Source organism: Paenibacillus sp. RC84 (assembly GCF_041260495.1).
Taxonomy (GTDB): domain Bacteria; phylum Bacillota; class Bacilli; order Paenibacillales; family NBRC-103111; genus Paenibacillus_F.
In genome coordinates this window covers 57,497-172,839 of sequence record NZ_JBGBYL010000005.1, presented here as the reverse complement: position 1 = coordinate 172,839, position 115,343 = coordinate 57,497, and the positions used below count along the sequence as shown (strand labels likewise).

Here is a 115,343-nt window from a genome sequence, read left to right as displayed (position 1 = left end):
CAGCACGCAGTGAAGAAATCCGGAAATTTGCTCGGTATTGAGGCCGAGCCCGAGGTACAGTTGAATCGTCCGCACCTGTTCTACGGCGAATGAAGCATATTCCCGGTATCCGTTGTCCCCGCGGACCGGCGAAAGCAGTCCCTGCTCCTCATAATAGCGGAGGGAACGGATACTGACTCCGGTACGGGCGGAAAGCTCTCCGATTTTCATTTTCGGCAAACTCCTTTCTGCCTTTATTCGTTCCTGAGGCTATTATAAACCCTCACATGGATGTCAGTGTCAACAGTAAAAAAAGCCCGGAATTTATTCCGGGCCGTACCATTTAGCGACAAAGCGTGACGGATCGTTACCCTCGCCGTTACTTGTAAAGGCAAGACTTTTGAAGGGCTCAGCCACAACGTCCGCTTCCGTCCGTTTTCTCTTCTATTTCAGCGATTTTGTGTCTCATCGAAGGGACTTGACGGAGCAGCTCCAGAGTCCGGTCCTTCTGATCAGCCGCCAGTGAATAATAGATCCACTGTCCCTTTCTCGTCTCGCTCACCAGTCCCGCATCCTTCATCTTCCGCAGATGCTGGGAAATGCTCGGCTGGGACATTCCCGTCACGTCCACCAGATCGCAGACGCAGAGCTCCCGTTCCCGCAGAAGGGCAAGAATCGTCAGCCGGGTTTTGTCTCCCATGAGCTTAAACGTATCGGCAAAGCTTTGCAGTTGTTCCACCCTGTAAGCTCCTTTACGAATGTGTATATGCTTACATAATTATATAATGAATCCACTTGAGGAGCAACAGCGGTCCTGCCCCCCTTGAAGCAGAGCAACAGCCCAGCCCGGCAAAAAAAAGCAGCCTGCCGGAGCAGACTGCTTGGGGTTGCTTATTTGTATTTGCGCCAATCCATCTCGCTGTTGGCCAGCAAATGTTCAAAATTGTTGTCCAGCCGTTTCTGCTCGGCCTTGCGGGCCTCCGCCGCTTTCCGCTGCTCTTCCTCGCGGCGCTTCGCTTCGTCCGCCTTCATCTGATCGGATTGAGCCTTCAACTTCTCGATAACCTGCGGGTTAAGCAGGTCTTTAAGCGTTGCGGGCTTATCCGTATCGGCGGCACGCGGCGCAGGGGCGGGTCTGTTCTTTTTCCCCATCACTCATCACCTCGGTTCCCACATTATAGCAGGTTCGCAGGCTGTATTCCAGCCTTTCCGGGCCTGCTTACGGGCACAATGAAGCCCGGCGTCAAGCATCGGCCGCACACCGGAACCCCATGAATTTCCCCTCCGTCGTCGAAGTCTAGCCTTCCGCTTTTAACCACTATATCACATGCCGGAGGGTTATCTTCCCGCAACAACGATTTCCGCCTGCCTATTTTCCTTTCTTCCCGGTAAATGTAAGTAAAGAGAGCCGATTCCGGTCATACTAAGCGGACCAAGCCCGCAAGGGAGGACGTGTCGGCCTAATGCCTGATTTTACCATCCGCAGCTATGAGGATTTCAAAGCGTACTGTTCCCAGGGTACTAATCAGATCCAAAGCAAAATCGTCGGGATACCCGGAGAGTCTTACGAGCTGTTTTATCTCGACCAGCTGATTAACAAAGATATTCTGCACCGCGACATTCTCCATCCGCTGCTGGAGCTCGGCGGGGGTCTCGGACCGGATGAGCTTCTTTCGTACCTGCCCGTGGGCGGGGGCAAAAAAATCGACGAATGGGGCGAAATCCCTACCCTGCTGCTCGCAGGCTGGATTTACGTTCATCCGTCGTTTTATGAAAGCGGGGTTATCCTTCAGGCCGATCAGATTCCCGGAAGGAATCTGACTGCTGCCGAGAACGAAAGCCAGATTTTCGGGCCTCAGGTCAGTTTCGCGGAATCGCTCGATCAGAACATGGCTCTGATCCGCAGCATCCTGAACGATCCGCTGCTCAAAACCGAATCGTTTATTACCGGAGATCAGACAAAAACCAAAACGATCATGTGCTACATGGAGGGACTCAACAATAACGCGTATGTCGCAATGGTCCGCAAACGCCTGTCCAATCTCAAGACGGACGGCATTCTGGACTGCGGTATGCTCTCCAAGCTGCTCGAAGACAATCCCGACAGTATTTTTCCCATGTATTTCCTGACGGAAAGGCCCGACCGGACCGTCGGTTCGCTGCTCGAAGGCAAAGTGATCGTACTCGTCGGAGGCAGCTCCCGTGTCATGATCGCTCCTTCCACGTTCATCGACTTTTTCAAAGCCGAAGAAGACCGTTACGTACACTGGCAGATGTCCGCTTTCGTGTTCATATTGAGGATGCTGGCCGTCTTCTTCTCCATGCTGCTGACTCCCCTTTATGTGGCTGCGCTCACCTTTCATTACGAAATGATCCCGTCAGCCCTGCTCGACCCTCTTTCAAGCTCCAGGGCGAAGGTTCCTTTCCCGCCTTTATTCGAGGCCCTGCTGCTTGAATTCATCATTGAGCTTCTGCGTGAAGCGGGCGCGAGACTGCCGACCAAAGTCGGTCAGACGATGGGCATCGTAGGCGGTATCGTCATCGGGCAAGCCGCCGTTCAGGCCGGGTTCACCAGCAACCTGCTCATCATGATTGTCGCGCTCGGCGCGCTGGCCTCCTTCACTTCCCCGGGATTTATGATGGGAACGGCCATCCGGATTCTCCGCTTCCCCATGATCATGATCGCCGGATTCTGGGGCGGGGTCGGCATTGTCATCGGCGTATCTTTTCTGCTTATCCATCTCTTGAGGCTCACTTCGCTCGGCACGCCGTACCTGAAGCCGTTTTATCCGTTTGACAGCTCCGAATTTACCGAATTGTTTATCAGACGGCCTTACGGCAAATTCATGGACAACCTTGTCAAAACCTTCTCTTTCCAAGCCCGGAAAAAGAAAGGAAACGACTCCGAACCCCCGGACAACGGGCAAAAAATAGATTTGTTCGAACAATTCCAAGAAGAAAACTAGGTGACTGACATGAACGGCTATCCGGAATCTCCCCGTATTTCAGTGCGCACCTATCTGCTTTTCTTTATCATTACAACCGCGCAGGTAGGTGTGGGAGGGGCCAGCTTTCAACGCAAAATTTATAAAATGGTGGGCCAGGATTCATGGGTTACCGTCCTGCTCGCCGGGCTGTTCTGCCATCTCGTCGTCGTCGCCATGTTTTCCTTTCTCAAAAAGTACCCGGGCCAAGATCTCTACGGCATTCAGAAAGAAGCTTTCGGAAAATGGCTGGGCGGTGCACTATCCTTCCTCTATATGGCTTACCTGATCCTTATCGCTTTGACGATTATCCGGAATTATGCGGAAATTGTGCAGACGTGGATTTTTCCGGACATGCCTCCCTGGTTCCTGGCCCTTATGGTTCTTGCCCTCACGTTGTACGGTGTGCTCGGAGGCATCAGAGTGATTGCCGGAATCGGATTTATAAGTGTTCTGATCATAACCCTCGAGATGCTGCTGTTCTACTATCCCCTTCAATACGCGGATTGGGGATATCTGCTCCCCGTCATGAATCATTCTCCGCGGGATTTTCTGAAAGGAACGCAAGAGATCTCCTTCTCGGTTGTCGGTTTTGAACTGCTGATGTTTGTTTTACCTTTTATACGGGATACAAACAAAGCGCCGAGATACGCACATTTCGCCATTGTGTTTACTACAGTTACTTATCTAGTTTACATGTTTACGGCGCTTGTCTATTTCAGCGGAGGACAGCTTATCCACACCATTTGGCCGACTTTGACTTTGCTCAAAATCGTGGAATTCCCCTTTATCGAGCGCGTCGAATATATTACGGTTTCGCTCTATCTCATCGGAATTTTGCCGAACGTGATGCTGTATGTGTGGGCCGCCTCCCGCGGCATTCCGAAAATGAGCCCGCTGAAGGAAAAAGCTTCCCTTTACCTCGTCGTCGCCATTTTGTTTGTAATTTGCACGTTCTTCAGCAGCAGACTTGAAATTAGGCGGCTGAACGACATATCCGGTCAAGTAAGCATATACATGGCTTTTGCGTATCCGCTCCTGCTGAGCATGCTCTTGTTCTTCAAAAGACGGGGCGTTCAGCCCCCAAACGGAGGTGACTCCCCGTGAAAATTCGGCGGCTTTGCCTGCTGGCCCTTGTGACGGTTCTGGCTGCGACGGGATGTGTGGAGCGGCGGGTCTTCGAAAGAATCGGTCTCGTGGTGGCGCTGGGTTTCGACAAAGGCCAAGGCGGCATCCTCAGCGGCACATCCGTCATGTATACCCTGGATAAAGAATCCGGTCACCGGGCTACGATTCTGGCCAACCAGGCTTATACGACCAAAAAACTGCGGGAGGACCAGAACCGCAAATCATCCAAAAAGCTGATGCTGGGCCAGCTGCGCGTCGTATTGTACGAGGAAGCGATCGCCCGCGACGGGCTGATCGATCTCGTCGATTCCCTGATCCGCGATCCTTCCATCGGCACAAAAATATATTTGGGCATCAGCACCGAGAAAAGCGCCGATCTTCTCCAGTATCCGTACCGGAGCATCAGTAATATCGGAACGTATCTGTACGACACGATCAAGCAGAATGTGCTGGAAGGACAAATTATTTCACCTACGCTTCATGAATTTCTGCGGGATTATTATTCCGCCGGCAAAGATCCCGTTCTTCCCGTTTTTGTCCGCAAGGGGGAAACCATCTCATCCGAAAAGGCGGCCCTGTTCCGATCCGACAAAGTGGTCGGAATGCTGTCCAACATCGACGCGGCTTATCTGAAGCTGATCCGCAACCGGTTCAAGACCGGCACCTTCGAACTTAAGCTCGACAAGAAGAAGCTGGACCCTTATTTGAGCGAAAATAACGCGGACCGGCGGGAGCACATTCATACGGTAGTCCGGATCGTCGATACCAAGCAGGGAATCCGCCTGACGGACCCGGAAAAACCCGCTTACGAGTTGAACATGAAACTGAAATTTGTTCTGGAGGAGATTTCCGCCGGAATCAATTTAACCGAATCCGAAGTGACGCGCACGATCGAGAAGCTCGTTACCGACGAATTCACGAAGAAAATGGAAAGCGTGCTCGCCAAAATGACCGATTTAAGAACAGATCCCGTCGGCTTCGGGGAGATTTACCGCCAGTCGCTTCGCGGAGGCACGCTGACGAAAAGCGATTGGTACGACAAAATGTCCTCCATGTCCGTCGATGTCCATTTGAACATGGAACTGCTTCGCACAGGGGTTGTGGAATAAGGCGGGAGCTTGAACGAAAACGTCCTAAAGAAAGGGCTTCAGGGATAATGATGGTCCTTGCTGTTACCTGAACGAGCTCTGCTGCAATTTCAGGTTCTGCGCTGACATGTGCGAGCCATAGTGTCCGTCACAGCCTTGCTGATCTCATACGCAAGGTGTCGTTTACCCGTAAGGTCCCGTCTTGTCATTTCGCCGTTAAAACAAAGAGAACGCCGACGGCGTTCTCTTTGTTGTTAATGCGATAGTGGTCTCGGGTTCTCTTTTAATGGCCTGCATGAGACATGCCCGACATGTCGGTCTTCCCGGAACCGGAACCCGAGCCTGTTCCGGCTGCACCGCCGGTGCCGGAATTTTTACCGGCATCGCCGCCGGCTGTCCCGGATTGGTCGCCGGCGGCCGGCATACCGGACATGCCGCCGTGCCCCCCGTGTCCTCCGCCTGTCCTGGAGACGATTTCGAGCATCGAGTCGATCTCGCCCTGACCCGCAGCCGAAATCGAACGCTCGTCTCCCGTAAGCCACGCGTGGTTGAACGGGCCTTCCACGGGAGACTTGTCATACTTCGGCTGCACGGACATCAGGTACGCCATGACGGAATCCGGCAGCTTGTCCTTCTCCGTCCAGATGAGGGGCGCATGCTTGCCGAGATGCGAGAACGGGGCGGCAGCCAGGGCCAGATCCGGATTCTCCTTGCTGATCAGCGAGAAGTTATGGCCCGGCGTCGTGATTCCCCAGCCGAATCCCGTTGCCGGGTCCTTGTACTTGGCGAACGCGATGCTGTTCTCGACGGGGTCTTTTCCCGCTATCCGCACGACTTTGCCGTATTCGCCGAGCTGTTTCTCGACGGCTGCGGAAATGACGGAGTCCGGGCCGAGCAGGTAGATGTTCGCCTTGCCGTCCCGCGTTTTTAAAGCGTCAATCGTCTCTTGGGGAACCTTATCCTTGCTCACGTAGAGCAGAGGCTCGGGCATATGGGAGATCCAGTTGACGGCCGGCATCGTGTATTCCTTATTCTCGCTGGAACCTACGATAACGGAAGGCGGGTTCTCCTTCGCTACCTTCGCGTAATAAGCATCAATCGCTTTTGCCCCCGCGGCGGGATTGTCCGCCGGGATCTTGTCCGTTTTGAGGCCCAATTCCTTGGCCTGTTTTTCCACTTTAGGGTCCAAATTCCCGACGAGAATAGCCTGCACGCCCTGGTTGGATTCGACTCCGGCCGGTTTCAGACGTTTCAGTTCCCCCACGGTTACATCCGGAATGCCGTCCTTGTTAACGAAAAGAACCGGCCCGTTATTCGGGTGATGAATCAGATCGGCACTCGCGAGGGCGGTCTGCCACTCCTCGGGATTGACGAGCACGACGCCTCCCGGGCGGTTGTCGTCGCTTGTGGCCATCCACAGCGTACGCGAGGTGAGCACCGCCGCCTCGTAAGGATCGCTCGAATTGATGCGCGTCGTGTTCTTGGACGCGATCCAGGGCGCTTTCGAATCGGCTCCCCCGCTGCCCGCCGCCGTTACAGGCTGAGCCGCCGCTCCGCCGGCTGTATTTTTGGACGGATCGTTCAAGCAGCCCGTAAGAGCCAGCGATGCCGTCAAGGTTATCATCCCGACTCCTATCCATTTTTTCATTTGACGGATGCCTCCTTCACAAAAATTCTCAATTGGTTCTATTGATCAGTGTACCCATCAATTATGAAGAACCTGTGTAGGTGAAGCTCCCTCAACCGTTTATTTTTTAAACCGTTACTCGTCTCCGGAATCCGGCTCCCGCAAAATCTGCGTCTTTATTGCCGCAAGGGGCGGCTGCGCTGCGGAAAGGGTGATCAGGAAAACCGCTCCCCCTTCATTGGCCGCCGAAATCCGGCCTCCGTGCGCCTGCACCAGCTTGCTGACGATGGCAAGTCCGAGCCCGCTGCCTCCGGACCTGCGGTTGCGCGACTTGTCGCCGCGGTAAAAGCGCTCGAAAATATACGGCAGATCGCTTTCCCGTATACCCGGGCCGGTATCTTTGACGGTAATGAGCACCTTGTCTCCCGCACGCCTGCCTTTGAGCGCCACTTCCCCGTCAGGAGGCGTATAGGTCAAGGCGTTGCTGAGCAAATTGACCAGAATTTGCGTGAGACGGTCGGGGTCGGCATCGAGGTACACGCTCCGGGGGGCGTCGACGGTGAAGCGGATCCGTTTTTCCAGGAAAGCGGCGGACATAAATGCCTTGACCTTCTCCATCACGGTGTCCAGCGGCACCTTCGTCCGGGTGAGCCGGAATACCGGCGAGTCCAGTTCGTTGAGCTCTTCCAGCTCGTTAATGAGATCGGCCAGACGGACGATCTCTTCGTAACACGAATGAATGCGCTCCGGTGTCGGCTCCCAGATGCCGTCCTCCAGCGCCCTCATGTGGCTTTTCAAAGTCGCCAGAGGCGTGCGGAGCTCATGGGCGATATCCTCGGTCATCGTAACGCGGATCTTCTCCAGCCTTTGCAGCTGCTCCGCCAGCTCGTTGATCGACCGCCCGAGCTCCGCCAGTTCGTCGTCTCCGCCCACGGCCGTCCGGCTGTCCAGCTGGCCTCCGGTCATTTTCTCGGCCACGGCCTTCATTTCCACGAGGGGAGCCGACACCCGCTTCGCTACGCAGAAGCCCATGCAGGCGGCCAGTACGATCGAACCCAGGAACGTCCAGAGCACCGACTGCATGATGGCCTGTTCCAAATGCGTATTGAGCCGGGGCATATCGTGCATCCCGCCGTCGGCCTGATTCATGTACATCGTGATATGATAATGCGTGCTGATCAGAATGGTCGCCGTCGAGATGATCAGAATTCCCGTAGCCATCGCGACGATCATGACAGCAAGCCGGACATGCAGCTTCTTCTTCACTTGAGCTCACCGGAGAAACGGTATCCCGCTCCGTAAACCGTCTGGATATAGACGGGATTTTTCGGATCCTTTTCGATTTTCTGACGGATGTTCTTCACATGCTGATCGATGGTCCTCACGTCCCCGTCGTAGGCGAAACCCATAATTTTATCGACGAGCTCGTCCCTCGTAAAGCTTCTTCTGGGATATCGCGCAAGCGCTATCAGAAGTTTGTATTCGATAGGCGTCAGACTGACCGGTTCCCCTTGGCAAAAAACAACCTGCCTCAACGAGTCGATCTCCAGATGCCCGTTCCGAAAAGAAACCCGGTCCGCCAGCAGCTGGCTGTCGTCCGAACGCCGCAGAATAGCTCTCACGCGTGCCACAAGCTCTCTCGGATCGAACGGCTTCGTCAAGTAATCGTCGGCTCCGAGCGACAGACCGTGAATCTGATTCGTCTTGGAAACTTTGGCCGTGAGCATGAGAACCGGTACCGCATCGGACCGCCGGATTTCCCTACATACCTGTTCCCCGTCCATATCGGGCAGCATCAGATCCAGAACGAGCAGGTCGACGCCTCCTTGCCGGACCGTTTGCAGCGCTTCTTGGCCGCTGCCCGCTTCGGCGGTACGAAAGCCTTCTTTTTGCAGATAAGACACGATGACTTCCCTGATTTTGTCTTCGTCATCCACGACCAGAATCGTTTTCAGGGCAGATTCCCCCTTTACTTGGCATTGCCGGATTAGGGCCGGATCGGGCCCTATTTTACTTTATCAGCACAATATGTAGAAACGATGTAGATTGTACATGGAAGGCAGGGGGATAGGCCTGCATCAAGCATTCCCCTTACGATTATAAACCCGTGTTCAGGGAGTTGCGAATCCGAATGAAATCAATAAGAGAAAATAATTTTCTTTTTATAGTTATAAAAAAATATATTCTACCAATTATTCTATAACTATGATAGACTATATTTACCAACTTTGGAGGTGTTATTATGATTAAGAAGTTTTCTGCCATTCTTTTGACCGGAGTTTTAGCCCTGTCTCTTGCAACTTCTGCTTATGCCGCAAATGAAAGTTTACAAGTTATTTCTGAGCCGGGGGAAGACAACACGGTCGGATCCATATCCGGTCAAGACAAAGAGGGTAAATTTACTTTTTTCACCACTCAAAGCGGAGGCCAAAATTTCGCTAAAGCGGCCGTTTTATCCAGCTGCGGCGGCGCTCCCATCGACTTGGAAATAAAAGGGGTCGGAAGTATTACAAAAGCAATTAAACTGTCTAGCGGTTGCAGCTATAAAGTGCGTTTGTGGAATGAAACAGGCGGAACAGCCAAAGCATTTTTGAGAAACTGGGAGTAGTTTAGGACTATTTAGTAAAAAGCATGTTTAAATGTCTACATAAGTCATAACGATAGATTTATTATCCCCCATGGGTCTTTATCCCATAGGGGATTTTTGTCATAAATCCCTCAAAAGGCAAAAAAGCCGCGAGGAACGCGGCTCCGCTTCTTGCATTTACTTATTTGACCTGCCGCTGATAAGTTTTGGCCGCTTCGTTCATCGCTTTAAGCTCGCCTCCCTTAACGTAAGAAGGAAAATTCTTGCTGTCCTTGCGCACATAAACGCTGCTGTCGGCTGCCGTCAGAAGCTCACCGGACGCCGGGAAATAATAGAAGCTCGTGTCCGCATTCTGGAAGACGGCCGCTCCGCTCAAATCTTTTTTAGCTTTCAGAAGGTCATTGTCCGCTGCTTTAAACGTGATCCGGCTCGCTTTCCCCTCATAATAAGTGACAACGAAATTTTTATAAATTTCCTCCGGATTGCCGTCCGCTTCGTCCTTACCGGTTGCGAACGGCTTACCGAGCAGCGCGTGAACTTCATCCGTCGTCCGGCCTACCGCCAATCCGTTCAGGATGAACTTGCCGTTCTCCGCTTTAACTTGCAGCGTATCGTGGCGTTTGCCGTATTTGCCGTTCTTCTCGAAGAGACGGTCGATAATAACGGCTGCCTCGGCACGGGTTAAATTCTGGTCCAGCGCCAGGTCGGTATCGGTTCTGCCTTGAAGAATGCCGTTCTTCCGGCTGACGTCCGCGGCCGTTTTATCATCCACCGGCTTTGAGCGCAGCGCCGGGTCGATCACGCGGCTGACGATGCGGGAGAGCTCAAGCCTGGAGATCGGCTTATTCATGTTCTCCTTCTTCGCGCTGCCGTCAATAAAGCCTTTCGTCTGCCGGGCTTCCGTAAAGTACGGCTGCCACCAGCTGCCGCTTCCTGCGCCGCCTGCCGTAAAGGCCGGGTTGTCGGTCATTACGGCCATTTTAATGAACTGTGCCCAGGTAACTTCGCTCTGCGGGGCGAATTCATGATCGGCGATGCCGTCGATGACATTCATCTGGTACGCGTTGATGATGCTGTCCTGAGCCCAGGCCACATGATCGATATCTTTAAACAGCCAGTGAGCCTGCGTGGTCGAGTTCAGGGACAGAAGCAGAACGCCTCCGGCTGTCAGTGCGGTTGTCCATTTTTTTATCTGTTTCATCCTTCATCCCATCCTTTTATCTTCACTTGTCGGTTTTCACATCCGGGAATGCGGCGGCGATACGGGCGTCAAGCCCCTTCCAGAAAGCGTCGATGCCGGGTTTGGGGTCACCGATGATGCTTTCGCCTTTTTTTCCGGGGTTATAAATAACATCCTTATTCGTGTTGATGACCGTCAGATACTCTTTCACGATACCGGCCGTCTTCGTATCCGGGTTGTTTTTGACGAGTTTCTCATAGCTCTGCTTCACGAGCGGAATGAGCTTCATGCCCGGTTCCTCGATCGCTTCATAACGGTAGCCGTGAATATATTCATGCAGATAATCGCTGTAGAGAGCCTTGATTTCTTCCGCTTTCGGCCCCTTCGGGTAAGCGGTCAAAACCTTTTCCGCCGCCAAAGTACGCTCCCCAAGCTCGTCGCGCGAAATTTTCAGGCTGGCGTCGGAACGGAAAGGCGTCTTGTTTTCAAGCGACTGGATGGCCAGATACGCCTTCAGATCGTCCGACACATACGGCGCATACGACTTGTTCAGCGCGTCATAGTCGACTTTCCAGAAATAACTGCCCTCTTTGTCCGAAAGCTGGAGCTTGGCGGCCGCCTGGTTTTTCAGCCACTGCTTCAACGTATCGTCGTTCACGATCTTGTTGAAATCCGCGGGATAGCCGATTTCCCTCATTTTGTCCGCCGTTCCGTGCTGGCCCATCATTTCGGTAAAGCTGGCGTTCAATCCGGGCAGATGTGTGTCGTAAAACTTCTGAAGTTCGATAAACATCTGATCGGCCGTCGCTTTATCCGCTTTGGGCATGTTCTCGTCAAGGAAGGCCGTGACCTCCCTGGCTTCTTTGGCCTGGGAGATTTTCAGCTGGAGCCTGGCGAGGACATTGCCGCTTGCAGCCGCTCTCGGGCTCGGTGAAGCCGTCTGGGCAGAGTCCTGCCGGGCCGGCTCTTTGACTTGAACATTCTGCTCCCGGGCTCCGCAGCCGGCGAGCAGGGATGCGGCCAGCAGGGTGCAGACCGCCGCTTGTTTGACTAGGTTCGCTTTCAATCTCTCTTCACTCTTTCTGTGTCTGACTGCTTATTTTAACTGATAGATGGTCGTGAACATGTTGTCCGTGATGTCGCCGGACAGAACTTCACTGACCATGAAGGAAGTACCCGAAGGACTCCAGTCAATGACGCTCTTTAAATTAGGCTTATACGAGACGGGGATCATCCGGCCCGAGTCCGCGTTCATCACGTAAAGCCCCGTCATCCCCTGATCGGGGCTAAATACGGAGAAGGCGATCCGGCTTCCGTCCGGCGACCACGACAGCTGCTGCAGGAGGCGTCCCCTCGCTGCCGTCTTCTCACTGCCGCCCCGCACGGCATCGGCCAATACGAGCGCGTTTTGATCGGGTCCGGTTCCGCTGACCAGGGCGATCTGCCTCCCGTCCGGAGACAGCGCGAAGTCGGACACTCCGCTTCGGGTCGAGACCCGGGCGCCGCCTCCATCCGTGTCCGTGACGGTCAGCTCCCGTTCGCCGCTCAGGACATACAGCCGGCCGGCTTTTAATGCGGCTTTAACGATACCGGACTCCACGTTCTCGTGTTCTACGGGTGTCATTTCGCCGTCGGCGCCGAATCGGACGAGCCGCCCTTGCGGCTCCGTTAGCACAGCCAGATACGACTTGTTGTCTATCCACGCTCCCGGGAACTCCCGGGTTTGCGGCCCGGTGCGTATAATCCGGCCGGTTTCCAAATTGTACAAATCCGCGGCTCCCTCATACCGGTGATACACCCAGGCATTCTTCCCGTCCGGCGCCATCCGCGCCCCTGTCGCTCCCTTTATCCCCGTATCGCGGATCTTGTCTCCCGCAAGATTCCGGAACTCCAGGGGAGCGCCGACCAGGGAAGCACCCGAAATGCCGATAAGTTCGCCCTGCGGGCTCCAGCCCATCCCATAGAACTGATCCAGGCGCTGAATTCCCGCCAGCACGGTGTGCCCGCCGGTCTCGGCGGCCGGCGGATCCACGACGGTTACCGACGGGGAAGGCGAACGATCGCATCCCGGGGCGGCTGCAAGCAGGAACATCATTCCCGCCCATACGGCCAGCCGCTTACCGATTCTGCCGAGCTTCAGAATGATGTCCTCCTTTCAAGCTCTACCTAGAATATAACCCTCAAAGTTTTCCGCAAGATTTCAACTTGTTTCGAACTTGTAAATGTTTCAGCCAAACTTTTCATCGTCCCCTGCCGGAAAAGTCACGATAAAAGAAACCCCGCCTTCAGCGGGATGTTCAACCCGGATTTGCCCGTGCTGCTTGTTTACAAGCTGCCTGACGAGCGACAGCCCGAGGCCGCTGCCTCCCGACTTTCTGGCCCGGTCCCTATTCACCGTATAAAAAGGCTCAAAAATCCGTTCTCTGCGGTCCTCCGGTATGCCGACTCCGGTATCGGTGAACTCGACCTCGACTCCGCCCTCCTCCGTGATCCGGCTGCGGATCAGAACGGTCCCGTTCTCGACGTTGTACTTAATGGCATTGTCCAGCAGATTAAGAAAAATCTGAATCAGGCTTTCCCTGTCCGCCCACAGTTCCGCGGGAACAAGCGCATGGGAAACGGTCACGCCGAACTTCTCCGCTTTCCCTCTCATCCGGGAGGAAAGATCCTCCAGAAGCGAGTCGATCCGGATTTTCTCCGGCTGCTGTTCGAATTCATACTTATCCAGCGCCGCCAGCTTCAGCACTTTCTCCACCAGTTCGTAGAGCCGCGCCGCTTCCTTGTCGATGACGTCCCGCGCCTCCCGGACCAATCCGGGATCGTCCTCGTACATATGAAGCAGATCCGTGTAAGCCCGGATGGAGGTCAGCGGCGTTTTCAGCTCATGGCTGATGTTGTTGATAAAATGCTGTTGTGTCCGCAAACTGCCCTGTATGGCGCGGCTCATTTCATAAATGCCGTCGCTGAGCGAGCCCAGCTCGTCTTCGCGCCGGAAGGGCGGAGCGTCGATAAAATCCCCGACCCGGATGTCGTCGGCCGCTTCTTTCAGCCGCCGGATCGCCTTCGCCTGACGGTTCATATACAGGAGACCGAGGACAAAACTGAACAGCAAGACGCCGCTGCCCGCTATCAGAAAGGAATTTTGCAAATTCCGGTAAAACGCGTTCTGGGCCGCCAGCGACACCTGAAAATGCAGGACGCCGATCTGTCCGTCGGGACCTCCCGCCGGCGCCAAATAATCCTCGGTATCCCCCAGGACCCGGTAGACGATCTTATTGTTCAGGGCATACGAAATCACGCCGCTCACGTCCGGGGATTCCGCCATCGGAAGCGAATCTCCCGTTCCGGCGCCCGTCATATCGTAGAGCAGGAACCTCATGCCGCTCGCCGCACCGATTTCGACGGCCAGATTTTGTCCCTGCAGCTGCATAAATGTTTGAGGATCGAAGCGCGTCCCCGTCACAACCTGCTGTCCGATCCGATTGTTCGCGATGTCGGCCTGCCGGTTCAGCGTCTTCTCCATCTCTTCTTTCTGATACCTGTGTACGCCGTTCAACACGAGCACGCTGAGCACGCCGACGGCAAAGAGAAGCAGCGCGGCGATAAACAGCGCAAACTTCCATTTTAAGCTTATCCGCATGGTACTTCCCCGACGGCTTTATACCCGACCCCGTAGACGGTCTGGAGCACGTGCTGGTACGGTTCGCCGAGCTTGGTTCTCAGCCTTTGCACGTGGATATCGACGGTCCCCGTTCCACCGGCGTATTCCATTCCCCATACGAGATCCAGCAATTCTTCGCGCGAAAAAGCCCTTTTTAAATTCGAAAGCAGCAGGGCAAGCAGATCGAATTCCTTGGGAGTAAGCGTCAGCGCTGCCCCTCTCAAACTCACAAGCCGCTGCTCGGGATGCAGGCTCAGCTCTCCGATCGTCAGAACGGCGGGTTCTTCGCCGTTTCCGTTTTTATCCAGCCGTCTGCATAAGGCTCTTACGCGGGCAATCAGCTCCCTTAAGTCGAACGGCTTCGTCATATAATCGTCTGCGCCCAATTCGAGTCCGAGAATTTTATCCACAATATCGTTTTTTACCGTAAGAAGCAGAATGCCGAGGTTTTTGCGGTTTTCCAGTTTTCTGCACACTTCAAAACCCGTCAGCCGGGGCATCATGACGTCCATAACCAGTACATGAGGCCGGAACGATTCCGTTTTGCGCAGAGCCTCTTCCCCGTCCGCCGCCGTTTCCACGACAAACCCTTCCCGTTTGAGGCCGTATGCGATTGCACTCGTAATCGTCTGCTCATCATCTGCAACAAGAATTTTATAGTCCATGCCGTTCCTCCGATTTCGCTCCGAACTTTTCTCTATTATACACGAGCAAGCTGACCCGGCACGTCAAGAAGATGCAGCCTTGCGAGACCCATTCCGTAAGCTGCTAAAGATTGCTTTGCCCGTCGCCGGAGCAGATGCCGTGAATTGCCGGAGATCCCTCAGACTAAACATGCTTACCCTTGCGTAAAAAAAGAAAAACCATGACCGCTGGCGGCCAAGGTTCTTAGTGGCAGGACTTCTTGGACAGGAAAGGAAGCGGATTATTCCCCTTGTCCTTCAGACGGATTTATAATTCCGCAGGACCCCGGGTACCCGTCGTTTGCTCTCATTTCGTCCAAATGCTCGCGCATTTCGGGATCGCCGGGAAGATCGGCCGTCAATTTAACCGGCGGCTGCCTGAATTCCACGCGGCCTTTAGGATGCTTGTCACTCATCTCTTTATTCTCCCTTCACTTGTAACAGTTTTCTTTGTAGTTTACCTGGCCCGGAAAAAAACTATTCGGGAAAAGAGTCCCGGCACGGAGTCTTCTTTCCACACCGTTACGGCGCTTCCGGCAAGCGGCGCGGCGTCGCAACATGACGTTGGTCAGTTACATGGGTTTGCCTGGCTCACAACGGCATCCAGCGGCCCGACTGCGTTGCCGCAGCCATCGGCTGAGATTCGACGGGTGAGGCCCAAATAACCCCCGGTTGACATCTCGGTCGTCCCCGCCTATGCTTGAATCATTGAGAATATTTATCAATGGAAAAGGAAGGTGGCAGCCATGCCAACGGATATGAACCTGACCGACGCTATCAGCGGCCGGAGATCCATCGGAAGAGTGAAAGACGAGCCGATTCCGCGGGAAATCATCGAGGAGCTGCTGGAAGCGGCCAACTGGGCGCCGAGCCACCGCTGCACGGAGCCGTGGCGCTTCTTCGTCATGACGGGAGCCGGACGCGGCGTCCTGGCTGAAGCCTACGCCGACGTCGCGGCCGAAGGCTCCGGCGCTTCCGGCGAAGCGCTGGAGGAACTGCGGGCCAAGCAGGGCAGCAAGGCGTACCGCGCCCCGGTCATCATCGGCGTAGCCGTCTCTCCCTCCGAGGATCCGGCCGTGAACCGGATGGAGGAGTTCGCCGCCGCCCACTCCGCGGTGCAGAACATGCTGCTGGCGGCGCACGGGCTGGGGCTTGCCGCCATCTGGCGGTCCGGGGATCCCATGTACCATCCCCGGATGAAAGCGGCTTTCGGCTTGCGGGAACAAGACGAGATGGTTGCCCTCGTGTACGTGGGTTACCCGCAGACTGCGCCGCAGGCCGGCAAAAGAAACCCCGTGCAGGAGAAAACCGTCTGGATCACGGAAGGTTCCGAGTCCGCGGCCGAGTAGCGACCGCCTCCCGCTTCGGGCGGGAAGCTTCGCACCTGTGAACAACGGCCTAACGGCCGGGTTCAAAAGACGACGACGCATCGGGCATTACCCGGGGCAAGCAGGAACATGCGATTTGGGCCGGCAGGCATCGCATTTCCCCGGACGTCCGGCTTTGCCGGCTTTCTCGCCTGTCGGCAGAAGAACGAACCGCCGCATCAATAAATAGCCTCCGTCTCCCCTTTCGGGACAGACGGAGGCTATTTGGCCGTTAGCGGGGCGCCCGGACATCGAGCAGCACGTTGCCTGTGCTCTGCCTGCTTCGGGCCCGCGCGTGAGCGGCTGCCGCTTCCTCAAGCGGAAATCTGCGGCCGATCGCGATGTTCAGCTTGCCTTCGGCCAAGAACCGGAACACCCGCTCGGCAGGCTCCTTGAGCAAATGCGGCCGCTTGCTGCAGTCGTACCCAGGCTGAAGCCGGGAACCGAACGGCAGCTCGCGTGGAGGTCAGCCGTCTTGAACGTTCCGGCTGTATTTTATTGTTGAGCATTATGTCGCGTCGTGATATAGTCGAGACACGACATATATACCTGTGACATAGTCAAACGGGTACAAAGACAAGGGAGGTGGATATTCTGGACACTGAAAAAGTGCTGAAAAAGTATGTACCCATGACAGAAACGGCGTTTTATATTCTCCTATCTTTAGCTGAACCGCGTCACGGATATGGAATTGTTAAACATGTGGAAGCAATCTCCAATTCACGAATTCGATTAGGTTCAGGCACCGTATACGGAACTTTAACGAAAATGCAAAAAGACGGGATTATAACCGTATTTTCCGACGAGGAAAGAAAAACGGTATACGAAGTGACTGAGCTTGGACATAAATTAATCACTGCTGAGATCGATAGGCTTAAAGAGCTGTACCAGAATGCACTGAAATACGGGGAGGGTTTTTATGAGGACAAAAGTATTTAGGCCATTCTGGAGCTACGATGTGCAGAAAACCGAAGAGTGGCTCTCATCTATGACAGAAAAGGGTCATGAATTAGTAAAAATAAATCGAGGAACACGGCATTTTTTCTTTCAGCAAGGCGAGCCGAGAAAAAGAACGTACAGGATCGGGTTCAATAACATTCAAACCAATTCGCTGTCTAGAGCTTTATTAGATGATGGATGGGTGAAGATTTCGCAGAGTGGAAACTGGTATGTAACGGCGAATGAACAGCCTCTGGAACAAATTAAGACCTTCCCAGTACGTGAAGGTATAGTCAAACATAATAAGACCATCCTGTACATTTTCGCGAGTATTTTAATCTATTTAACGGCCATTGCTCTATTTAATCTTATCCTCGGTTCGGTAATATTTTTCCAAGATGTACCCGGTCATTTTGTCGAAAGTCCTCTTTGGATTTTAACCTACTTTTTAATAGGCATTGGAATTGCGCTATGGGTACTTACCCTTTATTCTGTTATTAAAATTAATAAGACAAACAAGAAATTGATCGGAGAAAACATACAAAGAAAGGAACTGCTGGGGAGGCAGCAAGTTGATAGAAGGCTAAGCAAGGATGAAGAGAAGCGGTTAAGACGTTCAGGTCAACTAATTGTTAAGAGAAGATTGGGATGGATGTATGCTCCGGATAAGCTTGAAAAGTGGCTCGAAGCAATGGAAGAACACGGACTTAATCTTTATCGTGTCGGTAAAACAGGAACCGTTTTTTATTTTACAATGGGAAGTCCCCGTAAAGTAAGTTATTGCGCGGATTATCAAACTATTGCAGATGAAGGCTACTTCGACATTCACAGAGATGCCGGCTGGAAGAGTGCTTTTATTTCCACCTCATCTATTCAAAAATGGACCCTATGGAGCCGTGAATATTCAATGGACGAGGAACAGCCACAAATCTACAGTGATAAATCACATCAATTAAAACACGCTAGGCGCATAGCCATCACCTATTCTTGTATGTTTCTTCCATTAATGATTTTATATATTTTTATCATAGGGGCTAATATTCACCTGATGTCCAATCACAATCTGGATAAATTGCAGATTATAAACATGATCTTGTTTGTAGTCTTAATTCTAATTTTGGGTTCATTCTCAATCAGAACTTGGCTGTATTACAGGCGACTAAGTAAGCGTTATAAGTACAATTTCTGACCTTGAAAAATCGAAGAACGTTAGGTGAACATCACTCATCTTCGATTACGAAAACCGGATTCCCTTGTAGTGTTAGAGGAACCCGGTTTTTTATGCAATAAATTGCTTAACGTACGTTTTTCGCGTTTTGTTGGCGGTACCCCAGCAAGAAAATAGACCCGAACCCCGCCGGGCCCGGATCTCTTTGATTCTAACGGTTTGCGCGGTCTTCCCCCGCTCCCTCCAGCCGGTCGCAATAAATATGCATCGCTTCTTTCAGGAAAGCGGAGAGTCCGGCCCCGTGCCGGTCAATGTTGGCCGTGAAGCGTTCATCGGCGACATACAAGTCGCCGAGTCCCCGGAAAATTTCCGGCGTACAGTCGTAGAAATGGCCCGTAATCCACTGCCGGAGTTCGGCTGCCGCTTCCTGAGCCTGCGGGCTTGACGGGCCTTCCGCCATTGCGGCTGCGGCTTTGGCATAAATCCGCTCGGACTGCCCCATGATATCCGCCCACTGTTCCTTTGTATAGGAACCTGCGCGTTTCTCCACGGCGTCCATCGTTTGACTTCCGTACTTTTCGCGCGCTTCGGCGGCATATTTTTTCTTATGCTCTTCCAGCGGGGTGCGGTCGAAGCTTTCGAATAATTGTTCTTTTCTCATCGGAATACCTCCCTCGACAGAAGCAATCGTTCTGTCCACGGTTTCGATGATGTCTTCCAGCCGCTTCTTCTTGCGGAGAAGCAGCTCCTTGTGTCCGATCAGCGCACGTTTACGGTCAAAATCGGGATTCTCCAGCATCGCCTTGATCTCCTGTAGGGCAAAGCCGATTTCTTTGAAAAACAAAATCTGCTGAAGGCGTTCCAGATTCCGGTCCGTATACAGCCGGTAGCCGGCGGCGTTGACCGAGTCGGGTACAAGCAGGCCGATTTCGTCGTAATGATGAAGCGTGCGTACGCTCACGCCCACCAGATCCGCCACTTCCTTCACCTTATACGCCACAACATCACCTCGTTATGAACTTTACACGATCACGTAACGTGAGGGTCAATCCCCGTTTTCGCCTATTTCCATCTTTTCGTCCAGCATCAGGATGTCGCGAATCTCCTGTTCCGTCATCGTGGACACCGATTCTTCCCCCGGACGGATCACTTCCTCGATCAGCGTGCGCTTTCTCTGCTGAAGCTGAAACATTTTCTCCTCGACCGTACCCTGGCTGACCAGGCGGATCACTTGCACCACTTTCTTCTGGCCCATCCGGTAAGCCCGGTCCGCAGCCTGCTGCTCGACAGCCGGGTTCCACCACAAATCATACAAAATAACCGTGTCCGCTCCCGTCAGGTTAAGTCCGGTTCCCCCCGCTTTCAGCGAAATGAGGAAGACTTCTTTCTCCCCTTCGTTAAAACGGCTGCAAAGCTCTACCCGCTCGCTTCCCTTCGTTTTGCCGTCGAGGTAAAAATGCGGCACCCCTTCGTAGCCGAGTTCCCGGGAAATGAGGCCGAGCATTTCGGTGAACTGCGAGAAAATCAGCATGCGCTTGCCCGCGCTGCGGCATTCCTCTACGATCTCCAGCAGCTGCTCGAACTTGGCCGAGCTTCCCTCGTAACCGTCGACGAACAAAGCGGGATGGCAGCAAATCTGGCGAAGCCGGGTCAAGCCGGCGAGGATACGGATGCGGTTCTGCTGGAAGCTTTCTTCGTGGAGATGCTTGAGCGTCTCATGCCGGAGCTTCGCCAGAAAAGCGGTATACAGCTTCTTCTGCTCCGGCAGCAGCTCCGACGCCTGCACGGTTTCGATTTTATCCGGCAGCTCCTTGAGCACATCGGTTTTGAGCCTGCGCAGCAGAAACGGTCTGGCTCGCCGGGCCACCGCCTCCCGAGACAGCTCGTTAAACGCCTGCCGGGCGGGAAACAGCCCGGGAAAGACCGCGTCGAAGATCGACCACAGTTCTTCGAGCTTGTTTTCTACCGGCGTGCCGGTCAGGGCAAAACGGTAGGCCGCCTTTATTTGTTTGACGGACTGGGCGGTCTGGGTCGTATAGTTTTTGAACATCTGCGCCTCGTCGAGAATCAGCGTATGAAACGACTCTTTCGCGTAAAGATCCGTGTCCCGCCTCAGCAGCGGATACGAAGTAAGAATGACATCCGCCTTCGATCCTTTGCGCAGAGCACGGCTGCGCTGCGTTTTCGTCCCGTCGGCGATGACCGCTCGGATTTCCGGTGCGAATTTTTTGAGTTCGTGAAGCCAGTTGTACACCAGTGATGCCGGGGAAACGATCAGCGCGGGCTGTTTCTTTTTCCGGATATCCGGCAGAACGGATACAAGAAAAGCAATGCTCTGAATCGTTTTGCCGAGCCCCATATCGTCCGCCAGAATTCCGCCGAAATGGTAATGAGCCAACGTTTTCATCCATTGGTAACCGAATTTCTGGTAATCCCTCAGAATGGGAGAAAGCCGCTCCGGCACCGGGAAATCCAGGTTGTCCGGATTCCGCATATTTTCCAGCAAACGCCGGAACGACTTACCGAGTTTAACGGAACTGCCTCTTTCCCGCGCGTCCGTCAAATGCAATCCGCGGTTAACCGGCAGACGGAATCCCGTATCCGTCATGTCGCCTTTTCCCGCTCCGGCCTCATTCATCAGTGCGATAATCTCCTGGAACTCGGCGCTTTCCAGAGGAACAAGGGAGCCGTTCGGCAGCCGGTGATACTTTCTTTTGACCTGCATGGACCGGATCAGATTCCGGATTTCGGCTTCCGGCAGACCGAGCAGCTCGAATTTGAACTCGAGCCAGTCGGTGCGCTCGTCCACTTCTACCGTAATCTGAGGCGGAAAGCCGGTATACAGCCTTTCTTTTACGGCGGAGGTCGCATATATATCCAGCAGCCGCTCGAGCAGGGGAACCGTATGATACAGGAAATCATACTCCGCTTCCTCGTCGTCCCAGAAATAGCCGCCTTCCGTCTTCGCGAACGAGTTCTGTTCCATGAGGCGGATGATGGTTTCCTCTTTCTCGGTGTCCCGCATGACAATATAGTCGGTCCCGCGCTGCCGGCCGGCTTCCTCCAGCGGATTAAGGATCACATTGCCGTAGTGGAATTCCAGACCCGCCAGCAGCCGGTCCCTGACCCGGTCCAGATACAGCTTCGCCTTGAGCGGCGTCTGGTAAATCCGGTCCGACACGGAGGGAGCGATCCGGACCTGCCCGAGCTTCATCAGTCCGGGAACCACTTTCTCCATGAACGGCTCCATCTGGCCCGGCGTAATGGTCAGGCGGTTCCGGTGCGCCGTCTCCATCAGGCGCTTCAGCTCCGCCAGCCGCTTGCAGTGGTGAGCCGGAAGCTCCAGCAGTTCGCCTTGGTGCAGGACGATTCCGTACGTTTCCATCACCGTAATGCGGTCCAGGCCCTGCACGTCCATCCGGTAGCCGTCCGTTTCCGACCGGTCAAAATCGAATTGGAGCGGCAGCGGATCGCCCGACACCCGTATGCCGTCGTATACTCCTTCCGCCAGCTCCAGCTTGACGCCCGGGGCATGAGCGAGCAGCGGCTGCAGCGTCGTCCACGAAAACGGCGGAATAAGCAGCATCCGCTCGCCTCCCGTAAATGCCTTCGCGGAGGATGCGGACGAATACCCGGTTTCCCTGTACAAACTCTCGTTCTGGTAAATCTTGATGAGCTGCCGCAGAACGTCATCATGCTCCTGCCGGAAACCGTGAAGATTCGGCTCATACGTGAACACTCTGGAAAATTCGTACGCTTCCCTGCGGTCGAGCCGCTCCAGGAAATCTCTTATTTTTTGTACGATATAGACTCTTTTCGGCCCGATTTTCAGTTCGGCGGCGAACATGACTTTACGATACCCGTAGGCGAAAGGCCGGATCACGATTTCCAGATCCAGCATCTCCCTCTCATCCCGCGTAAAACGGGTACTCCCCGGCCGCCTGCTTCCTCCGAAAAGCCCCAGCATGCTGCTGGTCAATTCGGTGTCATAAGGGGGAGCTTCCCCCTCTTGCCCGGGTTTCGGCAATCCGGAAGGATCGGCTGCACTTTCGCTCCGGCCTTCGGACGAGCGTTCAAGCAGAGCCGCACCTGGGAAATCCTTGTCCGTCCGGCTTGAATCCAGCAGCTTGAGCAGCACCGCCGCCGTATGCTTGCAGGATTGTCTGAAAGAAGGAAGCGACGGGCAGGTGCATTCCGCGTTGATGCCGCCTCCGGACAGCACGCTCACTTTTACGAGATAGCTCTCGCGGTCGTCCACGGTCGCCTCCACACTCTGCAGGACGGGATCATGGTAGGTAAAAACAACTTTCCCGGAGCGGTTCAGCGCCTCTCCTTTATCGTAAGCGGTCCGGCCGCATAACAGCTGGATCGCTTTGCGTGTCAATGCAGAACTCATCCGGTACTCCTTTCCGGCAAAAAAAATCTCTTTTTTTCCGTCCTGGTTCGGACGTCGTGTCCTCTTATGATACCAGAATGGACGGGAAAGAAAAGAAAGAGCCTTCCCGAAGCCGCATAGGTTTCAGGAAAGCTCTTTACAAGTGTTTTGTTCCGGCTCCCGTATGAGCGCGGATTCGACCGACCGCCGCGCAGGGCAGCAGCGAGCGCCTGGAATTCGCGCGCGTTGGAAAGGCCCGCGCCAGCCCGCGGATGGGCGGACAATGCTCTCACGGGAGCCGTACTTTCGTCCGGACCGGGGGCCGCGAGACTTACAACTTAACCCGCTGCAGCCTCAGCGCATTCAGCACGACGGACACCGAGCTGAGCGCCATGGCGGCTCCGGCGATCCACGGGGCAAGCAGGCCCAGTGCGGCGACCGGAATGCCGAGCGTGTTGTATCCGAGCGCCCAGAACAGGTTCTGACGGATGTTGCCCATCGTTCTGCGGCTCATATAGATCGCATCCGGGATCGAGTTGAGATCGCCGCGCATCAGGGTGACGTCCGCCGCCTCCATGGCGACATCCGTGCCGGTGCCGATCGCCATGCCGATATCCGCCTGCGCCAGCGCCGGAGCATCGTTGATGCCGTCGCCGACCATCGCCACCTTCTTGCCCTCGGCTTGAAGCTTCTTCACTTCCTCGGCTTTGCCTTCGGGAAGCACCTCCGCCCTTACCTGGTCGATTCCGACTTGGCGGGCGATCGCCTGAGCGGTGCGCTCGTTGTCGCCGGTAATCATGATGACTTCGATGCCCATTCCCTTCAGACGGGCAACGGCTTCTTTCGACGTTTCCTTGACGGTATCGGCGACCGCAACGAGCCCGGCATAGCTGCGATTGACCGCAACGAGCATGGCCGTTTTGCCTTCCTGCTCCAGCCGCGCCATCGTTTCGCCCGCATGCCCCGCATCTACCTCGTAGCGGCTCATCAGCTTGCGCGTTCCCGCCAGAACTTCCTGTCCGTCCACGACCGCGCGGATTCCGAAGCCGGGAATGGCTTCAAATTCGGACGAAGCCGGAACAGAGACGCCTCGTGCCGCAATCCCGCTGACGATCGCTTCCGCCAGAGGATGCTCCGAATTTTTCTCCGCGGCGCCCAGAAGCTCCAGGAACCGTCTCTCGTCCATCGAAGCGGTCAACACATCCGTAAGCTCGGGTTTGCCTTTCGTGACGGTTCCCGTTTTGTCCAGAATAATCGCGTCGATTCCGTGCGTGGATTCCAAATGCTCTCCGCCTTTGAAAAGAATCCCGAGCTCCGCCGCCCGTCCGGAACCCGCCATAATCGACGTCGGTGTCGCCAATCCCAGCGCGCAAGGGCAGGCAATGACGAGTATGGCGATCGCTTTTTCCAGCGCTCCCGCAAAATCGCCCGGCGTGACCCAGAAATACCAGATCACAAACGCCGCGAGCGCAATACCGACGACAATCGGTACGAAAATGCCGGATATGACGTCCGCCACGCGCTGGATCGGCGCTTTGGAGCCTTGGGCTTCCTCGACCACTTTAATAATTTGGGCCAAAGCGGTATCCTTGCCGACTTTGGTCGCCCGGATTCTCAGACTGCCGTTTTTGTTGAGCGTCGCCCCGATGACCGGATCTCCGGCCTTTTTGCCGACGGGCAGGCTCTCGCCGGTCAGCATCGACTCATCCACCGAAGAGCTGCCTTCCAGCACTTCTCCGTCCACCGGTATTTTCTCGCCGGGTTTGACCAAGACGATATCGCCGGCGATCACTTCTTCGACCGGCACCGCCGCTTCTTGGCCGTCCCGGATGACTAGCGCCGTTTTGGCCTGCAGTCCCATCAGCGATTTGATCGCTTCCGAGGTGCGGCCTTTGGCCAGCGACTCGAATAATTTGCCGAGCAGAACGAGCGTGATCAGGACCGCACTCGTTTCGTAATACATCTCCGGCCCGACGTGAACGCTGCCGCCGTGCCGCGCCCACTCTACGGTCAGATAGAGGCTGTAGAAATAAGCCGCGGAAGTTCCGAGCGACACAAGCACGTCCATGTTGGCGCTTTTGTTGCGCAGGGCCTTGTAAGCGCCCGTATAGAACTGGCGTCCGATATAAAACTGCACCGGGGTGGCCAGCGCAAGCTGGAACCACGGGTTCATAAACAAGTCGGGCAGCCAGAACCACGACATAAAGGAAAAGTGGCTGACCATCGACCAGAGCAGCGGCAGAGACAGAATCGCCGAGAGAATCAGCTTGCGCTTGTGCCGCTTAAGCTCCTCCTGCCGGTGTACCGCAGGGTCTCCCTGTTCCTGCTTGAGAAGAGCCTTGTAGCCCAGCTTCTCCACTTTGTGCTGCATATCGGCAGGCGTCACCTCGCCCGGCTCGTACTCGACATGCGCGGTTTCAAGCGCAAAGTTGACGGTTGCGGATGTGACGCCCGGCATTTTGGCAAGCCCTTTCTCAATCCGGTTGGCGCACGCTGCGCACGTCATTCCCTCCAGCTGAAAATCCACGGAATCCTTCACGGTGCTGTAGCCCAGCTTGCCGATTTTCTCTTCCAATTGTGCCGTATTCACCCGGGAAGGATCGTAGGTGACGGTCGCGCGTTCCAGAGCGAAATTCACATTAGCGGTTTGCACACCGTCGACTTTATTCAGCCCTTTCTCGATCCGGTTGGCACAAGCCGCACAGGTCATTCCCGCTATTTGCAAATTCGCCTGTTTCGTCGCCTCTTCTCCGGCCGCTTTCACGTTTGCTGCCATTCGAAACACCTCTTTCCGCCTCTGAAAATCTTCGTCTTATAAGATGAGAAAAGTCCCTCTTCTTCATTCGGTTAATTATAGTATACCCCCCTACCCTATATTTAGCAAGAGGCCTTCTCCATTTATTTCAAAAAAGTAACAATCCTTCGAAATGTGCTCCTTAAGCCGCGCGAAAGGGTAATAATGAAGAGAAGACGAAAGACGAACCAGACTACGGCATGTTGGAACAGCATGTATCGAAACGGAGTGATCGCTATGAACACGAAGAACCTTCCCGTCAAAAAAACCGCCTTCCTTGCGGTTCTCACGGCAGTATCCCTTACCGCCTGCAGCTCTATCGGCCCTGCGGCGGCGGGGGATCCGACCGGCAGCGGCAGTACAGCGGCATCGGCCGCCGCAAGCCCGGGTCCCGCTTCCGGAACGGCTGCTCCGGCAAGCGCAGCGCCTGTGCCTTCGGTTAAGCCGGATCAGATCCAGACCCGGTTGACCGATTTTCAGTTGATCTCGGATACGGCGGGTTTCGCCTGGGGAGAGACGAACGGCTCCCTGCGCTTATACCGCACCGATGACGGCGGACGAAACTGGACCCTCCTGAGTCCCTGGGACGACACGTTCAAAAGCGGAGCGCCTTTTGCGGGCGGCTCCCTCTACTTCCTGGACGCGCAGCACGGATGGACAGCCGCAGCGGATGACGGCCGAAAAACCGTGACCGCTTTTACGGCGGACGGCGGGCAGAGCTGGACCAAAGGTACGCTGGATAAGCCGACTTATGCCGCCGGTCTCTCCTTTGCCGATCCCCTGCACGGCTGGATGCTCACCTCTTCCGATGCGGCGATGGGCAAATCGGAGAAAACGCTGTACGCTACGGACAACGGCGGCAAGGACTGGAAACCGCTGACGAGCGTTTCCCTGGATAAGCCCGTGCCCGGAGCGCTGCCCCTGTCGGGACATGCATCCGGCATGACTTTCAAGGACGCCGCCAGCGGCTGGATTGCCCTCGCGAGCCATGAAGAAAAACCGGTCCTGTACCGCACACGGGACAGCGGGAAAACGTGGAACGTAGTTCCGATGAAGATTCCGCAGGAGTTGAATGATTCTTCGGTCACACTGGACGGGGCTCCCGTATTTTTCAAGGATGAACCGGACAAAGGCTGGATTCCCGTACGGACGGTGAGCGGCAATACGGAAAGCCGCGACGCTTACGTGACGAAGGACGGCGGGCAAACGTGGTCCTTTAAGCAAACCGGCATGCAAAACGCGCTCACTTTTGCGGACAGCTTGCACGGCTGGGGATTCAAGGATAAGGTTCTCCATGCCACTTCGGATGGCGGCACAACCTGGAACCCGGTTTCATCCGATCCGGTTTTGACGGATACGCTCAAAAATAATCCGAACGTGATCCGGCTCGGATTCGCCGGTCCGCAGACGGGCTGGCTGCTGCTCGGCTCGGAGGACGGCAAGAAATCGAAGCTGCTTAAGACGTCCGATGCAGGCAAGCATTGGATTTTGTTGTAGCTTTCCCCGTGGCCCTCAGCTGCAATCGCATAACCCCAAAAAGCAATCCTTCCTCTCGGACAGGATTGCTTTTTGAGGTTTGAACTCGCCGATCAATCCAGCAGTTCCTGGAGATAGAAGGAACGATTTTCCAGAAAGCGGCGGGTAATCCGGTAATGATCGGTTTCCTCATACGCAGTGAGGCGGACCGGCGATTCGTTGAAATTGTAGATGTCCGCATGAGGATAGCCCAGCAAAATAGGCGAATGAGTGGCGATTATAAGCTGCGACGTCCGGGCCAGTTCATGGATCATGCTCAGAAAAACGAGCTGGCGGGCCGGAGATAACGCGGCTTCCGGCTCATCGAGCAGATAGATGCCTCTTCTTCCGAAGCGGTTCTTGAACAGGGACAGAAAAGATTCGCCGTGCGACTGCTCATGAAGCGACCTGCCGCCGTAACTGTCATAAGCCCTGCGGTCTTCCCGCGCCAGTTCGTCGATATGACTGGCGAAATGATAGAACGACTCCGCCCGCAGAAAAAAACCCTCGTTCATCTTCGGCATCCAGGAGAGGCGCAAATAATCGCCCAGCTTTGCCTCCGACGAATCCAGCTCGTACAGATTGTTCCGGCTGCCTCCCGCCGTATTGAACCCGCATTGGTAAGCGATCGCTTCCATCAGGGTCGATTTGCCGGAGCCGTTCTCGCCGACGAAAAACGTGACGTTTTTATGGAATTTCAGCCGGTCGAGCTTATCGATCGCCGGAATATGAAACGGGTACTCGTGCGGATTCCGAATGTTCTCGTGCAGTTTGATCACTTCGTGCAGGTACATCGTAACGCTCCGTTCCGTTGCGGATGAATCCTAAGCCGGTGCGGTGGTAAAGCAGAAACTCATCCGCTGCTTTTTTAGCCTGCAGACTACTTCTCCTTCCGGCACGCAATCCCCTGCAATCCCACCCGTCAAAAAAACCGAAAAACCGGACTCTGCTGTGCAGAACCGGCTCTTCAGGTATTCCATAGCGCGAAGGAAAGCGATGAGGGCGTCAGCGGCGACGACCTGTCTGAGGACAGCCCGGCGAATTTCTTGCCATGCCGGACGGCTCGCTAGTAAGAAGCGTGTCCGCCTGCCTGCGCTTAATGCTGCGTTCAAATCGCTGCTGTTTCTTCCGCTTACTTCGTCTGTGCTTCTTTCCGCTTCGTCTTGCTCTGGCCTTCTTTCGTATCCGGTCTGGCCGCGAGTTCGTCGTCATAGGTATAGCTGATGTGTGCTTCCACTGGGCTTCCGCCGATCAGATGCTCACGGACAATGCGCCTCCCGATTTCAGGGGTCACCTCTTTGTACCATCCCCCCTCCGGGTACACGGTAATGACGCAGGCATCCTCGCATCTGCCCTGACAGCGCGTCCGGGTCGTATGGATCCGGCCATCCGCTTCCTGCAGCTTGATCTCATCGCGCATCGCCTCGACGACGTCTTCCGCTCCTTTTTTGGTACAGCTGCCCCCGTTGCAAAAGAAAAGATGATGTTTCATGCCGTTCAGATTCCAAGTTGTCATCATGGTCTCCTTTTATAAAATAGGAATTGGAAAATAATTAATTATTCGTAACTATTACGATAAAACGTATCGTACACAGATTTCGCGGATCTGTCAACGGATCCATCAAAAAAACCGCCTTCCCGCAAGGAGAAGACGGCCTTATGATTCGAGATCCGATTCAGTAACGCCGCTCATCCTCAGGCTCGTTAACTAAACGCTCCCGATCCTGATTCTTCTGCACGTTCTGCGGCTGCATGTCCAGCAAACGGTCCAGTTTCTCCTCGATTCTTTGCAGCTTGGTCAGTGTGAACAGTCTGCGGTTGACTCTAGTCCGGATAAACATCGATAAGCTGGTAATAAAAATAGCGATGAATCCGAAGATAACAAGCAAGTAAACGATGCTGGCCCAGGAAACGAACCCGATCGTGTCCATCATTTTTTGTTCAACCTCATTTCATTAAATCGGTCTTGAATCTTTCCGCTTGCGTCTTCCGGCCTTGCGGTCTATCGGCTTTCAGCCGATTTCTCTCGAAAGCACTTCAATCTCGTGTTTGTTGCGCTCCCCGTGCCCGATACGGAGCCGATGCCCGTCCAAATCGCGGATCACGAACTCTCTCATTCCCCAAGACTTGGACTGGATCTCCTCTATGAAATCCACCTTCTGCGTTTTCAAAAATTGATAGACTTGATCCGCGTTTCGGACAAAAAAATAAAGCGTCTGAACTTCGACCTTGTCCGATTTCGTAAAATGAACCTCGATATTCCCATTGTAGACCGATCCGTATGTATCTTCCAGAACCCAAGCCAGGTCAAACTTTAGCACGTCGCGGTAAAATTCAAGCGCCTTCAGTACATTTTTAACGGGCAGTACCGGTGCTTGATGCTGAATATATTTCTTCATTTTCTTCTCCTTATTATAGTGAGCGCAGATGCCTGTCTGTGCGTCTTTCCCGGATGATTCCCACGATCTACACCAATAAATTCAATCCAACTTCATAAGACTCGCTCCCGAAGAAAAATCAACCTCTTCCAGTATATGGTTTATCGTTAGCTGTTACAACTATTTATCTCGCCGCCTTTTTACGGGACGTTCCGCCGCGAAGCCGCCAGACCATCCAGGCGCTTGCCGCATACAAGAGTGCGCTTAAATAAAACAACACGTCGATCGTGAGCCAATCGATAAGATAACCTCCGGCCAGAACCGCGAATCCGGAAGAGACCGACGTCCAGAACTGATAGTTCCCCAGAGCGGGCCCTCTTGCTCCGCGGTCCGTATAATCGGCCAGCAGCAGCCTCTCGCTCATTCTCTGCATGGCGCCGCATATGCCCATCCCCGCCTGAAGCACGAGCACCCACGCGTAAGAACCGACCCAGGGAAAAGCCAGCATGGACGCCATCATCCCCAGCGAGCTAAGGGCCAGAATCTCTCTTCCGAAACGATCCAACCGCGGCCCCAAATAGCGGGATACCGCCGCGGAGCTGACGGTAAAAACCGCGAATGCAAGCCCGTACTTGGAATAACTGTTTCCCAGATTTTTCAGAAAAAGCAGGTAATACGGATAAATCATGCCGGATGCCAGCGTGATAACGCTTTGGAAGCGGATAAGCCACTGGATATTCATCTATTTATCCCCTTTGTAGGTCTCATAAAATTCGTTCATAAACAGATGACCGGGGTCCACCTCGTCTTTTTTACGGAAAAATTGCTCGTACCGCGGATAAACCGTGCGGAACTGTTCAACGCTCGGATAAGCGGCATAAGGCAAATAGTAGGTCCCTCCGCTCCGGATTACCTCGTCGATAATTCGCCGGATACCCGCTTTTAAACGCGTCTGAGCTTCTTCCGAAAGCGAAGTGTTAAACAGGCACACCAGAGCCAGCATATCGTCCTGTGCGTAGGACAACACGGCTTCTTCATCGCGGTTCACATACCGGACTGTAATGTTCAGCAAATTCAGGTCTTCTTCGAGCAGCACGCTGCGCAGACGGTCCACAAAACCGGCAAATTCGTCCACCGGAATAAAATATTCCTGAAGCAGGTCATTCTTCCCCGCCTCCCGGTATTCCATGAAAGCGGACTCCGAACGCATCGCGTTGTTTCTGGAGACAATCTCGTCCTGACGGTAGGAAAAATAATTCTTTTGCAGCGACCAGAACAAATTTTTGCCCCAATCCGAGCTGCGGTTCAAGTGAAACAGCACCTTGCTCGGCAAAACCACGTACTCGCGCGTATGAAGCCGGTTGTATTCGGACAGCTTCAGCGACGGATCGGCCGTGTACAGGGTGGCATACATATCCGTCAGAAAATGGTCCGGAGCTACCGAAATCCGCGCGATGCTCATACGGACGTCCGGGCTGCCTTTTACCCTTTCCTCGAAATAGGTGCCGAACTCATCCACCCGGGTTGCTTCCGTGGTCATCCGGTAAACCTCATCTTCCGCAAGAGTCAGCGTGACATCCAGGATCACGCCGAACAGGCCGTACCCGCCGAGCGCGTAGGGAAACAAATCCGCGTTTGCCGTCCGGCTGACCTCTTTGACGACGCCGTCCGCGGTCAGGAGCCGGAACGACTCGACGCTGCTGATCATAGAGCCGTTGCGGATATCCCGGCCGTGGGCATTGATGGAAACGGAGCCGCCGACGGTAAACAGGTTTTGGGACTGCATCGTTTTGACGGCCAGTCCGTATGGATGGACGAAATCCTGTACGTCTTTCCAGGTCGCCCCGGCCTGGACGCGGATTGTGCGGGCCACGGGATCGAAGGAAAGGACGCGATTGTACGGCGTCATATCCAAGACGATCCCATCCTTGTAATACGTATGGCCGCCCTGGCTGTGCCGCTGCCCCGCTACCGATACGCTCAGCTTCTTCGCCCTCGCTTCCTCCAGCAGCTCGACGAGCTGCTCCTCCTCACGGCCCTCCACGACACGTTCCACTTTAACCGGATGCAGACGGCTGTAGTCCGTAATGAGGTATGGATCCTGGTCCGGCGTACCGGTCCGGATATACGCCAGTAAGCAGAGGACAGCCAGCAGAACAAGAGCCGCCGATCTAACCGCAAAGCCGTTGAAAGCGCGTTTGCCGGAGGGTGCCGGATCGTTTGACGGAGCCTGTGCGTCCGGTAAGCTGCTTTTGAAATCTTCGTTTCGGGTCTTGCTCTTCTCCCGCATAATCCCCTCCAACCCTCACGTCTGTTGTTCCTTAGCCATGTATTCGACAGACTTCCATCTTATTCCTTTTCCTTTTATGTAAGACTATGTAAGATTTTATCTTTTTATATGACAAATAAAAGACAGCTCGCAGGAGCTGTCTCTAAACGCCGGATCTCTTTCCGTCTCCCCCTTGACCCTCACGTTACGTGATCGTTTAGACTGGCGGCAGGAGGTGGCTATCCCTTATGAAACTTGCCATAGAACCGACATTGAACCACTATGCCTGCCTGTATGACCTGCCTGAGGGCAAACGGGAAAATTATTTCCGTTATACGATGATGAAACCTTTCGAATCGATGTGGAACCTCATCGGGGTTCCGCTTAAAGCAGGGCAGCCCGGAGGCTATGACGTCCTGACCGCTTCGGGGATGCTCGGCTATCTCTCTGTCCAAGAGACGGAGACCGGCCTGGCGGCGCTGGAGAAACTCCGGCAGGCGAAAGCGGAGGAGACAGCCTTGTCCGCCCTGCGGCGCTGCATGAGCTTTGCCAAGCAGGCGGAGCTGCGGGTCCGCGCGGACGAGCTCCGGTTCGGCCTGTATCTCGCCGATCCCCTCAAGCTTGAGCTACAAGGAGGAACATGCGGATTCGGAGGCATTCCCGGATACATCCAGGTCATGCTTCATCCGACCGAATGGAATTTACCCCGGCTTCCCGCCGTCATTGCCCACGAATTCCATCATAATCTGCGGTTTTCCTATTTCGGCTGGGATCACGGAAATGTGACGCTGGGCGATTATCTCGTCATCGAAGGTCTTGCCGAGTCGTTTGCCCGCGAGCTGTTCGGCGACGAGCTGCTTGGCCCCTGGGTCACCTCTATGGAGCCGGACGACTTCGAATACTCGCTTCATGTGTTCAAAGACGCCCTGGCCCTCAAAGGGTTTGCCGAAGTCAGCAGCTACATGTTCGGAGACTTGTACGCCAGAGAGCAGGGGTATGCTCCTGCGGGCGTGTCCCCTTTTGCGGGGTATTCGGTCGGCTATGCCGCCGTTCAGGCTTTTCTCGGAGCGAACGATGTGACCATCGGTGAAGCGACTCTGCTGGGTACCGAAGAAATCCTCGGAAGCTGCGGGTTGTTCTGAACTAACTCCACAGGCAGCACACGACCATGGCCGGTCCGGCTACTCCCTGTATTTGCGCAGCACGATGACCGCATTGTGCCCGCCGAATCCGAACGAGTTCGAAAGACCGATTTCGAGCTCCGTTTTTCTCGCCGTGCCGGGAACATAATCCAGATCGCAGTCCGGGTCCCTTTGCTCCAGATTAATCGTCGGAGGAATGATGCCTTCCTGCAAAGTTTTGACGAGCGCGATCGCTTCCGCCCCGCCCGCGGCTCCGAGCATGTGGCCGGTCATCGATTTGTTGGCCGTGACGGGTATGCGGTAAGCGTCTTCTCCGAAGAGATTTTTGATCGCGCTCGTCTCGGACTTGTCCCCTACCCCCGTACTCGTCGCGTGCGCGCTGATGACATCCACCTCGCCAGGAGTAATTCCCGCGCTCGCCAGGGCCGATTTCATGGCCTGCTGCGCCCCTCTCCCCTCGGGATGAGTCGCCACCATGTGGTAGGCGTCCGAGCTTGCGCCGTATCCGGTCACTTCGGCGTAGATGCGGGCATTCCGGCGCCGGGCATGGCTCAGCGACTCCAGAATCAGGATGCCGGCCCCTTCGGCCATCACAAAGCCGTCTCTTCCCGCATCGAACGGGCGGCTCGCTTTCGCGGGCTCCTCGTTGCGCGTGGAGAGCGCCGTGGCGTTGCCGAAGCTAGACAGCGAAATTTCGCTGACGGCCGCTTCCGAGCCTCCGGCGATAATGACATCCGCATCGCCTGTGCGGATCGTGCGGAACGCTTCGCCGATGGCGGAGTTGCCGATGGAGCAGGCCGTAACCGGCGACATCGTCGGCCCGAGCGCCTGATGCCGGATCGAGATCATGGCCGCTGCCATGTTCGAGATCATCATCGGTACAAGCGTGGGGCTGACCCTCTCCGGCCCGCGCTCCAGCAGCACCCGGTTCTGCTCCAGCAGGGTGCCGATTCCGCCGATGCCGGAGCCCACGTACACCCCGACGCGCTCCCGGTCCGCCATGTCCAGATTCAGCTCCGCATCCAGCAGTGCCTGATCGGCGGCCGCCAAAGCGAACTGGCTGAAGCGGTCCATTTTTCTCGCTTCCTTGCGTCCGAATATCGCTTCTCCGTCAAAATCTCGCACAAGTCCGGCAATTTTCGATTTGTAGCGGGTCGTATCGAAGGTATCGATCCGGGAGATCCCCGACTGCCCCTGCACCAGACGTTCCCAAAACGGGGCCACCCCGTTGCCCAGCGGCGAAATGATGCCCATCCCTGTTATCACGACTCGTTTCATCGTATATCCTCCTCTATATAAGCTGTCCATATCCTCATCTTGTCACCGGATGTATCCTATTACAAGTTGTAGTTTATTCTAGTATAATTACTACTACGATAAGGATTCGAGGAGATGAGCGAATGAACAAGGAAGAAAGGCTGGAGGCTCTGTCGGCTTTTCTGAAAAGCCAGCGGGCCAAGCTGCTCCCGCAAAACATGGGGCTCCCCGCCGGAACCAGGCGAAGAACTCCGGGACTTCGCAGAGAAGAAGTGGCCCAGCTCGCGGGGGTCAGCACGACCTGGTATACGTGGCTGGAGCAGGGGCGGGATATTAAAGTGTCGGCCTCCGTGCTGGAAAGTATCGCTTCCGCGCTGCAGCTGACGGTAGATGAACGGAAGTACCTCACTTCACTGGCTCTGGAAGCCAGCTCGGGCATTCGCCTGCTCCAGGAGGAGCTGCCGCAAATCTCCCCCTCCCTGCAAAAAATTTTGCAGGAGCTGAAAAACTGCCCGACCATCATCTCCGACCGCAGGTGTACGATTGTCGGCTGGAACGAGGCGGCCACGCGCGTTTTCCTCGATTTCGAGAAGATTCCGCCCGAACAGCGCAACATGATCTCCCTCCTGTTTGCGCGTAAGGAATTCCGCCGTCTTGCGGTAAACTGGGAAGATTTCGTCAGCGGCTTTCTGGCTATTTTCCGCGCCTATTACGGCCAGTATTTCGAAGACGAGTGGTACAACGGGTTTCTGGCCGAAATGAAGCTCACCTATCCCGAATTCAACCGGCTGTGGGAACAAAGCAAGGTGAGTTCCGCACCGGAAGTTCTGATCGAGTTCCGGCATGCCAAAGCGGGGAAAATGCTGTTCGACCTGACGTCCCTGCAGGTGCACGGGAGCACGGATTTGCGCTGCAGCATTTATACTCCCGCGCAGGAATCGTCGACGGAAATGAAACTGATGCAGCTCATGGACCGGAGCTGACAGACCCTGTGCGCCAAAACGGCTGCGCGAGGCAAAACCGGCTGGCGTAACACCCGCTTGATTGGCCGGCAGCGCCCCCGGCCGATGCGGTTGACCACCTTCATGCCTGCGCCTAACCCATGCGCCAGGGAACTGGGCGCGGTGCGAAGCGGCCGGGTAAGGGCGGGGACTTCGGCAGAATCCGGAACGCCCGTGACGAGATGATTCATTGGATTTCCCGCACATTCCCTCAGGTTCTCACCTCAACCGGTCTCAGGCGCCGAAAAAGCCGGTGTCCGCTTCGTTAAGCGGACACCGGCTTTCTTGTAAGGTCCGGATTGCCGGAATAATCCGGAATCCGTCTTTAGAAGCCCGAATGATACTTATCCGGGCTGGAAGAATCGGACTTCGTGGCGCTTTTGTCCTTTTCTTCCTTCTGCTCCATATTTAAATCTTCCATCGGAATCGGATCGACGTTTTTTTCGCTTTCGTGAAGATCGAACAAGCTTTCATTCTCGGTCGGATACTGCTCCGGATGGTCGCGGTTGCCCTTTTGCTGAGTCTGGCGTTCCAATTCATGGCTCGGTTTTTTCGGTTCCGACATGGGACTCACCTTCCTTCGGTAGATATACCATAAGTACCTCAAACAGAAAAATCTCAAACAAAATCTGCACGAAAACAGCCGTAGAACTCCGAAACTCCCTGCGAAAGAATAGTGGGAGTCAGACCAAAGAACGAAAGGAAAGCAGCTCTTCCAGAATGTTTTGCTTGTCCTTTCCGTTCTTCACGATGAAGACACGGACATGGTCTCCGCAGTTTTCCAGCTGTTCCAGGAGCTGCGGTCTTTTGTGCCTCCGGAAGTTCCACACCCATTTGACGAAATCCCAATCAAGCTGTTCCGGACAGCCTTCGTTAAGATCCGGCCGCGTCCGGTTACGGTACATAATCCGGCGTTTAAACACCCGGTAGACGACCAGCCAGGAAGGCAGATCGAAAAAAATGACGACATCCGCAGCCTTCAGACGCCTATCCAGCGTCCTTCCGTAATTTCCGTCCATAATCCAAGCGGGCTCCCGGATCAGCTTGCCGATGAATTCGTCCCATTCTTCATTCGGGGTCGGCACCCATCCGGGTTTCCAATAGTACGCGTCCAGATGATAAAGAGGCAGCTCCAGTTTCTCGCCGAGTTCCCGGGCGAAAGTGGATTTTCCCGAACCGCCGGGTCCGATCAGTAATAATTTCATTCCGTTCTCCTGTTCTCCCCACTTTAGGCGGTTATTTCCGATTTTTTTAAGACAGTCGGAAAATTTTATCAGTTCCGATCACAGAGTGCAATAAAAAGGTGGAGTTCCGACGAAGTAAATTCCTTTCTGTTTACAAAACTAACGTCATTAGTTGTTATAAAACTAACAAGATTAGTTTTGTGAAAGGAGTGTCTGTATGGCTGCTGTTTTAGCGGTTAACCTCGGAATTCGTTTTATTCTGGAATGTTGTCTTCTCGTCGCGGTCGGCTATTGGGGAATGACGAAAGGAGACGGCTGGATGATGAAGACGCTGCTGGGTGCCGGGGCACCATTGCTGACCGCTGTCGTTTGGGGGCTGTTCATGTCTCCTAAAGCGAGTTATTCCCTTCCTCAGCCGTGGCATCTGCTTATGGAAGCGGCTATCTTCGGTATGGGAACGGCCTCTCTGTTTGCGGCGGGTCATACGCGCCTTGGTGTCCTCTTCCTGACCTCAGCGGTTGTAAACCGCCTTCTGATGGCTGTCTGGTCGCAATAACCAGCGGACTTCCCCTTTATCCGATCCCCCTCCCTGGCTGCTCCCTGTTCCTTCTCATTCCTTCGCATCCAGAATAAAGAAAACGCTTGAAGACAAACTAAGAAGACTTCACGAGTAAAGGCAGAGGATACGCCATGGCATTCTTTCTTCGCGGTTTTCCCAAAATTGCAAACCGTCCTCCCAAACGGCAGCCGCGGGAGCAGCCGTCTCCGGGTACTTCGAATGCCGGTTCCGCAAAAGCAGCCGGCGCCGCAGAAGAACCGGGCGGCGCTTCGCTGGCGGAAAGAACGGGCTGGCTGAAAACGCTGCTTGCCCATTGTTCCGATGTCGTTTATCACACCTTTACGGCAGGGAAAAATACGCCCTGCCTCCTTGTCTACATCGAAGGGGCCGTGGACCGGAATGATCTGCAGCAGAGTGTACTGAAAGTGATTCTGGGCGACCGGTTCGTACAAGGAGAAGAAACTCTCGCAGGGAACCTCTTCGACCGCAAAATGCTTCCTGCCGACCGGCAGAAAACACTCCTGACGATGACCGATGCGCTTCAGGATATTTTGGAAGGCAGCGCTGTGCTTCTGCTCGATCAGGAGTCCCGCATGATGTCGTTCGGGCTGAGCTCCTACATCAAAAGGCAAATCGACGAACCGAACAGTGAAACCGTTATCCGCGGACCTCGGGAGGCGTTTGTCGAGAGCATTCAGGACAACTTGTCCATGCTCCGAAAGCGGCTCCGAACGCACAATTTCAAATGCGTGGAACAAATCATCGGCACGAAGACCCGCACACGGGTCATTACGGTCTATATGGAAGACGTCTGCAGTCCGGCGCTGGTCGATGAAGCAGCCCGGCGGCTGGCCGATATCGAGATCGATTCGGTTATGGGCTCCAGCTATCTGGAGGAATTTATCGAAGACAATCCGTACTCTCCTTTTCCGCAGCTGCAATATACCGAGCGCCCCGATGTCGTCGCCGCCGCCCTTCTCGAAGGCAGAATCGCCGTTATTGTGGAAGGTACGCCCATTGTCATTATGGCGCCCACAACCTTGTTCATGATGATGCAGTCCCCCGAAGATTATTACCAGCGGTTCTGGGCGGGATCGTGGATCCGCTGGATCCGGTACGTGTTCCTGTTCGTTTCTTTGCTGCTGCCGTCCTTTTATATCGCCGTTACGACGTTTCATCCGGAAACGATCCCGGAAAGAATGCTGATTACGATCGCTTCATCCAGAGAGGTCGTCCCTTTCTCGGCGTTTGTCGAGGCGCTGATCATGGAAGTTTTCTTCGAAGCTCTTAGGGAAGCGGCCACGCGTATCCCGAAATCGGTCGGGCAGGCCGTCTCCATCATCGGCGCGCTCATTATCGGGACGGCAGCCGTGCAGGCGGGCATCGCCTCGGCGGCGATGGTCATTATCGTCTCGCTGACGGGCATCGCCTCTTTTATTATCCCGCACTACGATCTCGGGCTCTCGTTCCGGCTGCTGCGCTTCCCCATCATGATCCTGGCGGGCGGATTCGGGCTGGTGGGCATTGCCTGCGCCATGATCCTCATCTATATCCATCTCACGGAGCTGAAGTCGTTCGGCATCCCCTACCTGTCTCCGGTCGTGCCGATGGTTCCGAAGGATATGAAAGACATCTTCGTGAGAGCTCCGTGGTGGACCATGATCACGCGGCCCAAGTTTACGTCCTCCCGCAATCTTCACAGGCAAAAGCCGAACGGCCGCAAGTGGGCAAATCCCGCCGAGGAAGGAGATTGAAGAGCATGCGAATGACGGCAAGATTAGCGGGAATCCTTCTCTCCCTCCTTCTCCTTGCGGGATGCTGGTCCTCGGTTGAGTTGAACGACCGGGCATTCGTGAGGATGGTGATGGTCGACAAAACCGATGACGGATACGAGCTTGTGCTGGGCATGCCCTTGGCGAACCGGTTGATTCCCGGTGAAGTGGGCGGTTCTTCCCAATCGGGGCGTGAGCCGTTTACGTACTTTTCCAAGATCGATTCGAACCTGAGCGACGCCTTCCGTAAAATCCAGAACGATCTCTCGCGGAAAATTACATTCGGACAGACTCGCGTCGTCATTATCGGAAACCGGTACGCCGAGGAAGGTATCGGATCGCTGCTGGATCTGATAGCCCGGGAACCGAGAGTGCACATCAATGCGAACTTGTTCGTGACGCACGGCAGCGTCGATAAAGTGATCCAGCTCCCTCTGACCATGGAACGTTTCCCATCCGACATTTTCTATGCCTACGGCAGACGTAAAATAGCGACGACCATCAATTTCAAAGATATCTTGAAAGCCCATTACATGGGGGGAGATTTTCTGGCAACCCGCCTGGTTTTCGGTAAAATGGGCATTATGAACGAATCCAAAGAGGAATATTGGATGGGTCCCGACGGAGCGGCTGTATTCAAAGGGGACAAGATGGTCGGCTCACTGCCGGGCAAAAACGCCGCAGGAGCTTTGTGGATACAGGGCAAGCCCGAAACACGGGAGATTACGGTGCCTTCCCCGACGGACGGCAAAGTCGTCAGCCTGCTCGTCGAACGGAATTCGACCCGAATCCGGCCCGAGCTGACGGGAGATGCCCTTACTTACAACATTCATGTCAAAACGGATCTGGATATAGTCGCTTCTTACTCCAACATTAATTTAAAGGATCACAAGCAGCTCAAAGAAATGGAGAAAAGTGTGGAAAACAAAATCAAGGAGGATGTCGAGCACTCGATCCAGCTGACCCGGCAGATGGGAACCGACGCGTTTCAGCTGAACCGCTACCTGGAATGGAGATACCCGAAGGAATGGAACCGGATCAGTAAAGATTGGAATGAACTATTCAGCAAAAAAGTCAAGATCCAGTGCACGTCCGACGCCATCATCCGGCGGATCGGAGTAGTCAAGAAAACGTTCACCGGAGATCCGCAAAAAGACAAGGAGGTTTCGAAATGATTACGGTCCTGGTGACGTACGCGATTGTCATGATCATTCAATGGAGATACCTGGTGCGCTGCGGAAAAAAGAAACGGACCTTCTCCGTTTCTTTAAGCGTAACCGGCGTCCTTTGCGCCTGCGTGCTGCTTCTCCATCATTCGAAGAACGGAGAAACGTTGGTCGAATGGCTTGAAATCATATTCGGTTCCTTGCATGTGACGTCTTAAACCCGCTGAAGGAGGCTATCATGGACAAAATAACGCCTTTGCAGACTTATATGCTGTTCACCCAGTACCTTCTCTCTACGCTGGTCAGCTTTCTCGCGGCGCCTCTTATCCAGAATGCGGGATACTCGGTCTGGATTCCCGTTATTGCCGGCAGTCTCCTGGGAGGAGTTCTCACTTACCTGGCTTACAAATTAGGCTGCCGCAGACCCGGACGCTATATGGCGGAATATGGCCGGGAAATTATCGGACGGCCTCTGCATTATTTGTTGGTCCTGTTTATGGCGTTCGTTTATTTGTTCACGGCCGCGCTTGTGCTGAGGCAATTGACCGATTTTATCGTCGAAATTTACCTCCCGGGCACTCCCCTCTGGGCCGTGGCCGGGCTGCTCGGCCTATGCACAACGAGGCTTGTCCACTCGGGTGTATCGAACATTTTCCGCTCGACCCAAGGTGTTTTTTTCGTGACGCTGGCACTGGTCGTGCTTGTGGCCGTTGCTTCCTGCCAGGATATCGTCCCCTATTCGGTCGTTTCCCTGGTCACCAACTTTGACGGACGCGGCATTTTTAGCGCAACGGCTATGATTACGGGACTTTTCGGAGAAATGACGTTTATCGCGCTGTTTTTCCCCAAGTTTAAGGAAACAGGCCCTACGATGAAGGCGCTGGTATGGGCTATAGTCACCGCCGCAGTGCTGACATTGGGGAATCTGATTCCGATGGTGCTCCTTTTCGGGCCTTCCCTGGCAGCCAATTTGACCTACGCCAATCTGGAAATGACGCGGTACATTCAGCTCGGCAATTTTATCCAGAACATGGACCCGATCCTCATCCTCATGTGGTTGTTTACGCTGCTCGTCAAAATCAGCCTCTTCCTGTATATCTCGGTGATCGCCGTCACCCAGACCCTGAAAATGAAAGATACCCGGCCGCTCACCCTGCCATTCGGCGTTACGATCGTTTTCCTCTGCCTCTGGATGGTGAATTCCTCCGAGACCCTGGACCGGTTCGCCGGTACGGCCGAGGTGCCCATGATGCTGCTGGCGGAGCTGATTCCCGTCGTATATTTGCTGGTCGACGCTCTCCGGTCCCGCTTCAAAAAGCGGCAGGCCGTCCGGGAACCTTCCACTTAATTGCCGACAGATGGCCCGGGCCGGAGAGGTCCCTTTGCCGCTTCCGCACAATAAAAAAAGCCGTGCCCTTTTACCGGACCGGCCTGTTCGCCGCCTCTATTCACACTGCGTTATTGCGTCCCGTCTCCGCTGAGAAGATCGTACAGACGCTTCAGAACAAGGGCCTCCGCCCACAAAGGAAGCGGTTCGTCAAGTTTGTCTTTCCACGCCGGATCGGTCAGAAGTCCTTTCTCGTAAAGCCAATCCACGCCTTCCGTTTTCCAAACCGGTATTTCAGGCTGAAATCCCGGATTCAGTCCCATCGCTTTGGCCACCCCGTCTCCTATGGCGTTCGCCAGATTTGTAAGCACACCGGAATTTCCAAGCAGACTGCCGTCGGTAGCGTTATCAATGAACAGATTTTCAAGCAGCACCGCAGACATATCGGTTTCCCGCAATACCGCGAAATCCGCTTCCTTCTTGCCCCGGTCGGCGGCTCCCAGCGTGTTTAAATAATTCACAACCGTATCGTGCACAATTGTGCGCTTCTGTCCCGTCACTCCGCTAGAAGTGCCCGGATAAACATACGATTCGAATCCTTCCCCGCCGCCGGCGTTGATATGGATGGAGACGAAATAAGCCGCTCCCCAGCCGTTTGCCAAGTTTGCGCGATCGGACAGGGCGACGAAAACGTCGGTGCTCCGTGTCAGTTTGACATTGGCCGCATACTCGTTAACGAGCCGGTCCCGGACCTGGAGCGCCAGCGTAAGCGTCAAGTTCTTCTCCAGCAGGCCGCTGCCCGCAGCGCCGGAATCCGTGCCGCCGTGACCGGCGTCGATCACGATAAGCGGTTTAACGGTCGGCACCGGAACCTGAGCCGCCGCCGTCATGCCGTCGTACAGCTTCAGGATGGAGTGCCCGTAGGTTTCCCCCGCTTCCAAGGCGGCCTGCAGACTGGCGTATTTGTTCCGGTCATAGCCGGGAACGGCCCAGCGGCCCGCTAGATCCTCCCAGTTCGGCGCGATGCCGCGCGTGACGAGCGTGAACCGGGGATCGACGACCGCTTCTCCTGCCGGAAGCGAGTTTTTGGACGCATAGGCGAAAAGATGCTGAATCTGCGCCGTTACGCCGTCCTTGATCGTCGGGAAGCTGTTGCCGGGAACTCCCCCCGTCGCTCCGATACCGGCAAAGTTGTTCTGCTCGGGTTTGACGTCTCCCCCGAACCTGAACCAGTTCGTCTCGTGAATGGACTGGGCGACGGCGGCATCGCCGCGGACGCCGTATATGGCTCCCACGGTTAGAAATTGCCTGGCTATTTCCGGGTTGAAGGACGGATTGACCTTGCGAATGAATGCTGTGATGACATCAAGCGAAGCTAGTGAAGTGCCCATGATCGGATGCTGGGATACAGCCATTCTCCTCACCTCTTCAACGTCATGTAGGATAGGACAGAATATGCCGGTTTTGCCCCGGCGGTAAGTGTGTATGTCCCATCTGCTTCCAATATAGCTCAAATGCCCTTGTACACGCGAGATAAATACGCCAAGAAGTCAATAGAACCCGGCAGGCAGACAAAAAAGACCTTCTCCCGGAAGAGAAGGTCTTTAAGGCCGAGCTTAAAGGCTTATTTAAACACTTTCACGCGGTCTTCAAGCGGCTGGAATTGTTTTTCGCCGGCTTCTGCGGCAGGCTTGCCGAAAGGCATTTGAGCTACGAGTTTCCAAGTGGCGGGCACGTTCCATTCGGTGCGCACCGCTTCGTCGACGAGCGGGTTGTAGTGCTGCAGGGTAGCTCCGAAACCTTCGGCTTCCAGACTCGTCCATACGACGAATTGAAGCATGCCGGAAGAATGGTGGGACCAGATCGGGAAGTTGTCGGCATAGGCCGCGAATTGCTCCTGCAGCCCTTCCACGACCGCTTGATCTTCGAAGAACAGCACCGTTCCGTAGCCGTTTTTGAAGAGAGTCATTTTCTGGGCGGTTGCTTCGAACTTCTCGCCGTCACCGACGATGCCGCGCAGAATCTCCGTTGTAAGATCCCAGAACTTGTCGTGCTGTTCGTTCAGCAGAACGACCACTCGCGCGCTTTGGGAGTTAAAAGAAGAAGGCGTATGTTGAACAGCTTCGTTTACCAGTTCTACGATTTTTTCGTCCGAGACGACGGCGTCTTTGCTAATCGCGTAGATCGAGCGTCTGTTTTTTACAGCAGTAGTGAAATCCATGATTTCTTAGCCACCTCTTTTTTGTAAGTTACCTACTTTTATAGTGTAACCTATTTCGAATAAAAAAGCATCTTTTTTTTAGCGGGTGGCAAAAAGGTTTGATTTGGGCACAAAAAAAAGGCCGAATCTCCCGCTTCAGCTGTTTGAAGCAAGGAGTATTCAACCGTTTGTATATCGTCAGTGTATGTCCGCCGCCGATTCGGCCCGCTGTCCACCGCGTGCGGCATGACGCTTGACCATGAAATAATAACAGAGGATGGCGCCAACGTCCGCCGCCGCGATAACGATTCCCATCGGAACGGCCGTGCCGCTCCCCGCGATCCCCACCAGCGGGGCGACAAGCCCGCCGAAAATAAACGACAGCAGGCCGAGCAGAGCCGAAGCGCTGCCTGCGGAATGCCCGTAGTTTTGCATCGCCAGGGAAAATCCCGCCGTGTTCACGATCCCGACGCTCGACACCACAAAGAACAATGGGATCAGAATGGCCGTAAGGCCGGCTCCGGCAAGAATCATCGCAAGGAGCGTGACGCCTCCGAGACCGGCAATGATCAGGCCGCTGATCAGCAGCTTCGTCTCGCTCACCCTTCCGGCCAGGCGTCCGGCAATCTGACCCGCCAGAATAATGCCCAAGCCGTTGATGGCAAAGAACAGGCTGAACATCTGGGGCGAAGCGCCGAATATATTCTGGATCACGAACGGCGATCCCGAAATATAAGCGAACATGGCCGCGGCCACCAGGCCCTGCGACAGCGCGTAGCCCATGAAAATCCGGTCGCGCAGCAGCGTTTTGAACGTGGCGACCGTCTGCTTGACGCCGCCCTTCGTCCGTCTGCCCGGGGGCAACGTTTCGGGAAGGCCCTTCCAGGATGCGAGCAGCATGACCACGCCGATCAGAGCCAGCACGATAAACACGCCCTGCCAGGAGGTGAACTGGAGCAGCTGCCCGCCCGCAATGGGCGCAAGGATCGGCGCCACTCCGTTGATGAGCATGAGGAGCGAGAAGAACCGCGTCAATTCCGGTCCGCTGTACATATCCCGCACAACCGCTCGTGACAGCACGATCCCCGCAGATCCGGCCATCCCCTGTATGAAACGGAGCACGATAAGCCCCCAGATAGAAGGCACGATAGCGCAGAGCAGAGATGCGGCCGTATAAATCGCGAGGCCGATCATAAGCGGCCCCCGGCGGCCTTTGATATCGCTGATGGAGCCTGCAAACACCTGCCCGATGGCGAGGCCGAGCAGACAAGAGGTTAGGCTCAGCTGAGCCAGCGAAGCCGTCGTATGCAGATCGTCCGCCAGCCTGGGAAGCGCCGGCAGATACATATCCAGCGACAGCGGTCCGAAAGCCGACAGAGAACCGAGAATGACGGCAAGCGTAAGTTTCCGCGAACGGCCTGCTCCTTCCGCTGCGGCGAGACTGTTGTTACTCATCCGATTCAACCCTATCTTGTAAATTTTGATTGCTTTGTCCGATTCCTACTATAAACGAAAGCTCCCGTAAAAAGAACAACGTTTACTGTAACTTATAAAGTTACAAGCTGTCAACACCCCTCCGGGAATCCCGCAAAAAAAGCGGAACGTCCGCATGCAGACGTTCCGCTTCTCCTTTTCTTCCCGGGCCGGTAACGGCGCCTCTTACAGATAAGCCGGCCGCACGCAGACCGGCTTCGACACCGCAGCCGACTGCCCGGTATACTGCAGCCTGCCGCTGGAGCGGTCCACACGGAACGTCGTGATGTTGTCCGTGTCGCGGTTTGCCGCGATCAGGAATGCGCCGCCCGGCGTCAAGGCGAAGTTGCGCGGATGCTTGCCTTCCGCGGACACATGTTCCACAAGCGTGAGCTTCCCGCTTGCCTGATCCGCCGCGAAGACGACGATGCTGTCGTGGCCGCGGTTGGAGCCGTACACGTATGCGCCGTCTTCCGACACCAGGATCTCGGCGCAGTAGCTCTCGCCCGTGAACCCTTCGGGCAGCGTCGTTACCGTTTCGATCGGCTCAAGTACCCCCGTCTCTTCGTCGTAGCGAAGAGACGTTATCGTGGAGTCCATCTCGTTGATGACGAACGCCAGCTTGCCGCCGGGATGGAACGCCATATGGCGCGGGCCCGCTTCCGGAGGCACGGTGGTTTCGCCATGCGGCTTCAGCACGTTGTTCTCCGTATCCAGGGCGTAGGATACGATGCGGTCCAGCCCCAGATCCGGCACGAACACGAACCGGTTGTCCCGGCTGAAGAAAGCCGAGTGCGGATGAGGCTGCTCCTGGCGCTCGGGATTCGGCCCGTGGCCTTCATGCTGCTTCACGTCGAGCAGTCTGCCGATCGTGCCGTCCGCTCGCAGCTCGACGAGCCCGACAAGGCCGCCGTGATAGCTCGCCACGACGAGGTAGCGTCCGCTCGCATCCCTTTGGATATGGCAGGTCGGCGCGTCCACGGTGACAGCATGGTTCATTTCGGTCAAGCTCCCCTGCCCGGGATCAACGGTATACGCGTAAGCGGACCCGGTCCGGGCGCCCTCGCTTGTCGTTCCCTCGGAAATGGCGTAAAGCTTGCGTCCCTGGACATCCAGGTTCAGAAACGTGGGGTTTTTAAGACCGGATACCTCATCCAGCTTCGTAAGCGCGCCCGTTTCTTCATTTAATTCCATCACATACACACCCGGGCCTTCCGGTTCCGCATAAGAACCGACAAAGACCAGCAAACGTTCTCCTTGACCGGACATTACACATTCCTCCTCCTTATAAATGCGTGAAACAAACCGTTATGTAAGTGCTGCGTATTCCTCCTCTAAATGTACACGCTTCCTGCCGTAAAAATCAAACTTGTTTCCCAAAATAAAAAAACACCCGTACAGGGAAGCTCAACCCCCGCGGGTGCCCGGACAATTCTCGCCTTCGTTCCTCCCTTGCTAGCGGGACAAAAGCGGCTTGATTTCGGAAATCATCTCCTCCATGGACCTGGAGCATTCCTCAAACATCCGTTTGGCTTCCGGATCGTTCGTGGAAAGGCCGAACATCTCGATGTCCGCCTCGCATTTCTTGAGCAGGGCGAGCAAGACCGCTTTTTTCTGAGGCTGGGGAACCTGCAGCTTGTCGTCGAACAAATCGACGTAAAGCTCCCCGTAGGAGTCCACCTGTCCCAGAAAAACGTTGTCGATGGTCGCGTCCATCGTTTCCAGCTGCGTCTGGAGCCAGCCCCGGTTGAGACCGATTGCGGCCAGAGGCTCGTCGAGCGCCTTGCCGTCCATGATCACGGCCTGCGGCTCTTCCGCCGGGCCGACTTTAATGCCGAGGTGCTTCGGGGTCAGAGGCTGGTTTTCCTTTTTCAGAAGCACGTTGATTTCCCCGCTCGCTTCCATCACCGCAAATTCGACGTCGGCCGCCTGGAACACGTTTTTCCTGCGCAGGCTTTGCAGCAGATCGTCCGTCGTCAGCCGTTCCTTCTTCAGGTTTTCTTCCATAATCTTTCCTTTTTTGATGAGAATCGTTTCCCGGTTATCGATGAAATCCCGGGCCGCTTTGCTTTTCATCTGGAGAAACCCGATTCCGACGGCGGCCAGAATCCACACGAACAGAGCTATAATTCCCAAATACCAATCGGCGGTGCGGCTCAGCGTTATATAGACGGCCAGGACGGCTGCGGCGACCCCCGTTGTCACTTCAAAGAACGACAACCGGCTGTTCTGCCTCTTTCCGAGCAGCTTGGCTGCGGCCAGTACGATCACGATGACCATCAAGGTCCGTAAAACAACCACGATCCAATCCGGCATAATCCGGTCCCTCCTTCTGTCGTATCTCCTTAAGTTTTATCTTTTCCGGTTCCTAAAAAAGTTGTCCTTTTCCGGGGCGTTTTATTCTTCCTCCGGGCCATCTCGGCCGGTCGATTTCCATACCTGCGTGTGAATGAAACCGGGGCTGTCCGGTTAGATTACTTTTTGTCCATCAAAGGATTTCACGGAAAAGGAGGTGTATACGATGACAGTCGGCTCCCAAGTAAAAACTTGTCTGGCTTCCCTGAAAAGCGCCCAAGCGAGTCTGGAGGCGTTTGCCCTGAGCACACAAAACCAGGACGCGAAAACGCTGTTCGAAAATGCCGCCAAAACCACCCAGGATGTCGTCACCCAGGTACAAGGCCGCGTTCAGCAGCTGGAAAACGAAGAACCGCAATATCAAGGCTTCTGACCGTGATCATAAAAGCTTTGCCGGCTCGGGCCGGCAGAGCTTTTTTTGCGTCATTCCCGTTTACGGGAATGCGGGTGGCAGGACTTAGCTGCGGGCTTCCGTGTATTATTGCGCAAGTCTGCAAACAATGAAACCAACTATCGTTGTGCGAAAAGGATGTGTACCCTTTGGCGATCCCTTATGCCGATTGCGATTTTTCACCGATGAAACAGAATTTGAAAGACGATCTGGAAAAGCTGATTCTCCGTCTTCATCGCAGCATTCAAACTTTGGACGAAGAAAATCACTGCATGCTGAGCGAAATTGAAGGCATCAAAGAAAATTTCCTGAATATCGAGTCCCGGGCGTCTACCTTTTACTTGAACTGCTACCTCTCCCCTTTTACCGATAAATATACGGAACTGTCCGTCAGTGTACAAAACTTGTCCAAGCGGCGTCACGGCGCCTTGATCGTCGTTCAGCGCAACGACTCGCTTGACGGGCTGATCCAGCCGGGAGTCGCCATCGGGGCGTCGGTTACGCAGTCCCTGCTGGAATCGCTGTTTTACCCCGGAACGCCGCTTCACGACGGGGCCGTCTTGATCAAGTTCAACGAGATCGTCTCCGCCAAAAACATCCTTCCCCTCTCCCATATCGTCCAGGCGGAGCCTAAACTCGGCACGCGGCACCGGGCGGCCATCGGCATCACGGAGCTGAGCGACGCCATTGTCCTCGTCGTTTCGGAGGAAACGGGGCGCGTCTCTTTTGCTTCCAAGGGATACTTGTACCCGATCGTTCCCCGGTAAGGACCGCTTCCGCACGCAAAAAAAAACTCAGCATCGCATGGATGCTGAGTGGATTCGGATCGGGGCTTGGAAAGCTCGCAAAGCCCGCTTTAGTCCGGACCGGTCCGTTGGCCTGGATTCGTTTTTGCAGCCAGCCTCTGGCCGGCCCGGTTCGAGCTGCGCTCAGCTTCGCGGCGGTAACGGTTCGCCGCCGCTTCGCATCAGCTCTCCGTCTGCCGGGAGCCCGGAAGCAGACTGTCTACCGCCAGATAGCGGCTGCCGCTCAATACGAGCAGCACGGAGAGAGCGAGAAGAGCCAGATCCAGCTCGAAGCCCGCGGATTGGCCGTTGCCGGTAAACCCGGCGGAAAACTTGACGCTGAACATCGCTCCGATCATCAGCACGCCGAACAGCGCGGCAGCGATCCGGGTTCCGAGGCCGAGAATGATTGCGGCACCCCCTACGGTTTCGATAATAGCCGTTACATACGCCAGAAAGCCGGGAAGGCCGATACTCTCAAACCAGCCGGCGATGTTCCCCAGCCCGCTTTGAAATTTGTCCAGCCCGTGGACCAGAAACGTTACCCCTAATACCAGTCTGACGATCAGCAGACCGATTTCTGTTTTTCCGTTCATCATCAACATCCTCCCATTAATGGTTCTAATTGGTTTTCGATTTATTCATATGGACTCCGCCCGGAATCCAGAATCAAAACTGCAGGCACAAGTAACTCAAAGTTCCGAATTCGTAACTGCGATAAATCACCCGGGGCGTCCGTTCTACGCTTCCGCTTCCGAGCGCAAGGAACAACGGGACGAAATGCTCCGCTCTAGGCACGGCCATACGGCTGTGGGGAGCCAGCGTTTCGTAGCGGAACAGGGTGTCCGTATCCCGCTCCAGCGTGTGCCGGATAAGCCAGTCGTCGAATTCGACGGCCCACGGTTCCGGTTCCTCCTGTCCCCAGTTGACCATCCGCAGATTGTGGACCGTTACTCCGCTGCCGATGACCAGGATATCCTCTTCCCCCAGCCCGCGCAGAGCTTCACCGATAGCGGTCTGTTTATCCGGCGGTAGATAGGGATTGACGGAGAGCTGGATCACGGGGATGTCCGCTTCGGGATACATTTTGTAGAGCAGCGTCCACGAACCGTGGTCAAGTCCCCTTCGGGAGTCGGCAGCGACTTCGATCCCCCGTTCCCGGAAAAGCCCTTCCAGCCGCGAAGCCAGCTTCACGGACCCTTTGGCCGGATAGGCAATCCTATAGAGTTCGTCGGGAAAACCGTAAAAATCGTAAATCGTCTCGTACGTCTCGTCGGTCGAAGTCAAAGTCAGAACCTCGCTCTCCCAGTGAGCCGTAAAAATAACAATCGCTTTCGGTTTCCACTGCTGTCCCAGTTTCCGTAAAAAAGCCGTATATTCCGTATCTTGAATAGCCAGCGCAGGTGAACCGTGGGCTAAAAACAACGAAGGAATCATGGTGCGAGCCTCCTTTAAAGTTTATTAAGTTACTTTTCGTAACCTAGTGTATGATTGTAACTTTATAATGTCAAGCAATTTATTTATTTACCGTTACTATATTTTTATTAGCTAAATGAGCGTATACTGGGGGAAGGAGGGATGTCTGATGAAAGAATCTAACTTATGTCCCCGCTTTGAAAAAGGAATGCAGCTCATCAGCAAACGCTGGATCGGCCTCATCGTGTATCAGCTTTTATCGGGACCGCAGCGTTTTTGTACGATAGAATCGAATCTGCCTTTAAGCGGGAAAATCTTGTCCGAAAGATTGAAAGAGCTTGAGCAGGAAGGCGTTATCCGGCGGAATGTGTATCCCGAGACGCCGGTAAGAATCGAGTACTCGCTCACGGAGAAAGGACTTGCCCTGGAGCCGATAATACGCGGAGTGGAACAGTGGTCTTCCGCCTGGCTTCAGCCCGAATGACACATGAGGATTGACAGCGGGAATGCGCGTACCTATACTATTTAAATGTTCACACATGCGCGTAAATGATTATCGTCCGCATCTGTTTGACGGAGGTGAGACCCATGACCATCAGCAGCCGCTTTGCCGTAGCCGTTCACATTTTATCGCTGCTGGAGCTGAATAAAGAAGGACGCAACACGTCCGAGTATATAGCCGGAAGCGTCAATACGAATCCGGTCGTCATTCGCCGGATTACCGGCATGTTGAATAAAGCGGGCTTGACCCGGACGAGCCCCGGAGTCGCCGGAGCCGCTCTGGGCCGGACTCCTGCCGAAATCACTCTGCTCGATATTTACCGGGCGGTTCAGGCGGACATGCAGGACGAGCTGTTCGCGATGCACGAGAATACGAATCCGGACTGCCCGGTCGGCAAGAACATCCAGAGCACGCTCGAAACCCGGTTCAACCGGGCTCAGCTCGCTATGGAGCGGGAGCTTGCCGGCGTTACCCTGGCCGATATCGTAGCGGACCTTGCCCCCTGCAATTAGCCCGCCCACGGAACGTTCGGGCGGGCTGCTCCCCCCTGCGTATTCGCGAAAGCGGATTCAGCAAACAAAAAGACATCCGAACCAGCCAATTAGGCGGGACTTGATGTCTTTTTTGGTGTGTCTTAGAAAAAAATCGGTGTGCGGCCAGTGACAGCATCCCTGCGATCACGGTTCCGAACAGGCTGCGCGTATAAACCGCAACGGCCGGAGCAGACAGGGCACCCGGCAGCTTGTACGCATGATCCGCCGCGGATAACCGGCCGTCTGTCAAGAGAAGCTCCCGGGCCGGCAGCGCAGCCATAACCGCAACCGGCACGTGCCGCAGCCATCGATCTTCGACGCCCTGGAAAAAGCTGTCGCCGTCCGAACGCTTCTCCGTTTCCGATACCGGCCTATTCGTAATCACGTCTCTCGGACCGGGCGTTCTTACAGCACCGGTCGTCCGGCTTCGGCCCGCTCACGCCGCTATTCGCCTGTTCGAATACGCCGACCATTCGCGAGAGGAACGCATTGATGAGATCCAGCTGCTCCGGCGTATAAGCCTCGCAAACTTCCCGGGTCATATTTCCCAGCGGCTTATACAGCGCCCTGATAGCCTTTTGCTTCTCTTTGACCGGAACGATGATGACGCGGCGGCCGTCGTGAGGGTCCTTTTCCCTGCGCACGAATCCCGCTTGCTCCAGCCGGTCGATCAGAGCCGTGACGGTTCCCGTAGTCAATCCGGTCAGCTTGGCAAGTTCACCGGCCGTGATCGGTCCTTTTTCGTTCAGGATGTCCGCCGTTTTCAAATCGGTATGTATGACCCCTAGGGAATGTGCCGCATTTTGCTGAAAAAGAACAATTCGCGTAGACATTTTACGCATATGACCGATCAGCTCCAGCACTTTCTCTTCAGATTCGGGCAAAACGCTTGACAAGTAAAATTCCTCCTCATAAACTAGAAATTATCTTGATAATCAAGATAATGGGGTTGATGGGGTTGTTTATTTATTTTAACGAATAAACCTTTTTTTGCAAAGGAGATGACTTCCAGACGCCGGAGAAGGACCGCTAAACTTGGAATCGCAACTTATTCAGAGGAGGATTTTCCCTTGATTCAGAAAGACAACAATCTTAACCAGGTCGTAGCCGGGCTGCTGCTGGCTATCCTGATGTCGGCCATGGACAACACGATTGTCGCTACCGCCATGGGCACCATCGTTTCCGATTTGGGCGGCTTCGACAAATTCGTCTGGGTCACGTCCGCTTACATGGTGACGACGATGGCCGGAATGCCGATCTTCGGCAAGCTGTCCGATATGTACGGCCGCAAACGCTTTTTTATCTTCGGCCTGATCGTCTTCCTGCTGGGCTCCGCCCTGTGCGGAATTGCCCAGAGCATCGTCCAGCTCAGCATCTACCGGGCGATCCAGGGAATCGGAGGCGGCGCGCTGCTGCCGATCGCGTTCACGATCGTCTTCGATATTTTCCCGCCCGAGAAGCGGGGTAAAATGACCGGTCTGCTGGGTGCGGTGTTCGGCTCGGCGAGTGTGCTCGGTCCCCTGCTCGGAGCTTATATCACGGAATACATAAGCTGGCATTGGGTGTTCTACGTCAACCTGCCGATCGGTCTGGTATCCCTGTACCTTATTATGCGCGCATACAAGGAATCTCCTCAGCATGTCGAACAGCGCATCGACTGGTGGGGGGCGATCACGCTCGTCGTCGCGGTCGTCAGCCTCATGTTCGCCCTGGAGCTCGGCGGCAAGAAATACGCCTGGGATTCGGTTCCCATCGTAAGCCTGTTTGCAAGCTTTGCCGTATTCTTCATCCTGTTCTTCATCATCGAACGGAAAGCGAAAGACCCGATCATCTCGTTCTGGCTGTTCAAACGCCGCCTGTTCGCGACCTCTCAGCTTCTTGCGCTGCTCTACGGGGCCACCTTCATTATTCTGACGGTGTATATCCCCATTTATGTGCAGGCCGTCTTTGGCGGTTCCGCAACGAACGCGGGCCTGATCCTGACGCCGATGATGCTGGGCAGCGTAGCGGGCAGCGCGATGGGGGGAATTTTCCAGACGAAAACGAGCTTCCGGAATCTGATGATTATTTCCGTCTTCTCGTTCCTCGCCGGCATGTACCTGCTCGGGGGACTGACGCCCGAGACGAGCAGAGCTCTCCTGACCGTGTTTATGATCATCGCCGGTTTCGGTGTCGGTTTCTCCTTCTCCCTGCTGCCTACCGCTTCCACCTTCAACCTGGAACCGCGGTACCGCGGCACGGCGACCTCCACGAACTCGTTTCTGAGATCGTTCGGGATGACGATCGGCATTACGATTTTCGGCAGCATTCAAGCGAACGTCTTCACCGACAAAATCAAAACCGCCTTCCAGGGAATGAACGGCGGCGGGATGGCCGGAATCGATATGAGCAATCCGCAGCAGATTTTCCAGGCGGACAAACGAGCCTTGATTCCGCCGGATATTTTAAACAAAATTATTCACGCCCTATCCGAGTCGATCGCCTTTACTTTCATGGTCGCCCTCATTCCCATCGTTCTGGCCGTGATCATTGTGTTCCTCATGGGGAACGCCCGGGTCGTACCCGCCAAAGAAAAGACTGGCCAGCCTTCCTGACCGGGTAATTATGCGAAGATGAACAGCCGGAATGCTGTTCATCTTTTTTTGTTGAAATTTGTCTGTTTCATTCGTTAAAATTCGGGTATATAACCCCAATGGATTAATTTTGAATCTTCAATATTCAGTCTCAAGGAGATGGTGACTAACATGACCAGCCTGCAAATTAATCCTCAGTCCCTGGTGGACCACTTATTTGCCCATACGACAGACGGCCTTGCCTTGTATTCCCGGGACGGCGGGTGGATGAAAGTAAACGATCCCTGGTGCCGCCTTTGCGGCTATTCTTCGGAGGAACTCGCCCGCATTGCTTTGAAAGACCTTGTGCATCCGGACGACTGGAAGGATGAATGGCCGGAAGCGCCCGCACCGGACAGTGACGTACAAAAAGTTCGCTTATTTCATAAATCCAAGCGCGAAATCCCCGTCCTGCTTACAATAAGCCGTCTGACCGGGAATTCGCCCGAAACAACCGAGTGTCACGTCCTGCAGGCGTCCGAGCTCTCGCCTGTCCAAGATGACGTACAGACCTGGAACAGAATTAAGCACCAGTACCGGCTGATGTCCGAGCATTCCCGGGATCTCTTCTACCTTACGGCTCCCGACGGGACGATTTTGGACTGCGCGCCTTCCATCCGGCGGATACTGGGGTATTCTCCGGACGAGCTCATCGGGATCACCGAGGATGTGCTTTACTCCTTTCCCCCCAGTTTACAAACGCAGCAGTCCGTTTCCGCCGTAAATGAAGAATATGCGCGGCAGGTCAAATTGCTTCACAAAGACGGACGCCACATCTGGTTCGACTTGACCGTGAAGACGATAATCGGCGACAACGGCGAGGAACTTTCTCTGAAAATCGGACAAGAAATTTCGGACCGCAAAAAGAACGAACAATTCATAGCGGAAGCCCAGCGCATCGCCCTGATGGGAAGCTGGGAATGGGACATTTCAAGCAACGAGATTCTTTTCTCGGACCAGTTCTTCCTGGTGTCGGGAATTGATCCGGAAAGCACCGCTGTTCACGGCATCCTGAGCCTGGTCAGCGAAGATCTCCACCCTGCTTTTAAAGAAAAGCTGGATAAAGCCTTGGTGGACAAGGAGCTCAGTTTCGAGTACCGGAGCCGGAAGGAAGCCGGTGCAGACAAATATCTGCATATCCGCGGCCTTGTTACGTACTCGGACCAGGGAATTCCCCTTAAAATCAACGGCACGATCCAAGATATTACGGACCGCAAGCTGGTTGAACTCAAGCTTCAGGAAACGGTCGAACGCTATACGTCGCTGAAAAAATACAACCACGACGCCGTCTTTTCGCTTGATCTGGAAGGAAAAATCCTGAACACCAATCTGATGGCCCAGGAAATGACCGGTTATGCGGTTCACGAAATGATCGGCGCCTGCTTCACGGAGCTGCTCGGAACGGAGGAAATTACGGATATCCTCGAGGCTTCCTTAAAAGACAATTCCGCCGAGAAACGCATCGACAAAATTACGGATAAGTACGGCAACACCGTGGAAGTGCTGACAACGATCGCTCCCATCATCATCAGTGAAGCGAACGTCGGGTATTACATTATCGCCAAAGATATCCGGGAACAGAAAAAGCTGATGATCGAGAAGGAAAGCGCGGAAGCCACGAACAAAGCAAAGGGCGAGTTTCTTGCCATGATGAGCCATGAAATCCGCACACCCATGAATGCGGTGATCGGCATGACGGATCTTCTGCTTGAAACGACCTCCCTCAGCTCGGAGCAGAGAGAATACTTGAATATCATCCGCAAAAGCGGCGACACGCTGCTCGTCATCATCAACGATATTCTGGACTTCTCCAAAATCGAGTCGGGTGTAACCGAACTGGTCGAGGAACCGTTCGATATCCGCACCTGCATCCTGGAGTCCGTCGATCTTCTGACGCCCAAAGCGATAGAAAAAAATCTCGAGATGACCTGCGCCTTGAGCCAGAATATGCCGTCTACCCTTCTTGGCGACGCCAAACGCTTAAAGCAGGTGCTCATTAACCTGATCGGGAACGCCGTGAAATTCACGAGTACGGGAAACATCACGGTTTCCGTCAAAAAGCAGGCTCATTCGCAGGGAACCGTCGAGCTATTGTTCCAGGTTAAAGATACGGGAATCGGAATTCCTAAAGAAAAAGCCGACAAGCTGTTCCAGCCTTTCTATCAGCTGGATAATTTCATGACGCGCGAAACGGAGGGAACCGGGCTCGGACTCGCCATCTGCAAGAAGCTGGTCCAGCTCATGGGAGGCGATATCTGGATAGAGCAGCCGGAAGAACCCGGCGCTCATTTCCTTTTCACCGTCGTTCTGAAAGAAGCGGCGGGGGAGGCTGTGCCGCTTCTTAGAGACAAGACGGCGGCGGAGAAAGCTTACGGCCACTCCCTCAAAATCCTCGTAGCGGAAGACAACCGGATCAATCAGCTTGTGCTCGTCAAAATGCTCACCAACCAGGGCCATACCGTGCGCGTGGTGGACAACGGCAGCGAGGTCGTCGAAGCCGCGCTGACCGAACGGTACGATCTCGTGTTTATGGATGTGCATATGCCGGAAATAAACGGCCTGGATGCGGCGCGGATGATTAAGGAAGCGCTCAGGCCCGAAGAATATCCGATCATCGTGGCCGTTACGGCAAACGCACTCAAAGGCGACCGGGAAAAATGCCTTGCGGCCGGCATGGACGACTATATCAGCAAGCCGATATTCAGCCGGACCGTCAACGAAACGATCCAGAAATTTTTCTCCTTCCAGCAGGCGTAACACCGGCATGCCACGATTTACACACAAAAGCTCCGTTACAGGCTGCATGCAGCAGCTTGTACGGAGCTTTTTGGCGTATCTTTTCGCTAAATCAGATCATCCAGTACCGATTCTTCTTTGCGGACCGGGTTCTTCTCGCCGCGCAGCCAGACGAGCCCGAAGTTTTCATAAGGAAAATCTGTGCTCTCCGGGAGCGTTTCGGTTGGGCCGAACGCCTTCTCCACGGAAAACTGCTGGGACTGGTGCGCCAGAAGCGCCTGGGCTTTGACCTTCCAGTAGGGCGCGGTTTCGAGCCTGAGCACGGAAGGCGCATCCGCCTTTACGCCCGCAAAGGGCAGGTTGTAATAGTATTTCTGAACGTGAGGACAACGTCCGCCGAGAACGGCTTCGTTTACCGCATGGTGGACGGCGATGTGATCCGGGTGGCCGCTGATTCCGTCTTCCGGGAATGTGACGACGACGGACGCTTCCGTTTCGTTCAGGAATTCGGCCACCGCATCCGCCAGCGCCCGCCTGTCCATCCCGGCCAGCTTGCCGTCCGGCAGCCCGAGGTGCTCCACGGCCGATACGCCCAGCAGATCGCAGGCGGTCCGCAGCTCGATTTCGCGCGCGGCGGCTAACTGCTCCGGGGTCATGGGACCGAGCGGTCCCGGTCTCCCCGCATCTCCGCGCGTAGCGCAGAGCAGCACGCTGCGTATTCCCCGATCCGCCAGAGAGCGGATCAGACAGGCGCTCGCGAACGATTCGTCGTCCGGATGCGCGTATATAAAAGCAACTACAGGGGCCATGGGTCCCGTCTCCTTCCGGTCTTTAACTCAAAGCCGTTTTCACAGCCGTTTTAGAACAATTTCTTCGGCAATGCCGTCTACGTGGAGATCTTTGCCGTCCAGATACCAGACGTCTTTTTCTTCCATAAAAAAAGTAACGCCGCCGGCCTCGGCCGTCACGGCCGGATAATGCGGAGCATCTTTAATGATCCCGAATGAAAAGGCATCCTCGCCCCCGCCGCTGTAACGTACAAAAATGCGCACATGATCCCCGCCGCCAAACCCCCAGTCTTTCCTGAAAAGATCCGATGCGGCTTCCGTGATCTTGATTTGCATACTCAGGCCCCTCCTTCTGATGACTCTCTGAATCCCGTGTTCAAGATGAGTCCGACTATGTAAATGGTTCCGTTCCGGACCCGGTTTCGATCCGCCTTCCTTCTTATTATAAACCGTACAAGGCCCTGCCACGCAAGTGCCTCTTGTTTTCTCCGGCTTTAGGACGGGTATGTATAGGTAACCCACACATTTAGGAGGGAATGGACATGGAACAGCCCAAAGGTCAAGAAGTGCGCAACGAGAAAAATCCCGATCACAATTCTCCCGAGCAGGAGCATAAGGTGGACCGCAAGCAGGACATCGAGCCTCAGGCGGAGGAATGGAATACACGCAACAAAATCAGCGGCACCCATCAGGACGAGAACAGCCGCAATTTGTAAGAACGGAACCCTGTATGACAGGCAAAATAAAAAAAAAGCGCCGGGACTGAAAAGTCCCCGGCGCTTTTTGCATGGAATAACTCCTTAGACCCAGTTGCCTTTGCGGAAGATCGGCTCGATTGTCCCGTCCGCGAGTTCCCCGTCGATATCGAGATCGGCGGAGCCGACCATAAAGTCGACGTGCGTCAGGCTCACGTTGGCTCCTCTCGCGAGAAGTTCCTCCTGGCTCATCTTGGTCCCGTTCTCCAGAGTGAACGGGTAGGCGCTTCCGACGGCAAAGTGGCAGGAGGCATTCTCGTCGATACCGGTGTTGTAGAAGATCCGGTTCAGATTCGAAATCGGCGAATCGTGCGGCACCAGCGCCACTTCCCCGAGACGTTTCGCCCCCTCGTCGGTATCGAACAGGGATTTGAGATGCTCCTGTCCGACTTCGGCGGAGTAATCCACCACGACCCCATCCTTGAACGTGAGCTTGAACTTATCGACTAGACGGCCGCCCAGATTCAGCGGCATCGTGCTCGATACCGTACCGTTGACTCCGTCGCGCTTCGGCATGGTGAACACTTCTTCGGTCGGCATGTTGGCGACGAAATAATCGCCCTGCTCGTTTTCTCCCCCGCCGCCGAGCCACAGATGGCCTTCGGGCAGCTCCACCGACAGATCCGTTCCCGGCGCTTTATAGTGCAGACGGCGGTACTTCTTGGCGGTCAGCCGCTCATGCGTCTCGGACAATTGCGCAATGTGCTCTTTCCAGGCGGCGACCGGATCGTCTTTATCGACGCGGTTCATTTTAAAGATCGTTTCCCACATAACGGAAACGCGTTCGTCCTCAGGCAGGTCGGCAAACACTTTATCCGCCCACGCTTTAGTCGGCGCTTTAACGAGACACCAGCTGAATTTATGGTTGCGGACATAACCCTGGAAGCGTTGTCTTGCGATCGAGGCCGCTTTGCCCGCACGTGAAATTTTGCCCGTATCGGTGCCTTTGAACAGCTCCGGATCGGGTACCTTGATGTTCAGCAGGGCGCCGTTGCCTTCGGCAAGCTGTTCCATCATTCTCGCCGTCCACTCCGGATAGAAATCAAACGACTCGTCAGGCGCGGATTCGTACCGAATGCGTGTCGTCTGCTCGTCGCTCCAGTTCACCTCGACGAATTTGGCTCCCGCTTCGTAAGCTTTTCTTACGACGTGACGCGTAAACTCCACACTTTCGATCGGCGATTCAATGTACAGAATCTGTCCCGGTTGAATGTTAACGCCTACTTTTACGACCAGTTCGGCATATTTCTCCAGCTGTTTCTGGAATGATGTCATGAATGACAACCCCCTATGTAAATGATTACTGATGCACCCTTTTACTCTACTCCTCTGTCTCCAAAAAAGAAAGTCCGCTCCATTTGCGTAAAGTCTTCTTGAATTTCTCCACTTTCCGCTTCCTTGCGTACAAGTCTCTTATAAGAAGTCCTTATTTTTAAGAAAAAGTGAGAAAACACTAGAAAACCGATCATTAAAGCGCTATCATCGGCTTTTAAAGAAATGAATCGCTTCCCTCTCTTCGTTATAATGTCTTTTAGTGATCATCGGCCCCGACTTTCCTGAGAGTGGAAAGTCACTTATTAACCAGTTGAACCCATAACAGAGGAGGATTTTCAACTTGCTTAGACAACTGAATAGAACGTGGTTTTCCAATCCGCGCAGCGATATATTGTCGGGGATTACGGTAGCGCTGGCGCTTATTCCGGAAGCGATCGCTTTCTCGATTATCGCCGGAGTCGATCCCATGGTCGGGCTTTACGCCTCGTTTACGATGGCGTTCGTCATTTCATTCTTCGGCGGCAGGCCCGGCATGATTTCGGCGGCTACGGGAGCGATGGCGCTCGTCATGGCTCCGCTTGTCAAAGAATACGGCCTGGAGTACTTGTTCGCCGCCACGGTTTTGACCGGAATCCTTCAATATATTCTCGGTCTGCTTAAGCTCGGCAAACTGGTCCGCTTCGTGCCCCAATCGGTTATGACCGGTTTTGTGAACGCCTTGGCGATCCTGATTTTCACGGCACAGCTCACTCATTTTGTCGGTCAAAGCTGGGTCATGTATGCCCTCGTCGGCGTCACGCTTGCCATTATTTATATCCTGCCGAGATTTACGAAGGCGATGCCATCCGCGCTTGCGGCTATCATTCTCGTTTCGATTGTCACCATTTCTTTCGGCATTGGGGTCAATACGGTCGGCGACATGGGCCGGATCACAAGCTCGCTGCCTTTGTTCCACCTGCCGCAAGTTCTGTTTACGTGGGATACCTTGAAAATTATTTTCCCGTATTCCCTGTCTCTTGCTTTCGTCGGCATTCTCGAATCGCTGCTCACAGCTACGATCTTAGATGAAATGACCGACACGCCAAGCGATAAAAACCGCGAAGTCCGCGGTCAGGGCGCGGCCAATATCGTGACCGGCTTCTTTGGCGGAATGGCGGGCTGCGCCATGATCGGACAATCCGTCATCAACATCAAGTCGGGCGGACGGACCCGTTTGTCCACGCTGGTTGCGGGTCTGTTCCTGCTGTTCCTGATCCTTGTTCTCGGTCCCGTCGTCGAGAAAATCCCGATGGCGGCTCTCGTCGGCGTGATGATCATGGTCTCCATCGGTACGTTCGATTGGAAGTCCATTCCCCAGCTGGCGAAAATTCCGCTGTCCGATGCGCTGGTTATGATCGTCACGGTAGCGATTGTCGTCGCCACTCACGACTTGTCCAAGGGCGTGTTCGCGGGCGTTCTGATCAGCGCCGTCGTTTTCGCCTGGAAAATGGCCAAGATCCGTGCGACGGCCAAGGTAAGTGCGGACGGAACCAAGACGTACACGGTATCCGGCCAGATGTTTTTCGGCACGATGACGCATTTCATCGAGCAGTTCGACTACATGAACGATCCGGAGCGGATCACGATCGATTTCTCCCATTCCCACATTTGGGATCATTCGGCCGTCACGGCTATTTCCAAAGTGGTGCTGAAATACGATCTTCTTCATAAAAAGGTGTCTATCACGGGACTCAACGAAGAGAGCCGCCGGCTCGTAGAGCGGGTCGGCCTTGCGGCCCCGGGCGGACACGGATAAAGCAGCGCATTCCGGTTTTTACACCGGGATGCGCTTTTTGTTATACACATGGGAGGCGTAACCCCCGGTTGCTCACATCTGCCGGTTCTCACTTGCGTGCGGAAGAGAAACCCAGGACATAGGTGGGCCTCGCCGGCAGGTTGTCTTTTTATCTCCGATTGCGTTACTATGGTATAAAAACCGTCGCTGCTTACTGTCAGACGCAAGTAGGAATATTTACGCCTGTCTTCATCCGTGACGGAAGGAGGCCACCATCTTATGGAAGAAGTCATCATTGTCGGAGCCGGCCCTTGCGGAATCTCGGCTGCCGTCGAATTGAAGAAAGCGGGCATCCCCGCGCTCGTGATCGAGAAGCACTGTATCGTGAATTCCATTTATTTGTACCCGACCCATCTCCAGTTTTTCAGCACGCCGGACCTGCTGGAAATCGGCGATATCCCGTTTACGACGCCGAGCGACAAACCCAGCCGCCAGGAAGCTCTTTTTTATTACCGGAACGTTGCCCGGCATTACGATTTAAACATCCGGAGCTACGAAGAAGTCACTTCCATCCGTAAGAAGGACGGCCATTTTGTCGTCACTTCCGTAAACCGCGGCGGGCGGCAAATCGTAACCGAAGCGAAACATGTAGTCATTTCAACCGGCTATTTCGATACGCCGAACCTACTCGGAATACCCGGGGAGGAGCTTCCGAAAGTAACCCATTATTACCGGGAGGCCCACCCTTATACGAATATGAAAGTCGTCATTATCGGGGGCAACAATTCGGCTATCGATGCGGCTCTTGATCTGATGCGCGTCGGCGCGGAAGTGACGGTCGTGTACCGGCAGGAGCAGATGTCCCCGTCCATCAAGCCCTGGGTGAGACCGATTTTCGAGAGCATGGTCGCCAAAGGCCACATCCGCATGCTTTACTCTTCCCGTGTCGTCCGGATCGACGATCTGACGGTAACCGTCGACACGAACGGGACGCAAACCGTGCTTCATAACGATTTCGTCCTGGCGCTCACCGGCTTCCGGCCCGACCGGACCTTGATGATCGGATCGGGCGTGGAGCTGCAGGGCGAGCATCTGAAGCCGCTCTATAATCCGGAGACGATGGAATCGGGCGTGCCGGGTCTGTATGTCGCCGGCGTTATCGCCTCGGGCCACAACGCCAACGAGATTTTCATCGAGACCGGCCGCAAACATGGCGTGGCCATCGCGCAGCATATCGCCTCGAAGGGGCAGAACGCTTCATCCAGCTAAATCAACCCGGCTGCCGCTGCCTGGCAGCATGCGCCGCCGCGATAAGGAGGAACCCGCTTGTTCGAACGGAAAGATTACTTATTGACGATGATCACGCAGATGACCGAAGCGATTGCAACCCGCATCCTCAAGCTTCGCAAAGAGAAGAAGCATGCGGAGGCTCTGGCCGAGCTCGGCGAGCTGTACGGCCGGATGCAGCTTCCGCCGTCCAAGCTGCTCGGCTCCGTTCCGGAGGAGGACGCCCTCCGCATGATGATGACGGGAGCCTCGCTGAGCGGCGAAAAGCTTCTGGCGGCCGGCAAGCTGCTCCGCGAGGAAGCGGACATTTACGAAGAAATGTCCGGGGAGCGCGAGGCGTACCAGCGCAGGGTCAATGCGCTGTACTTTTATTTGACGGCGGCAGAGCTGGGCGCGGAATCGGACGACGTGTCCCTTCACGCGGAGATCGCCTACTTGAACCACCGGCTGAAAGCGTACCGCCAGCCCGCCACTGTCCTGTACAAGCTCATGGAGTACTGCACCGCTGCCGGAAGCTATGACGAAGCGGAAAACCTCCTCTACGAGCTGAAAGGCAGAGAGTCCTCGGGAGACGGAGAGCTTCCCGAGCGGGGCCTTGCCTTCTACAGGCGGCTGCTCGCTTGCAGCGACGAGAAGCTGCAAGCGGGCAAGCTTCCCCGCGACGAAGTCGAAGCGGGCCTCCGCGAGTGGCAGGCCGCCTGGCCCCGGCTGTCGGCCGGAGGGACAGGCGCCGCCGAGGGGGCCGAGAGCGCGGGATGACCGCGGGGCGCGCGGGTGGAACCGGGGCGTCCGGGGTGTAAAGCGGCGGACGCGAGAACGCCCGATCGCCCCGCCGACTGACTGACCGCGAACCGGCGAATTAGCCGCTCCGCTCCGCACGGCCTCTGTAAACTGGCCCCTTAGTCAAGGGCACTTGAAAAAAAGAACTAAGCAGCACTTAAGAGATGGTTCCTGCATGGCACAGGAGTCATCTTTTTCACGTTCGATTTGATTGACATGTTTTTTTCTCATCTTGTTCGCCCCCACCGTTATCTCCTATATACAAAAAGGTACCCGTACGCTAAACACTTTTTTGGAAGTGTCCCGTGTACGGGTACCCGTTTACTCCAGGCTGACGAAACGGTCCTTTTTTCTTACCCCAATTTCCTCCGGATGCTTTGCAAATCCGTTAAACTCCGGCTTACTGGAGTCCGCGCACCTCAAATTCGTAAATCCGGGCCGCCGTATCCCCGCCCTGGCTCGCTTTAACGATGTTCAGCTTCACATAACGAGCCTTTACCAGCGCAACTGCGTCGTTCGTCTCGCCCGCCCGGTTTCCTTTTACTTCCAGAACGTCCGTCCACGTAACGCCGTCCGCACTCACCTGCACGGTATAGTCGCTCGTGTTGAAGCCTGCCCATTCGCCGCCGGCTTCGGCATGCTTCAGCACGAATCCGCTGATCGTTTTCTCCGCCCCCAGGTCCACGGTGAGCCAGTGAGGCAGATTGCCCAGTGCGCACCATTTGCTGTTGCCGGTGACTTTGCCGTCCACCGCGTTAGCCGCTCCTTCGGCAGGACCGCAGGCGTTGTCCGCTTTAGCGGTTTTGCCGAGCGCCAGGTTTACGGCCGCGCCCGCGTCTTTGCGGACGGTAATAAGCGCTTGCTTGGTCACGGAATCTTGACCGGCGCTGTTTTTGGCCGTGAGCGTCACGCTGTAAACGCCCTCCTCGGCAAATGTGACAACCGGCTGTTTGTCCGTACTTGTGGAAGGGCTCGCGCCATCTATCGTCCACAGCCATTCTTCGGCGACTTCCGTCGACTGGTCGATCAGCGTCACCTGCTCACCGGGAGCGACAAGCGTTTTGTCCGTTTTAAAACGGGCCGCTGGTTTCGGATAAGCCGGCCACTTGATCGCCGCCGTTGCCGCCTGCCCTGCCCGGTACTGTCCGTTGACCGCAACGACCTTAAGCACGGTCGTGTCCTCTTTATTGCTTCTTTTCATTTCAGGCACATAGTAAACGTTGTTGGGAGTAGCTCCTAGGAATTCCTCCTTACCGCCCGGAAGTACGCAATAAATTTCGTACTGTTTCACGTCTTTGTCCAGGGCCGTCCACTCCAGGCGGGCATCTCCGTAGATGCCGTCGCGGAAGTCGGAACCGGTGACTTTGAGATCGTTGACGGCCGGCAGAGACGACGATTGTTCTTGCTTCGCGCTGCTGATTGAAAGCTTGCCGATGTTGATCGCGTAGGCCGGGATCGTTTCTTTCGAGTCGAACACGAGCGAAATCGACGAAATGCGCCTTCCTTTATATGGCGTCAAATTAAATGTTTCGGTCGTCCAGCCCGGCTGAATTTTATCCTTTACGTCCAGATAAACGACCTCATCCTTCGGGTCGGCAAAAGTCAGGGCCACTTTCATGCCCGGCTTGGACGAAGTTTTATACGTAACCGACAATTTAGTGGCCGGTTCGATAGCCAGGTCCGTCCGGTACAGCTTAAGCGTCGTGGCATTGGCCGGACTCAGCGTCCCTTCCACCTTAAGAGAGCTGCCGCCGTAATAGGCGTCCGACCAGTCGAGGCTCGGTTTAAGCGCGGTTCCCTTACTCTCCGCCATCCAGCGCCAGGTCGGCAAAATATCCTGCAGGCTTCGGTTGTTCCAGCCTTTGTCGCGTACGAGTTTGCCGTCCGCGTAGTACTGCTGACCGCTTCCCGTGTTGAAATGCGTCACGAAAGGCAGCCGGTTGACCGCGGATTGTTCGGCCACATAATGAGCCATGCCTTTCCAGGCTTGGTTCGTATCCGTGCGGGAAGGATCGCCGTTCTGGCCGACCCAGAATTTATTCTCCCTGGCGAAAAAGTCCTTCATGTTCTCCGCGCTGTTAAATGCCCAGTCGGGCCGGTAAATGCCCAGCGAAGTCGCCGTCGGCTTGCCTGTCGGGAACAGCATGTCCCACTGGATGCTGGTGTCGTAGCCTTTGGCCTCGACGTCGATGCCCGCGAACAGCTCGTACGGGCTCCGGCCCAGGCTTTTCGCTTTGGCGGCCGAACCCGCCAGATCTCTCCACCAGAAGTTAAGGAACATACTGTCCGAAACCTTCTGTTGTTTGTCCTGCAGGAACATCCCGTTCTTGTCGTTCAGCGCGTTCTGCCAGCTGATCGCGCCGTCTTTGGTCATGGAATCGTACCACATGATCTGCATGGACGAGGATTTGCGGGCCTCCAGATATTTCAGGAATTCCTTCATTTTCTGGGCATCCGCCGGAGTGCCGCCCTCGGTTTCCTGGTTGATGAACCAGCCGTCGAAGCCGTATGTTTTCGCCACCTCGATCAGCTTGTCGGCTACCGGGAACGAGCCGTCCGGTTTCTGCTGAAGCGTCTGCTTCACCCAGTCGTATTTGCCCCCGTACACGCTCGGCGGGAAAAAGACGGTGCCCATGATCGGCACGCCGTTCTTATGGGCGGCGTCTATCGCGTCGGCGCTTGGAGGCACGATGATGCCTTCACCGGCCGAGCCTCCCCAATAGACCAGCTTGTCGACATACTGCCAATAACCGAACGTGTTGGCTGTGAATTTGTCCGAGCCCTGCGAAGGAACGCCGCTCGTTCCCGCGTTGAGGGCGGAAAGCGCCACGATTTTGGGCTCCTTGGACGCGTTCGCATTCACCTTGTCGCCCGTAAAACGTTCCTGCAGCGGGATCGAGCCGCGGTTGAATTTCGCGTCGGGATCGGCCCCGGGGCTCCATTTCAGCAACTGCTCCGGATACCAGTACGAGGAATGGGGCTGCGCTGCGGATGCGGATAACCCCATCGCCGCGAACGCCGTGATGGATACAGCCAGACTAACGCCAATCTTTTTCATTTGTGACCTCCTATGTAAGTTGAGACTTGCACGCACAGCGGGGCGGCAATCGCGGCTAGAGAATGAGGCGCCGGACCGACTTTCCCTGCCGGATGAGAATTCCGAATAATTTCCCTCCTGTTTGTCGCCGGCTTGGCAATGATTACGCTTTCATTATAACAACCGGACAAATTCCGTTCCTAGTGGACGAATTAAAGGTTGTATGTACATATTAAATACGTTTGGCGGAAATTTCCTTCACGTCCTCGCCGTGTCCGGAATCCATGTAAAAAAAGCGGCCGCACATCCGCGGCCGCTTCTTTGATAAGGAGAACGTACGCTTACTTCTTCTCCGCTTTCCATTTGTCGAACTGGTTTTGAGCTTCGGCTATGACTTTATCAAGCCCGGCCGCTTTCATTTTTTCCATCGCTTTCGGCAGGTACTCGTTCGGGTCTACCGACCCTGTCATAATGGCCGGGTAAAACTCGCGGGCGATGGCGGAAATGGACGCCACTTCGGTTTTGACCGGATCGACGTCGAAGTTGAAGCCGAACGTCGGCGAGACTTTCGCCGAATCGTTAAACTTCTTGAACGCCTCCCACTTGTCGGCCGGTTCTTCTTTGTGCAGGTACGTCAGGTACATGTTTCCGAGCGCGAAGCCCGGCATCTGGAAGCCGTCCTTCATCGCAGGCAGGTCTTCAATGACATTTTCGGACACTTTCTTGTAGTGCGTGCCTTCGATTCCGAAGCTGAACAGGTTCCGCAAATATTTGTCCGTGTTGAGCAGGTTCAGGAACATCATGGCGCGCTCCGGATTTTTGGAGTTCGCGGAAATCGCATGCATCGCGCCGGAAGCCGACCCGGTGAACACGACCGGATCCTGCATCGGAGTCGATACGATGTCGTAGCCTGCGCTCCGGGACCAGCCCAGATCCGCGTATGGCTGCGTAATTTCGCGGTCCACGAACCATTTGCCCGTCTTGATATTGTCGATGCCGTCAAGCGTAGCGACATCTTTGCGCAGGTATCCCGCCTGGTAGTATTTGCGGATCGTTTCCAGAGAAGCTTTCAGCTCGGGGGTCTCCAAAATATTGACGAATTTGAAGTCCGAACCGTTGTCCTGGATTTTCATTCCGACCGGGAATTCGTCCCCGAGAATAAAGTCGTACGGAATATACGGCTTGAATCCTTTCGGTACGGCAAGCGGAGTAATGTCTTCCGGTTCGCCTTCTTTAATCTGCTTCAGGTACGGCTCCAGGTCTTGAAGAGTGCGTACCTTGGTCATATCGATCTTGTATTTGTCCACGTATTTCTTGTTGAAGCGCCATACCCACTGCTCGCCGAGCTCCTTGTTGACCGGAACGGCGTAGTTCTTTCCGTCGATTTTGGTTCCTTCGAGAAAACGGGGGTCCAGCTCTTCTTTGATCCCCTTGCCGTATTTATCGAGCAGGTCGTTCAGCGGCATAAACGCGCCTTTCGCCGCATTCGTGCGGTACTCGAACGCCCACGAGGACGTAAAGGCGATGTCGAAGTTTTCTCCGGAAGCGGAAAGCACCTGCATCCGTTTGGAATAATCGCCCCAGTCGATCATGGTGATATCGAGTGTCGCGTTGATTTTTTCCTTCACATATTTATTGATCTCTTCCTGAACTTTAGGCAAATCCCGCTGCGGACCGCCGATCAGGTACACTTTTAATTTAACTTCCTTCTCGGTCGAATCGCCGGCCCCCTGTTTGCTGTCTCCGCCCTCGCTCTTGCTTCCGCAGCCTGCGAGCAAAGACCCGAATGCCAGCATCAGTGCGAGCATGAACACAAGCGCTTTTTTTCCCGCCATGCTTAATTCCCCCTGACAACTTCATAATGATAACGCTTTCTTTATTGGTGTGACCTCTCCTTCAGCCCTTCGGAAGAGAAGGCCGTAATCCCTACTCTTTGACCGAACCGATCGTCAGCCCCTGAATAAAATATTTCTGGAAAAACGGATAAGCGAGCGCAATCGGCAGTGTGGCTAATACAACCATCGCCATACGCACCGTTTCCGTGGGAAGCGAGGCCGCAATATCATACGACACGACCTTGGAACTGTTCTGAACGACAAAATCCATGTTGTTCTGAATGCGCATCAGCATCGTTTGAAGCGGAATCAGCGTCGGCTTGTCGATATAAAGCAGCGCATTGAACCAGTCGTTCCAGAACGCGAGCGTACTGAACAAACCGATCGTCGCAATGCCCGGCAGTGAAATCGGCAGCACGATTCGCGTGAATACGCCGAATTCGGTCGCACCGTCCATTTTGGCCGATTCTACAATGGCGTCCGGAACCGTCGTGGAGAAGAACGTCCGCATCACCAGAATGTAGAAAGCGTTCAGTACCGACGGCAGAATGAGCGCCCAAATCGAATCGCGCAGATGCAGAAACTGGGTGACCACGATATACGAAGGCACCAGGCCTCCGGAGAACAGCATCGTGAAGAAAGCGAGAAAGCTGAAGAATCTCCGCTGCTCGAAACTTTTCCGCGATAAGGCGTACGCATACGTGGCGACGAGATACAGCGTGAGCAACGTGCCGAGCACCGTCACCAGAAGCGTGACTCCGAACGACTGGAGCAGCTGCTGTCCCGAGTTCATGAGAAACCGGTACGAAGCTGTGCTTAACTGGCTCGGCACCAGGCTGAATCCCTCGATAGCGAGCGTTTTCTCGTCGGTAAACGAAATGATAATAATAAACAGAAACGGAAACACGCAGGACAAAGCGAACAAACCCACGCCCGTCGAGAACACGAAATTCCAGAACGGCGAAATCGCATTCAAATCTTTCGGCTTCTTCCCCTTCCGGGCTTGCGCCGTCGTTCCTGCCTTAACCGATCCGCTCAAGTCTGACATTGCTGGCACCCCCTAGCCGGATCCTTGCTGCTTTTACGTTTAAAAAACGGCATATTCTTTTTCGATCTTCCGCACCGCATAATTGGCCGTCAGGACCAGAATCAGGCCCACAACCGACTGGTAAAGTCCGGTAGCCGTACTCATTCCCGTATCGCCCATAACCGTCAGTCCGCGGTAAACGAACGTGTCGATCACGTCTGTAACCGGATACAAAGCACCCGAGTTTTTCGTCACCTGGAAGAACAAGCCGAAGTCCGAGCGGAAAATGCCGCCAAGCGCCAGCACGGTCAAAATAATCATCAGCGGTTTGAGCTGCGGAAGCGTTATGTACTTGATTTGCTGCCATTTGCTGGCTCCGTCGATCATTGCGGCTTCGTAATACGAACGGTCGATCCCCGCAATGGCGGCGAGATAGACGACGCTGCCGTAGCCGATGTTTTTCCAGATGCCCATAAAGATCAGGATGTACGGCCAATATTTCGGCTCGCTGTACCAGTTGACCGGATCGGCTCCGAAATACGCGAGAAGCTGGTTGAACACGCCCTTTTCCATATTGAGAAAAATCAGCACGAAGTAACTGATAATAACCCAAGACAGGAAATAAGGCATAAACATGGCCGTCTGATACACTTTGGTCAGCCGTTTGTTCAGCAGCTCGTTCATGACGATCGCGAACCCGACCGCACAGACCAGCCCCAGAAAAATCAAAGCCAGATTGTACAAAATCGTATTGCGTGTGATGATAAACGCGTCATTGGTGGAGAACAGAAACTCGAAGTTTTTCAGACCTACCCATTCGCTGTTAAAAACGCTTGCAAAAAAGCCCTCCGGATGAATACGAAAGTCTTTAAACGCCACGATCGTACCAAACATGGGCAGGTAGGCAAAAATGATAAACCAGATCGCTCCCGGCAGCACCAACAAGAGAAACGCCCGGTTTCTCACTAAACTTTTCACGATGCCAGGCACGGCGCTTTTCCCTCCTTTGCCTTTTCTTAGGTGGTCTTCTACGGTTGTTAATCCCCTATAATCAACAACGGCAGCTCACGCGGGACTTTCCGTCTCGCTCCCGTTTTCATTATCCCCGCTGACCGCCTCCCCCGTATAGTTGAAAAATCTAATCCAAGATGGAGAAATTAAAGAAATCTTTAGCGATATCATAAAAAAAAAGCATGCAGGTGCAGATGCACACGCATGCTTTTTCCTTTTTTCACCTTTTAGTGTACATGGAACGGAGTTCCGTCGGCGATACGCCGGCGTATTTCTTAAATGTCCTGTAAAAGTACGACGAGTCCCAATAGCCGACCTCCTGAGCGATTTCGGCCGTCTTCCGGTCCGTATGGAGAAGAAGGTGCGTAGCCCGCTCCACCCGGTATTGGTTCACATAATCAGAAAAGCTGGTCCCCATCTCCTGCTGGAACAATTGCCCGAGATAATTCGGGTGCATGTGCAGCTTTTGGCTGAGCGTCTTCAGCGACAGCTCCCGGGAGTAGTGCTCTTTCACCTGCTCCAGCATTGCCGCTACATGGAGGCTGTACTCGCGGGCCGCATCGGACTGGCTGTCCAGCATCCCGGCTGCCACCCGTTTGACCTGCGAGGCAAGCCCGCTCCGCGTCTGAATCCGGAAGAGTGCCGCGAAAACTTCGCTGTAATCCGGCTGCTTCTCCATCTCCTTGACCGCCAGCATAAGCTGGATGGCCGCATTGAAGTAAGGCTGCCTCGGTACGGGATGAGCGCTGTCGCCCCGGACAAAAAATAGGTCCGCGAACTCGTCGATCTCATCCCGTCTCCCCTCCGCCAGCAGCTTGACGAACCGGTCCATCGCGGGCTCCTGGAGAGCCGGTCGGTCTTCTTCCCGGAAGGCGTAAGCCGCCAAGTCGTCGACGATCACACCGGGCTGCTCATTCATCAAGTGTGCCTGATACCACGCTTGCACGGCGCGGGCGCTGGCCGGATAGCCCTGGTACAGCTCTTCGGGATGACCCGCCGCGCACCAGACCCGAAACCCGGTGAAGCCGGCGATCCACTCCGACATTCTCCGCAAGGCCGGAAGCACCTTTACTTCGCTCCCGCTTAAAGCGAACAGGAGCGTAATTTCATCGCCGTCCCCCGGAAAGGCGATCACTTCGCAGTTCTCCGGCAGCTCTTCCGTGCCGATTCGTTCGCACTCCTCGGCCAGACCGGGAAGACGATAAAACTGGAAGGCAGGCTCGTTTTCCGTCACGATCCGCAGCGCTGCCGAGCGGTAGACCTCGTGGTCGATGGGAATACCGAGCATTCTCGCGCGCTCCCTGAACTCCTTGTTGTCGATGGTCCCGTTCGTCCAGCGGTGCAAAATATTGTTGCGCAATATTTTCCAGTCTTCATCCAGGCGGAAGCGGCTGATTTCTTCCCGTTCCCAGTCCCGCAAAATGTGCTTGACCGTCGCTTCCAGTTCGTCGATATTAATGGGCTTAAGCAGGTAATTTTCAATGCCCAGCAAAATGCCTTCCTTTACATATTTGAATTCGTCGTAGCCGCTCAAAATAATGAACTTGGTCCGCGGATTCAGCAGTTTGACCCGGCGCAGCAGCTCCAGACCGGTCATTTCCGGCATCATAATATCCGTGATGAGCAGGTCCGCCGGCTCTTCCTTCAGCTTCTCCAGCGCCTCCAGACCGTTCCGGGCGGAGCCTGCGATTTGCAAGTCGAACTGCTCCCAGGGCAGCAGGTTGTACAGCCCTTGGACGATAAGCGGCTCGTCATCGGCAAAAAATAGTTTTCTCATGGCAGCATCTCCCCCTGTACGGCCGGAAGCTTCAACGTCACTTCGCAGCCTTGATCCGGGCCGCTGTTTACCGTGAGGCCGTAATCGCTTCCGTAATGGGACCGGATCCGCTCGTTCACGTTGAGAAGGCCCAGCGAACCGCCGCCAAGGGCACCGGAATCCGGCTTCCTCGCCAGCCGCTTGCGGATTTCGGCCAGCTTCTCCGGCGGCATTCCTTTTCCGTTGTCCGCCACACGGACGACGATGTTCTCCTCTTCGCGCACGACAGTTATCGCGATCCGGTTCGAATCCGATTCGGGCCGGAACCCGTGCACGAGGTAGTTTTCGACGACCGGCTGAATGAGCAGTTTGACCACCTGGCAGTTGGCCGCGTTTTTATCCAGATACGTCTCGACCTCCAGCCTGTTCTCAAAGCGGTACTGGAAAAGCTTCAGGTACATGCCGTTCATCTCCATTTCTTCCGCCAGGGTCACATTCGTCTGCTTGCGGATCATGTCCCGGAACAGGGCGGCAAGAATATAGATCATTTGGCCGACATCTCTCGCCCCGGACGTGATGGCCTTCATGCGGATGCTTTCCAGCGTGTTGTACAGAAAGTGAGGGTTGATCTGCGCCTGCATCGCCACGAGTTCGGCATTCTTCTGCTTGATCTCCGAGCGGTACACCTGGTCGATGTACGTTTCGAGCCGGTCGCACATGTAATTGAAATTTTGCGAAATATCCTGCAGCTCATCCTCGCCGGTCAGCACGATGCGTGCGCTCAAATCGCCTTCCTGAAGACGCCGGATGTGCGTCACGATTTTGCGGATCTTTTTGGAATACTGCCGGATGATCGTAAACGTAAACATAAAACTCACCGCAATGCAAAGGGCGGTAATCCCGATCAGGCTTAGCCGGATTGTGTGCATGCTCTGCTCGATCCGGGATTTCGGGATAATCCCCGCAATCGTCATTCCCGTATTCCCGACGGTCAGCACGTTCACCTTGGACGGCTCTTCGAGCTCCACCCAGTCTTTCTGCTCCTGAAGCTGCTGCCAGTACGGATAGATCTGCCCCTGATAACGATTCTCGGAATCGTAAATGACCTGCCCGCCGGAAGTCATCAGCAGCATTTTGGCCCCTCGGTCTTTCAGCTTGCTTTCTACCAGACGCTTGATCGCATCCGTATTCAGATCGAAAACAATGGCCCCGTATTTTTGAAGCGAGACGGTATCTTTTAAAATATGGGTGTACGAGTAGACCGGTCCGCTATCTTTCCGCGCCTCCCACAGGACGGATCGTTTATCTGTCAGCTGCCACTGATGATTGACGGTGGAATCGAACCAGCCGGAGCTGTCCTGCGGAATCTCCGACGGATAATAAAACCGCTGGCTGCCGGGATTCATGAAATAAAAAAAGCGCTCCCCTTTGCTGTACAAAAGAATATTCGCGATGGAAGGCTCGTCTTTGAGAAACGACCGGAGCTGGCTGTCGAAATTTTTGGGTTCCGTTCCGCTGCTCTGGATGTACCGGTTCAGCCGCCTCTTCAAATAATCCTCATACTCGTGCGATAAAAAATAAGTCAAATCTTCGTTAACCGCCGCGTCCGTGTACAGCTGCTGGATGGCCGAATACATCCGTTCGTACAGCTGATTCAAGTTAACGCTTACAATATCCAGATCTTTAAGGACGCGGTCCGTCTGCTCTCGCATGCTGCGCTGCTCATAATACTGATAAGCCAGGATGGATACGCCCAGAAACAGCAGCACCATGACGATCGAGTAAAAAAGAAGAATTTTGTTAAACATCCGTTTTTTCAGGTGAATCCGGTAAAAGGTTTTTAAGCTCGGCATGAGGTCAGCACCGTCACTTTCGGTCAATTCGCGTATAAGCTTATCACCGATGGGGGAAATTAGGCAATTGCATTCCCCTCTCTCCGCGGACTATAATAGAGCTACCCTATAATCACCCGCAGTTCCAACAAACAGGATTTTCCTCCTTTACTCGCTCCCTACAATCAGGTTCCAACAGGGGGTTTCTTCGACATGTTCCTCACCGAACACAAATTGCAATCGCGTATCCGTGAACTATCCGAGCTTCGCTACCGGGATAAGCATCCCATTCGGTCTTTTCTTTCCCTTGAAGACAAACGCAAAGAAATCAACCCGAGCCTTCCCGCTCCCGCTGAGGACTGGAAGACGATGAACGTCGGAAATACGTGGACGGGCCGCGATCTTTATTTATGGCTGTCCGCTGAAATACATATCCCGCAAGACTGGTCCGGCAAACGCATTCTCGGCCGCTTCGATTTCGGCGATACGGGCGGCGGCAACAACTCCGGGTTCGAGTCCTTGTTTTACTGGAACGGCAAGCCGTATCAGGGCGTCGATTCCAATCACAAGGAAGTGTTCCTCCCGGACGATGCGGCGGGTACATCCCGGCAGCTCCTGTTCCGCCTGTGGTCGGGACTGGAAGGAGGCGGGCAGCCCCAGGATCAGACGCATGCCATCCGGCAGGCCGAATTCTGCTGGCTGGACGAAGCCGCGGACGACTTGTACTTCACCGCGCAGGCGGCACTCGATACCGTCCGCATTCTGGATGCCAACGCACCCGAGAGGACGGCGCTGCTTCATGCCCTGAATCAGTCGTTTAAGCTCATCGACTGGACTGAGCCCGGTTCCGAAGATTTTTACGTGTCGGTAAATGCCGCGAGAACCGAACTGAGTACACGGATCGAGCGGATGGACAAAAGATCCGATGTGACCGTCACCTGCGTCGGCCATACGCACATCGACGTGGCCTGGCTGTGGCGGCTTAAGCATACCCGGGAGAAATGCGCCCGTTCTTTCTCCACCGTGATGCGGCTCATGGAGATGTTCCCGGACTACACCTTCCTGCAGACTCAGCCTCAGCTGTACGAGTACGTCAAGGAGGATTACCCCGAGCTGTACGAAGCGATCAAGGAGCGTGCGGCGGAAGGACGCTGGGAAGCGGGCGGCGGCATGTGGCTGGAAGCCGACTGCAACCTCACTTCCGGCGAATCGCTGGTCCGGCAGCTTTTGATCGGCACCCGCTTCCTCGCGGACGAATTCGGCACGGAATGCAAATACTTGTGGCTTCCGGACGTTTTCGGCTACAGCTGGTCCCTGCCGCAAATTTTGAAGAAATCCGGCATTCATACGTTTATGACGACGAAAATCAGTTGGAACCAGTACAACCGGATGCCGTTCGACACGTTCCATTGGCGCGGGATCGACGGTTCCGAGGTGCTCACTCACTTCATTACGACGCCGGAGCCGTGGTCCGGGCCCGACTCCTGGTTCTACACGTATAACGGTCAAATTATCCCCAAAACCGTGAAAGGAATCTGGGACGGCTACCGCGATAAGGAAATGAACCAGGAACTTCTGCTCTCTTACGGTTACGGGGACGGGGGCGGCGGTGTCAACCGCGACATGCTGGAGATGCGCCGGAGACTGAACAGCCTGCCGGGCCTGCCGAACGTGGAAACGGGACGCGCCGACGCCTACTTTGAAAGGCTGCAGGAAACAGCGGCGGACACCGATGCATACGTGCACACATGGGATGGGGAACTGTACCTGGAGTATCACCGGGGCACTTACACAAGCCAGGCTTACAACAAACGGATGAACCGCAAGCTGGAGCTCGCCTACCGCGAAGCGGAATGGCTGAATGCCATGCAGAGCGTTCTGCATAACGATTGGAGCCTGTACAAAGGCAAGGAACTGACCGAAGGCTGGAAAATCATTCTCCGCAACCAGTTCCACGACATCATTCCCGGTTCTTCCATCCGTGAAGTGTACGAGGACAGCGTTATCGAGTATGAAGAAGCGGAAGCGATCGGCCGCGCCGTCGACACGCAGGCGGTTGAAGCGATCGCCGCAGGCAAGGACCCTTCTGGCGCTTCTGCCTACACCGTCTGGAATTCGTCTCCCTGGACGATGACGGAGCTCGTGACGATTGCGGCTCCGCAGCAGGGAAAATCCGGGCAATGGCTCGGCCTGCAGGGCAGCGTGCTTCAGGCGCAGCTTCACGATGAGGTGTGGACCGTAGAAGTGAAAAACATTCCGCCGATGGGCTACACCACCGTCAAGTTCGCAGCGGATTCCGGGCAAGCGGAATCACCGAGTCCTTTCGCGTGGAATCACAGCGGGATTGAGACGCCGTTTTATGTGCTGGAATGGAACGCGCAGGGTCAATTGACCCGCATCTACGATAAAAATCAGCGGCGTGAAGTATTGGCGCCGGGCGCAAGGGGCAACGTACTCCAGCTTTTCGAGGATAAGCCGCTCGCTCACGAGGCGTGGGATATCGATCTCTTTTATCAGGAAAACATGCAGGAAATCCGGGATTTCAAGGGCGCCGAACTGGTCGAGGAAGGGCCGCTTCGTGCCGTGATCCGCTTCAACTGGGTGTACCGGAATTCGTCGATCAGCCAAGATCTGGTGGTGTACGGCAGCCACCCGCGCATTGATTTCGTGACGGAAGCCGACTGGCATGAACAGAAGCAGCTGCTGAAAGCGGCCTTCCCCGTCGATATCCGCACAACGGAAGCGACCTTCGACATCCAGTTCGGCAACGTGAAGCGTCCGAATCACTGGAACACGAGCTGGGACTGGGCGCGGTTCGAGACCGTCGGGCACCAGTGGGCCGATCTTTCGGACCGGGGTTACGGCGTCAGCCTGCTCAACGACTGCAAGTACGGATACGACATCAAAGGGAACGTGATGCGCCTCACCTTAATCAAATGCGCGACCCATCCGGATACCCATGCGGACCAGGGGCATCATGCCTTCACCTATTCCCTGCTGCCCCACCGTGGAGACTGGCTGCAGGGCCAGACCGTGAAAGAGGCGTGGATGCTGAACAGCCCGCTTCGGGCTTCGGCGGGAACCGCGGAAGTTCCGTCCCGTTCGATGTTCACTTTGTCGGGAGACACCGCCATGATCTCGGCCGTCAAAAAAGCCGAGGATTCCGGCAAAGTCATCGTGCGTGTTCACGACTACTCCGGAAGCCGCAACGCGCTTCAGTTGACGAGCGATTTCCGCATCGCTTCCTGGCGGGAAACGAACTTGATGGAGAAGCCCGAAGGGCCTGTCGTCCATGATGGAACGATTTCTTTCGTGCTCCAGCCTTATGAAATCAAAACGTTCGAGATTGAGCTCGAAGCATAAACGTCCGGCGCGAAACCCGGCGCGAAACCCGGCGCGAAACAAAAAGCTTCCCCAGCCATACGGCGGGGAAGCTTTTTTCGGTTGCGGCACGCAGCCCGTGTAACGGCAAGGCGTTCTACTCAGTCTGACGCTTGAGCGGAAGCCAGTCCAGAACCCGGCCGATCTGCTGGTCCCAATAGCTCCAGTCGTGGATTCTCCCCTCTTCCTCTTCATAAAGGAGGGGAATATTCAGACTTTGCACATAATCGCGGAAGGCGATATTTTCCTCGTATAGAAAATCATCCGTCCCGCAGCACTGGTAAAGAGCCGGCAGCTCCGTCTTCTTCTCCGCCGCATGACGGGCCAGCGCAAACAGATCGCCTGCTCCCAGCAGCTCCCGGTTGTTTCCGAACACGAGCCGGAAATCTTTGGGGAACCGCCGTTCGATCTCCCTCACCTTCGTGACGCCCGACAAACTGGCGGCGGCCGCGAACTGATCCGGCTTTTTCAGCGCCCATTTGAAAGCTCCGTAGCCTCCCATCGACAGACCGGCCACGAAATTGTCCTCCCGGCGGTCCGACAGCGGAAAGAAGGAGCGGCAAACCTGCGGGAGTTCTTCGGACAGGAACGTCCAGTAATCGTACCCGTTCTCCATGTCCGTATAGAAGCTGCGCGCCGCATTCGGCATCACGACGGCCAGCCCGAGAGGAGCGGCATACCGTTCGATAGCCGTTCTCCGCATCCAGATCGAATCGTCATCCGACAACCCGTGCAGCAGATACAAGGTCGGGTGCCTGCGGCCCGCTGCACTGCCTTCCAACCCGATTTGACTGGTCGTCTGCTGAGGCAGAATCACTTGGATAGAAGTGGACATGCCGAGTACTTCGGAATAAAAATCACATTGAATGAAAGCCATGCTGCACCTCTCCTGCTTGTTTATATTTACCAGGGGTAAAATAACCGTTGACTTCAAAAAATCCTTGGGTTATACTCGGAATTGTCGTTTTACCGTCTAATTTAGGACAACCTCATACTATACCGATTCTTATCAAGAGTGGCGGAGGGACAAGGCCCTGCGAAGCCCGGCAACCGATCGCAGCAATATGCGCGATGACAATGGTGCCAATTCCTTCAGGATCCAGGCGGATTCTGGCAGATGAGAAGGTCGTTTTCGATACCGGAAAAGCCCTTTTTGTCTTTACAAAATGGGCTTTTTCTTATTTTCAAGCAAAGAAGGTGAAGCAATTGATCGAAATCAGGAAGCTGCGCAAGCAATACGGCAGCGGCTCTCGCATAACACACGCCCTGCAAGAAATTAATCTCACGATTGATAAAGGCGAGATTTACGGCATTATCGGCCACTCGGGCGCCGGCAAAAGCACCCTGCTCCGGACGATCAATCTCCTGGAGCGCCCGACCGAGGGCAGCGTCGTCGTGGACGGCGTTGACCTGACGGCACTCAGTACCAAGAAGCTTCAAGATCAGCGCCGCCGGATCGGCATGATCTTTCAGCATTTCAATCTCCTCTCCTCCGCCACGGTGGAAGAGAACATCGCATTCCCGCTTCGCCTGGCCGGTACGGCCAAATCGGAAGCACGGCGCCGCGTCGCCGAGCTCCTTGCCCTGGTCGGTCTGACCGAACACGGCAAGAAGTACCCGTCCCAGCTGTCCGGGGGCCAGAAGCAGCGTGTCGGCATCGCGCGCGCACTTGCGACGAATCCGCACGTCCTGCTGTGCGATGAAGCGACTTCCGCACTCGACCCGCAGACGACGAATTCCATTCTCAATCTGCTGCTGGACATCAACCGCAAGCTGAAGATCACCATCGTGCTCATTACGCACGAAATGCAGGTGATCCGCTCCATCTGCGACCGCGTAGCAGTCATTCATGAGGGCCAGATCGTGGAACAGGGGCCTGTGGCGGAAGTATTCCTAAAGCCGCGCCACGACGTAACCCGGCAGTTCATCGAACAGGTTGCGGATTCGGTTGAGATCGACAAGCCGGACACTGCGGGAGTTCCCGCCCAGGACGGCACGGTGCTGAAAATCACCTTTCTCGGTGAAACTACGTACGAGCCGATTTTGTCCATAACGGTTCAACAGACAGGCGTGACGTTCTCCATCCTGCAGGGAACCATTTCCCGGATGAAAAACACGCCTTACGGCCAGCTCGTCGTTCGACTGCAGGGCCCGCGGGATGCGGCGGAGAACACGATCCGTCTCCTGCGCGAGCACGGCCTGGATGTGGAGGTGTATTCGAATGGATTGGTCTAAAATCGATTGGAGCGAAATCGGAACCGCCACGAACGACACGATGATGATGCTCGGCCTTTCGGCCCTGTTCACGTTCGTGATCGGGCTGCCGATCGGCGTGCTGCTCTATCTGACTTCGAAAGGAAGTCTGCTGGAAAACCGCACGTTCAACATCGTCATCTCGTTTATCGTCAACGTGCTGCGTTCCTTCCCTTTCATCATTCTGATGATCGCCGCGATTCCGCTGACGAAGCTTCTCGTCGGCACTTCCATCGGCGTCAAGGGAACGATTCCGCCGCTTGTCATCGCGGCCGCGCCTTTCTTCGCGCGTCTCGTCGAGACGGCTTTGCGCGAGGTGGACCGCGGCATTATCGAAGCCGCCCAGTCCATGGGCGCGGGCCGATTCCAGATCGTCCGCCGCGTTCTGCTGCCGGAAGCTCTTCCCGGCCTTATCGCCGGCATTACGATCACCACCGTTACGCTCGTATCCTACACGGCCATGTCCGGTATGGTCGGCGGCGGCGGCCTCGGTGACCTGGCTATCCGCTACGGGTACCAGCGTTTCCAGACGGAAGTCATGATCGCGACCGTCGTTATTTTGCTTATTCTCGTGCAAATTTTGCAGATGATCGGAGACCGTTTCGTTCTCTATTTCACGCGCAAATGATGCGATAGATAACCGAATCCAAGGAGGAAACCCTTATGAAAAAACGTTCACTGATCGTCTTGTTTCTGATCGTCGCAATGACGGCTCTTGCAGCCTGCGGCAAACAAAAAGCCGAACCTTCGGCTACGACTACACCGGCTTCCGGCGCAGGTACCGGCGAGAAAGCCGCCGTTACCTTGAAAATCGGCGCGACTGCCGTACCGCAAGCCGAGATTCTGGAGTCCGTTAAAGACAAACTGAAAGCGGAAGGCGTTAACCTGGACATTAAAGTGTTTACGGACTACGTTCTGCCGAACACGCAGCTTAACGAGAAACAGCTGGACGCCAATTTTTTCCAGCATCTTCCTTATTTAGAAGAGTTCAATAAAAGCAAAGGCTCTAAACTTGTCAGCGTTGGCAACGTTCATATCGAACCGTTCGGCGGCTATTCCCGTAAAGTGAAAGCGCTCGGCGAACTGAAAGACGGCGCAACGATCGCCATCCCGAACGATCCTTCCAACGGCGCACGCGCTCTGGTTCTTCTGGAGAAGAACGGCCTGATCAAGCTGAAAGAAGGCGTCGGCATTGCCGGAACCGTGAAAGATATCGTAGAAAACAAAAAGAACTTCAAAATCAAAGAACTCGAAGCGGCTATGCTGCCGCGTGTTCTGGACGAAGTCGATCTTGCTCTGATCAATACGAACTACGCGCTTGAAGCGAAGCTGGTTCCTGCCAAAGACGCTCTCTTCGTAGAAGACAAAGATTCCCCTTATGCCAACATTGTCGCGGCTCGCGAAGACAATGCGAAATCCGAAGCGGTTCAGAAGCTGATCAAAGCTCTGCAAACGCCTGAAGTGAAGAAATTCATCGAAGACAAATACCAAGGCTCCGTCCTGCCGGCGTTCTAAGAACGACGAACAGGAACGAAAAACCTTTCCGCCGGATAACCCGGCCGGAAAGGTTTTTTTATTGGCGTCTTGCCGGTTAACGATAAGCCTTGATAAATTCGACCGCCTTACGGATATCTTCCGCAGGATCGTCGCCCACTTCGCGCTCAATCGTCAGGTAGCCCTGATAACCGATTTCTTGCAGCGCCTGGAAGTAGCGGTCGAAGTCGACCTTGCCTTCTCCGAGCGGCAGCTCTTCGAACAATTCACCCTCGCGCAGCATATCGGCAATGCGCTCGTGCGCCATCGGCTCGAAACCGACCGCGCCGTACAGGATGCGGGGATCGAATTCTTTGTGGCGCAGGCCGTCTTTTACGTGCGTATGAACGATATAGTCTTTCAGCGTATAGACGCCCTGGACCGGATCGTCGCCCGTCACCATAATCATGTTGGCCGGATCGAAGTTGACGGATACTCCGTTCGTGCTGAGGGTATCCAGGAAGCTCTTGAGGTGAGCGGCCGGCTCAGGACCGGTTTCGATCGCGAAGTAAGCGTCCACGCTTTTGGCGTATTGGCCCAGCTCCTCGCACGCTTCCTGCATCGCTTCGTAAACGTCGTCCTTCTCGGACGGAACGATCCCGATATGAGTCGTCACGATATTGGTGCCGAGCTCCAGAGCCAGATCCAGGACACGCTTCGATTTCTCGATTTTTTCTTTGTTCTCGGCCCGGACTTGGAAGCCGTGTCCCCCGAAGTCGCCTACGAGTGCCGAAACCTGCAGCCCGAGCGAATCGATGTAAGCCTTAAGTTCCTTGCGCTGCGCGGCAGTCAGGTTGTCCGGGTACATCTCGCCCTTAACGGCATAAATCTGCACGCCGTCGGCGCCGACTTCCTTCGCTTTCTGAAGGCCTTCGCGGACGGGAAGCCCGAAGCTGTCTACGATAACCCCGATCGGGTTCGGAACGCGGATACTCATGATATTGGAGATCTCCCCTCAACTATAAATTAATTCACTTGAATTTCTTTGCCGGCTGCGCTGGATTCATAGATTCCGCAAAGAATTTTCATCAGTTCCAGACCGTCTTCCACAGGCGAAATCGTTTCATGCTTGCCCAGGCAGCAGTCCACGAAGTGCTCGATTTCACGGCGGAAACCCGCTTCGAAGTCGAACGTCAGATGATCGATCTGAGGCGTCGCATTCAGAATGGTATTGTGCTTCTCGGTCACGAGCATCAGTTCCGGCTCGATCTCGGCCCCGCCCTGGTCTCCGAACAGCTTGACGGAAATCTCGTCTTTCTTCGCATGCAGCGTGAAGCTGGCTTCAACGGACAGCGCCGCGCCGTTTTCGAAACGGATCAGGGCGGATGCCATGTCTTCGACCGTATTTTTTGCCGCATCGTAATCCGCAGCTTTATAGAAATTCAAATTCTCGATATGTGAACGGTTGCCTAATTTGTCATATGTAACGGCGGAAACGGATTTTACCTTCGGTTTGCCCATCAGGTACCAGCACAGGTCGATCACATGAACGCCGATGTCGATAACCGGACCGCCGCCGGAACGCTCCACGTCCGAAAACCATCCGCCGGGATTGCCCAGGCGTCTCAGCACGGTAGCTTTGGCGTAGTAAATGGAACCGAGTTCGCCGGAATCGATAAAGCGTTTCGCAACATTCGTATTCGTGCCGAAACGGCGTACGAAACCGACCTGCAGCACTTTGCCGGACTTGCGGACGGCTTCCTGCACGGCGTGCGCTTCTTCCACGGTTTTGCACAGCGGTTTCTCGACGAGCACGTGCTTGCCTGCTTCTACGGCCGCTTTGCTGATCTCCGCGTGCGTATTGTTCCAGGTGCAGATGCTGACGGCATCGATTTCGGGATCGGCCAGAAGTTGTTTGTAATCGGTAAACGTTTTCACAGCACCGTATTGTTTAGCTTTCTCTTTGGCCCGCTCTTCGTTCAAATCGCAAACGGCATGAATTTCAACTTGCGCATTTTTGGCGTACGCGCCGAAATGCAGTTCGGAAATCGAGCCGGCACCAATAACGCCGATTTTAAGTTTTGACATGCTTCTCCTTCTCCTCCACATCTATAGGGTTGAATCTATTCCATTCTTACATGAAAAGGAAGCGTCTTCAAGCTTATTTGAAGAAGAGGTGAACACTTTTTTAATTCTATTGATTAATTATATTTATCGGACATCAAAATAATAGTTATTTATACCAAAAAAGCATAACGGAATTTTCCGTCATGCTTTAATTTTATAAAGATTTTCACCATTTAATTGACGGGTTCGTTTTTATCCTTAAAAACTTCCTGCTGGAAGGCCGTGATCGCCGAATATTCGTCTTCCAGCTTGCGTGACAGGCCGATGAAGATCGGGAGCAGCTTGTGGTAAATACGGGCATTGGCCTTATCCGGCTCATGCTTATGCGTGGCTCCGATCATTCCGGAAACGACACCGAGCGAATCTGCGCGGCCTGTCGCATACCAGCCCAGCACGGCCGCCCCCAGGCAGGAGCTCTCGATGCTTTCGGGAATGATGACCTCCTGATCGAAAATGTCGGCCATCATCTGCCTCCAAAGAGCCGAACGCGCAAAGCCGCCGGTGGCGTGTATTCTCGCCGGGCGTCCGATTTTCTCTTCCATGGCCAGCAGCACCGTGTACAGGTTGAAAATGACCCCTTCCAGCACCGCACGGATCATATGCTCCTTTTTGTGGTGCAGGGTCAGGCCGAAGAAAGACCCCCGCGCGTCCGGATTCCACAGAGGGGCCCTCTCCCCGCTTAAGTAGGGATGGAAAAGAAGCCCGTCGGACCCGGGACGAACCTGCCTGGCGATCTGCGTCAGCAGATCGTAGGAGTCGATGCCGAGCCGCTTGGCGGCCTCCACTTCCGAGGCGGCTAGCTCGTCGCGCACCCAGCGGAACAGCATTCCCCCGTTGTTGACCGGCCCCCCGATCACCCAGTACGACTCCGTCAGCGCATAGCAGAATATGCGCCCTTTCGGATCGGTTACGGGCCGGTCCACGACCGTGCGGATGGCTCCGCTGGTTCCGATCGTCGCGGCGACGACTCCGGGCTCAATCGCGTTTACGCCGAGGTTGGACAAGACGCCGTCGCTCGCTCCGACGACAAACGGCGTAGACGGCGCAAGCCCCATCTCGGCGGCGTAAGACGCGCTCAAGCCTTCGACGATATGAGTCGTCGGTACGGGCCTGGACAGCCTGTCGGGAGTGATCCCGGCAAGCTCGAGCGCCTGCGCGTCCCAGTCCAGCGCCTGCAGGTTGAAAAGGCCCGTGGACGAAGCGACCGAGTGATCGACGAGATACGTCCCGAACAGCTTGGCAAATACATATTCTTTGATCGAAATGAATTTGGCCGTTTTGCCGAAAATCTCGGGATGATCGTGGCGGAGCCACATCAGCTTGGTCAGCGGAGACATCGGATGGACCGGCGTGCCTGTGCGCAGGTAAAGCTCGTGGCCGCCCAGGTCTTTCTTGAGCCGCCCCGACCACTCCGCGCTCCGGTTATCCGCCCATGTCATGCAGCGCATGAGCGGTTTTCCTTCCGTGTCTACCGGAAGCACACTGTGCATGGCAGAGCTGAAAGAAACGAAAAGAACCCCGCCAGGTTGTACCCGGGCTCGGTCCATGACGCCTCTCACCGATTTCAGGACGGCCTGGAAGATCTCATCCGGGTCCTGCTCGGCTGTAGACGAGGTCGGGGTATATAAAGGATAGCCGCCGCCCGCTTTGGCGACGACCTTTCCGTTTTCTTCGAAAAGCACCGCTTTAGTGCTCGTTGTTCCGATATCGACTCCGATCATATAGCGGGTCATGCTGTTCATTTCCTACTCCTTCTTTCTCTGTTAAGACTGACGGCCCGGACGCATGTGTCCGGGCTGTCTGTAGAAACGTTTCTTAGATAATCACGCTGAGCATCATTATAAAAGCCAGCCCGATAACGGACAGCAGGGTTTCCATGACTGTCCATGATTTCAGGGTCTGCGGAACGGACAGGTTGAAAAACTCTTTCACCATCCAGAACCCGGCGTCGTTGACGTGGGACAGGACGATGGAGCCGGCGCCGGTCGCAAGCACGACAAGCTCCAGATTAGCGCCCGGCGTTTGCGCGAGCACCGGCGCTACAATACCGGCCGCGGTCGTCATCGCTACCGTCGCGGAGCCGGTGGCAACCCGGATCAGCGCCGCCACGAGCCACGCGAACAGGATCACGTTAACGTTCGCCTGCGTGGCGAATTCGGCGATTGCCGCCCCTACGCCGCTGCTTATCAGAACCTGCTTGAACGCGCCGCCACCGCCGATAATGAGGATAATCGTCGCCGTAGGCGCCAGACATTCGCTCGTGAAGCGTGAAATGTCTTCTTTTTTGAAGCCGCGGGCAAAGCCGAGCGAGAAGAAAGAAAACACGACGGCGATCAGCAGCGCGATAATTTCATGCCCGATGAATTCGCAGAAAACGGTCAGGCTGCTCGTGCTTTTCGGATCGACAATGTTGGCAACGGAACCGATCAGCATGAGAATAACCGGCAGGAGAATCGTAAACAGCGTAATACCGAAGCCGGGCAGATTCCGGTTTTCGTTTACCGCAAACTGTTCGGCCAACTTAGCCGGCGGTTCGGCCTGAATCCGTTTCCCGATAAATTTACCGAACAGCGGTCCGGCAATAATCGCCGTCGGCAGTCCGATCAGCAGCGAGTAAAGAATCGTTTTGCCCAAATCCGCCTTGTACGCATCGATGGCGATCATCGGCGCGGGATGGGGCGGAACCAGGCCGTGCACCGTCGAAAGACCGGCCAGAATCGGAATCCCGATCTGCAGAAGCGGCATTTTCGTTTTGCGTGCCACGGTAAAGACGATCGGAATGAGCAGAATCAGCCCCACTTCGAAAAATACGGGAATTCCGACGATAAAACCGACCACCATCATGGCCCAGTGGACGCGTTTTTCACCGAACCGGTCGACCAGGGTCGTCGCGATTTTTTCGGCGCCGCCGGATTCCGCCATCATTTTGCCGAGCATGGTGCCCAGCGCGATGACGATCGCGATCGTGCCCAAAGTTCCGCCTAACCCGCCGGTGACCGCCTTAATGACATCCTGAGCTTTCATTCCGGACAAGAGGCCGAGCATGAGAGCCGAAATAATGAGCGTAACGAACGGATTCCATTTGAATTTAGCGATAAACACCACTAAAAACACAATCGAAATCAGAGTCCAGACTAATAAAGTGACGGAATGACTAAGTCCGAAAATGCTGTTCATGACTGACCTCCAGATGTGTGATTCAAAAACTTTTATCGTCTAATAGCGCTTTCATTCGGTTAACGCCGACATAGACGAGTTGTATACATGTCGACAAGTTTAATCGTGTGCAAGCGTCCTTTTACCGGCCGCTTACATTTTCCCCTGTTTTTTAAGAAGGTAAACTGTTTTCAAGAGTTTGCCGTGAATCGGCGAAATAATTGCGGACCACTTGCCCGATGACCGCCGGATCATGAGTTTCAAGACCTCTCACGATGGCTCGGTGCTTCTCGATTACGTCCAGGAGCTTCTCTTCCCCTTGCGAAAAAATTTCATCCGTCGTAATCAGCAGAACCGTGATGACGATTTGCCGGATGCTGGTCCACAGGTGCAGCACCCTTTTATGACGGGCCGCTTCGATAATCGTTTCGTGAAACGTGATGTCCTGAAAGGCGAAATCCTCGGGGTCGCCGTGCTTGACCGCCAGCTCCATCCTGTCGATAATCTGGTTCAGTTTACCGATCAGAGATGCCTGATTTGCCTGTGCGAGCCTGTCCTGCACGAAGCTCTCGATAATAAAACGGACATCGTACAGCTCCTGCACATCGGTCTGGCTTAGCCCCAGCACGACGGCTCCCATTCGTTCCAGACGGATCAGACCTTCGATGGACAACGCTTTCAGGGCTTCCCTGACAGGCGAACGGCTTGTGCCGAAGTCGGATGCTATGCGGTTTTCGGAAATCACTTCACCGGGCTTGATGCTCCCGTTAATAATTTGCAGCCTTAATTCGCTGGCGATGGACTCTCCCAAAGAAACGCCTCTGAGCCACGCAGACGGATAACGCATGATGCACAACTCTCCTTACCAATGGGCTAAAGGTACGCTGACCTTGTCCGGCGGTTGAAAAGCCGGCCAAAGGGCCTTCTTTTCCCGCCTTCCGAAGTCATGTCAATTGTAGCATATCTTCAGCCGGAGCATCCATGCCGGGCAAGCTTCAGGTCAGCCGACCTGCGGTCCCGTATGCGTTCGTCTCAATCGCCGCTGCGTACGACGGCATGTCCGCCGAACTCGTTACGCAGCGCGGCCACAACCTTGCCGTGGAACGTGTCCGTTTCCAGCGAACGGTAGCGCATGAACAACGACATCGCGATCACCGGCGCATTCGCTCCGAGATCCAGCGCGGTCTCCACGGTCCATTTGCCCTCGCCTGAACTCTGCATAACGCCGCGGATTCCTTCCAGCTTGGGATCTTTGGAGAAAGCCTGTCCGGCCAGCTCCATCAGCCAGCCCCGGATAACGGAACCGTTCGACCATACTTCGGCTACCTTCTCGTAATCGAAGTCGAAGCCGCTTTTATCCAGCACTTCGAAGCCTTCCGCGATCGCCTGCATCATCCCGTATTCGATTCCGTTGTGAACCATTTTGAGAAAATGGCCCGAACCGCTTTTGCCTCCATAGAGGTACCCTTTTTCGACGGCCATGTCGCGGAACAGGGGCTCGATTTTCTCGAACGCTTCCTTGTTTCCCCCGATCATGAAACAGCCGCCGTGTTCGGCTCCTTCCGTTCCTCCGGAAGTTCCGACATCCATGTAATGAATCCCGTGCGCGGCGAGTTTTTCGGAACGCTCCACCGATTCCTTATAGTGGGAGTTTCCGCCGTCGATAAGCACGTCACCCGCCTGAAGAAGCGGAAGCAGTGAATCAATCACGCTGTCGACGATTTTACCTGCGGGTACCATCATCCACACCGTTCTGGGAGCGGGAAGGTTCGCTATCAGTTCCTCCAAGTTTTCCGAGGAAACGGCGCCAAGCCCGGCCAACCGCTTTCCCGGAGCGGGATCTTTATCGAATACGACTGCCTCATGTCCGTGACGGAGTAAATTTTGAACGAGATTGTAACCCATCTTACCTAAACCGACCATACCAATTCTCATGATGTCTAATTTCCCTTCTGGTATACTTGTATACAAGATATGTTTTTATCATAACTCCGTTCGTGGATTCTGTAAACACTCTTTTTGAAAGCGCTCTATAAAACGGAAAATTGTTCTTTTTTCAGGACGTTTTATATTGAAAATAATTCCTTATTGTTCATCATTCCAATTTGCAGAACACCTTGTTTGCTTCCGACTGCTCCCGTTTTCGTCATTTTAAGCGTCTTTTTCAAGGCGGTTCGGGTATTTTCCAATTGATCCATACAGTCGTTTGCCCTATTATTCCCCCTTTCGGATAGAAAATGACGGATTTTCCACGAAAATGATTGCCATTTTCAGAAAAAATATGGAAAAACTACTTCACACGGGAACAAACGTTTGATATACTAAAAACAAACATTCGTTCGCATACTTATCGTATGCGTCCCAAGGAGGGTTTTGCTATGAGTCTGTGGAAAAATGTTCGCTTCATCGAACGCGATTTTTGGTTTCAGAAAATGTTGAATGATACGGAAGCTCTTCATTCATGGCAGATCGATGACCTGCTGGGCGAAACGAATGCTCAATGGGATGACTTGACTTTTAAATTTTTTGATGACGGCTCCGTCACCATTATAGATAATGATACAGACACCCGTGTTTCTCCCCAAGAGCTTAAAGGCGCGGCACTCGATTTTTATATCCGCAAGCGCATCGAATTCATCCGTGTAAGCCTGCAGGAGAAGATCTTGATGTACGCCTGAACCGTCCGGTTTCGCCCCCTCTACTAATCAAAAGGGAACCCCCGGCTGCGGAGGTTCCCTTGTTTCTTCTCGTATTCCAATCCTGTTCCACTCGAACGATTATGAATGATTCCTCTTTTAACATGATTTTTCCCGGCATCCATTCTACCCGCTTAAGAACGGCCTTTTTTATTTAGGGTTGGACGGATGACACATGCAGGTTGTCAAATGATCGTTGACAAGTCCCGATGCCTGCATATACGCGTAACAGATCGTCGAGCCCACGAAAGTGAATCCGTCTTTTTTTAGCGCTTTGCTCATCGCATCCGATTGAGGTGTGCTTGCAGGCACTTCATGCAACGAATTCCATTGGTTCTGCACGGGCTGCCCGTCAACAAAACTCCAGATATAGTCCGTAAAGCTGCCGGTTTTCTCCCTGATCTTCAGAAACGCCTGCGCATTGCGGACAAACGCGTTTACTTTCAACCGGTTACGGATGATTCCCGGGTCCTGAAGCAGCTCGGCCAGTTTGTCCTCGCCGTATCCCGCAATTTTCTCCGCGTCGAACCCGTCGTAAACGTTCCGGTAATGCTCCCTCTTCTTAAGCACCGTATACCAGCTCAAACCCGCCTGAGCGCCTTCGAGACACAGCATTTCAAACAACTTCCGGTCGTCCCTCTGCGGAACTCCCCATTCGTGATCGTGATAATTTACGTAGAGCGGGTCCTGATTGACCCAACCGCATCGTACAAGCTCCATTTGTATGTACCCCTCCCGTTTCCTGCATAATCTGTCACCCGGAAGCCTGCGGCTGCAGCCTATAGAAGTTGCAGGTGTTGCCGTACATTTGCGCAGCCGCTTCTTCTACCGCGACCGATTTAATCCCGGCAATATGTCTTACTACGTCAGCCACCATCAGGGGATGTGTCATTCTGCCGTCATATGCTCCTTCGAACGGCCATGGACCGTCCGTTTCGGCCATCATCAGCTCCAGCGGATAGCGGGCCGCCAACCGCCTGATTTCCTCTTCGTAGGAGATATCCGGGGTTATAGATATATAATACCCTAAACCGATCATACGTTCGACTGTTTTTTCAGAACCTTTAAACCAGTGAAAATGAGCGTGTTCTATTTGGTACCGTTCCAGCAGGTCAAGCACAAGGTCCGCGTCTTCGTAAACGGCGTGCAGAACGACAGGCTTGTTGTGTTTAGCGGCAAAAGCAATAAAGCGCTCCAGCAAGTCAATGTACGGCTGTAAATAAAATGCTTGCCCGGCCTGCTCAACTTCCGTCCGCATGTAGTACGGCAGACCGACTTCCCCTACAGCCGCGGCTTCGTGAACGGTTTGCTCCATCCAGGCCAGCAGCTCCGCAAGCTCATCCTCCGAGGGAAGCGGCTGCTCGGGATGAAATCCGTAAGCGGGCCGGACTATGTGGGGATACCGGCGGTAAAGCTCCCGGGTTCTCTGGCATGAAGGGAGGTTCATGGACACGGCTAGCAGCATGTAGACGGGAATACCGTCCGCAATATCTTGGAAAATCAAGGAGCGTTCCTGCTCTCCATACTGTTCCAGATGGATGTGAGCATCGATATAGCGAAGTTTTTCCGGGCCGTTCACCTTACGATCACCGACGGCTCCGGGTTCCTCCCTCTTCATTTCATTCATCGGTTCCTTGATCGATTCACTCATCGTTTTGTTCATTTCCTTTCGGCCTCCGTTTCCGTTTACTCCGTGACTTGCGTGCGGATATACAAGACAGCCCGCAGGCAGTGGAGCTGAATGTTTCAGCTTCCGCTTCCTACGGACTTCATCAGATTGATCAGTTCTCTTTTCATCGAGATAAACGCCGGATCTTCCGTAATCGTGAGCGCACGCGGACGTTCGAAAGGAACGATGACCTCTCTTTCGATCCTGGTCGGCTTATCCGACAGCAGATAGATGCGGTCCGAAAGCAGCAGAGCCTCTTCCAGACTATGCGTAATGAAGAGTACGGAGCGCTTATTCTGTTCCCATATTTTAAGCAGCCAGTGCTGCATTTCCTCACGCGTCAACGCATCCAGCGCACCGAACGGCTCGTCCAGGCACATCAGCTCCTGAGGACTGAGCAGAGCCCGCAGAAACGAGACACGCTGCTGCATTCCCCCGGACAAGACATGAGGATGCTCCTTCTCATAGCCTTGCAGACCCACTTTAGCCAGCCATTCCCTGGCCAGCTCCAGCGATTCCGTTTTAGGCAAGCCTGCCGTTTCCCGGGCCAGGATCACGTTCTCTTCCACATTCCTCCACGGAAACAAAGACGCCTGCTGGGGCATATAGCTGACGAGCCCTTTCCTGCCGGTCACGTCGCTGCCCTCCATAACAATCTGTCCCGACGAAGGCCGGATCAATCCGCCTATGAGGTGAAACAGCGTCGTTTTCCCGCTGCCGGAAGGACCGATCAGGGAGACGAATTCCCCTTCATTTACATGAAGGTTAATCCCGTTAAGAATTTTCGTATCGCTCCCGCCTGTGGAGAACGATTTGGAAATCTCTTTTAATTCCAGCTTTTTCATCGTTTCACTCCTCCTAATGTTTATCGGGTTTCCAGCGGACGGTCCATTTTTCCAGCAGCACGATGGCTCCGAACAGAAGGAGACTCAGAACGACAATAAGGAAGATGGCCACGAACACGCGGTCCGTGCGGAAAGAAGACTTGGCCAGCAGCATAAAAACGCCGATTCCTTTGTCGGAACCGAGCCATTCGGCGATAACCCCGCCCATGACGCTGTAGGTGGCGGAAATTTTGAGCCCCGAGAAGACGGACGGAAGCGCGAAGGGAAGCTCCAGCTTCCAGAACAACTGGCTGCGCCGTGCTCCGATCATTTCCAGGTAACGGTGCATGCCCGGATCGGGGTTTGACAGCCCTCCGAGCGCCGCTACCGTTACCGGGAAGAAACAGACAAGCGTGATGACAATTAGCTTCGGCAGCAGTCCGAAGCCGAACCAGATCATTAAGAGCGGCGCCAGCGCGATCGTCGGAACGTTCTGCGACAGGACCAGCAGCGGATAGAAGGCCGCTTTCATTCCGGGGATCACATGAAGCAGGCAGGCGATGAGCAGCCCGAGCGCCGAGCCGATTGCAAAGCCAAGCAGCGTAATGGAGACCGTAAAGCTCACATGCTTGCCCAGCAGGGGCGCCTGCCGGATGCCTTCCTCCAAGATCTGCAGGGGCGCCGGAAGCCTCCAGGCCGGCGTACCGGCCCAAGTGACGCCAAGCTGCCATAAAAGCAGCAGAAGGATGGCCGTCAGTAAAGGCGGCCATCCTTTCTTCCATAAGGATCGGATCATGGACGATATTTCTCCGTCAGCTTGTCCATCGATGCGCCCTCGGGATTGAAATAGATCTTCACTTGCGAGATGACATTGGGGCTCCCGAACTCGATCATCGCTTCATTCATTTTCCGGATCACGTCCAGCAGTTCGTTCAAGTCGCCTTCCATCGTCGTTTCCAGCGGATGAACCTCGTGCTTGACGCCGGATTGCTGAATCACTTCGATTGCGCGGTCCACATAAGGGATCACATCTTCCCCGTTTTTCGTTTTCGGGATAATCTGAATACTGACGAGTGCATTAGCCATAAGAAAATCCTCCTCGCCGCACTTGGCAGAACGGCATCATGTATGAACGTATAAGGCAAACCGGATAAAACTTTTCACCGCTTCGGACATCACTTGCCGGAAGCGGGCAGAAACTCGTTCGTAAAGGCCTTATCGGCTTCCAGGCTTTTCTCCAGAAGCTTGTGATCGAGCATCCACTTCGCGTAATTTTCCCATACCTCTTTTTTCTGCTCGCCCCAACGCGGAGCATCGTCCTTGTATTTCGGGCTCAGCCATTTTTGGCTGGCTAGCACGAGATTTTTGTCCAGCTCCGGTACCGCTTCGGACAAAACTCCCGCCGCCTCCTCCGGCTTGTCGATCGCGAACTGGTAGCCTTTCGAAGCCGCCTCCAGGAACGATTTGACGAGCTCGGGCTTTTCTTTGATCACTTTCTCGCTAGTGGCGAGGACCGGTGTATAGTAATCGAGCTGTTTCGAGTAGTCGGTAAGATAAACCATATTCAACGGCTCCTTGCGAAGCTCGGATTCAATGCCTGTCCAACCGTAATAAATCCAGGCGAAATCAATATCGCGCTTCACGGCGGTAAAGAAATCCGCGTCGCCCATGTTGACGATTTTCACCTTCGCCGGATCGGCCTTATCGGTCTGCATCAGCGAGTCGATCATCGCATTCTCGGCCGGAGATCCCCACCCGCCGTATGTTTTACCCTCGAAATCTTTGGGCTTCTTGATATTTTTAGCGGCCGGAGAGGCGAAACCCGACGTATTGTGCTGAATAATCGCCGCAATGGAAACGATCGGCACGCTTTGCGTACGGGCCTGCGTAATTCCTTCCTGGTAGCTTACGCCGAAGTCCGCTGCACCCGAAGCGACCATGGCGTCCGCGCCTCCCGCTCCCGGCTGGATGATGTCTACATTTAACCCTTTTTCCGCAAAATAGCCTTTGGCTTTAGCGACGTAGAGGCCGGTATGATTCGTGTTGGGCGACCAGTCCAGAACGACTTTGATGTCCGTTTTCTGAACCGCGGCAGGCGTCTGAGCCGCTTCCGGCGACGATTGCGCCCCTTCATTTCCCCCTGATTTGCCGCATCCGGCAAGCGCAACGGCAAAAGCCGCGGCAAGCGCTGTTGTACGTATAACCCGTTTCATCGTCTTCTCTCCTTCTTTATCCGCAGACAAGCCAAAAAGCGCCCCCTGATCGGGAGCGCACATAAAGTCGATAGTATCCGTACGGTTTCCTACGCTGGCATTATCCAGATCAGGTGTAAGGGTCAGTATCTTTATGGGATACAATCTCAGCCGGCCGATTCCAGCACCCCTGCGTCTTATTCGGTTGTCGTGCATTTCTGGGTCTATTATAGCATACGGTCCCCGTTTGTCCAGGTAAAGGGCAGGGCTTGTCCGCTAATTCAGCCACTCCTGCAATTTTTCTTTCGCTTCCGAGGCATCTTTGTAGCCCAGATCGTGCAGCGCTTCGAGCCTGGACGCATCCTTCTCCATCCGCCCTACCTTGAATGGGGCTGACGGACGGATCACGATTACTTTGCCGTCCCGTTCCAGCCGCTCGATTTCATCCAGCGTCCGGTTGTAAACCAGGCTGCGCTCTACCATTGCACGGACAAGACCCGGATAGGACGGATAAAACCGCTGAGCCAGCCACTGCTGTTTGAACGGTTTCTTCCGGTAGCCCTTCGGGCGGGTGAGCACCACGATATTGCGTTCGTTCCCGTCTTTCATCGACTGATGAATCGGAATGGGCGCCGTGATGCCGCCGTCAAACAGCGTTCTCTCCTGATACAGCACGGGCTGAGAGACGAACGGCAGCGAGCTTGAAGCCCGGATAAGCGAAAGCGACATTTCGGGCGCTTCGTTTTTCCGGAAAAAGACCGCTTCTCCGCTTAGCGCATCCGTCGTTCCGATGACCAGTTCATGACTTTCTCCGTAAAAGGTTTGAAAATCGAATGGAACCAAGTTATTCGGGATCTCGTCGAAGATAAAATCCATTCCGAAGATGCTCTTTTCCCGGATCAGATTGCGGTAACTGATATATCTGCGGTCGGTAATGAACCCGATCGTGACTTTTTTATTGCGCCCCGGCTGCCGGGAAAGATACGATGCCGCATTGCATGCGCCGGCAGAAACGCCGATTACGTAAGGAACGTACCAGTCCTTCTCCATTAAATACTCGAGAACCCCCGCGGTATAAACGCCGCGCATTCCTCCGCCCTCAAGCACCAAACCAAGTGAAGCCATTTACGCCCCTCCCTTTATTTCTCTCGTTCCAGTATGATTAGCATACTACAATTTTACCGCTAAACAAAACGGTATGCATCGTGATTTTACGGGGATTTTCTTACTTTTGGAGCCCGTCCCGAGCTTTCCCTATCAAATCCGCTTCCTGAGCGCAAAATAAAAACCCGCTTTTACGCGGGTTTCCGGTTATCAGAAAGGCGGGTCCGGCTCCACTTGCGGACTACGACGCCTTGACCGGGAGAAAACAGAAAAGCAAGGACGAACAACCCTCCCGCGGCACAAATGATACAGCCCGCTATGGATGCGTCCAGCAGGTAGGCTAACCCGTAACCCAGAACCGCGCTTGCCGCTCCGATCCCCATACTGAGCGGAATCATGAGACTCAGCCGTTCCGTCAGAAGATAGGCTGTCGCAGGCGGCACGACGAGCATACCGACAACGAGAATAGCGCCTACGCTTTCGAACGAAGCTACAGTCGTCATCGACACGAGCCCCATGAGCAAGTAATGAAACAACGCCGCGGGAATTCCCAAAGCGGCAGCCATCGCCGGATCGAAGGAACAGAGTTTAAATTGCTTGAAAAACATTCCGATGAGCAGCAGGCTGAGGAGAAGAGTCAGACCGACCGCCCAGACTGCTTTGGGCCCCGCGGCTATTCCGGCAATCGTGAGGGTATCCCAGGGCACATAAGCAATTTCACCGTACAGAACGCAATCCAAATCCAGGTCGATATGACCCGCATAAAGGCTGACAAGTACGACCCCTACCGCAAAAAGCGCCGTAAAGACGACACCGATGGAAGCATCGGCCTGTACTCCGCTCTGCTTAAAAAACTGGATTAAAAAAACGGTAAGCAGACCGACCGCGGATGCCCCCAGCATCATGACGAAGGAATCCCGGGAGCTGCTGATCAGAAATGCGATCACAATACCCGGCAAAACGGAATGACTGATGGCGTCGCCGATCATGGCCATATTCCTCAATACCAGGAAACACCCGACCAGAGAGCAGGCGCAAGCGACAAGAACGCCGGTTAGAATAATCCATGCGCTAATCACCGACACTCACCCCTTCCCTCTGCGCTCCCTTGCCCCCATACGGGAGTTTCGCCTTTTGAACCGAACGGTATACCGACCATTTAAGCAGAAGTTTGGGCATGAGTCCCTTGCGCGTGCCGAACACGAGCGAAACCAGGAACCAGGCCGTTGCCGCAAGAACGCTGAGCGGCCCCGTCGGCATATTGCTGCCGATCGTGCTGAGCAGTGTACCCAGCGCACCGCTTATCGCACCGAACAAGCCGGACAGAACGACCATGGTTCCGAGCTTTTCCGTCCAGTATCTTGCCGCGACCGCCGGGGTGATGAGCAGCGCCGCCATCAGAACGACCCCTACCGCTTGAATGCCTGTAACGACGGCAACCAGAATGAGCAGCAGGACAAACTGGTCGAGCAGCGCGGTCGGATAACCGATTCCTTTGGCAAATCCCTTATCGAAGCTGGTAAGCTTCAACTCTTTGTAAAACAGCGAGCAAACGAGCAAGAGCAGGACGGAAACGCCCGCCATGGTATAGACGTCCTTCATGACCATGGATGCCGCCTGCCCGAACAAGAACTTATCCAGTCCGCTCTGATTGCCGCTGGGACTGTGCTGAATCTGAGTCAGCAGAACAATGCCGAAACCGAAAAAGACAGATAAAACGATGCCTAGAGCCGTATCCTGCTTTATTTTGGAGTGCCGGGTCATCCAGCCGATACTTAACGTAGCTAATAAACCCGAGATAGCGGCTCCTGCAAGAAAACCCAGGATAGACTTGGACCCGGTCACCATAAAAGCCGCGCACACGCCGGGCAGCGCCGCGTGAGACAGCGCGTCTCCCATTAAAGACTGCTTCCGCAAATAAGCAAAACTGCCCAGCACACCGCCGCTAAGTCCCAGCAGCGAACTGCCGTAGAGAATCCACTGCGTATTGGGATCCTTCAAAGCTTCTAACCAATTCAGCAAAGCAACCCCACTCCTTTCCGTTAGCTTCTACAAACGCCGGTCCAGCAGAGCCAGACGACCCCCGTAAGTTTTTTGAAGATTGTTTCGGTTAAATACTTCGGATACGGGACCCGCGGCAATCAGACTGACATTCAGCAGCATGACCGTATCGAAGTATTCTTCCACAGTCGACAGGTCATGATGGACGACCAGCACCGTTTTCCCCTGATTTCTCAGCTCTTCCAGCAGCGTAATAATCGCACGCTCCGTTGCGGCATCCACACCGACGAACGGCTCATCCATAAAATACAAGTCCGCGTTTTGAGCCAGAGCTCTTGCCAGAAAAACGCGCTGCTGCTGCCCGCCGGACAACTGGCTGATCTGACGGGAAGCAAAGTCGGCCATCCCGACCTTTTCCAGGCAATCCAGCGCCAGCTTCCGCTCGGCCCCGCCGGGTCTGCGAAACCAGCCGAGCCGGCCGTAGGTCCCCATCGTGACGACATCAAGCGCATTCGTCGGGAAATCCCAGTCCACCGATTCCCGCTGCGGAACGTAACCGACCCGTTTGCGCTGTTCCCGGTACGGCTTGCCGTAAATGGACACCCGCCCCTCTACCCGCGGGATTAAACCGAGCGCCGCCTTGATCAGGGTCGATTTTCCCGCGCCGTTCGGTCCGATTATGCCGACCAGACTTCCTTCGGGAGCCGCGAAAGTGACTTGCCTGAGTACCGGCTGCTTCCGGTAAGCGACGGTCATTTCTTCTATGAGCAGGGGCGGCTTTTGCCGGTTTTCCTGCGCGAGATGCTGAATCTGCATGATACATCCTCCTTGGTTCGTTTATTTCAAAGCTTTCACGATCGTGTCGACATTGTGGCGGACCATTCCGATATACGTGCCTTCGTTCGTGCCTTCCTCACCCATGGCGTCGGAATACAAAGTACCTCCGATCTTGACCTCATGGCCTTTCTGCTTCGCGCCTTCGATAACGGCGTCTATCGCTTTCTGGGGAACGCTGGATTCGATAAAAACGGCTTTGATTTTGTTGGCCACCAGAAAATCGCGCAGATCGGTCACGTCCTTAGACCCGTATTCGGAAGCCGTGCTCATCCCTTGAAGGCCCATAACCTTGATGCCGTATGCGTCACCGAAATAGCCGAAGGCGTCGTGCGCGGTAACAAGAACCCGGGCGCTTTCAGGTATGGTGGCAATTTCGGACCGGGTGTAGGTATCCAGTTCTTTTAATTTCGCCAAATAGGCGTCGGACTTGCCGCGGTAATCCTGTTCGTGAGCGGAATCGAATCGGATCAGTTCATCCCGGACTTTTTCCGAAGCGGTCATCCAGTGTTTCACATTAAACCAGATGTGGGGGTCATACTGGGTACCGGCATCGTCTCCCGAACGGAGCTCCTTGCGGTCAATGGGATCAGACACGGCAACCGTCGGTTTTTTGCCTCCCATTTGTTCCAAAATCTCCGTCATCTTCCCTTCCAGATGCAGACCGTTATAAAAAATGATGTCCGCTTTGTCAAGCTTCGAGATATCTCCTTGGGAAGCTTTGTATAGATGGGGATCGACCCCCGATTTCATCAAACTGGTTACTTCTACATGTTCCCCGCCTATCTCGCGTGCAATATCGGCAATCATACCGATCGTGGTCGTAATGCGCACCTTGCCTGCGTCTCCGGCCTTATCCCCGGCCACTGCGGAAGGTTTGGGACTGCAGGCCGACAAAGCCATCACGCTTCCGACGATCAAAACCACCAGGGATAGGCTCTTCCATCTCCCGAGTCTTTTCGAAGCCCGTTCATGCAATCGATTCATTTTTGTTTCTCCTCCTGATCCTTAGTAAGCGAACTTATTCAGCGGTTTACCCCTCATTAGACACATTCTTTCTTCGAGGAAAATATGTTTCCCTAAGGAAAAATAAAGAGCAAAAAAAAGTTCTCTTTTCACTGTTATTATTCCCTAAAACAATAAATATTGCAATAGGGAAACTTTTTTAACCTTTAGAAACTTTTCTGACCCAAGCAAAAAAACGCTGTCCTTATCGGAAACAGCGCCGGATCAAGTCTATTCATGAGAATTTCACAAGCGGGCGAACTCTCTTCAGGTTTTACGATTCGTTTTTATTAATTTCGTTTAAGTTCGGCGCATACTCCGATGCTTTGCGTGAATTTAAGGTCACTGCTTCCGATTTCAACCGGCTTTTGTTTTGCTTGTCATCTATTTTGGTCGATTTGTTGAACGGCATTGCACATTCACCTCCGCTGTCGTTATCTTTCGTAGGGTGCCCAAATCGCGTCGCTCCATAACGAGTTGTTCAACAATTACGGATTGCCTTTTGAATTGTCAGAATATTGTGTCGAAATTTTGGCACGTTTATCGAGTTTTGCGCTTACCCAGGAAATATAGTTCCGCCAAGGGAAATAACCGAATGAATCTGCCCGCAAATGTACATCGTATAGAAAAAGGAGGTTGTTACGCATGGTAGAAAGTCAGCAGCACCAGCAGTTTATCCGGCATGCCGTCGAGGCGGCGGACGCGGCCATTCTGGCGGCGCAGGAAGCGGAGCACGAGCTTCAGGGGGCCATTACACAGGCCGATCCGAATGCGATCCAGCGGGCACAGGCCAAACTGGGCTCGGCCAAACGTCAGGTAGCCGAAGCGGCCGCCCAAATCCGTTCGTTCGACGGGGATCGGTACGGTCAGCAGCTCCAACAGACGATCGAACAGCTGCAGCAAGCCAAGCAGGATCTGGAAGTAAGCGAAGATCATTACCATACGCCGAAGCAAGTCCGGTGAATTACGCTCCGAAAGGAGCTTTTTCTTTTTGAAAAAATTCTACAGTATGATAAACTATTCAGGGTATATAAAGCGCCGGCCTTATCTTAAAGGGCGCTGAACAGGGAGGGCCTTCATAATTTATGTTAGTCATTGGGATAGCCGGGGGAACCGGTTCGGGGAAATCAACGGTCGCCCGTTCGATCATAGACGAGCTCGGAACGAAAAACGTAACACTCATTTGCCAGGACAATTACTATGCGGACCGCAGCGAGCTGTCCATGGATGAACGCGCCAAAATCAATTACGATCATCCGAACGCGTTTGAAAATGAACTTCTGCTGAAGCATCTCGGCGAACTTCGGAAAGGCCGTGAGATTCAGGTCCCCATATATGATTTTACACAACATGCCCGTTCCTCGGAAACGCTGCACATTCAAGGCACGCCGATCATTGTGATCGAAGGCATCCACGTCCTGACGGACGAGCACCTGCGCAAAGCGCTCGACATCAAAGTATTTGTCGATACGGACCCGGACGTCAGAATTTTGCGCCGCATTATGCGGGATACGAACGAAAGAGGCCGCTCTCTGGAATCGGTTGTCGATCAGTACATCACGACGGTAAAACCGATGCATGATGCCTTTATCGAGCCTTCCAAAAAGTATGCGGACATCATCATTCCCGAAGGCGGAGAAAACGAGATCGGCATACGCCTGCTCACCACCTTAACGGAAAGCTACATGGATACCCTGCTGACGGATCTTAATTAACTCCCAAAGCAAAGCAGCGGCTGCAACCGTAGACGCATAAAAAAGACCTGGATACAGCCTCGGCTGCATTCAGGTCTTTTTGTGTCGGAAAAGGATCGCTGCCTCGTAAGCCGACGTCTGCTGACTGCTATAAGCAGGCATCCGGCCGGCAGGCTGCAAACACATGGGCACAGCCGCGCGGATAGATAGACGCTGACGGCCGTCGGCGGCCGCAAACCGGACGATAATCCCCGGGATAGTTTACGCTTGCCCGATTCCGGCCCCTCCCCTTTTGCGGGACCGGACCGCAAGCCCGGTAAGAACGAACAAGACATACACGGAGCCAAGCAGGAAGAAGAGGCTGCTGAGGGAGATATACTGGATGCCCAGCCCCCCCAGATTAGGCCCGACAACGCTGCCGATACTGAACAGAATCGAGCCGATCACGTTGGCTGACGGAAGAAGCTCCCGCGGGAGCAGATCGGCCGCATACGCGAGTCCCAGCGAGAAGAAGGACCCGATCATGCCCCCTGCCGTCAGCAGGAGAAGGCCGATTCCCCATACGGAACTTCCGGCGAACGGCACGGCCAGGAAAGCGGCGGCTCCCATCGCGGCGGCCGCCAAAAGCACCGGCTTGCGGCCGATTTTGTCGCTCAGCATGCCGAGCGGCAGCTGCAGAATCAGTCCGCCGAAACCGACTAGCGGAAGCAGCATAGATACCGACGTATCGCTGAGTCCGAGCCGAAGACCGTAGAGCGGGAAGCTGCTGTTCAGCACCGCTTCGGTGTAGCCGTACAGGAAGGTCGGGATAAGCGCGAACCAGGCGATTTTGGCCGCGATGCCGTACCGCTTCTGGGCGGGGGACTCTTTTCCTTCCGACTGGACCTTCTGGTCGGGAAGCCTTTGCAGCAGCAATATAACGACCGTGTAGAACACCGCCACCGTCAAAAACGGCGCGTAGGAACCGAGCGCGAGCAGATTGATGCCCGCCGGACCGATGCTGAATCCGACTCCGTAGGCCATGCCGTAATAAGAAATATAGCGGCCCCGTCGTTCCGGAGGAGCCGAGGTGAGAATCCATAGCTGCGTCGTGTAATGCAGGATGGAATTTCCGAATCCGATAATAAACCGCAAAATAAACCAGAACGTAAGATTCCCCCATACGGGGATCAGCAGAATAGCCACTGTTTCCATAGCGATTCCGAGAATTAAAATTTTCTTGTACCCGAGCGCGAACAGAATCCGTTCGACTACGAACATGGACGCGAAGCTGCCGATATACATGGCGGCGGCGTTAAACCCGTTTACTCCCGAAGATACCCCTGTTTGCTCCAGCAGGATGGTAAGCAGCGGGAGCAGAAGCCCTTGACTTAAACCAGAAATGATGACAACCAGCAGCAGAAGCACCAGGCGGCGTGTCGGACTCATCGTCTTTACCGACGATATGTTCATGATGATAAACCTCCCAGCCTAATGAAAAACACCTCGACTATTGTACCATCGGCTGGAACGCTTGTGAATTGACCTTCGGTTAATTTTTTTTAGGCTTCAACGCTTTCCCCGTTTTCTCCGATAAAGTCCAGACGGTCCCCGTAAGCCAGCAGCTTGCCCGGAAGCGGCACGCCGAACCGTCTCCAGACGAGCAGCCGGACCTTCCGAATCCATTCGTCGAAACCTTTGTACCCCGCAAACATGGCTGCATAACGATCGTTCATCATCACAAAATAAGGGCTGTTGTATTTGTCGGTCAAAAACCGGAGCGACGTGTCGACAGGCGTATATTTTTTGCGCTTGCCCTCCCATGTGTCTACGGTATATCGCTCCGCCGACTTGTCCTGTAGCAGGTCTTCCAGCATCTTCACCCGTTTGTGATACGCAGCCGCGCAGGGTACGCCCATCCGCTTCAAGCTTTCTTCATGCTGGGGATAAAAGACGACTTTCCTGAATTTGCGTTCGTCCGCGATCGCTTCTACCAGACCGATTTCGTGCTCCGACCAGTCTTCAAACGTTTCAAAAACGAGCAGCGTTCCGCGCTGAGCGGGCGGCTCTTCTTCGTATCCAAAAGGCACCATCGTATTGCCTCTCGCCATTTGCGAACGCCTCCTTGTAGCCGTTTTCGATTAGTCTTGCGTGGTTGCTTTCATTTTACCCGAAACGGTCCCGATGAACACACTGTAATCTCAGGCGCACGGCAGATTCCACGAAATAATTGACCGCCAGAAGAATGTACGTTCCATATTTCACACTATTTTTGGAGCCGTCTTCTACACATCCCCAAAATGTACTATAATGGGAAGAAGCATGCCTTCAGTACCCCGTACTGACATTTTTTACATAGAAGGAGTTCCTGCCCATGAGAGATCCAAGAATGGTCACATTTGCACGCAACATTATCCGTTATTCGGTTGAACTTCAGCCGGGCGAAAATATCCTCATCGAGCTGATCGGCGTTAAAGATCCGGAGCTCGCGAAGTGTTTTATCGAAGAAGTGTACGCGGTCGGCGGCAATCCCATCGTCGAACTCCGCGATCCCGCGATCAACCGCAGCATGATGCTCGGCGCTACCCGCGAAACGCTGGAGAAAAAAGCCGAAATCGAACTGAGCCGCATGAAAGAAATGCAGGCTTACGTGGCCGTGCGCGCCGGCGACAACGTGACGGAAACCGCGGACGTTCCGGAAGACCGCTTGAAGCTGTACATGAGCGTATACTCCAGACCGGTGACCAACCAGCGCGTCAACCATACGAAATGGTGCGTCATGCGCTATCCGAACGGCTCCATGGCCCAACTGGCCAACACGAGCACCGAAGCGTTCGAAGACTTCTACTTCCAGGTGTGCAACCTCGACTACAGCAAAATGGAAACGGCGATGGAGCCTCTCGTCCAGCTCATGAACCGTACCGACAAGGTACGCCTTGTTTCTCCGGGAACCGATCTTTCGTTCTCCATCAAAGACATTCCGGCGATCAAGTGCTGCGGCAAACGCAACATTCCCGACGGCGAAGTGTACACCGCTCCTGTGCTCAACACCGTAAACGGTATCATTTCGTATAACACGCCGACTGTTTACTCCGGAACTTCTTTCGAGAACGTCGTCCTGAAATTCGAAAACGGAAAAATCGTTGAAGCGACGAGCAACAACTCCGCCCGCATGAACGAAATTCTGGATACGGATGAAGGCGCACGTTATATCGGTGAATTTGCGATCGGCGTGAACCCTTACATTCTGCACCCGATGAAAGACACCCTGTTCGATGAAAAAATCGACGGTTCCATTCATTTCACGCCGGGACAAGCCTATGAAATCGCCGACAACGGCAACCGTTCTTCCGTTCACTGGGATATCGTGCTTATCCAGCGTCCCGAATACGGCGGCGGCGAAATCTGGTTCGACGACGTGCTTATCCGCAAAGACGGACGTTTCGTTATTCCCGAGCTGGAATGCCTGAACCCCGAAAACCTGAAATAAGCAGCCCCTTTAACGCAGTGGCGAAACGCACCCATACAGCGATTGCGCCGCGCATTACGAAACAGCTTCACCCGTCCGGGTTGGAGCTGTTTTTTTGACCCTTACATGCAAAAAAGATGGATGGGGCAGCCTCCCGGCGGCTCAAAGGGGCCTTAGCGTCACAAACAAGCGATGGAAGATTCAATCGGAAAAGCGTTTCGCTTCACCATGTCGGTTCCCGGCATCTCGACGGCCGTCGCAGGCACGAACAAACCGGACCGCTGGGTACAGAACGCCCGGCTGGCCGGGCAGGGCCCGTTTCCGCGGGGAGAACCGGAAGCGATCCCCCGCTCGCTGGAAGGAAGCTGCCCGTCCCGACCGGAACGGGCAGATGTGAACGGCAAAAGAGCCGTCTCCCTGATTCGAAAGGGAGACGGCTCTTTTGCCGGGACGCAGGGAACGCGCCGGATTGCGGGACGCCGCCTGCGCTGCAAGTGCAGCGCAATTTTACGTACGGCACCGCATGGCGGGGTTCACCTGCGGACAATCCCGCTAGTTTTCGTGCCTGACTCAGTACCCGGAAATATGCATTCATTTCTGCGCCGGATACCGGAGGCGATTTTCTATGACGGATTGACGCGTACTGCCGCCTGCTTGCCGCTGACCTGGATGTTCGTCTCTTTCGTGCCGGCGGCGGACAGATCCTTAACCAGCCGTTCCAGAAGCTCCTTCGCTTTCGGTCCTTCTTTGCCCTGGATGCGGACGACGAGCTGTACGGCGTTCCCGGAAGCCAGAAGCTTCTCGGCCTGCCTCTGTTTCGTTTCGTAGTCGTGGTCTTCGACGTGAACGGTGAGCCTCAGCTCCTTCACTTTCAGAGGCTTGTCCTGACGGCGGGCCGCCTGCTTGTCTTTCTGCGCTGCCTGCTTCGCCGTGCCGCGGGCGGCAAGCTTGCAAGGGGGCGGGCTGCTCATCAAAGACGTGCAGACCAGATCGGCGTCCGCTGCCTTCGCCAGCTTAAGCGCTTCTTCCCTTGGCATTACTCCGAGGTTCTCCCCGTTCAAACCCGTAAGCTCCACCTCGGCCGCTTTTATTTTCTCGTTCATGATAAGCATCATAAGTTCCTCCCGGATGTTGTGTGTCCGGAAACTTCTGCCGTTATACTGCTGCGCTATAGAACCGGTTCGTTTCCGTACTCTCCTTTCTTTCTATTGTAGGGGATACGGGAAGGAAATACAAAGCGCCCGGCAGGGAAACTCCCCCTCTCCGGACGCTTGTATTCACATAACGGGTGCAGTCAGCCCAGCCAGTGAAACACGGTCCCCTCCGGGGCTCGTTCCCGCACGGCAGGCGCTCCCGGAGGGCGCAGCGCTTCGGCAGCCGCCGCGAGGTCCAGCCCGCCGGCGACGGCAGACACGCCCGCCCCATCCGAGACAGACGCAGCATCGGCCGCGGATCCGGCTCCTGACGCAGGCCCGGCCTTGGACGCGGACAAACCGCCGGCCGCAGGCGCAGCATCGGCGATGCGGACCGCGCTGCCCTTCGGCACGAGCGCAAACAGCGCCTGCATGTCGGCATCGCCGACCCGGATGCAGCCGAGCGAGCGCCCGGCGCCGACAGAAGCGGCATCCGCCGTGCCGTGCACCGCGATGGCGCCCAGACCCAGCGCCGCGGCGCCGTACACGCCCGGCGTCCTGCCCGCAGGAGCGATGACCCGCTCCTGCACGGCGAACGTGCCGTCCGGCGTCGGCGACTCCGGACGGCCGATTCCGGCGCGGGCCTCCAGCACCGCGCCTCCGGCGGTTAAGAGCAAGCGGTGCTCCCGCTTGCTCACGGTCACCCGCACAGGCTCGAACGGGACGTTCGCCTGTGCGGCAGCGCTTGCGGGAAGGAGGATACCCGCAAGAGCAGCCCCCGGCAGGTTCGGCGTCAGGGCCGAACCTGCATCTCCGGCGGCGGGCCGGTAGACCCACCCGCCACCGCCGTCGTAAGACGGGCTCACCCGGGTGGAGCCCGTCACGGCTTCCCGCGGCACGAAGCTGAGGTAATTTCCGGGATAATCGCGGACCAGTTCGTCCAGGCTTGCCGGAAATTTCCCTCCGTGGTCCGCCGCGTAGGCCCCGAGCGACGTGCGGATGAGCTGGGTGCCTATCCGCGTCAGCACCTGAGCGCGCGGCGCACCTTCATCCAGATAGGTAATCTCCGCCGTTTTGCGGAGCGTCGGCGCATATTCCGCCGCCGCGAAAGCGCCCTTCACTTCGGCGGGGTCCTTAACCGGGACCGCTTGTTCGTCCATACCCGGGAGCGCGTCTTGTCCGGTCAGCCGGATGACGTAAATAACCCGGCTTTTTTGCGGATTCCGCCCGATAAGAAGCTCCATCTCCTCCCGGAGGATCGCCTCCGCCCGGGCGCTGCCCGTATCTGGGGACAGCCGCAGCAGATAAGGCCGTTCGTCCGGTTTCACGCCGGAAAATTCCTCCGGGCGTAAAGAAGCAGCTTCCGGCGAGAAGCTGCTTCTTTCTTGAGGCTGAGATGCATGCGATTCGTAGCTTGAGGGCTTTCCGTTTTCCGCTGCGGAAGCGGTCTGTTTGTTTCCTGCTCCCGAGAGGAGAACGACCAGCAGGACCAAATTGATAACGATGAGCGCGTAGAGGAAAGTCCGCAAAAATTTGTTGAATTTGCTTCCCGTCGCCGCCTCCAGCTCTTGGCGGACTCCCGCCAGATCGTTTTCCTCCCGCTTCGCCAGCTCGTGTACGGCCCGGTTGGCGTCGGAGTAGAACGGGGAGGGGTACGTTTTCATCACCTCGTGATAGTGAAAAAGCGCCCGGGGCAGGTTCCCCTGCTGCCTTGCCCGCTCTCCCATGCGAAAATGTGCTTCGGGAGACGTTTTATCGGCATAGCGGATGACTTTATCGAAATACTGCGGGTCTCCCCGGCTGATGTACAAATTTTTGTTGACCCGTACCAGCTGCGGTTCCAAAGGATGCGAAAACCGGTTCGTCGCTCCTCCCATTCCCTACCTCCTGTTTGCTGTGATGAGAGATTAATAGGTTGTTCGATACATATTGTATCAACATAAATACATTTTGTATAGTTAGAATCGTACGCCAATTTTTGCGCGCGGCTCTTCGCTGTTTTTCTCACTATTCCGCCTTCGTTCGGTGCATGAATTGTGCACCGTGCAAGCAAACTAACAAACGGAGGTGGATTCCATGGCAGGAAGAAACAGCAAGCCCAAAAATCGCGGTCCGGCCAGTCATCCGGGCAGACTCGACCAGTTCGGCGACAAGCTGGCCGACGGCAAAGGTCCAGAACCGAAGCCCGAAAACGTTTTAGGGGAGTAACTTCTTTTCTCCGCAGGATTCCGTCTTCACACGAAAAAAGCCTTCCGGTCCTTACGGTCCGGAGGCTTTCTTTATTTATGCGTTTTATCCCAATACATACCGGCTGAGCATCGCGTACACGTCGTTAATGTTGGCGCTTTTGTTAAATTTCTTGACGATAGGCTCGTGCGTGCTTGACAGCCAGATTTTAAGCTCGGCATCCAGATCGAACGTCCCCGCGCTCTCTTTCGCGAACCGGATAATACTTTTGTAAGGCACGGACATGTATTCGACCTTGGAGCCCGTTACCCCTTGCTTGTCGATCAGAATGAGGCGCTTGTTCGTAAAAACGAACCCGTCCCGGATGATTTTGTACGCGACCTGCACCTGCTCGCCCGGAATAAGAAACGGCTCCAGTTCCTTCTGAAGCTTCTCCGGAGACATTTCCGAAGCATTTCCCAATAAACCGTCCAAGATTCCCACAGCTCATCAGCTCCCTTGCCCATAATCCTTATTTTAGCACACCCCGGTCCGGGGCGGAGCCGTCTTTTAAAAATCTCCGCCGCCGGCGTCCTCCGCGGCTTCGCGTTCCAGCCGTGCCAGAACGGACTGGATATCTTCGGGCTGAAGCAGCTCCACGGGTGAAACTCCCTTCTCGAAATGGAGGGAGCTGCCGCTCAGCAGGACGACATACTGATCGCCGAACTTGGCAAAATGTACTTTTCTCCCGTAATCCGCGAGTTTCCCTTTTACGGTCAAATGATCGAGCTTAAACGTCATGCCCAGATCCGGCTGCTGCTCCACCAGAAAGTTGGCCGCCTCCATGACAAGCTCCGGCGCCCATTTCTCCTGCAGCTCGCGCTTCTCGCTTGCCGCCCAGAGTTCAAGGTCCCTCTCCTCCGCTTCTTTCTGCTCGGGATGTGCTTCCAGCGTCTGCTCGATATGCTGCTGAACCAGATTGACAACCTGATGATTAAGCAGCTCCGGCATCGATTTTTCATATTCCACGAATTTAAGCAGATCCTCGAAGTATTTGGCGTGCGACGGCTGATGGATTTTCAGCTCCCAGTCCTCAAGCATGCCGACCTCCGGCATATACGGATACTGGATCGCTTTCATATTTTTCGCGTTGATGGCCATTTCCACTTCATGCAACAGGCTGGATTCATCCGTAATGCGGGCTATTTTGGGCTCGAAATCGCATTTCATTACGAATACGAACGGCTCGTCGAAATACTGCGGCAGCTTGGCGCTGGCCGTAATGAGCGCTCCGCTGCGCACCGAACTCGTCTGGATGTAAGCTCTTGCCAGCTCGTCGCTTTCTTTCAGAAAATCGTCTCGTGACGAGGCGCTGCGAAGTCTCGCGAACATATTGTAGTTTGGATTCGTTTCGAGGCCGCACCCCGGCTCCGTTATAAACCGTCCGATTTTGGTCGGAACTTGTTCGGACTGCGGATTACGCTCCACTTTGCGTTTAGCCAGCCGGGCAAACTCGCCGCCCAGAAACTGTTCGAGCGCACTGCCTTCGTAGGCATCCCCGTCCAGAGTCTGAAAATGACGGTAAGCCTTGCCCGTCCCTTCTTCGCGTATGACAAAAAATGAGATAAATTTCACTTCGAATTTCATGCTTTTTTCCCCTTTATCCGTTAACCTGCTGTCTAACCTTCTCTGATTGTAGCGAATCCCGCGATTTTTGACAAAAGAAACTGACTCCGGACAAAAAAAACTGCCAGGACGTGTGATTATCGGAAGCCTCGACCTGTCTATATTGATAGGAACGATAGAAAAACGATTTACTATGGAGTTGGGGTGTACGATGAGATGATTTATGGAACGAAGTTGTTGGAAATGGATATCGAATTGTTCGCCGCAGCACTTTCGCAGACCGAAGTCTACATCTGGGGAATGGATCACAACGATGTGTATGTCCAAATCGGACGAGGTTTTATCGAGAAATACAACCAGGACCAGGTGAAAATCCGTTCGAGCCTCAATAGCTGTACCATGATTTACTCCAGAGAAAAATGCGAATTCAGCGTCAAAACTGAAAGCGCGGAGGAGCAGCCTAAGTAAGCAAGCCAGCAAACCCGTATAAATAGAGATGAAATGAAGCTGACCCTACATACCTATCCCTTACAAATTTGCCCCTATTTAAATAGCAGGAACAACCTTTAGATGATAAATAACTATTCTTATTAACTGCTAAAAACCCCCTCGCCCGAGGGGGTTTCTTTTTGCTGCATGGACGGGCCAGGATCGGCCCGGAACCTTCGTACGGGACCTGCATAAGCTGTAGCAGTACAGGATGTAAGCCCAAGACGGAGGGATTCCCGTGAGTGTGGAACTGGTGGGACTGCATGTCGTTTATGTATGTTTTATTGCCCTAATTATCGGGTTTATGCTGTTTCGTAAAGATACGACGCCGGTTTGCCTGATCGGCATTTTCTTGCTTGGCCTCGCCGCTACCGGTTCTCTTCCCCAATCGGTCGGAGGCATTTTCACGAGCCTGATCTATGCCATGAAAGAGCTTCTGCCGACCATCCTCGTCATCTCGGTCATCGTCGGCATGAGCCAGGTTCTCTCGTTGTCCGGCGTCAGCGACACGATGATTTCCCCCGCGGCGAAGCTCATCCGCAGCCCCGGAGCGGCCTTCTGGATCATCGGCATCGTCATGATGACCGTTTCCTGGTTTTTCTGGCCGTCGCCGGCCGTTGCGCTGATCGGGGCCGTGCTGCTCCCGGCGGCGGTCCGTGCCGGTCTGCCGGCCATCGGGGCGGCCGTAGCCATGAACTTGTTCGGCCACGGCATCGCGCTTTCCGGCGACTACGTCATCCAGGCCGCTCCGAAGCTGACCGCCGACGCCGCCGGCCTTCCCGTCGGCAGCGTCATGGAAGCTTCCATCCCGCTCGTCGCCGTGATGGGAGCGGTCACGACCGCGGCCGCTTTCTGGTTCCTGCGGCGCGATTTGAGAAGCGGCGCATTGAAGCCGGAAAGCGCCATCAAGCCGCCGGCGCCGGTCATCGGCGGCGCTTCTTCCGGCGGGAAGCTGCTGACCGGCAGGCGGCGCCTGGTTCTCGCCGTCGCGATTCCCCTGCTGTTCGCGGCCGACATTGCGGCCATGTTCCGGCTGAACCTGCAGGGAGGGGAAGCGACCGCTCTGATCGGCGGGACGGCCGCCCTGATCCTGCTGCTCGTCTCGCTCATGGCCCACCGCCGGGGCGGGTTCGGTAAAACGACCGCTTACCTGGTGGACGGGTTTCATTTCGGGTTTAAGGTATTCGGCCCCGTCATTCCGATCGCGGCCTTCTTTTACCTCGGCGACGCGGCTCTTACCGAGCTGTACGGGCATGTCCTCCCGGCTGCTTCACACGGGATCGTGAACGATCTCGGATTGGCGCTGGCCCAGACCGTGCCCGTCCATCCGGCCGCAAGCGCCGTCACGCTGACAGCCGTAGGGGCTATCACCGGGCTGGACGGCTCCGGCTTCTCCGGCATCTCGCTGGCAGGTTCGGTCGCCCACCTGTTCTCCTCCGCCCTCGGCGCGGGAGCCGCCACCTTGACGGCTCTCGGCCAGGTGGCCGCCATCTGGGTCGGAGGCGGCACGCTCATCCCGTGGGCGCTTATTCCCGCCGCCGCCATCTGCGGGGTCGATCCTTTCGAGCTCGCCTGGCGGAACCTGAAGCCGGTGATGATCGGCCTGGGCGTCACGACCGTCGTCGCGATGTTTCTGATCTGATCCGGCGGAGTACATGCCTTGCTCAGGGTGCGCTCCGGCCGGGGCTGTGTTCTTTACAGACTCTTTCCAGCATCGTTTTTGCTCGGTTCTTGCTTCGTTCCTGCTTCATCTCGCTTCGTCTTGTTTCGTTCTTACCTGGTTCTTGCTTCGTTCTTGCCTGTCATTTTCCTTCCACGCCCGGCTTTTTCCGCCTGCTTGCCACGCTCCAGGATGCTCTTGCATCCTTCGGCAGCATGTACGGCATCTAACGTTCGGCAGCGGCGCCGCCTTCGCAAGACTCACCCACGCCTTCTCCCCCGCCCGCCGCTTCCGGCGGGCATTCTTTTTCGAATGCCGCGATAAGATCTTTCATGAGCCTCATGGCCGATCCCGCATCCAGCGCATAATATTTTTCCGTGCCCTGCTGACGGATCGTTACGATCTCCGCCTGCTTGAGCAGTTTCAGATGATGGGAAATGGCCGGTCTCGACAGGTGCGAATGCTCCGTGATGCTTTTGACGTTCATGGGCCCGTGCTTGCCGAGCAGCAAAATAATCTGCTGTCTGGCCGGGTCTCCCAATGTCCGGAACAGATTCGTACACTGCTCGAAGTATTCCATGGTAGTCCGTTCAGTTGTTCCGCTCATACGATCACATCTTTCTTCATCGATGCGGCCCAAGTGGATGTCGGAGGAGGACGCCTAAATCAGCTTGCGGCCGAGGTTCTCGGCTTTGTTCAGCCAGGATTTCCGCTTGTCCGCCGTAGATAGTTTGAGCGATCCGAGCATTGTTACTCGTACCGGCTTAAATCCGCTGAATTCGAGGATCCCCTTCTTCATCGCCTTGTGGCCGGGAATTCCGCCTATAGTTTGATAATACCATACCGGTGTGTCCATCGTCACAATGAGGCGGGCGCTCTTCCCCTTAAGCAGTTTTTCCCAGATGAGTGAGTCCTTGCTCTTGTACTTAAAAGCGAAGCCCGGTAAAAATACCCGGTCAATCATCCCTTTGAGAAGAGCGGGCATGGTCCACCACCAGGTCGGATACACGAACACGACGTGGTCGGCCCAGCGAATCGACTCCTGGATTCCAAGCAGGTCGGGCTCCAGCTCTGTCCGCTTTCTGTACCCGTAAGCCAGATTCGGATTGAAATCGAGATCGCTGATCTGAACGAAGCGGATTTCCCCTCCGGCGGCGGTTGCCCCCTTGCGGTACGATTCCGCCAAAGCGGTGCAGTAGCTCTCCCGGTCGGGATGTCCTTGAATGATTAAGACGCGTGACGATGCTTGTGTTGTCATAAGAAGAAACCTCCATCTGATCGTTAATTAAGTTCATATGTTTAAACACTTAAACCTTTAAACCAAAGATAAGCCCACTTTCATTTTTTGTCAACCAAAAATTACGGCCAATGAATCCGCAACAAAAAAAGCCTTCATGCGAAGGCTTAAGAATTCCCGTAAATCTTCCGGTATTTTTCATTGAAAGCATCGATCCATTCCCTGTTAATCGGCCCGTTTTTAATTTCGTACAAGCGGTCCATCAAAACATAAACGGTATTGTTATTTGCGTAAATCAAAACCGTTTCGGCTTTATCGCGCGCGAGTTCAAATTCGAAAGCGGACTCGGAGTTCCTCAAGGCAGTTACCTCTTGACTCAACGTTTCGTAGCCGAGATGCTTTCTTTTCACTTTATATTGGCTTAAAAACGCGAGAAGTTCATCCATCGGCTTCTTCTCTTTCGTTCCCCATTCAAACGGTTTATCGTCCAGCGCAGGCCGATTTTTGCTAAAACCCATCCAAGTCAATTCACCGGCATGAAGCGGTATTACATCCGCTACACTTTTCTCCCTGTACTCGTTCCAGTTGTAAAAAGTGACACCAGCGGCAATTGCAAGCAGCACAACAAGCCCGATTTTTTTAATCATGTTCCACCCCTTTATGGCCTTCGTCCTTCTATTTAACCATATATTTACATATATGCGAATTTGAGCGATTAGTCGCAAGAAAAAAAGGCGGTCCTCACTCAGGCCTCTGCGACGACCTGAGGCGAGTCAGGTATCCCGTTCGTGAAATCGGATTCTATCATTCCTACTATCGTTACTTCACAAAATTGAACAAGCACATCTGCGGCACTTGGGAAGCAACAAAAAAACCGCGCATGCGCGCGGCTTTCGAATGATGATCTGAATCTAAAAGTCCCTCGTTTCAAACCGTTCCCGTTTATTCCGGCAGACACCAGTCAATTGGCTCGATTCCCTGCTCCCGAAGCCATGCATTGGCTTTCGAATATGGCTTGCTGCCGAAAAACCCCCGGTGGGCGGAAAGCGGACTCGGATGAGGAGCTTTGATGACGCCGTGCCGGTTCAAGTCGATCAGCTGCGTTTTGGATTGCGCATGACTGCCCCACAAAATAAAAATAACGGGTGTTTCTTTGCGGTTCAGCGTCTCGATAACTTTATCCGTAAAAAGCTCCCACCCTTTCCCCTTGTGGGAATTCGCTTCACCGGCCCTTACGGTCAGCACCGTGTTCAGAAGGAGCACGCCCTGGTCGGCCCAGTGCTTCAAATACCCCGTTTTCGGGACCGGACAGCCGATGTCTTCCTTCATTTCCTTGAACATATTTTTAAGGGAAGGCGGGGCGGGTACGCCCGGTTTGACGGAAAAGCTCAAGCCGTGCGCCTGACCGGGGCCGTGATAAGGGTCCTGCCCCAAAATAACCGCCTTCACATCCTTGAACGCCGTATAGTGCAGGGCGTTAAAGATATCGTGCATCTCCGGATAGATCGTCCGCTCCGTGTATTCCTGCTTCAAAAACTCTCTCAGCTTCAGATAGTACGGTTTCTCGAATTCCTCCGACAGTAACTCTGCCCAGTCGTTCTTCAAGATCGTCATCGCTTATATCCCCTTCCTATTCCTCCGTTTCCAGTCTTCCGGTAGACGGATCTGCAAGAACCAGCCGGGCCGAAACTTCCTCTCCGCCCTGCCGTTCCAGTTTGAGTTTGGCGGTTTTGCCTTTTTCCAGCAGTGCTTTCACTTGGGCATCCGTCAGGCTCCGTCCGAAGCTTTCCTTCCAGATGACGAAGGTGCAGCCGGTCTTGTAATGCGAACAGCCATATCCTTTCTTACCCATAAAAATGGTTCCGCCGCAGCCCGGCCGAGGACAAGCGCCGACTACCCGCGGCCCGTCCGCCGGTCTAGCTGCAGCCGGAGCTCCCTGGACGGCCGATGCGCCGCGGGTGCTCCGGCCGGAAGCCTGCCCCCTGGCGCCCCGGGAGTTCTGCGCGGCTGCATCCGCTCCCGCAGCCTCCCGCACGGGTGCCTGTCCCGCTGTGACGCCGGCCGCACCGCTCCGGGCCGAAGACGCCCGGCCTGCCGGCGCTCCGCTTCCGCGGGCCGCGCTGCCTGCGGCTGCGCGCGCCTTGGGCGCCGTTCCCGCGGCTGCGCCGTCCGTGCCGGAGGCTTTCGCGCTCCGGCGCGTCTTGCCGGCCGCGGCCCGTCCGCCCGTTTTCCCGGCGGGCTCGTCGCCCTCGAAGGCGGTTCTCGCCGCGCGGTTCTGGACGCGGACTTTGTCAACGATGAGCGTGGCGAATTTTTTGACATTTCGCATAAACGTCTCATCGGATGCTTGTCCGCGTGAAATTTCATTAAGCCGGCGCTCCCACTGGCCCGTCATCTCCGGCGAAGTGAGCAGTTCCACGCCCGCCGCGCGGATCAGCTCCACGGCCGTCCGGCCTTTGGGCGTCAGCGTGATGCGCTTGCCCTGCATCGTGACGTAGCCGACATGCTTCAGGCGCTCGATCGTCGCCGCGCGGGTAGCCGGAGTTCCGAGACCGGAGTCTTTCATCGCGTCGCGCAGCTCTTCGTCCTCAATCTGCTTGCCGGCGCTTTCCATCGCCTTCAGGAGCGTGCCTTCCGTAAAAGCTTTCGGCGGCTGGGTCTCCTTCTCTTTGGCCGCCGCATCCCTGCAGTGAGCGCCGAGAGAAGCGTTCAGAGAAAACGGCTCGGACGTTTCTTCTTCTTCGGCCTCTTCCTCTTCTTTTCCCTTGTCGTCCTTCGTTTTTGCGCGTTTGCCGTCTTTCTTGGATTCGGGATACAGCACTTTCCATCCGAGCTGCAGCAGCTCCTTGACGGTCGTCTTGAACGTTTCTTTCTCCACTTCCGTCAGAACGGTGTGCACCTTATACTCGGCGGCCGGATAAAACTGCGACAAAAACCGGCGCACGATCAGATCGTACACCTTCTGCTCATCGGCCGACAGTCCGTTTGCCCGTTTGCCGGTCGGGAGGATCGCGTGGTGGTCTTCCACTTTGGCCGGGTTGCAAATCGCTTTATTGTTTTTGTGGACCAGATTCCGGTTGGCCTGGCGGACCCACTCGTCGTAGGCCGTTCCCTGGAGGGCCGAAAGCGTTTTGTGCATCTCCGGGATATTCTGCTCCGTCACATAGTTCGAGTTCGTTCTCGGATACGAAATGACTTTGTGCTTCTCGTAGAGCGCCTGGGCCACGTCCAGCGTTTTTTTCGCCGAAAAACCGAGCTTGGCATTGGATTCCCGCTGAAGGAGCGTCAAATCATACAGCTTGAACGGATATTCCTTCGTATCTTTGACTTCGTAAGACGCGATGCGGGCCGGTTTTCCTTTTACTTTCGCCGCAATGCCCTCGGCCTTGGCCGGGTCCGTAATGCGCTCTCCCTGCCACAATCCACGGTAATCCGTCTGCTCCTGGGCGAAAAACGCCTCCACCTCGTAAAACTTCAAGGAGGAGAAATCTTCGATCAACTTTTGGCGGTCGTAAATGAGCGCCAGCACGGGAGTCTGAACCCGCCCGACGGATAAGAGCACGTTATGCTTGGTCGTAAAAGCCCGGGAGCCGTTCATGCCGATGATCCAGTCGGCTTCGCTCCGGGCCCGTGCGGCTCTGGTCAGATTTTCGAAATCGGAGCCGTCCTTCAGTTGCTGAAAGCCGTTCCGGATCGTTTCCGCGGTCAAGTCGGAGATCCACAGACGCTTGACGGGCTGCTTCAATTTCAAGTGACGCTGAATGAGCGAGAAAATATGCTGGCCCTCCCGCCCCGCGTCGCATGCGTTGACGATTTTGTCGCACTGTTTGGCGACTTCCTTGATCACTTTGAGCTGATCTTTCGTCCGTGGATTCGGCAGCAGCT

Annotated in this window: 109 protein-coding genes and 2 riboswitches (2 of these 111 running past the window's edge); of the genes, 36 read left to right on the top strand and 73 right to left on the bottom strand. The window is 54.8% G+C overall.

Annotation, left to right across the window (positions count from 1 at the left end; translation table 11 throughout):
• The 3 genes from ABH899_RS13380 to ABH899_RS13370 all read right to left on the bottom strand — a co-directional run.
• A protein-coding gene (locus tag ABH899_RS13380; RefSeq protein ID WP_369996836.1) for a MerR family transcriptional regulator crosses the window boundary here: on the bottom strand, positions 1-210 show its 5' portion. The gene continues 162 nt to the left of window position 1, outside the view; only the first 210 of its 372 coding nucleotides appear in the window; the start codon lies at positions 208-210; the stop codon falls past the left edge of the window.
• Positions 211-388: 178 nt separating this feature from the next.
• Entirely contained in the window at positions 389-718 is a 330-nt protein-coding gene (locus tag ABH899_RS13375) for an ArsR/SmtB family transcription factor (RefSeq protein WP_369996833.1), read from the bottom strand.
• A 152-nt stretch (positions 719-870) separates the two neighbouring features.
• Positions 871-1,131 carry a YqkE family protein gene (locus ABH899_RS13370; protein ID WP_009672917.1) on the bottom strand — a complete coding sequence of 87 codons (261 nt, stop codon included), beginning with the start codon at positions 1,129-1,131 and terminating at the stop codon, positions 871-873.
• Positions 1,132-1,442: 311 nt separating this feature from the next.
• Here ABH899_RS13370 and ABH899_RS13365 point away from each other — a divergent pair, with 311 nt between their 5' ends.
• From ABH899_RS13365 to ABH899_RS13355, 3 genes are read left to right on the top strand one after another with little or no spacing between them, the layout of a single operon-like run.
• The gene (locus ABH899_RS13365; RefSeq protein WP_369996829.1) at positions 1,443-2,945 is read left to right on the top strand and encodes a spore germination protein; all 1,503 of its coding nucleotides are present in this window, start codon (positions 1,443-1,445) and stop codon (positions 2,943-2,945) included.
• Between the two features lie 9 nt (positions 2,946-2,954).
• Entirely contained in the window at positions 2,955-4,070 is a 1,116-nt protein-coding gene (locus tag ABH899_RS13360) for a GerAB/ArcD/ProY family transporter (RefSeq protein WP_369997404.1), read from the top strand.
• On the top strand, positions 4,067-5,200 hold the full coding sequence (locus ABH899_RS13355) for a Ger(x)C family spore germination protein (protein WP_369996826.1): 1,134 nt from the start codon (positions 4,067-4,069) through the stop codon (positions 5,198-5,200). The genes ABH899_RS13360 and ABH899_RS13355 overlap by 4 nt, the downstream gene beginning before the upstream one ends.
• Positions 5,201-5,462: 262 nt before the next feature.
• Here ABH899_RS13355 and ABH899_RS13350 read toward each other — a convergent pair whose 3' ends face one another.
• The 3 genes from ABH899_RS13350 to ABH899_RS13340 all read right to left on the bottom strand — a co-directional run bounded on the left by ABH899_RS13350 (position 5,463) and on the right by ABH899_RS13340 (position 8,761).
• Positions 5,463-6,827 carry a cell wall-binding repeat-containing protein gene (locus ABH899_RS13350; RefSeq protein ID WP_369996823.1) on the bottom strand — a complete coding sequence of 455 codons (1,365 nt, stop codon included), beginning with the start codon at positions 6,825-6,827 and terminating at the stop codon, positions 5,463-5,465.
• 114 nt (positions 6,828-6,941) lie between these two features.
• Positions 6,942-8,072 carry a HAMP domain-containing sensor histidine kinase gene (locus tag ABH899_RS13345; protein ID WP_369996820.1) on the bottom strand — a complete coding sequence of 377 codons (1,131 nt, stop codon included), beginning with the start codon at positions 8,070-8,072 and terminating at the stop codon, positions 6,942-6,944.
• Positions 8,069-8,761 carry a response regulator gene (locus ABH899_RS13340; protein WP_369997401.1) on the bottom strand — a complete coding sequence of 231 codons (693 nt, stop codon included), beginning with the start codon at positions 8,759-8,761 and terminating at the stop codon, positions 8,069-8,071. Before ABH899_RS13340 ends, ABH899_RS13345 begins: the two co-directional genes overlap by 4 nt.
• Before the next feature lie 287 nt (positions 8,762-9,048).
• Between ABH899_RS13340 and ABH899_RS13335 the strand changes: the two genes are divergently transcribed.
• Entirely contained in the window at positions 9,049-9,414 is a 366-nt protein-coding gene (locus ABH899_RS13335; protein WP_369996817.1) for a hypothetical protein, read from the top strand.
• Positions 9,415-9,574: 160 nt separating this feature from the next.
• Here ABH899_RS13335 and ABH899_RS13330 read toward each other — a convergent pair whose 3' ends face one another.
• The 6 genes from ABH899_RS13330 to ABH899_RS13305 form a co-directional block, all read right to left on the bottom strand.
• Complete coding sequence (locus ABH899_RS13330; protein ID WP_369996815.1) at positions 9,575-10,594, bottom strand: S-layer homology domain-containing protein; 1,020 nt, start codon at positions 10,592-10,594, stop codon at positions 9,575-9,577.
• Between the two features lie 22 nt (positions 10,595-10,616).
• Positions 10,617-11,639 carry a hypothetical protein gene (locus tag ABH899_RS13325; RefSeq protein ID WP_369996812.1) on the bottom strand — a complete coding sequence of 341 codons (1,023 nt, stop codon included), beginning with the start codon at positions 11,637-11,639 and terminating at the stop codon, positions 10,617-10,619.
• 30 nt (positions 11,640-11,669) lie between these two features.
• A complete protein-coding gene (locus tag ABH899_RS13320) occupies positions 11,670-12,668 on the bottom strand; it encodes a TolB family protein (protein WP_369996809.1) in 999 nt (332 codons plus the stop codon).
• Positions 12,669-12,800: 132 nt separating this feature from the next.
• Positions 12,801-14,213, bottom strand: coding sequence for a sensor histidine kinase (locus ABH899_RS13315; protein ID WP_369996806.1), 1,413 nt, complete (start codon positions 14,211-14,213; stop codon positions 12,801-12,803).
• Positions 14,204-14,899: a response regulator transcription factor gene (locus tag ABH899_RS13310; RefSeq protein ID WP_369996804.1), complete on the bottom strand. Its 696-nt coding sequence runs from the start codon at positions 14,897-14,899 to the stop codon at positions 14,204-14,206. Before ABH899_RS13310 ends, ABH899_RS13315 begins: the two co-directional genes overlap by 10 nt.
• 260 nt (positions 14,900-15,159) lie before the next feature.
• A complete protein-coding gene (locus ABH899_RS13305) occupies positions 15,160-15,333 on the bottom strand; it encodes a hypothetical protein (protein WP_016423425.1) in 174 nt (57 codons plus the stop codon).
• A gap of 330 nt (positions 15,334-15,663) precedes the next feature.
• Here ABH899_RS13305 and ABH899_RS13300 point away from each other — a divergent pair, with 330 nt between their 5' ends.
• Positions 15,664-16,266, top strand: coding sequence for a nitroreductase family protein (locus ABH899_RS13300; protein ID WP_369996801.1), 603 nt, complete (start codon positions 15,664-15,666; stop codon positions 16,264-16,266).
• A 250-nt stretch (positions 16,267-16,516) separates the two neighbouring features.
• On the opposite strand, the gene ABH899_RS13295 is transcribed toward ABH899_RS13300, so the two are convergent.
• The gene (locus ABH899_RS13295) at positions 16,517-16,660 is read right to left on the bottom strand and encodes a zinc-binding dehydrogenase (RefSeq protein WP_231392001.1); all 144 of its coding nucleotides are present in this window, start codon (positions 16,658-16,660) and stop codon (positions 16,517-16,519) included.
• Between the two features lie 209 nt (positions 16,661-16,869).
• Here ABH899_RS13295 and ABH899_RS13290 point away from each other — a divergent pair, with 209 nt between their 5' ends.
• Together ABH899_RS13290 and ABH899_RS13285 are read left to right on the top strand one after the other, a co-directional pair.
• Positions 16,870-17,223 (top strand): PadR family transcriptional regulator, encoded by a 354-nt coding sequence (locus tag ABH899_RS13290; RefSeq protein ID WP_483312620.1) that lies wholly within the window; start codon positions 16,870-16,872, stop codon positions 17,221-17,223.
• A complete protein-coding gene (locus ABH899_RS13285; RefSeq protein WP_369996797.1) occupies positions 17,204-18,412 on the top strand; it encodes a DUF2812 domain-containing protein in 1,209 nt (402 codons plus the stop codon). The genes ABH899_RS13290 and ABH899_RS13285 overlap by 20 nt, the downstream gene beginning before the upstream one ends.
• A 190-nt stretch (positions 18,413-18,602) precedes the next feature.
• Here the strand turns inward: ABH899_RS13285 and ABH899_RS13280 are convergent, their stop codons facing one another.
• From ABH899_RS13280 to ABH899_RS13270, 3 genes are all read right to left on the bottom strand, one after another.
• Positions 18,603-19,391, bottom strand: a complete 789-nt coding sequence (locus ABH899_RS13280; RefSeq protein WP_369996794.1) for a MerR family transcriptional regulator — start codon at positions 19,389-19,391, stop codon at positions 18,603-18,605.
• A 45-nt stretch (positions 19,392-19,436) separates the two neighbouring features.
• The gene (locus ABH899_RS13275; RefSeq protein ID WP_369996791.1) at positions 19,437-22,787 is read right to left on the bottom strand and encodes a DEAD/DEAH box helicase; all 3,351 of its coding nucleotides are present in this window, start codon (positions 22,785-22,787) and stop codon (positions 19,437-19,439) included.
• A 310-nt stretch (positions 22,788-23,097) separates the two neighbouring features.
• On the bottom strand, positions 23,098-25,542 hold the full coding sequence (locus tag ABH899_RS13270; RefSeq protein ID WP_369996788.1) for a heavy metal translocating P-type ATPase: 2,445 nt from the start codon (positions 25,540-25,542) through the stop codon (positions 23,098-23,100).
• A gap of 255 nt (positions 25,543-25,797) precedes the next feature.
• Between ABH899_RS13270 and ABH899_RS13265 the strand changes: the two genes are divergently transcribed.
• On the top strand, positions 25,798-27,057 hold the full coding sequence (locus ABH899_RS13265; protein ID WP_369996785.1) for a WD40/YVTN/BNR-like repeat-containing protein: 1,260 nt from the start codon (positions 25,798-25,800) through the stop codon (positions 27,055-27,057).
• Positions 27,058-27,149: 92 nt separating this feature from the next.
• On the opposite strand, the gene ABH899_RS13260 is transcribed toward ABH899_RS13265, so the two are convergent.
• The 6 genes from ABH899_RS13260 to ABH899_RS13235 all read right to left on the bottom strand — a co-directional run bounded on the left by ABH899_RS13260 (position 27,150) and on the right by ABH899_RS13235 (position 31,743).
• Positions 27,150-27,869, bottom strand: a complete 720-nt coding sequence (locus ABH899_RS13260; RefSeq protein ID WP_369996783.1) for an AAA family ATPase — start codon at positions 27,867-27,869, stop codon at positions 27,150-27,152.
• Between the two features lie 338 nt (positions 27,870-28,207).
• Positions 28,208-28,591, bottom strand: a complete 384-nt coding sequence (locus ABH899_RS13255) for a (2Fe-2S) ferredoxin domain-containing protein (protein ID WP_369996780.1) — start codon at positions 28,589-28,591, stop codon at positions 28,208-28,210.
• Between the two features lie 160 nt (positions 28,592-28,751).
• Positions 28,752-29,009, bottom strand: a complete 258-nt coding sequence (locus ABH899_RS13250; protein WP_009672822.1) for a DUF4083 family protein — start codon at positions 29,007-29,009, stop codon at positions 28,752-28,754.
• Between the two features lie 78 nt (positions 29,010-29,087).
• Positions 29,088-29,474, bottom strand: coding sequence for a VOC family protein (locus tag ABH899_RS13245; protein ID WP_369996776.1), 387 nt, complete (start codon positions 29,472-29,474; stop codon positions 29,088-29,090).
• 163 nt (positions 29,475-29,637) lie between these two features.
• Positions 29,638-30,195, bottom strand: a complete 558-nt coding sequence (locus tag ABH899_RS13240; protein WP_369996773.1) for an MFS transporter — start codon at positions 30,193-30,195, stop codon at positions 29,638-29,640.
• Positions 30,196-31,743: an FAD-binding oxidoreductase gene (locus ABH899_RS13235; RefSeq protein ID WP_369996771.1), complete on the bottom strand. Its 1,548-nt coding sequence runs from the start codon at positions 31,741-31,743 to the stop codon at positions 30,196-30,198.
• 227 nt (positions 31,744-31,970) lie between these two features.
• Here ABH899_RS13235 and ABH899_RS13230 point away from each other — a divergent pair, with 227 nt between their 5' ends.
• The gene (locus ABH899_RS13230) at positions 31,971-32,864 is read left to right on the top strand and encodes a DUF2268 domain-containing putative Zn-dependent protease (RefSeq protein WP_369996768.1); all 894 of its coding nucleotides are present in this window, start codon (positions 31,971-31,973) and stop codon (positions 32,862-32,864) included.
• A 39-nt stretch (positions 32,865-32,903) separates the two neighbouring features.
• On the opposite strand, the gene fabF is transcribed toward ABH899_RS13230, so the two are convergent.
• Positions 32,904-34,142 carry a beta-ketoacyl-ACP synthase II gene (gene fabF / locus ABH899_RS13225; RefSeq protein ID WP_369996765.1) on the bottom strand — a complete coding sequence of 413 codons (1,239 nt, stop codon included), beginning with the start codon at positions 34,140-34,142 and terminating at the stop codon, positions 32,904-32,906.
• Positions 34,143-34,264: 122 nt separating this feature from the next.
• Here fabF and ABH899_RS13220 point away from each other — a divergent pair, with 122 nt between their 5' ends.
• Positions 34,265-35,104, top strand: coding sequence for a helix-turn-helix transcriptional regulator (locus ABH899_RS13220; RefSeq protein ID WP_369996762.1), 840 nt, complete (start codon positions 34,265-34,267; stop codon positions 35,102-35,104).
• Between the two features lie 343 nt (positions 35,105-35,447).
• Here ABH899_RS13220 and ABH899_RS13215 read toward each other — a convergent pair whose 3' ends face one another.
• Complete coding sequence (locus ABH899_RS13215; protein ID WP_369996760.1) at positions 35,448-35,687, bottom strand: hypothetical protein; 240 nt, start codon at positions 35,685-35,687, stop codon at positions 35,448-35,450.
• Positions 35,688-35,805: 118 nt separating this feature from the next.
• Positions 35,806-36,327 carry a DNA topology modulation protein gene (locus ABH899_RS13210; RefSeq protein ID WP_369996758.1) on the bottom strand — a complete coding sequence of 174 codons (522 nt, stop codon included), beginning with the start codon at positions 36,325-36,327 and terminating at the stop codon, positions 35,806-35,808.
• A 196-nt stretch (positions 36,328-36,523) separates the two neighbouring features.
• On the opposite strand from ABH899_RS13210, the gene ABH899_RS13205 reads away from it, so the two are divergent.
• The 5 genes from ABH899_RS13205 (at position 36,524) to ABH899_RS13185 (ending at position 41,151) form a co-directional block, all read left to right on the top strand.
• On the top strand, positions 36,524-36,862 hold the full coding sequence (locus tag ABH899_RS13205) for a YrdB family protein (RefSeq protein ID WP_369996755.1): 339 nt from the start codon (positions 36,524-36,526) through the stop codon (positions 36,860-36,862).
• 134 nt (positions 36,863-36,996) lie between these two features.
• The gene (locus tag ABH899_RS13200; RefSeq protein WP_369996752.1) at positions 36,997-38,619 is read left to right on the top strand and encodes a spore germination protein; all 1,623 of its coding nucleotides are present in this window, start codon (positions 36,997-36,999) and stop codon (positions 38,617-38,619) included.
• Between the two features lie 5 nt (positions 38,620-38,624).
• Positions 38,625-39,812 carry a Ger(x)C family spore germination protein gene (locus tag ABH899_RS13195; RefSeq protein ID WP_369996749.1) on the top strand — a complete coding sequence of 396 codons (1,188 nt, stop codon included), beginning with the start codon at positions 38,625-38,627 and terminating at the stop codon, positions 39,810-39,812.
• Positions 39,809-40,021 (top strand): hypothetical protein, encoded by a 213-nt coding sequence (locus ABH899_RS13190; protein WP_369996747.1) that lies wholly within the window; start codon positions 39,809-39,811, stop codon positions 40,019-40,021. Before ABH899_RS13195 ends, ABH899_RS13190 begins: the two co-directional genes overlap by 4 nt.
• Positions 40,022-40,041: 20 nt before the next feature.
• A complete protein-coding gene (locus ABH899_RS13185; RefSeq protein WP_369996744.1) occupies positions 40,042-41,151 on the top strand; it encodes a GerAB/ArcD/ProY family transporter in 1,110 nt (369 codons plus the stop codon).
• 110 nt (positions 41,152-41,261) lie between these two features.
• Here ABH899_RS13185 and ABH899_RS13180 read toward each other — a convergent pair whose 3' ends face one another.
• From ABH899_RS13180 to ABH899_RS13160, 5 genes are all read right to left on the bottom strand, one after another.
• Positions 41,262-42,545, bottom strand: coding sequence for an N-acetylmuramoyl-L-alanine amidase (locus ABH899_RS13180; RefSeq protein WP_369996743.1), 1,284 nt, complete (start codon positions 42,543-42,545; stop codon positions 41,262-41,264).
• A gap of 209 nt (positions 42,546-42,754) precedes the next feature.
• Positions 42,755-43,351, bottom strand: a complete 597-nt coding sequence (locus ABH899_RS13175; RefSeq protein WP_369996740.1) for a nitroreductase family protein — start codon at positions 43,349-43,351, stop codon at positions 42,755-42,757.
• 177 nt (positions 43,352-43,528) lie between these two features.
• Positions 43,529-44,785: a multidrug effflux MFS transporter gene (locus tag ABH899_RS13170; RefSeq protein WP_369996738.1), complete on the bottom strand. Its 1,257-nt coding sequence runs from the start codon at positions 44,783-44,785 to the stop codon at positions 43,529-43,531.
• Positions 44,786-44,989: 204 nt separating this feature from the next.
• Positions 44,990-46,072, bottom strand: a complete 1,083-nt coding sequence (locus ABH899_RS13165) for a lactonase family protein (protein WP_369996736.1) — start codon at positions 46,070-46,072, stop codon at positions 44,990-44,992.
• Positions 46,073-46,258: 186 nt separating this feature from the next.
• Complete coding sequence (locus ABH899_RS13160) at positions 46,259-47,119, bottom strand: DUF421 domain-containing protein (RefSeq protein ID WP_009672915.1); 861 nt, start codon at positions 47,117-47,119, stop codon at positions 46,259-46,261.
• A 205-nt stretch (positions 47,120-47,324) separates the two neighbouring features.
• On the opposite strand from ABH899_RS13160, the gene ABH899_RS13155 reads away from it, so the two are divergent.
• Complete coding sequence (locus ABH899_RS13155) at positions 47,325-47,531, top strand: DUF1657 domain-containing protein (RefSeq protein WP_317952350.1); 207 nt, start codon at positions 47,325-47,327, stop codon at positions 47,529-47,531.
• Between the two features lie 167 nt (positions 47,532-47,698).
• The gene (gene cdaS, locus ABH899_RS13150) at positions 47,699-48,316 is read left to right on the top strand and encodes a sporulation-specific diadenylate cyclase CdaS (RefSeq protein ID WP_218228614.1); all 618 of its coding nucleotides are present in this window, start codon (positions 47,699-47,701) and stop codon (positions 48,314-48,316) included.
• A gap of 200 nt (positions 48,317-48,516) precedes the next feature.
• Here the strand turns inward: cdaS and ABH899_RS13145 are convergent, their stop codons facing one another.
• Both ABH899_RS13145 and ABH899_RS13140 read right to left on the bottom strand, forming a co-directional pair.
• The gene (locus ABH899_RS13145; RefSeq protein WP_369996731.1) at positions 48,517-48,930 is read right to left on the bottom strand and encodes a DoxX family protein; all 414 of its coding nucleotides are present in this window, start codon (positions 48,928-48,930) and stop codon (positions 48,517-48,519) included.
• A 73-nt stretch (positions 48,931-49,003) separates the two neighbouring features.
• Positions 49,004-49,771 carry a DODA-type extradiol aromatic ring-opening family dioxygenase gene (locus ABH899_RS13140; RefSeq protein ID WP_369996729.1) on the bottom strand — a complete coding sequence of 256 codons (768 nt, stop codon included), beginning with the start codon at positions 49,769-49,771 and terminating at the stop codon, positions 49,004-49,006.
• Between the two features lie 148 nt (positions 49,772-49,919).
• Between ABH899_RS13140 and ABH899_RS13135 the strand changes: the two genes are divergently transcribed.
• Both ABH899_RS13135 and ABH899_RS13130 read left to right on the top strand, forming a co-directional pair.
• On the top strand, positions 49,920-50,234 hold the full coding sequence (locus tag ABH899_RS13135; protein ID WP_369996727.1) for a winged helix-turn-helix transcriptional regulator: 315 nt from the start codon (positions 49,920-49,922) through the stop codon (positions 50,232-50,234).
• A 104-nt stretch (positions 50,235-50,338) separates the two neighbouring features.
• Positions 50,339-50,764: an Rrf2 family transcriptional regulator gene (locus tag ABH899_RS13130; RefSeq protein WP_369996725.1), complete on the top strand. Its 426-nt coding sequence runs from the start codon at positions 50,339-50,341 to the stop codon at positions 50,762-50,764.
• Here ABH899_RS13130 and ABH899_RS13125 read toward each other — a convergent pair.
• Both ABH899_RS13125 and ABH899_RS13120 read right to left on the bottom strand, forming a co-directional pair.
• Complete coding sequence (locus ABH899_RS13125; RefSeq protein WP_369996722.1) at positions 50,721-51,170, bottom strand: AzlD domain-containing protein; 450 nt, start codon at positions 51,168-51,170, stop codon at positions 50,721-50,723. The genes ABH899_RS13130 and ABH899_RS13125 overlap by 44 nt on opposite strands.
• Positions 51,157-51,627: a MarR family transcriptional regulator gene (locus ABH899_RS13120; RefSeq protein WP_369997395.1), complete on the bottom strand. Its 471-nt coding sequence runs from the start codon at positions 51,625-51,627 to the stop codon at positions 51,157-51,159. The genes ABH899_RS13125 and ABH899_RS13120 overlap by 14 nt, the downstream gene beginning before the upstream one ends.
• A gap of 228 nt (positions 51,628-51,855) precedes the next feature.
• Here ABH899_RS13120 and ABH899_RS13115 point away from each other — a divergent pair, with 228 nt between their 5' ends.
• Positions 51,856-53,379 (top strand): MDR family MFS transporter, encoded by a 1,524-nt coding sequence (locus tag ABH899_RS13115; protein ID WP_009672869.1) that lies wholly within the window; start codon positions 51,856-51,858, stop codon positions 53,377-53,379.
• 150 nt (positions 53,380-53,529) lie between these two features.
• Positions 53,530-56,154: a PAS domain S-box protein gene (locus ABH899_RS13110; RefSeq protein WP_369996718.1), complete on the top strand. Its 2,625-nt coding sequence runs from the start codon at positions 53,530-53,532 to the stop codon at positions 56,152-56,154.
• Positions 56,155-56,240: 86 nt separating this feature from the next.
• On the opposite strand, the gene ABH899_RS13105 is transcribed toward ABH899_RS13110, so the two are convergent.
• Both ABH899_RS13105 and ABH899_RS13100 read right to left on the bottom strand, forming a co-directional pair.
• Positions 56,241-56,942 (bottom strand): PIG-L deacetylase family protein, encoded by a 702-nt coding sequence (locus tag ABH899_RS13105; protein ID WP_369996715.1) that lies wholly within the window; start codon positions 56,940-56,942, stop codon positions 56,241-56,243.
• 39 nt (positions 56,943-56,981) lie between these two features.
• Positions 56,982-57,257 carry a HesB/YadR/YfhF family protein gene (locus ABH899_RS13100; protein ID WP_009672746.1) on the bottom strand — a complete coding sequence of 92 codons (276 nt, stop codon included), beginning with the start codon at positions 57,255-57,257 and terminating at the stop codon, positions 56,982-56,984.
• 206 nt (positions 57,258-57,463) lie between these two features.
• Between ABH899_RS13100 and ABH899_RS13095 the strand changes: the two genes are divergently transcribed.
• Positions 57,464-57,637 carry a hypothetical protein gene (locus tag ABH899_RS13095; protein ID WP_009672764.1) on the top strand — a complete coding sequence of 58 codons (174 nt, stop codon included), beginning with the start codon at positions 57,464-57,466 and terminating at the stop codon, positions 57,635-57,637.
• Positions 57,638-57,721: 84 nt separating this feature from the next.
• On the opposite strand, the gene ABH899_RS13090 is transcribed toward ABH899_RS13095, so the two are convergent.
• Complete coding sequence (locus ABH899_RS13090) at positions 57,722-58,951, bottom strand: aminopeptidase (protein ID WP_369996710.1); 1,230 nt, start codon at positions 58,949-58,951, stop codon at positions 57,722-57,724.
• Between the two features lie 340 nt (positions 58,952-59,291).
• Between ABH899_RS13090 and ABH899_RS13085 the strand changes: the two genes are divergently transcribed.
• The 3 genes from ABH899_RS13085 to ABH899_RS13075 all read left to right on the top strand — a co-directional run bounded on the left by ABH899_RS13085 (position 59,292) and on the right by ABH899_RS13075 (position 62,771).
• Positions 59,292-60,746 carry a SulP family inorganic anion transporter gene (locus tag ABH899_RS13085; protein WP_369996708.1) on the top strand — a complete coding sequence of 485 codons (1,455 nt, stop codon included), beginning with the start codon at positions 59,292-59,294 and terminating at the stop codon, positions 60,744-60,746.
• Between the two features lie 258 nt (positions 60,747-61,004).
• Positions 61,005-61,994 (top strand): YpdA family putative bacillithiol disulfide reductase, encoded by a 990-nt coding sequence (locus ABH899_RS13080; protein WP_218228608.1) that lies wholly within the window; start codon positions 61,005-61,007, stop codon positions 61,992-61,994.
• A gap of 57 nt (positions 61,995-62,051) precedes the next feature.
• Entirely contained in the window at positions 62,052-62,771 is a 720-nt protein-coding gene (locus tag ABH899_RS13075) for a DUF6483 family protein (protein ID WP_369996705.1), read from the top strand.
• Between the two features lie 421 nt (positions 62,772-63,192).
• Here ABH899_RS13075 and ABH899_RS13070 read toward each other — a convergent pair whose 3' ends face one another.
• The 6 genes from ABH899_RS13070 to ABH899_RS13045 all read right to left on the bottom strand — a co-directional run bounded on the left by ABH899_RS13070 (position 63,193) and on the right by ABH899_RS13045 (position 73,311).
• Entirely contained in the window at positions 63,193-65,850 is a 2,658-nt protein-coding gene (locus tag ABH899_RS13070) for an endo-beta-N-acetylglucosaminidase (protein ID WP_369996703.1), read from the bottom strand.
• A gap of 320 nt (positions 65,851-66,170) precedes the next feature.
• The gene (locus tag ABH899_RS13065) at positions 66,171-67,664 is read right to left on the bottom strand and encodes an ABC transporter substrate-binding protein (protein ID WP_369996700.1); all 1,494 of its coding nucleotides are present in this window, start codon (positions 67,662-67,664) and stop codon (positions 66,171-66,173) included.
• A gap of 91 nt (positions 67,665-67,755) precedes the next feature.
• A complete protein-coding gene (locus ABH899_RS13060) occupies positions 67,756-68,712 on the bottom strand; it encodes a carbohydrate ABC transporter permease (protein ID WP_369996697.1) in 957 nt (318 codons plus the stop codon).
• Positions 68,713-68,751: 39 nt separating this feature from the next.
• On the bottom strand, positions 68,752-69,681 hold the full coding sequence (locus ABH899_RS13055; protein ID WP_369996694.1) for an ABC transporter permease: 930 nt from the start codon (positions 69,679-69,681) through the stop codon (positions 68,752-68,754).
• A gap of 241 nt (positions 69,682-69,922) precedes the next feature.
• The gene (locus ABH899_RS13050) at positions 69,923-71,479 is read right to left on the bottom strand and encodes a helix-turn-helix domain-containing protein (protein WP_369996692.1); all 1,557 of its coding nucleotides are present in this window, start codon (positions 71,477-71,479) and stop codon (positions 69,923-69,925) included.
• The gene (locus ABH899_RS13045; protein ID WP_369996689.1) at positions 71,476-73,311 is read right to left on the bottom strand and encodes a cache domain-containing sensor histidine kinase; all 1,836 of its coding nucleotides are present in this window, start codon (positions 73,309-73,311) and stop codon (positions 71,476-71,478) included. The genes ABH899_RS13050 and ABH899_RS13045 overlap by 4 nt, the downstream gene beginning before the upstream one ends.
• Positions 73,312-73,503: 192 nt before the next feature.
• On the opposite strand from ABH899_RS13045, the gene ABH899_RS13040 reads away from it, so the two are divergent.
• On the top strand, positions 73,504-76,653 hold the full coding sequence (locus ABH899_RS13040; protein ID WP_369996687.1) for an alpha-mannosidase: 3,150 nt from the start codon (positions 73,504-73,506) through the stop codon (positions 76,651-76,653).
• A 115-nt stretch (positions 76,654-76,768) separates the two neighbouring features.
• On the opposite strand, the gene ABH899_RS13035 is transcribed toward ABH899_RS13040, so the two are convergent.
• Entirely contained in the window at positions 76,769-77,548 is a 780-nt protein-coding gene (locus ABH899_RS13035) for an alpha/beta hydrolase (protein ID WP_369996684.1), read from the bottom strand.
• 126 nt (positions 77,549-77,674) lie between these two features.
• A riboswitch (SAM riboswitch) is annotated at positions 77,675-77,795 on the top strand.
• 82 nt (positions 77,796-77,877) lie between these two features.
• Between ABH899_RS13035 and ABH899_RS13030 the strand changes: the two genes are divergently transcribed.
• The 3 genes from ABH899_RS13030 to ABH899_RS13020 are packed head-to-tail and all read left to right on the top strand — an operon-like array spanning position 77,878 to position 80,439.
• Positions 77,878-78,906, top strand: coding sequence for a methionine ABC transporter ATP-binding protein (locus ABH899_RS13030; protein ID WP_369996681.1), 1,029 nt, complete (start codon positions 77,878-77,880; stop codon positions 78,904-78,906).
• Positions 78,893-79,552, top strand: coding sequence for a methionine ABC transporter permease (locus ABH899_RS13025; RefSeq protein ID WP_009672848.1), 660 nt, complete (start codon positions 78,893-78,895; stop codon positions 79,550-79,552). The genes ABH899_RS13030 and ABH899_RS13025 overlap by 14 nt, the downstream gene beginning before the upstream one ends.
• A 35-nt stretch (positions 79,553-79,587) precedes the next feature.
• Positions 79,588-80,439, top strand: a complete 852-nt coding sequence (locus ABH899_RS13020) for a MetQ/NlpA family ABC transporter substrate-binding protein (protein WP_369996678.1) — start codon at positions 79,588-79,590, stop codon at positions 80,437-80,439.
• A gap of 76 nt (positions 80,440-80,515) precedes the next feature.
• On the opposite strand, the gene ABH899_RS13015 is transcribed toward ABH899_RS13020, so the two are convergent.
• From ABH899_RS13015 to gnd, 6 genes are all read right to left on the bottom strand, one after another.
• A complete protein-coding gene (locus ABH899_RS13015) occupies positions 80,516-81,394 on the bottom strand; it encodes a sugar phosphate isomerase/epimerase family protein (protein ID WP_009672725.1) in 879 nt (292 codons plus the stop codon).
• Positions 81,395-81,423: 29 nt separating this feature from the next.
• The gene (locus ABH899_RS13010; RefSeq protein ID WP_218228597.1) at positions 81,424-82,485 is read right to left on the bottom strand and encodes a Gfo/Idh/MocA family protein; all 1,062 of its coding nucleotides are present in this window, start codon (positions 82,483-82,485) and stop codon (positions 81,424-81,426) included.
• Positions 82,486-82,697: 212 nt separating this feature from the next.
• Positions 82,698-84,266 (bottom strand): gluconokinase, encoded by a 1,569-nt coding sequence (gntK, locus tag ABH899_RS13005; RefSeq protein ID WP_369996674.1) that lies wholly within the window; start codon positions 84,264-84,266, stop codon positions 82,698-82,700.
• Positions 84,267-84,339: 73 nt separating this feature from the next.
• Positions 84,340-85,701 (bottom strand): GntP family permease, encoded by a 1,362-nt coding sequence (locus ABH899_RS13000; protein ID WP_369996671.1) that lies wholly within the window; start codon positions 85,699-85,701, stop codon positions 84,340-84,342.
• Positions 85,702-85,852: 151 nt separating this feature from the next.
• Complete coding sequence (locus ABH899_RS12995; RefSeq protein ID WP_009672720.1) at positions 85,853-86,527, bottom strand: GntR family transcriptional regulator; 675 nt, start codon at positions 86,525-86,527, stop codon at positions 85,853-85,855.
• A gap of 185 nt (positions 86,528-86,712) precedes the next feature.
• Complete coding sequence (gene gnd / locus ABH899_RS12990) at positions 86,713-87,615, bottom strand: phosphogluconate dehydrogenase (NAD(+)-dependent, decarboxylating) (protein WP_369996667.1); 903 nt, start codon at positions 87,613-87,615, stop codon at positions 86,713-86,715.
• Between the two features lie 443 nt (positions 87,616-88,058).
• Between gnd and ABH899_RS12985 the strand changes: the two genes are divergently transcribed.
• Entirely contained in the window at positions 88,059-88,358 is a 300-nt protein-coding gene (locus ABH899_RS12985; protein WP_218228595.1) for a hypothetical protein, read from the top strand.
• Between the two features lie 168 nt (positions 88,359-88,526).
• Here the strand turns inward: ABH899_RS12985 and ABH899_RS12980 are convergent, their stop codons facing one another.
• From ABH899_RS12980 to ABH899_RS12930, 11 genes are all read right to left on the bottom strand, one after another.
• Positions 88,527-89,096, bottom strand: a complete 570-nt coding sequence (locus tag ABH899_RS12980) for a DNA-3-methyladenine glycosylase I (RefSeq protein ID WP_369996662.1) — start codon at positions 89,094-89,096, stop codon at positions 88,527-88,529.
• 34 nt (positions 89,097-89,130) lie between these two features.
• The gene (locus ABH899_RS12975) at positions 89,131-90,039 is read right to left on the bottom strand and encodes a TatD family hydrolase (RefSeq protein ID WP_369996659.1); all 909 of its coding nucleotides are present in this window, start codon (positions 90,037-90,039) and stop codon (positions 89,131-89,133) included.
• Positions 90,040-90,122: 83 nt separating this feature from the next.
• Positions 90,123-90,890, bottom strand: coding sequence for an ABC transporter ATP-binding protein (locus tag ABH899_RS12970; RefSeq protein WP_369996656.1), 768 nt, complete (start codon positions 90,888-90,890; stop codon positions 90,123-90,125).
• A gap of 13 nt (positions 90,891-90,903) precedes the next feature.
• Positions 90,904-91,665, bottom strand: a complete 762-nt coding sequence (locus ABH899_RS12965; protein WP_369996653.1) for an ABC transporter permease — start codon at positions 91,663-91,665, stop codon at positions 90,904-90,906.
• Positions 91,662-91,955, bottom strand: a complete 294-nt coding sequence (locus ABH899_RS12960) for an MTH1187 family thiamine-binding protein (protein ID WP_009672780.1) — start codon at positions 91,953-91,955, stop codon at positions 91,662-91,664. Before ABH899_RS12960 ends, ABH899_RS12965 begins: the two co-directional genes overlap by 4 nt.
• A gap of 89 nt (positions 91,956-92,044) precedes the next feature.
• The gene (locus ABH899_RS12955) at positions 92,045-93,082 is read right to left on the bottom strand and encodes an ABC transporter substrate-binding protein (protein WP_369996649.1); all 1,038 of its coding nucleotides are present in this window, start codon (positions 93,080-93,082) and stop codon (positions 92,045-92,047) included.
• A gap of 68 nt (positions 93,083-93,150) precedes the next feature.
• Positions 93,151-93,263: riboswitch (TPP riboswitch) on the bottom strand.
• Between the two features lie 74 nt (positions 93,264-93,337).
• Positions 93,338-94,186 (bottom strand): patatin-like phospholipase family protein, encoded by an 849-nt coding sequence (locus tag ABH899_RS12950; RefSeq protein ID WP_369996647.1) that lies wholly within the window; start codon positions 94,184-94,186, stop codon positions 93,338-93,340.
• A 170-nt stretch (positions 94,187-94,356) separates the two neighbouring features.
• On the bottom strand, positions 94,357-95,244 hold the full coding sequence (locus ABH899_RS12945; protein ID WP_369996644.1) for a metal ABC transporter permease: 888 nt from the start codon (positions 95,242-95,244) through the stop codon (positions 94,357-94,359).
• Positions 95,237-96,187, bottom strand: a complete 951-nt coding sequence (locus tag ABH899_RS12940) for a metal ABC transporter permease (RefSeq protein WP_369996641.1) — start codon at positions 96,185-96,187, stop codon at positions 95,237-95,239. The genes ABH899_RS12945 and ABH899_RS12940 overlap by 8 nt, the downstream gene beginning before the upstream one ends.
• 27 nt (positions 96,188-96,214) lie before the next feature.
• Positions 96,215-96,982, bottom strand: a complete 768-nt coding sequence (locus tag ABH899_RS12935; protein ID WP_369996638.1) for a metal ABC transporter ATP-binding protein — start codon at positions 96,980-96,982, stop codon at positions 96,215-96,217.
• Positions 96,983-97,003: 21 nt separating this feature from the next.
• Positions 97,004-97,987 carry a metal ABC transporter solute-binding protein, Zn/Mn family gene (locus ABH899_RS12930; RefSeq protein ID WP_369996635.1) on the bottom strand — a complete coding sequence of 328 codons (984 nt, stop codon included), beginning with the start codon at positions 97,985-97,987 and terminating at the stop codon, positions 97,004-97,006.
• Between the two features lie 663 nt (positions 97,988-98,650).
• Here ABH899_RS12930 and ABH899_RS12925 point away from each other — a divergent pair.
• Both ABH899_RS12925 and udk read left to right on the top strand, forming a co-directional pair.
• Complete coding sequence (locus tag ABH899_RS12925; protein WP_009672723.1) at positions 98,651-98,968, top strand: hypothetical protein; 318 nt, start codon at positions 98,651-98,653, stop codon at positions 98,966-98,968.
• 122 nt (positions 98,969-99,090) lie between these two features.
• Positions 99,091-99,720 (top strand): uridine kinase, encoded by a 630-nt coding sequence (gene udk, locus ABH899_RS12920; protein WP_009672846.1) that lies wholly within the window; start codon positions 99,091-99,093, stop codon positions 99,718-99,720.
• 240 nt (positions 99,721-99,960) lie between these two features.
• On the opposite strand, the gene ABH899_RS12915 is transcribed toward udk, so the two are convergent.
• On the bottom strand, positions 99,961-101,151 hold the full coding sequence (locus tag ABH899_RS12915) for an MFS transporter (protein WP_369996630.1): 1,191 nt from the start codon (positions 101,149-101,151) through the stop codon (positions 99,961-99,963).
• A gap of 89 nt (positions 101,152-101,240) precedes the next feature.
• Positions 101,241-101,789, bottom strand: coding sequence for a hypothetical protein (locus tag ABH899_RS12910; protein ID WP_369996627.1), 549 nt, complete (start codon positions 101,787-101,789; stop codon positions 101,241-101,243).
• Between the two features lie 263 nt (positions 101,790-102,052).
• Here ABH899_RS12910 and ABH899_RS12905 point away from each other — a divergent pair, with 263 nt between their 5' ends.
• Complete coding sequence (locus tag ABH899_RS12905) at positions 102,053-103,168, top strand: aminopeptidase (RefSeq protein WP_217559246.1); 1,116 nt, start codon at positions 102,053-102,055, stop codon at positions 103,166-103,168.
• 158 nt (positions 103,169-103,326) lie between these two features.
• On the opposite strand, the gene ABH899_RS12900 is transcribed toward ABH899_RS12905, so the two are convergent.
• The 3 genes from ABH899_RS12900 to ABH899_RS12890 form a co-directional block, all read right to left on the bottom strand.
• Positions 103,327-103,551, bottom strand: coding sequence for a hypothetical protein (locus tag ABH899_RS12900; RefSeq protein WP_369996624.1), 225 nt, complete (start codon positions 103,549-103,551; stop codon positions 103,327-103,329).
• 219 nt (positions 103,552-103,770) lie between these two features.
• A complete protein-coding gene (gene infC, locus ABH899_RS12895) occupies positions 103,771-104,259 on the bottom strand; it encodes a translation initiation factor IF-3 (RefSeq protein WP_170318622.1) in 489 nt (162 codons plus the stop codon).
• A 182-nt stretch (positions 104,260-104,441) separates the two neighbouring features.
• Positions 104,442-106,157 carry a L,D-transpeptidase family protein gene (locus tag ABH899_RS12890; protein WP_369996621.1) on the bottom strand — a complete coding sequence of 572 codons (1,716 nt, stop codon included), beginning with the start codon at positions 106,155-106,157 and terminating at the stop codon, positions 104,442-104,444.
• Positions 106,158-106,356: 199 nt separating this feature from the next.
• On the opposite strand from ABH899_RS12890, the gene ABH899_RS12885 reads away from it, so the two are divergent.
• Positions 106,357-106,488 (top strand): hypothetical protein, encoded by a 132-nt coding sequence (locus ABH899_RS12885; RefSeq protein ID WP_009672691.1) that lies wholly within the window; start codon positions 106,357-106,359, stop codon positions 106,486-106,488.
• Between the two features lie 84 nt (positions 106,489-106,572).
• On the opposite strand, the gene ABH899_RS12880 is transcribed toward ABH899_RS12885, so the two are convergent.
• Positions 106,573-106,950 (bottom strand): PH domain-containing protein, encoded by a 378-nt coding sequence (locus ABH899_RS12880; RefSeq protein WP_009672891.1) that lies wholly within the window; start codon positions 106,948-106,950, stop codon positions 106,573-106,575.
• Positions 106,951-107,016: 66 nt separating this feature from the next.
• Positions 107,017-108,093 carry a DUF3900 domain-containing protein gene (locus tag ABH899_RS12875; protein WP_009672722.1) on the bottom strand — a complete coding sequence of 359 codons (1,077 nt, stop codon included), beginning with the start codon at positions 108,091-108,093 and terminating at the stop codon, positions 107,017-107,019.
• Between the two features lie 195 nt (positions 108,094-108,288).
• Here ABH899_RS12875 and ABH899_RS12870 point away from each other — a divergent pair, with 195 nt between their 5' ends.
• Together ABH899_RS12870 and ABH899_RS12865 are read left to right on the top strand one after the other, a co-directional pair.
• On the top strand, positions 108,289-108,540 hold the full coding sequence (locus tag ABH899_RS12870; protein WP_369996616.1) for a hypothetical protein: 252 nt from the start codon (positions 108,289-108,291) through the stop codon (positions 108,538-108,540).
• 259 nt (positions 108,541-108,799) lie between these two features.
• Positions 108,800-110,203, top strand: a complete 1,404-nt coding sequence (locus tag ABH899_RS12865; protein WP_369996613.1) for a hypothetical protein — start codon at positions 108,800-108,802, stop codon at positions 110,201-110,203.
• A gap of 244 nt (positions 110,204-110,447) precedes the next feature.
• On the opposite strand, the gene ABH899_RS12860 is transcribed toward ABH899_RS12865, so the two are convergent.
• The 5 genes from ABH899_RS12860 to ABH899_RS12840 form a co-directional block, all read right to left on the bottom strand.
• Positions 110,448-110,828 carry an ArsR/SmtB family transcription factor gene (locus ABH899_RS12860; protein WP_369996610.1) on the bottom strand — a complete coding sequence of 127 codons (381 nt, stop codon included), beginning with the start codon at positions 110,826-110,828 and terminating at the stop codon, positions 110,448-110,450.
• Between the two features lie 54 nt (positions 110,829-110,882).
• Positions 110,883-111,479, bottom strand: coding sequence for an NAD(P)H-dependent oxidoreductase (locus ABH899_RS12855; protein ID WP_369996608.1), 597 nt, complete (start codon positions 111,477-111,479; stop codon positions 110,883-110,885).
• A 146-nt stretch (positions 111,480-111,625) separates the two neighbouring features.
• Complete coding sequence (locus ABH899_RS12850; protein WP_369996606.1) at positions 111,626-112,105, bottom strand: hypothetical protein; 480 nt, start codon at positions 112,103-112,105, stop codon at positions 111,626-111,628.
• A gap of 295 nt (positions 112,106-112,400) precedes the next feature.
• Complete coding sequence (locus ABH899_RS12845; RefSeq protein ID WP_369996604.1) at positions 112,401-113,072, bottom strand: uracil-DNA glycosylase; 672 nt, start codon at positions 113,070-113,072, stop codon at positions 112,401-112,403.
• A 16-nt stretch (positions 113,073-113,088) separates the two neighbouring features.
• On the bottom strand, positions 113,089-115,343 hold the 3' portion of the coding sequence (locus ABH899_RS12840) for a type IA DNA topoisomerase (protein ID WP_369996601.1). It continues 220 nt past the right edge of the window; 2,255 of the gene's 2,475 nt are visible here — the last part of the coding sequence; its start codon lies beyond the right edge, outside the window; it ends in the stop codon at positions 113,089-113,091.

Coding starts and splice junctions, on each gene's coding strand:
- ABH899_RS13370 (WP_009672917.1), bottom strand. CDS start 1,131: ATGGGGAAAAAGAACAGACCCGCCCCTGCGCCGCGTGCCGCCGATACG.
- ABH899_RS13365 (WP_369996829.1), top strand. CDS start 1,443: ATGCCTGATTTTACCATCCGCAGCTATGAGGATTTCAAAGCGTACTGT.
- ABH899_RS13360 (WP_369997404.1), top strand. CDS start 2,955: ATGAACGGCTATCCGGAATCTCCCCGTATTTCAGTGCGCACCTATCTG.
- ABH899_RS13350 (WP_369996823.1), bottom strand. CDS start 6,827: ATGAAAAAATGGATAGGAGTCGGGATGATAACCTTGACGGCATCGCTG.
- ABH899_RS13335 (WP_369996817.1), top strand. CDS start 9,049: ATGATTAAGAAGTTTTCTGCCATTCTTTTGACCGGAGTTTTAGCCCTG.
- ABH899_RS13330 (WP_369996815.1), bottom strand. CDS start 10,594: ATGAAACAGATAAAAAAATGGACAACCGCACTGACAGCCGGAGGCGTT.
- ABH899_RS13320 (WP_369996809.1), bottom strand. CDS start 12,668: ATGATGTTCCTGCTTGCAGCCGCCCCGGGATGCGATCGTTCGCCTTCC.
- ABH899_RS13315 (WP_369996806.1), bottom strand. CDS start 14,213: ATGCGGATAAGCTTAAAATGGAAGTTTGCGCTGTTTATCGCCGCGCTG.
- ABH899_RS13310 (WP_369996804.1), bottom strand. CDS start 14,899: ATGGACTATAAAATTCTTGTTGCAGATGATGAGCAGACGATTACGAGT.
- ABH899_RS13305 (WP_016423425.1), bottom strand. CDS start 15,333: ATGAGTGACAAGCATCCTAAAGGCCGCGTGGAATTCAGGCAGCCGCCG.
- ABH899_RS13300 (WP_369996801.1), top strand. CDS start 15,664: ATGCCAACGGATATGAACCTGACCGACGCTATCAGCGGCCGGAGATCC.
- ABH899_RS13285 (WP_369996797.1), top strand. CDS start 17,204: ATGAGGACAAAAGTATTTAGGCCATTCTGGAGCTACGATGTGCAGAAA.
- ABH899_RS13275 (WP_369996791.1), bottom strand. CDS start 22,787: ATGAGTTCTGCATTGACACGCAAAGCGATCCAGCTGTTATGCGGCCGG.
- ABH899_RS13270 (WP_369996788.1), bottom strand. CDS start 25,542: ATGGCAGCAAACGTGAAAGCGGCCGGAGAAGAGGCGACGAAACAGGCG.
- ABH899_RS13265 (WP_369996785.1), top strand. CDS start 25,798: ATGAACACGAAGAACCTTCCCGTCAAAAAAACCGCCTTCCTTGCGGTT.
- ABH899_RS13260 (WP_369996783.1), bottom strand. CDS start 27,869: ATGTACCTGCACGAAGTGATCAAACTGCACGAGAACATTCGGAATCCG.
- ABH899_RS13255 (WP_369996780.1), bottom strand. CDS start 28,591: ATGACAACTTGGAATCTGAACGGCATGAAACATCATCTTTTCTTTTGC.
- ABH899_RS13250 (WP_009672822.1), bottom strand. CDS start 29,009: ATGATGGACACGATCGGGTTCGTTTCCTGGGCCAGCATCGTTTACTTG.
- ABH899_RS13245 (WP_369996776.1), bottom strand. CDS start 29,474: ATGAAGAAATATATTCAGCATCAAGCACCGGTACTGCCCGTTAAAAAT.
- ABH899_RS13240 (WP_369996773.1), bottom strand. CDS start 30,195: ATGAATATCCAGTGGCTTATCCGCTTCCAAAGCGTTATCACGCTGGCA.
- ABH899_RS13235 (WP_369996771.1), bottom strand. CDS start 31,743: ATGCGGGAGAAGAGCAAGACCCGAAACGAAGATTTCAAAAGCAGCTTA.
- ABH899_RS13230 (WP_369996768.1), top strand. CDS start 31,971: ATGAAACTTGCCATAGAACCGACATTGAACCACTATGCCTGCCTGTAT.
- fabF (WP_369996765.1), bottom strand. CDS start 34,142: ATGAAACGAGTCGTGATAACAGGGATGGGCATCATTTCGCCGCTGGGC.
- ABH899_RS13220 (WP_369996762.1), top strand. CDS start 34,265: ATGAACAAGGAAGAAAGGCTGGAGGCTCTGTCGGCTTTTCTGAAAAGC.
- ABH899_RS13215 (WP_369996760.1), bottom strand. CDS start 35,687: ATGTCGGAACCGAAAAAACCGAGCCATGAATTGGAACGCCAGACTCAG.
- ABH899_RS13210 (WP_369996758.1), bottom strand. CDS start 36,327: ATGAAATTATTACTGATCGGACCCGGCGGTTCGGGAAAATCCACTTTC.
- ABH899_RS13205 (WP_369996755.1), top strand. CDS start 36,524: ATGGCTGCTGTTTTAGCGGTTAACCTCGGAATTCGTTTTATTCTGGAA.
- ABH899_RS13200 (WP_369996752.1), top strand. CDS start 36,997: ATGGCATTCTTTCTTCGCGGTTTTCCCAAAATTGCAAACCGTCCTCCC.
- ABH899_RS13195 (WP_369996749.1), top strand. CDS start 38,625: ATGCGAATGACGGCAAGATTAGCGGGAATCCTTCTCTCCCTCCTTCTC.
- ABH899_RS13190 (WP_369996747.1), top strand. CDS start 39,809: ATGATTACGGTCCTGGTGACGTACGCGATTGTCATGATCATTCAATGG.
- ABH899_RS13185 (WP_369996744.1), top strand. CDS start 40,042: ATGGACAAAATAACGCCTTTGCAGACTTATATGCTGTTCACCCAGTAC.
- ABH899_RS13180 (WP_369996743.1), bottom strand. CDS start 42,545: ATGGCTGTATCCCAGCATCCGATCATGGGCACTTCACTAGCTTCGCTT.
- ABH899_RS13175 (WP_369996740.1), bottom strand. CDS start 43,351: ATGGATTTCACTACTGCTGTAAAAAACAGACGCTCGATCTACGCGATT.
- ABH899_RS13170 (WP_369996738.1), bottom strand. CDS start 44,785: ATGAGTAACAACAGTCTCGCCGCAGCGGAAGGAGCAGGCCGTTCGCGG.
- ABH899_RS13165 (WP_369996736.1), bottom strand. CDS start 46,072: ATGTCCGGTCAAGGAGAACGTTTGCTGGTCTTTGTCGGTTCTTATGCG.
- ABH899_RS13160 (WP_009672915.1), bottom strand. CDS start 47,119: ATGCCGGATTGGATCGTGGTTGTTTTACGGACCTTGATGGTCATCGTG.
- ABH899_RS13155 (WP_317952350.1), top strand. CDS start 47,325: ATGACAGTCGGCTCCCAAGTAAAAACTTGTCTGGCTTCCCTGAAAAGC.
- ABH899_RS13145 (WP_369996731.1), bottom strand. CDS start 48,930: ATGAACGGAAAAACAGAAATCGGTCTGCTGATCGTCAGACTGGTATTA.
- ABH899_RS13140 (WP_369996729.1), bottom strand. CDS start 49,771: ATGATTCCTTCGTTGTTTTTAGCCCACGGTTCACCTGCGCTGGCTATT.
- ABH899_RS13135 (WP_369996727.1), top strand. CDS start 49,920: ATGAAAGAATCTAACTTATGTCCCCGCTTTGAAAAAGGAATGCAGCTC.
- ABH899_RS13130 (WP_369996725.1), top strand. CDS start 50,339: ATGACCATCAGCAGCCGCTTTGCCGTAGCCGTTCACATTTTATCGCTG.
- ABH899_RS13120 (WP_369997395.1), bottom strand. CDS start 51,627: ATGCGTAAAATGTCTACGCGAATTGTTCTTTTTCAGCAAAATGCGGCA.
- ABH899_RS13110 (WP_369996718.1), top strand. CDS start 53,530: ATGACCAGCCTGCAAATTAATCCTCAGTCCCTGGTGGACCACTTATTT.
- ABH899_RS13105 (WP_369996715.1), bottom strand. CDS start 56,942: ATGGCCCCTGTAGTTGCTTTTATATACGCGCATCCGGACGACGAATCG.
- ABH899_RS13100 (WP_009672746.1), bottom strand. CDS start 57,257: ATGCAAATCAAGATCACGGAAGCCGCATCGGATCTTTTCAGGAAAGAC.
- ABH899_RS13095 (WP_009672764.1), top strand. CDS start 57,464: ATGGAACAGCCCAAAGGTCAAGAAGTGCGCAACGAGAAAAATCCCGAT.
- ABH899_RS13090 (WP_369996710.1), bottom strand. CDS start 58,951: ATGACATCATTCCAGAAACAGCTGGAGAAATATGCCGAACTGGTCGTA.
- ABH899_RS13080 (WP_218228608.1), top strand. CDS start 61,005: ATGGAAGAAGTCATCATTGTCGGAGCCGGCCCTTGCGGAATCTCGGCT.
- ABH899_RS13070 (WP_369996703.1), bottom strand. CDS start 65,850: ATGAAAAAGATTGGCGTTAGTCTGGCTGTATCCATCACGGCGTTCGCG.
- ABH899_RS13065 (WP_369996700.1), bottom strand. CDS start 67,664: ATGGCGGGAAAAAAAGCGCTTGTGTTCATGCTCGCACTGATGCTGGCA.
- ABH899_RS13060 (WP_369996697.1), bottom strand. CDS start 68,712: ATGTCAGACTTGAGCGGATCGGTTAAGGCAGGAACGACGGCGCAAGCC.
- ABH899_RS13050 (WP_369996692.1), bottom strand. CDS start 71,479: ATGAGAAAACTATTTTTTGCCGATGACGAGCCGCTTATCGTCCAAGGG.
- ABH899_RS13045 (WP_369996689.1), bottom strand. CDS start 73,311: ATGCCGAGCTTAAAAACCTTTTACCGGATTCACCTGAAAAAACGGATG.
- ABH899_RS13040 (WP_369996687.1), top strand. CDS start 73,504: ATGTTCCTCACCGAACACAAATTGCAATCGCGTATCCGTGAACTATCC.
- ABH899_RS13035 (WP_369996684.1), bottom strand. CDS start 77,548: ATGGCTTTCATTCAATGTGATTTTTATTCCGAAGTACTCGGCATGTCC.
- ABH899_RS13025 (WP_009672848.1), top strand. CDS start 78,893: ATGGATTGGTCTAAAATCGATTGGAGCGAAATCGGAACCGCCACGAAC.
- ABH899_RS13020 (WP_369996678.1), top strand. CDS start 79,588: ATGAAAAAACGTTCACTGATCGTCTTGTTTCTGATCGTCGCAATGACG.
- ABH899_RS13015 (WP_009672725.1), bottom strand. CDS start 81,394: ATGAGTATCCGCGTTCCGAACCCGATCGGGGTTATCGTAGACAGCTTC.
- ABH899_RS13010 (WP_218228597.1), bottom strand. CDS start 82,485: ATGTCAAAACTTAAAATCGGCGTTATTGGTGCCGGCTCGATTTCCGAA.
- gntK (WP_369996674.1), bottom strand. CDS start 84,266: ATGAACAGCATGACCCGCTATATGATCGGAGTCGATATCGGAACAACG.
- ABH899_RS13000 (WP_369996671.1), bottom strand. CDS start 85,701: ATGAACAGCATTTTCGGACTTAGTCATTCCGTCACTTTATTAGTCTGG.
- ABH899_RS12995 (WP_009672720.1), bottom strand. CDS start 86,527: ATGCGTTATCCGTCTGCGTGGCTCAGAGGCGTTTCTTTGGGAGAGTCC.
- gnd (WP_369996667.1), bottom strand. CDS start 87,615: ATGAGAATTGGTATGGTCGGTTTAGGTAAGATGGGTTACAATCTCGTT.
- ABH899_RS12985 (WP_218228595.1), top strand. CDS start 88,059: ATGAGTCTGTGGAAAAATGTTCGCTTCATCGAACGCGATTTTTGGTTT.
- ABH899_RS12980 (WP_369996662.1), bottom strand. CDS start 89,096: ATGGAGCTTGTACGATGCGGTTGGGTCAATCAGGACCCGCTCTACGTA.
- ABH899_RS12975 (WP_369996659.1), bottom strand. CDS start 90,039: ATGAACAAAACGATGAGTGAATCGATCAAGGAACCGATGAATGAAATG.
- ABH899_RS12970 (WP_369996656.1), bottom strand. CDS start 90,890: ATGAAAAAGCTGGAATTAAAAGAGATTTCCAAATCGTTCTCCACAGGC.
- ABH899_RS12965 (WP_369996653.1), bottom strand. CDS start 91,665: ATGATCCGATCCTTATGGAAGAAAGGATGGCCGCCTTTACTGACGGCC.
- ABH899_RS12960 (WP_009672780.1), bottom strand. CDS start 91,955: ATGGCTAATGCACTCGTCAGTATTCAGATTATCCCGAAAACGAAAAAC.
- ABH899_RS12955 (WP_369996649.1), bottom strand. CDS start 93,082: ATGAAACGGGTTATACGTACAACAGCGCTTGCCGCGGCTTTTGCCGTT.
- ABH899_RS12950 (WP_369996647.1), bottom strand. CDS start 94,186: ATGGCTTCACTTGGTTTGGTGCTTGAGGGCGGAGGAATGCGCGGCGTT.
- ABH899_RS12935 (WP_369996638.1), bottom strand. CDS start 96,982: ATGCAGATTCAGCATCTCGCGCAGGAAAACCGGCAAAAGCCGCCCCTG.
- ABH899_RS12930 (WP_369996635.1), bottom strand. CDS start 97,987: ATGAATCGATTGCATGAACGGGCTTCGAAAAGACTCGGGAGATGGAAG.
- ABH899_RS12925 (WP_009672723.1), top strand. CDS start 98,651: ATGGTAGAAAGTCAGCAGCACCAGCAGTTTATCCGGCATGCCGTCGAG.
- udk (WP_009672846.1), top strand. CDS start 99,091: ATGTTAGTCATTGGGATAGCCGGGGGAACCGGTTCGGGGAAATCAACG.
- ABH899_RS12915 (WP_369996630.1), bottom strand. CDS start 101,151: ATGAACATATCGTCGGTAAAGACGATGAGTCCGACACGCCGCCTGGTG.
- ABH899_RS12910 (WP_369996627.1), bottom strand. CDS start 101,789: ATGGCGAGAGGCAATACGATGGTGCCTTTTGGATACGAAGAAGAGCCG.
- ABH899_RS12905 (WP_217559246.1), top strand. CDS start 102,053: ATGAGAGATCCAAGAATGGTCACATTTGCACGCAACATTATCCGTTAT.
- infC (WP_170318622.1), bottom strand. CDS start 104,259: ATGCTTATCATGAACGAGAAAATAAAAGCGGCCGAGGTGGAGCTTACG.
- ABH899_RS12890 (WP_369996621.1), bottom strand. CDS start 106,157: ATGGGAGGAGCGACGAACCGGTTTTCGCATCCTTTGGAACCGCAGCTG.
- ABH899_RS12885 (WP_009672691.1), top strand. CDS start 106,357: ATGGCAGGAAGAAACAGCAAGCCCAAAAATCGCGGTCCGGCCAGTCAT.
- ABH899_RS12875 (WP_009672722.1), bottom strand. CDS start 108,093: ATGAAATTCGAAGTGAAATTTATCTCATTTTTTGTCATACGCGAAGAA.
- ABH899_RS12870 (WP_369996616.1), top strand. CDS start 108,289: ATGATTTATGGAACGAAGTTGTTGGAAATGGATATCGAATTGTTCGCC.
- ABH899_RS12860 (WP_369996610.1), bottom strand. CDS start 110,828: ATGAGCGGAACAACTGAACGGACTACCATGGAATACTTCGAGCAGTGT.
- ABH899_RS12855 (WP_369996608.1), bottom strand. CDS start 111,479: ATGACAACACAAGCATCGTCACGCGTCTTAATCATTCAAGGACATCCC.
- ABH899_RS12850 (WP_369996606.1), bottom strand. CDS start 112,105: ATGATTAAAAAAATCGGGCTTGTTGTGCTGCTTGCAATTGCCGCTGGT.
- ABH899_RS12845 (WP_369996604.1), bottom strand. CDS start 113,072: ATGACGATCTTGAAGAACGACTGGGCAGAGTTACTGTCGGAGGAATTC.